This is a genomic window from Microbacterium sp. ZXT2-5 (assembly GCF_055329545.1).
The window spans coordinates 1-111842 of record NZ_JBUZWD010000002.1 but is presented as its reverse complement, the minus strand read 5'-3'; the positions used below and the strand labels follow the sequence as shown (position 1 = coordinate 111842).

The following is a 111842-nucleotide window of genomic DNA, read 5'->3' as shown; positions in this document are numbered from 1 at the left end:
GCCAGCCGGAGCGACGAGGCATCCGTCGACTCCCACTCCCGATCGGCGGCCAGCAGCGCGTACTGCGTGGGCACGCCCATCATGGCGGTGATGCGGCGGTCGGCGATGAGCTGCAGCACCCGGGCGGGCTGGAACGAGCGCTCCAGCACGACGGTCGCCCCGACCCACCAGGCCAGCAGCGGCTGGCAGTTCCACGCGGCGACGTGGAACTGCGGCAGCATCGCCAGCACGACGTCGTCCTGCGCGAGCGGGAGCGCCTGCGAGAGGGCCAGGTTGTTCCAGAAGCAGTTCGCGTGCGTCAGGACCACGCCCTTGGGAGCGGCCTCGCTGCCCGACGTGAAGATGACGAGCAGCGGGTCGTCGTCGCGTACCGGCCGGTGCGTGCGCGGGTGCCGTGCGCGAGGGACGGATGCCTCGATCCCGGTGGTGCCCAGGGCCGCGGTGGGACCGGTCCGGTCCGCGAGCCGCAGCGCCTCGCCGGCGAGCGCGGCGTGCTCGTCCTCGATCAGCACGAGCGCCGGCGCGGATCGGGTGAGGACGTCGGCGAGCTCGCGCGGAGTGAGCCGCCACGACAGCGGCACGAAGGCGATCCCCGCGATCGCGCACGCGAAGAAGGCGACGACGTGGTCGGTCGAGTTCCCCGACACCGTCGCGATGCGGTCGCCCGGGCCGTAGCCCGATCGCCGGAGGTTCTCGGCGAGCTCGCCGGCCCGGGCGGCGAGCGTCGCGTAGTCGGTCGTCACGCCCCTGTCGTCCACCGCGATGCGCTCCGGTGAGCGCCCGGCCCGATCGGTGATCCAGCGGCCGATGGCGTGCGGCTCGTCCTCGACGTGCGCATCGAGGCCGCAGGTCATGAGCGCACCTCGGCGGGCGCCTCGGCCGCCTCCGTCGCCTGCTCGGCGTCGTCGAGGCTCCGCAGCGAGGTGCGCACCCGCTCGCCGCGGCGGCGCTTGACGGCGGCGTCGATCGTGCCGGCGATACCGCCCGGCAGGAACATCACCACGACGATGAAGAGCACGCCGAGGAGGAACAGCGGCTCCGACAGCGGCACGCGCAGCCAGTCAGGGAGGTCCGCGATCGCTTCGGATCCGGCCAGCACGGTGAGCCGCTGATCGAGGAGCGTGTACAGCACACCCCCGACGATGGCACCCCACCGGAACCCGACGCCACCCAGCACGACCATGACCAGCACGGTGATGGTGAGATCGGCCGAGACGGCGCGCGGCACGGTGCCCGACTGCAGCAGCATGTACGCCACGCCGGCCAGCGCCGCCAGCACCGCGGCGATGACGAACACGATGAGCCGCACGCGGTAGGGCGAGAGCCCCAGCACGCGCACCCGCTGCTCGTTCTCGCGGGTCGCGCGGGCGAGGTGGCCCAGACGCGAGGTGTCGACCCACAGTGTCACGAGATAGACCACGACGAGCACGACGAGCGTGAACCAGTACAGGTTGCGGGTATTGATCACGCCGATGAGGAAGTCCGGCACCTGCTCGGTGTTCAGGCTCAGGCCCTCCTCGCCCCCCGTCACCTGGGAGTTGCGGCGCACGAGCACCGAGCCCGCCTGCGCGAAGGCCAGGGTCACCATGGCGAACGGGATGCCCGACACCCGCATCGACACCGCACCGGTCACGAGCGCGATGACCATGCCGCCGATGAGCGCGACGAAGATGCCCGGCCACAGCGGCACGCCGAAGTGCTCGAGGGCGATGCCGAGTCCGTAGGCGCCGGCGCCGAAGTAGAGCGCGTGACCGAACGACAGCATCCCGCCCGATCCCAGCAGCAGGTTGTAGGACAGTGCGAGCGCCGCGAACACCATGCACAGCGACAGCAGCGCGAGCGTGCCCGGCATGTAGGTCGGCGTGGGCAGGATGCCGGGAAGCGAGAGGTTGAGCAGCGGAAGCATCGCCATGAAGGCGACCAGCACCGCGCCCATGATCGCGGGGGTGAAGCGACGGAGGGCGGAGCCCTGCCCCGGTCCCTGAGGCTGTCGACGGGTCATGCCTTCCTCCCCAGGAGGCCGCTCGGGCGCACGAGCAGCACGAGCGCCAGCAGGATCACGACGATGAAGTCGCCGGTCCCGCCGAGATAGAAGTTCGCGAACTGTTGCAGGACGGCGACGAGGACGGATGCCACGGCCGCACCGGTCAGCGATCCGAGGCCGCCCACCACGGTGACGATGAACGCGAAGATGAGGAGCGTCTGGCCCAGGTGGGCCGACACGAACGTCGAGTAGTGCATGGCCAGCACGCCGCCGATGCCGGCGGCCGCACCGCCGATCGCGAAGACGAGGGTGAACGAGCGCCGCACGTCGATGCCCAGCGCGGTGACCATCGAGCGGTTCTCGACGCCGGCCCGGATGATCATGCCGTAGCGCGTCTTCTGCAGGAAGAGCACCAGGGCAGCGAGCACGAGTACGGCCGCGATCATGAGCACCCAGTACGTGTTGGGGATGCGGGCGCCGAGCACCTCCGTCGTCTGCTTCAGCCACGCCGGACCCGAGATGTGGATCGGGTCGGTGCCCCAGATCCCCTCGAACAGCGCCACGGCGGCGAAGGAGAGGCCCACGGTGACCAGCACCTGCTCGATGTGCCGCTCGTACAGCGGGCGGATGAGCACGAGCTCCGTCAGCGTCGCGAACACCGCGCCCACCGCCGCGCCGACGAGCACCGACAGCAGGAACGATCCCCACGAGTCGGTGCCCAGAGCCTGGGCGACCATGAAGCCCATGAAGGCGCTCAGCGTGAGGAAGGCGCCGTGCGCGAAGTTCAGCACGTGCATCAGGCCGTAGATGAGGCTGAGCCCGCTCGCGACGAGGAAGTAGAGGGCGCCGAGGCCGACGCCGGTGATCAGGGTCAGGACGAGGGTGCTCATAGGGCGTGCTCCACGTGGACGCCGAGGAGGCGGCGGGTCAGGTCGTCGTCGTCGAGGATCGCGCGCGCCTTGCCGACGTGGGCGACCCGGCCGCCGGCGATCACGACGGCGTCGTCGGCGAGGCGGCGCACGACCTCGAGGTTCTGCTCGACGAGGAGGATCGGCACGGTCTTCGAGGCCTCCTCGAGCGCGTCGGCGACCTCCGTGACGATCTTCGGGGCGAGGCCCTTCGTCGGCTCGTCGACGAGGAGCAGCCTGTTGTCGTTGAGCAGCGCCCGCGCGACCGACACCATCTGCTGCTGCCCGCCCGAGAGAGTGCCCGCCTGCTGGTCGCGACGTGCGACCAGATCCGGGAAGAGTTCGGCGACGAACTGGTGCCGGGGGCTGCGCTGCCGCTCCGCCAGCACCAGGTTCTCGGCGACCGTGAGCCTGGAGAAGACCTCGCGGTCCTCCGGCACATAGCCCACACCGCGCCGGACGATGCGGTGCGTGGACAGTCCGTCGATGCGCTCCCCGGCGAGGCGTACCTCGCCGCGCCGCGAGATGAGACCCAGGATGCCGCGCAGCGTCGACGTCTTGCCCACGCCGTTGCGCCCGAGGACGGCGGTGATTCCGGTGGCCGGCACGTCGAAGGACACATCCTCGACGACCTGCTGGCCGGCGATGGTGCAGCGCATGTTCCGCACCGTGAGGATCGGCTCGGCGGTCATGCGGCCTCCGTTCCGGTGGAGCCGGAGCCGAGGTACGCGCTCTGCACCAGCGGGTTGTCCATGATCCGCTGCGGGGTGTCGTACGCGATGATCGTGCCGAAGTACATCACCGCCACCTTCTCGACCAGTCCCATGAGCACATCGATGTGGTGCTCGACCATGAGCAGCGTGCAGCCCTTCTCGCGCTGCATGACGCGGATGTTCTCCACGAGGCCGGGCACGTCTCCGGACGCGACGCCGGCCATCGGCTCGTCGAGCAGCACGATGCTCGACTCGGTGGCCAGCAGCACCGCGATCTCGAGCTTGCGCTTGTCGCCGTGGGAGATGTCGCCCGCCATGGCTTCGCGCATGTGGCCGAGCCCGACGATGTCGAGCTTGTCCACAGCCAGCGCGGTGGCGGCATCCGTTCGCCGAGGGAATCGCACCAGCGATCCCGATCCGCCGAGCGACACCTGGGCGGCCAGGCGCACGTTCTCGAGCACGGACAGCTTCGGGAAGAGGCTCGAGGTCTGGAAGGTGCGCCCCAGTCCCGCCCGCGCCCGTGCGGGCACCGACGCCGTCGTGATGTCGCGGTCGTCGAGCACGACACGGCCGGCGGTGGGCTTCATGAGCCCGGAGATCACGTTGAAGAGCGTGGTCTTGCCGGCGCCGTTCGGGCCGATGACTCCGACGAGGGAGCCGGCCTCGACGTCGAGGTCGACGCCTTCGAGGATCGTCGCGCCGCCGATCTGCAGGCCGAGGCCTTCGACCTTCAGCGGAGAGCCGCGGCGAACGGCACCCGCGTCGGGCGCGGACGGGATGGGAGTGCTCATCGTGCGGTGCCGCCCCGGCTCACTCGGCCTCGGCCGGCGCGACCTCGTCGGCGGCGACGGTGTCGATGAGCTCGGGCACGAAGGTGCCGCCGTCGGCGACGAGCTTCACCTGGTACATCTCCTGGATGAGGGCGTGGTCGCCCTCACGGACGGTCATGGCGCCCTTGGGTCCCTCGAACTCGAAGCCCTCCAGCGCCGAGACCATCGCGTCGACGTCGCCCTTGCCCTCCTGGATCGCGTGGACGATCATGATCGCCGCGTTGAACCCGTCGGGGCTGAAGAGGTCGGGCGTTCCGCCGGCTTCCTCGATCGCCTCCACCATCGCGGTGTTCACGTCGTTGTCCGGGCCACCGGGGAAGTAGTGGTTGAGGAAGTTGATCTTCTCGGATGCCTCGCCGTAGGCCCCGAACGTCGCAGCATCGCCGAGTCCGGTGACCACCGGGATCTCGTCGAGCACGCCCTGCTGGCTCATCGCCTGCCACATCGCGCCCGAGGTGGCGCCGGCCCACGCCACGAAGACGAGGTCGGGAGCAGCCGCGAGCACCTGCTGCGCGAACGGCGTGAACTCGGTGACGTCCTCGGCGACGAGCACGGGGCTCACCGTCGCGCCCTTGCCGCCCAGGATGGCGTCCACGGCCGCGACGTTGCCCTGACCGAACGCGTTGTCCTGCGCGAACACCGCGACCGTCTTGCCCTCGATGTCGTCGAGGAACGTGCCCGCGGTCGCGACGTCCTGCGCGCTCTGCCGGCCGGAACGGAACGTGTAGTCGTTGATGCCGGTGATCGCATCAGCCGCGGCCGGGCCCGAGATGTAGAGCACCTTGTTCTGCTGCGCCTGCTCGGCGACGGCGAGGGCGACGCCCGAGGATGCGGTGCCGGCGATGATGTTGACGCCCTCGCCGATCAGCTCCTTGACGGCGGTGACGGCCTTGTCGGGGTCTCCGGCGTCATCGCGGTTCTCGATGGTGATAGTCGTGCCGTCGATCTCGCCGGTGCCGTCGGTCGCATAGTCGAGACCTGCCTCGAACGCATCGAGGTATTGCTTGCCGTAGCCGGCGAGCGGCCCCGACTCGCTCGTGACGATGCCGACCGTGACCTCGGCGGGACCACCGCCGTCGGTCGCCTCGCCCGACGGCGTCTCCGCGGTCGGCGCGCAGGCCGCCAGGGCGATCGCCGCCGTGACGACCACGGAGCCCAGGAGCAACTTCTTCGTAACCCGCATGTGCGTGCCTTTCCCCATTGGAAGGATTCGGGAACCAGGCCTCCGCCTCATACATGAGACCCGATTCAGGTTCCTGCAATCTATGCGGACGACGCCGTGCGGGTCAAGTCGGAAGAGCGCGGAGACAGCAGAAGGGCGGTCCTCGCGGACCGCCCTTCTTGATGGTGCACCCCCTGGGACTCGAACCCAGAACCCACTGATTAAGAGTCAGTTGCTCTGCCGATTGAGCTAGAGGTGCTCGATTCGCAACGTGGCGAACCGAGGGTCAACGCTACCATCACGATCGCGCAACGTGAAATCGAACGCGGAAGGCCCCCGGGTATCCTGGACCGCGTGACCTCCCCCCTCGTGCCGCCGTCGTTCGACACGCCTTTCGAGGGGGATCTTTCGCCGGACCTCGACCTTGCGCTGCGCCTCGCCGACGCGGCGGACGCGGCATCCATGTCCCGTTTCGATGCCGCGGATCTCGACATCCGGCTGAAGGCGGATGCCAGCCATGTGACCGAGGCGGATCTGGCCACCGAGCGTGCCATCCGCGCACTCCTCGAGACCGAACGGCCCGACGACGGCGTCTTCGGCGAGGAGTACGGCATCAGCGGCGACTCGAACCGCCAGTGGATCGTCGATCCGATCGACGGCACGGCGAACTACCTCAAGGGCATCCCGATGTGGACCACGCTGATCGCCCTCGTCGTCGACGGCGTACCGCGCGTCGGCGTCGCGAGCCAGCCGGCGATCGGCCGCCGGTGGTGGGCGGCCACGGGCCTGGGCGCGTGGACGAACACGCCGGCGGGCGAGCGGCGGCGCCTCGCGGTGTCGAGGGTCGACGCCGTCGCCGAGTCGAGCGTCAGCTTCCAGAGCATCGGACAGTGGCGTGAGGCCGGAAGGCTCGATGCGCTCGAGCGTCTGACGTCGTCGGTCTGGCGGGACCGCGGCTACGGCGACGCCTGGCCCTACATGCTCCTGGCCGAGGGACGCCTCGAGTTCGTCGCCGAGTTCGGCGTCAAGGAGTACGACATCGCGGCGCTCGTGCCGATCGTGACCGAAGCGGGCGGGAGGTTCACGTCCTACGACGGCAACGACTCCCTCTCCGAGCGCTCCTCCTTGGCGACCAACCGCGTGCTCCACTCCGCGTTCCTCGATCTGCTCCACTCCGCCTGACGTCCTTCCGCCCTCCCACCCCCCAACGGAGACCCTTCATGCCTGCGCCCCGGATCCTCGGCACCGCCGCCGCGCTCGTCCTCACCGCGGTGGTGCTCACCGCCTGCACGGGCTCGCCCGAGGAGCCTGCACCGCAGGAGACGGGCAACGCCGCGACACCGACCAGCGCCGCGCCCGAGCCCACCACCACCGGCGAGCCCGAGCCGGCGTCGAGCGAGGCTCCGACCTGCGAGACGCTCATCGGCGAATCCGTCGTGGCCGATTTCCAGAGCATCGGCTGGAGCTCGCAGCAGTCGCCGCTCTACATCGGCAGCACCGAGATCGAAGGCGGCATCCAGTGCATGTGGGCCGACTTCAGCGGACCCGCCGGAGACCACGGGCAGATGTTCGGCTGGGCGCTCCTCGCCGACGACGCGGCCGCCGACGCGCAGACCGAGCTCGTCTCGCAGGGGTGGATCCGAGAAGAGGACGCCTCGGGGGTCTACGTCACCGAGAGCCCGAACACGGTCATCGCCCCCGACGAGAACGGGTACGGCATCACGTACCTCTTCGCCGAGGGCCAGGTCACCGTCGCCGACACCAAGCAGGGCCTTCTGCTCATCGAGTGGCCGCGGGACTGAGCCGGCGGGCGCTGCGGCGCGCCTGAATCGTCGCGCCGTGAGCTGCGGGACGGGCGTCAGGCCGTCACGCTGTCACGACGTCACGACGTCACCGCGTAGGCTCGAACGCTATGGCGGTCGGCGCGACGATGTACACCTTTGCTATCCAATTGGCCGACGTCGACCGGGGCGTCTACGAGGATCTGTCGGTGCGTGTGGCGCGGCATCCGTCCGAGACCGACGCCTTCCTGATGACGCGCGTGCTGGCGTACTGCCTGGAGTACGAGGAGGGCATCGCGTTCAGCGAGGGCATCTCGGCGACCGACGAGCCGGCGGTGCTCGCCCGCGACCTCACCGGGGCGCTCACCGCATGGGTGGAGGTGGGTGCGCCGGATGCCGCGCGGCTCCACTCCGGCAGCATGCAGGCCGCGCGCGTCGCGGTGTACACGCATCGCGATCCGGCGAAGGTCGCGGCGCCGTGGGCCGGCAAGCGGATCCATCGCGCGGAGGAGATCCGCCTCCACAGCTTCGATCCGGGGTTCGTCGACGCCGCGGCCGCCGAGCTCGAGCGGCGCAACACGATGACCGTCTCGATCACCGAGCGGCGCACCTACCTCGACCTCAACGGCAAGAGCCTGGAGACGGACATCCGCACCCAGGGCATCGTCTGAGAACCCTCATGATCGAGCTTCCCGAACCCGGCCACCGCGTCGTCGTGCGCTACCTGCTCCCGACGGGCCAGGCGACCGACGCCCTCGGGCCGCTTCTGAGCGCCGATTCCGAGACCGTCGTCGTCGACGGCAAGCGCGGGGTCGAGCGCATCCCCCGCGGTGCGATCATCGCCGCGAAGAGAGTGCCGCCGCCGCCCGCTCCCCGGCCGCGGGGAGCGGGCGCGTGAGCTGACGCCGCCGCGGCTCGGCGCAGGGAGGGACCGCGGATCCCTGGCTGCGGGGCGACGGATGCCGGAGACTCGGGTGATGGACAGGGTTCAGCTCGCCGACTTCCTGCGCCGCCGCCGGGCGGCGCTGCAGCCCGAGGACGTGGGCCTGCGACGCGGCGCCCGCAGGCGCACCGCCGGCCTGCGTCGCGAAGAGGTCGCGGCGCTGTGCGACATGTCCACCGACTACTACAGCCGTCTCGAGCAGGCCCGAGGGCCCCAGCCCTCCGAGCAGATGCTCGCCGCCATCGCCCGCGGCCTGCGGCTGACGCTGGATGAACGAGACCACCTCTTCCGCCTCGCCGGCCACACCGCGCCCGCTCGTGCGCTGCGCAGCGAGCACGTCTCCCCCGGCCTCATGCGGATCCTCGACCGGCTCGCCGACACTCCCGCGCAGGTGATGACCGAACTGGGCGAGACGCTCGCGCAGACGCCCGCGGCACGAGCGCTGTTCGGCGACGAGACGCGTTTCGAGGGCAGCATGCGCAGCGTCGGCTACCGGTGGTTCGTGGACCCGTCTGCCCGCGACGTGTACCCCGCGGAAGATCACCACGGCCTGTCTCGTGCATTCGCAGCCGACATCCGCACGGCGTACGCGAAGTTCGGTGCTCGGTCGCGCGCGGGTGTGATGGTCGACGATCTGCTGGCGACCAGTGCGGAGTTCGCCGCGCTCTGGCAGGAGCACGAGGTGCGCGGCACCCATCCCCGTGAGAAGCGGCTGCAGCATCCCGAGGTCGGCGTGATGGAGATGCAGTGCCAGTTCCTCATCGATCCTGAGCAGGGCCAGACGCTCCTCGTACTCACCGCCGCGCCCGGCACCGAGAGCTACGAACGACTGCAGCTGCTGTCGGTGATCGGCTCGCAGCAGATCACCGCGGGACGCTGAGGACCCGGAGAGCCCCCGCCACGTCTGCCGGCCAGGCGGTCAGCGCCCCGCCCGCCACGGACCGGCGCTCCACAGGGCCCACGCGATGAGCACGGGCTGCAGGAACAGCCGGACGAACCTCGCGCGATCGGAGCGCATCAGAGGCACCGGCGTCCCGGTGCGCCAGTGGTGGACGTTGCCGGGGAAGACCGCGACGAAGAACCCCGCGACCGCCGCACCGACGCGGCGTCGTTCCCGAGGGAGTGACACCAGAGCCGCGCCCAGCAGCACCTCCACAGCGCCCGAGGCCACCACGATCGCGTCCTTGTCCAGGCCGCTGACGCGCGCCGCCCAGTCCGGCACCGCCACCTGGAAGCCGCGGCGGGCCCAGAACAGGTGCGACAGCCCCATGAAGACCAGGAATCCGCCGAGCACGACCCGCAGGATGATCCGGACGATCTGCAGGGGCGGTGCGGGCGCGGTCATCGCGCCAGTCTGGCATCCCCGGCACGGCGCTGCGTCGCCGGCAGCGCATCACCCGGCGAGCACCCCAGCGACGTCGTCCCACCATCGGGCGGCCGCCGAGCGGAGCCCCTCGAGGCGCTCGCGCGCGGCCGCGGACGTGGCATCCCGCCCGGCATCCGCACGGTCCACCGCTGAGGCCGGAAGCGCGTCGAGGTCTTGCACCTCGCTCTGGCCCCAGTGGGCGAGGGCCCCGGACAACTTGATGCGCGTGTAGTCGTCGGCCGCGAGCGCCACCACCGGCACTCCGGCGGGTGCAGCGAACACGGCCGGGTGGTAGCGGCTCGTGATGAGCAGGCGGGCCGAGCGCGCGAGCGCCGCCGCCGGCACCGAGTCGCCCGTCGGCAGCACCCTGCTGGTTTCGGTCATGCGCGCCCTCACACGCTCGTGCAGCGCGGCGTCGCCGGCCGGCTCCTCCCCCGGCCCCCAGGGGCCGAAGTGCGCGTGGAAGACCACCGGCCCCACCGTGCGCGCGGCGTGGTCGACCAGCTCCGCCATCCGCTGCTCGACGTCGGGGGCGGAGCGGCCGGCGAACCAGCCCGACAGGCTGACGACCACCGCCCCGGAGGTCCCGCCGGTCGCCGCGGGACTCCGCCAGCCGAGGAACGACGCGTCATCGACCCCCTCCACGACCGGCAGGCCCCACGACCGCACGAGCGCACCCGACACCGATTCGCGCACGCTCGTCAGTGCCGCCGCGCGCACGAGGCTCGCGACCCGCTCCTCGTCGCCGTGCTCGAGGTCGGGCCCGAACGTCTGTCCGGTCACCACCACCGGCAGACCGCGGGCGCGCGCCATCGCGCCCAGCGCGCTGCGCTCGTAGATGTGCACCGGCCACCGCGAGGCGAGGTTGCCCCCGCCCGCGTTCAGGACGCCCGAGACGCGATCCAGAGCAGCGAGCACCCCCTCGGCGGGGTCACCTGCTGCCAGACGACCCCGGCCGGCCGCGGCATCCGTCAACTCCTCCAGCCGCGCCTGCGAGGCGGCACGATCCAGGCCCGCGAACCCGAGGCGGGGCACCATGGCCACGCCGTAGCGGCGTTCGGACTCGGCGGGTGCCGAGGACACCCCCACGATGTCGACCCCGCGCGCGGCGAGCTCGTCACGCGCCGCCTCGAACATCGCCTCATCGCCGATGTGCATCATCCCCGACACCACGCCGATGTCGCCGATGGTGAGCACGGTCATAGCTCTCCGTTCAGGAAGGACGCGCCGGTCGCGGTGCCGCGGCGTCGGTGACGAGCACCGATCCGGGCTCGTTGTCAAGCATGCCTTGCCGCCCGGCCGGCGGCATACGCTGTGGACAGCGCAGACCCGCCCTGCGCGGGGAGGCAGGTGACACGTGGGCGTCCAGACCGCGATGGATGAGGTTCTCCACGCGCCGACGATCGTCGAGGCGCTCCGGGCCGCCGACGACGTGGCGTTCGAGGCCGGACGCGATCCCAGCGTGCGCACCCTGCGTGTGCTGCTGACCGCGCTCGCCCGCAGCGACGACATCGCCGCGATCGCCTCGGTGCACGCGCTGGCGGAGATGCACGACGAAGAAGCGCTCCGCCGGCTCGTCGGCCTGCTGTCGGACCCCCGGGCCTTCATCCGCGAGCACGCCGCCTGGGCGCTCGGCCAGAGCCTGCCCCGGCCCGAGGCGGTGGGCCGCCTGCTCGGCCTGGTCGCCGAGGGCGGCTTCTCGGGGATGCTCGCGCAGCACACCATCGAGAAGTGGTCGGGCGCCGCGGGCGAGGCCCTCGCGATCGCGATCGAGTCCGCGCTGCTGGGCATGACGGATGCCTCGTCCCGGGCGACCCTGGTCGAGACCCTCGGCCTCATCCGCCAGCCCATCGCCACCCGGCTCCTCCGCGAGGTCGCCCTCGATCCCCGCGAGTCGGACGAGGCCCGCGAGGCGGCGATCGCCGCGCTGGGTCAGCGGCGTGACACCGCGGGACTCGACGACGACCTCGGCACGGTGGTGGCCGCCGGGGGCCGCTTGGCGGCGGCGGCACGGCTCGCCCTCATCGACCTCGACCCGGCACCTGCCGCTCACCGCGGTGCGCGCGGGCTCACCGTCGCGCAGCTGTTCCTCCACGCCGACATCGACCCTTCGCTGTCGGCGGTCGGCGCCGGTGACAACGGCGGCATCGCCACCCTGCTCGTGCGGCTGGGCGACGCGCTGACGGTCGATGAGGCGAGTCCCGTCCAGCGGGCGCTCACGCTGTCGCGCGGACCGCTCGAGCACAGCGCCGAGGACCTGCTCCGGGTGGCCGGGACATCGAGGGGCCACGTCTACGGCCGCATCCCTCTCGCTGCCCGTCCCGTGGCTTCTGCCGCGGCCTGGCCGTATCGGGTGACGGCGCGCCGCGGCATCCGCCGTGTCCTGAATGCGGCAGGCGGCGTGGACGTCGTGCACCTGCGCATGGCCGACGTCGGCAGCCTCGCAGCGGCGGACGTGGCCCGCGAGCTCGGCATCCCCACCGTGTTCACGGTCGCGCCCGACCCGCACAGCGTCATCCGGTCGCTGGAGGATGCCGGCACACTCACCCGCGAGGGCTTCGGTGAGACGGATCTTCGCGAGCACTTCTGGTTCCGGGCGCGCCTGGTGCAGACCCTCGCCGCCTCCGCGTCGCACACCGTCTTCTTCCCGCGGCCCGATCTGGTGCAGGAGATGCGCGAACTGGTCGGCATCGACATGAACGCCCGCAGCGAGCGGCACACGGTGGTCGCAGAGGGGGTCGACCTCGAGGTGATCGACCAGGCCGTGGCCGAAGCCCGAGTCGCCGGCATCGAAGGCGCCGCCGCAGCGGGCGCGGCGTTCGGCGACCTCGCCGCGCTTCTGGGCGACCTGGCGGAGTACCGGCGCGGCCTTCCACTGCTGGTCACCGTGGGGCGCCTCCACCGCGTGAAGGGCGTGGCGACGCTCGTCGGCGCGTGGGCGGAGTCGTCACTCGGCGAGCGCGCGAACCTGCTCGTCATCGGCGGCGACCTCGACGAGCCCTCGCGCGACGAGCAGGAGCAGCTCGACCTCGTCGCCGACGTGGTCCCTCCGCACCAGCGTGCGCGGCGGGGACTGATCCTCGCCGGCCACCGCGCGAACGACGTCGCCGCGCGCTGGATCGCCGCCGCGAGATTCGGGATGCCGGGTCTCGCGGCCGCGGGCGGCGCCTACGTGTGCGCGAGCATCAAGGAGGAGTTCGGCCTCGCGGTGCTCGAGGCGATGGCGACCGGACTGGTCGTGGTCGCCCCCGACGGCGGCGGGCCTGCCACATACGTCGACCACGGCGACACCGGCTTCCTCACGGCGACGTGGGACCAGGACCGCTTGACGGATGCCGTCGCGGCGGCGCTGGATCGCGCGGCGGACGACGATGAGCATCGCGCCCGGCGATCGCGGGACGTCGTCGCCGAGGGATTCACGATCCAGGCGATGGCCGCCACCCTGGCCCCCATCTACGCCTCGGTCGTCGCTCAGGAGGCAGAGCTCGCACGGGCGGCGAGGATGCCCGCATGACCCTCCTCGTCGTCAGCCCCGACTACGCCTCGCACCTGCTGCCCCTCGCGGCACTGGCCACGGCCTGGCGCGACGCCGGTGAGCACGTCGTCGTCGCCACCGGACCGGCCACGGCGCCGATCGTCGCCGACTTCGGCTTCGACCGCGTCGACCTTCCGCTCGGCCGCGGGGCCAACGCCGGCGTCATGCGCACGAGGGAGCAGGACGCCGCCGAGGCGGCATCCCTCGAGGGCTTCTTCGAGGCGACCCGGCACGGCATGGTGCCGACGCTGGCCTACCAGGCCCGCGAGCGTCTGACCGACCTGATGTGGCAGCCCGAAGAGCGGGCGAGGGCCACGCTCGAGGTCGTCGATCGGGTGCGTCCCGACGCGATCCTCGTCGACCACCTCGCGTTCAGCGCGCGCCTGGCCCTCCACACCGCCGGCATCGACTACGGCGACGTCGTGCTGGGCCACCCGTCCGCGCTTCCGGGCCCAGGCGAGGTGTACGGCTTCCCGTCGGCCTGGCCGCGGGCGTTCCAGCCGGAGCCGGCCGAGCTGGCAGAGCTGCGCCGCCTGTGCGTCGAGGTGTCCGATCGCTTCGCGGGTCAGTGGAACACGGCGGCTCGCGCGCTCGACCCCGGAGCGGATGCCGTGACCGATGCGTTCGCCCTCCACGGCGACGTCGTGCTGTACAACTACCCCGCGCTCCTCGCCGCGGGAGACGGGCGTGCGCTGCCGCCGCACGTCTTCCTCGGCTCGACCCGGCGCGACGAGCGACACGATCACGACGTCGACGAGTTCCTCCGCGCCGGCACGCCGTTCGTCTACGTGAGCTTCGGGAGCTTCCTGTCGGTGCGCGGCGACGTCCTGGCACGGGTCGCCGCCGCGATCGCGCGGACGGGCCTTCGCGCGGCGATCGCGACGGGCTCCACCCCGGCGGGCCAGCTCGGGCAGCTGCCCGATGGCTGGCTGGTGCGTGAGTACCTGCCGCAGGTGCGCCTGCTGGGCGCTGCCGCGCTCGCCGTCACCCATGGCGGCAACAACTCCATCACCGAGGCGGTCGGGCAGGGCGTGCCGCTCCTGGTGCTGCCGTTCTCGACCGACCAGTTCGCCGGGGCGGCCGCCGTGGAGAGCTCCGGTGCGGGCCTGTCGCTGGCGCCGAACACCGCGACGGTGGACGAGCTGGCCGAGGCCGTCGCCGCACTCGCAGATCCAGACTGGCAGGGGCGTGAGGCGCTGCGTACAGAAGCGGCGGCCCAGCACGAGCGGCCGGGTCCGACGCTCGCCTACGCGGCGCTCTCCTCGATGTCCGCTTCGCCGGCCACGTCCGCCAGCCCGACCAGCTGGGCCATGGCGACCGGGTCGCCGGCGGCCGACCGGTAGCGCTCCATGCGGGCGGCGTTCGCGTCGTACTGGATGCCGGCCCGCGTCTCGCCGACGTGGTGCAGCGCGTACACGCGTCCCGGGTGGCGCTCCGGCGGGGCTCCGAGGAGGGTCTCGTGCGCGAGGTACCACGCGGCGTCCTCGAAGCCCCAGCCCCGGAATCGCTCGTCCTGCCCGCCGTGCCGCGCCCAGGTGCGCGGAGTGGCGACGTACACGCCCGAGCACGCGCCGACCACGTGGTCGTGATCGCAGTCCTCGAGCGCCCTGCCTTCGGCGTACTGCGCCGAGCCCGCGCGACCCAGCCACCGGTACTCGGTGTAGGGCAGATGCACCCTGTCGCTGGTGCGCGCGGCGCGGATCGCCGCACGCAGCGCATCGGGTTCGGGGATCGTGTCGGCGTCGCCGATCACGACGACCTCGTCCTCGGCGGCGTCGGCCATCGCGCGGTTGCGGCAGGCGGCGAGCACGAACGGGTCCTCACCCGTGTCGACGGTCCGAACGACCGCCTCCGGGAAATGCGCTTCATACCAGGCCGTCACACGGTGGAAGGCATCGAGGCGGGACGGCGCGGGACGCCACGGAATGACGATCCGCACGGCGAGGTCGGAGGGCATGACGGGAGCCTAAGGCACCCCGCCGCCGAGCCCGAATCCTGGCCGGTCGGAGGCATCCGCTCGCCGCATCTCAGTCGTCGAAGATGCCGACCGACGCCGACAGCCGGGTGACGTCGTCCGCGCTGAGCTCGAGCTCCGCGGCCTGCGCCGAGTCGGTGATGGAAGCGGCGCGCCGCGCCCCGGGGATGGGGATGACGTGGTCGCCGAGGGCGAGTTCCCAGGCCAGCACGACCTGTTGCGGGCTGACGCCGTGCGCCTGGGCGACGTCGCCGAAGACGGAGAACCGCTCGCCGACCCGCCTCGCCCCTCCGCCGGTGCCGCCCAGCGGGCTCCACGGGAGGAAGGCGACAGCGTGGTCCGCGCAGAAGCGCAGCTCGCCGATGCTGCCGGGATGCTTCGGCGAGAACTCGTTCTGCACGCTGGCGAGGTTCCCCTCCCCGAGCACATCGAGCGCGATCTGGATCTCCTCCACGCTCGCGTTCGAGATACCCACCGCGCGCACGAGGCCGTCCTCCTGCAGCTTCGCCAGCGACGCGATGACGTCCCCGTAGACGCGCGAGCGGTCCGGGCGGTGGTACTGGTACAGCTCGATCCGGTTGACACCGAGGATCTCGAGGGACGTCTCGACGGCGGACCGCAGGTACGCCTCCGACCCGTCGCGCCCCCAGACCTCGCCCTCGCTGCGGGTGATGCCGCCCTTCGTCGCGACGAAGATGCCGGTCGAGTCGCCGTCCCACGTACGCAGCGCCTCGGCGACGATCCGCTCGTTGTGTCCCATCTCGTCCCACGCCGGCGCGTAGACGTCGGCGGTGTCGATGAGCGTGACGCCCGCGTCGAGGGCGGCGTGCACCGTGGCCACCGCGTCCTCGAACGACGGATACTCCTTGTCGTTGTTCATCGACAGCGGCATCGCCCCGAGGCCGATCGCCGAAACCTGCCGTCCCGCCAGAGTCCGCTGCTTCATCGCCTGTCCTTTCAGTCGTGCCCACCAGCCTGCCATCCCCGTGCGCTGCCGCGTGGGACTGGACAGCAGGGTGCCCGACGCGTAAAGGCCTCCCCATCCCCGCAATGGGACCGCGGACGCTCAGCGCGCAGCGGTGGCGACGCCGTCTGCCCGAATGTCCCTGTCCTCGGCCGCAAGCACCCGCGCGAGCCCCCGGAAATCCCGCATCAGGATCCTCGCCAGCACGAAGGTGGGCAGCAAGGCCACCAGCCGCAGCCAGCCGGCGACGTCGCCCTCGTAGTCGGCGAGCACCCGCGTCCCTCCACTCTGCGCGACGCAGACGTACTCCACCCGCGAGTTCCACGGCGAGGTGGAGTGCCAGACCACCCTGCGCGGTGGATCGATCGCCTCCAGCTCATCAGCGAACCGCACGGTGAAGGGGCCGAGGATGCGGTCGATCGCCCACCATCGACTGCCCACGTCCGGCGGCCCGTCGCCGATGCGCTGGCGGAACTCCACCGCCGGCGCGAACTCGGGCCACCGCGCAGGGTCGGCGACGTACGCGAACACCCGCTCCGGCGGGAAGGGAAGGTGGACGTCGAGGAAGACGCGTCGCCACATGGCGCTCACACCATCGCGGGCACCGGCCGGTCGGGGTACAGCTCCCTCATCGCCCGGTCGTACTTGCGCTTCATCAGCAGGAGATACAGCAGTCGGATCGGCGCGGGGATGTTCTTGTGCATCCACTCGTCCCTCTCCGCCTCCGGGACGCTCGCGATCAGCAGCCCCACCTGAAGCGACATGATGTCCTTGCCGAGCTCCTTGCGATGCGCGGCGAGGTTCTCGCGGGTGTGCTCCTCCATCCAGTCCCACTCCTGCTGCGAGAGCACGGCGCCCGCGACCGGGAGGATGTCGTCCTCCTCCTGCGCGAGATGCGCGTGCAGCGTGTCGCGGAGCACCTCGATGTCGGCCGCGAGGGCCTCACCCAGGCGCGGGTCGGCGGTGGCGACCCACGGCTCCAGCTGCGGCTCGATGCGCGCGAGCTGGGCCGCCACGTCGGCGTGCTGGGCGCGCATCTGATCGACGTGCAGAGTGCATCCGGGGTCGCGGGACGTCAGCCTGTCCCACAGGGCGATGTCCTCGGTCTCGTGATGCATGTGCAGCGCGAAGAAGTCCAGGTTCGCGTACCGACCGACGATCGCCGCGCGCTCCACATCGCCGGCCTGCACCTCACGCACCAGCATCGGCAGCTGCGTGTACAGCCAGCGGAAGATCCGGTGCACGAGAATCAGGCCCGACGTGTCGCACCCCGCGTGCTGGCCTTCCGGCATCGCTCCGGACGACGGCAGCTTCGTAGCCATGGCGAACCCCCAGTCCCCACCGACCGCACGCACCGGCCCCACGCCGGGGCGCACAGCCGCACGATACACCCGTCGCAGGGCCGCGCACAGCACCTCGCTCGGAGCGCGGAAAGGCCCAGGCCCCCGCGACGTATCGCGAGGGCCTGGGCCGTCAGTTCCGGTGACAGCGGTTCGTGGAGATGGGGGGAATCGAACCCCCGTCCATCGCTGAGTAACTGCGGTTTCTCCGGGCGCAGTCTGTGAAGACGTCTTACTCGGCTCCGACCTTTGTCACAGACACCTAAGTCGACGAGCCCATCCTGATAAGAGTCCCGCGTGGCGCTCAGGCGACGTCACGCAGCAAGATCCCTAGATGACGCCAATACCCGTGACGGGATCAGTCACGGATTGACGGCGTCGGGCTCGCTGCTCAGGCAGCGAGGGCGAACGCGGACTGCTTCTTTTCGGCAGTTATTGGTTTGCAAGGAGCGTTTACGAGATAACCCTGCATCCTCGGCCCGCTTCACGCAGATTCGCAGGCGATGTCGAAACCGATCATCCCCGTGTCCTCGAATCGAGGTGGTTCCTTCTCGCGAAGGGCCGCTGTCACACTGTGGAGTTGCCAACACCCGGGTGCCGAAGCATCCGAGCACATCAGTCTACAACGGATGCCACGCCCCCGCCATTCCCGGCCCCTCTCCACAGCCGCGTACGGTGCGGCCGCTCCCGCCGGTGCCGGGGACGACCTTCACTCGCGCTGTCCGCCTCAGCTGCCGCGGGTGCGGGGCGACAGGTCGGGAAGGGCACGCGTGCCGAAGTCGTGGCGGAGCGCGCTGAGTGCGGCGAACCACCCGGGCAGCCCGTGCACGCCGGGTCCGGGTGCGGTCGACGCCGAGGCGAGGTAGACCCCGGGCATGGGCGTGCGCCACGGGTCGGGGCTGAACACCGGGCGGCCGAGGATCTGCGGGAAGGTCGGTGCACCCGCGGCGATGTCGCCCCCGGGGTAGTTCGGGTTGTGCCGCTCGACCTCACGGGCGCTGCGCGAGCTCGCGGCGACGATCGTGTCGCGGAAGCCCGGAGCGAAGCGCTCGATCTGCCGGATGACCGCTTCCTTCCGGTCGACGGGGCTGCCCGCGGGAACATGCGTGTACGTCCACAGCGTGTGCATCCCGGCCGGGGCGCGGGCGGCGTCGAACAGCGTCGGCTGCGACACGAGCACGTACGGCCGCACCGGCATCCGCCCGCGGTTGACCTCATTCTCGGCCCCCGCCACCTCGGCGCGCGTTCCGCCGACGTGCACCGTGCCGGCGTGGCGCAGCTCGGGATGCGACCACGGCACGGGCTCGCTCAGGGCGAAGTCCACCTTCGCCACGCCGTCGCCGTACCGGAAGCGCCGCAGCGCCCTGCGGTACTTCTCGGGCATGGCATCCCCCGCCATCCGCATGAGCGCCTTGGGTGTGACGTCCAGCACGGTCACGCGGGCGGCGGGCAGCGCCGCCAAGGAGGTGACCTCGTGGTCGAGCACCACCTCACCGCCGTGTGCACGCAGGTCGTCGACCATCGCGTCGATGATCGCCTGGCTGCCGCCGACGGGGATGGGCCAGCCGCGGGCGTGTGCGTACGCCGTGAGCGCCAGGCCGGCGCCCGCCGCGGCGACGCTCGGCTGCGGCAGGATCGTGTGCGCGGCGACACCGGTGAGCAAGGCGGGAGCGACGTCCTGCCGGAAGCGGGCGTTCCACGCGGGTGTCCCCTGCTCGAGGGCGCGGAGGCCGAACGCCACGGCGGTCGCGGGATCCTGCGGCACCTGCAGCAGTGCCGACCCGGTGAATTCGGCGACCTCGGTCGCGCGCGCGACCAGCCCGCGCATGAGCTGCTCGTAGGCGCGGCCGTCGCTGCCGAGGTTGTCGCGCGTGCGGGCGAGGTCACGGTACGCGATGCCGGCGCGCCCGCCGTCCAGCGGATGGCCGAACGAGATCTCGGGAGTGACGAACTCCACGCGGTCGCGCAGGCCGAACTCGCGGAAGAACCGCGACTCGAACGCCATCGGGTGCACCGCGGAGCACACGTCGTGCAGGAAGCCCGGAATCGTGAGCTCGCGGGTGGCGGCGCCGCCTCCCGCCTGATCGGCGCGCTCGAACACGCGCACACGCAGTCCTGCGCGAGCGAGAGTCACGGCGGCCGCGAGGCCGTTGGGCCCCGCGCCGACGATCACGGCATCGAGTTCCTCGCCTCCCGGCCGGGCGCGCGTGCTCACGGCGATGACGCCTCCGCATCCGGAGTCTTCGCGGCTGCCGGCTTCCTGGCGGTCGGCTTCCTGGCGGTCGGCTTCGCAGCATTCGGCTTCGCGGCGGTCGCCGTCGCGCTGGACGACTTCGCAGCGGTCGGTTTCGCGGCGGTCGGCTTCGCGGCCGCCGGTTTCGCGGCCGAGGCCGTCGAGGAGGCGTCGTGCGACTCCTCCCCCGACGCTGCCATCTCCTTCTCGGCCGTCGACGCCGAGGTGCGTCGCGTCGCCCGGCCTTCCGCGAGATACGCCAGCCGATGCAGCGTCTCCTCGTTGCGCCAGTGCAGCGGGATGTCGAGCAGCGGCGCCGGCACCAGCCGCCCGGGACCGGCGACCGCCTCTTCCTGGATGCGCACGACGCACTCCTCGCCGCGGGGCTTGACGTCGATCGTCACGCGCGCCTCACCGATCGGCCAGCCGCGAGCCCGCATCACCATCTTCTGCGACGGCACGTACTCCTCGACGACCGTCTTGTCGTCGATGAGCACCGGCCAGATGCCGAACGAGTGATGCACCTCGGATCCCGCCTGCGGCCACCGTTCGTCGACCTCTCGCATGCGGGACGCGCCGACGACCCATGCGGGGTACAGCCAGCCGTCGCCCAGCACCTCGAACACGTCCTCCGGCGTGCACTTGAGCACCCTCACGTTGCGGGACATCGCCATGCTCCTGTCGTCGTGGGTCTGCCGTGTGCACGACGATAGGCCGCAGTGGCGGTCGTGCGGAGCGGCTTGCGCCGCGGCCGAGCATGTGGCAGTCGCGGCGGCCACGCCGCCCTGCGGTCGTGCGCGCCCCGACCGTCACGCGAACCCGAGCTCACCTCGCACGATCGAGTCCCCGGAGTGGTCGGGATCGCCGTCCTCCGGCTCCAGTGAGATGTCGACGAGCACGTACTCGCGCAGGTCGATGTCGTCGGGAACCTCGAACACGCCGGTGCTGCCCTTCAGCACACCCAGGCTGACGAGCGCGGAGGCGTCGGCTTTGATCAGCCAGACCTCGCGGAATCCGTCGCCCTGCTCGCCGTCGTCGAGGTCCACCTCGACCTGCCGTTCGCCGTCGGGCTTCTCCACCACCACCGCGGAGCCCGAGGCACCCGGATGGGCGGGGAACGCGTCGAGTGTCGCGGAGGCGAGCTCGACCGGCTCGGGCTGACGCACGAAGTTCCAGGTGCCGACCACGGCGACGATGAGAGCGAGGCTGGCCGCGAGCGCGAACAGGAGACGGATGCCGCGTCTGCGGGTGGCCGGCTTCTCGGCGTCCGGCGCGCGGGGCGCGTCCTCGACGAGAGCGGATGCCGCGCCCGCGGCCCCCGGCATCCCGTCATCCGCATCCGGTGCGGGGCCCTCCGCGGCGCCGAGCTTCACCTCGGCGGCGATGCGGTCCCAGACCCGCTCGGGCGGCGCCTGCAGGTCTCCCAGCGCGACGGTGGACCGGCCCACCACGACGGTGTACTCGAGTTCGGCCAGTTCGAGCGCGCACTCGTCGCACACATCGAGGTGCGCGCGCTCCTCCGCCGTGGCGGTCTCGCCGAGTGCGATCAGCGAGAGACGGTCGGGATCAAGATGCGACATGGCCGACCTCCAATCGACTGCGCAGGCGGGTGAGACTTCGCCGGATATGGCTCTTCACGGTACCGAGCGGCATGCCCAGCCTCTCGGATATCTGCTCGTGTGTGAGGTCGTCGTAGAAGGCGAGCCGCACCACGCGGCGCGCATCCGGCTCCAGCCGGTCGATCTCGTCCGCGAGGAGCAGACGGTCGCCGAGGTCGATCTCGGCGCCGACGACGTCCTCGGGCGTGGTGAAGCGCTGCAGCTCCTGCTGCAGCGCCCGCACGCGGGCGCGCGCCTCCAGCGTGTCGGCGATGCGGCGCCGCGTGATCGCGATCAGCCACGTCGACAGCTTCGCCTTGGCGGGGTCGTACGACCGGCGCGACGTCCACGCCGAGACGAACGCCTTCTGCGTGACGTCCTCGGCGTCGCCGCGGTCGCCGACGAAGCGCAGCGCCATCGTGAACACGACCGGCGACCACCGCCGGTAGATCTCTTCGAGCGCTCGCTCGTCGCCGTTGCGGAAGCGATCGCTCAGCTCCCGCTCGTGCGCCTCTTCCACGCTGTGTCCTCTCATCCTCATCGCGGTCGGCGACGTCGCCGGCTCAGGGGATCGGGGTCGCGATGGCGACCACGTTATCGGCGTACCGCCCGCTCGCGGGGTCGAACGCGCCCCCGCACGTGATGAGCACGAGCGCTCTCGTGCCGGAGCGGGCGAACAGATCGTCCACCGGAAGGTCGGCCTTCGGGTAGTAGGTGACCGACTCGACGGAATAGCGGTGCACGGAGCCCGCGGCATCCGTCACCTCCACGACCTCCCCGGCTGCCAGGTCTCGCAGGCGGCTGAACGGCCCGATCGGGTACGAAGGAGCATCCACATGCGCCGAGATCACGACGTTGCCGTCGGCGCTGGCGGGGTCCGACCCGAACCGGTACCACCCGGCGATGGCCGGATCGACGGGGAGCTCCATGAAGCCCCCGGTCTCGACGCCGACCGGGACGACCGGCACATCGACGTCGGCGGAGGCGACGACCACCCGCGCCGGCGGCTGGGGATCCCGCACGGGCGCCTGGGTGGCCGCCGCGATCGGCACGTCGACGGCGGGAGTGGGGATCGGCGTGGGAGTCGCCGTCACCGTCGGTGCCGCCGGTGGCGGGGCGGACTCGGCATCGGCCGAGCCGCACCCCGCCAGGGCGAGGACGACCGCCAGAGCCGTCAGCGCTCCCGCGGTCGCCCTTGCCACGTCGGCCGTCCTCAGCGGTTCGCGCGGGCGCGGACGGCGACGACGGATGCCGCAGCCGCGGCCGCGATCGCCAGCCCGGCGAAGACGAACAGGGACTGCATCATCGCGTCGCGCTCGGCGAGCTGGCCGCCGCTGCCCGAGGGGACCCCGTCAGGAGCCGAGTGCAGACCCGAGATCGTCTGGACAGCGACGGCCAGGTTGTCGTCCTCGAGGCTTCCCCACGCGTACACGATCGTGAGGGCGCCCTCCTCGACCGCGACGTCGGTCGGCCCGAGGACGGGATCGGTGGTGCCTGCGGCGGCGACGGATGCCGAGATGGTGCCGGCCGGCAGGTTCAGCGTGGCCTCATTCGGGTTCGTCAGATCCTCGATCACCGGAGAGCCGCCCGCGAGCACATCCACAGCGGGCGCCGCGGCGACGTGGCGAACGGTCAGGCGACCTTCACCCGCCGCGGTGGCGGCGGTGTCGTTGGTGAACGGCGTCACGGTCGGGTCGCCGCCCTCGTTCAAGTGGGCCACGGCGGTGTAGTTCTTGCCGCCTTCGAGCGTCAGGGTGACGGGTCCGAGCACCGGCGAGCTGTCGTCGGTGGCGTCCGTCGCCGTCAGCGCGACCTCGTACGATCCGGCGGGCAGGTCGAGCGGGCCCGCGAGGTCGCCCGGCTGGAAGTCGTCGATCGTGAGCTCCCCGTTGACGTACACGTCCACGGGCGTGTCGGGGATGCCGTGAAGCACCGAGAGCTGGGCCCCGTCGGCGGTGGCGGCGGTGGCGGGTGCGACCATCAGACCGAGGGCTGCGACGGCCCCGGCGGTGATGCCCGCGAGAATCTTGTTTCGCACGGTGGTCCTCCTTCGTCGGGGCGACCGGTTCGCCGCCCATTGACAGGTGATTCCCGCCGGCACGCCGGTTTGGATGCAGATGAATGAAGATTTCTCGGCCGATGGCGCGGCGGTGCGTAGAGTCGGCGTCATGAGCGACGTCGTCATCACCGTCCGCGGGGAGCACGAGACCCGCATCGCCCCCGAACGCGCGATCGTGCACCTGACCATCCGCGCCGAGGGACCCGAGAGGGGGGCCGTCGTGGAGCGGATGTCGGCGCTCACCGAGCCGGTACGCGACGACCTGGCGGCGCGCAAGGCCGCCGGCACCGTCGCCGAGTGGACGAGCCAGCGCGTCTCGGTGTGGTCCGAGCGTCCGTGGAACAACGAGGGCCGCCGGCTCGCTCCGGTGCACTACGCCACCGTCGACTTCTCGGTGACGTTCACCGACTTCGCCGTCCTCTCCTGGTGGGCCGGCGAGGTCGCCGAGCGCGAGGGAGTGCAGCTCGGCTGGATCGAGTGGAAGCTGACCCCTGAGACCCGGACCTCCGTGGAGCGCTCCGTGGCGACGGAGGCGGTCGGGGTCGCCGTGGCGCGAGCCGCGGCCTACGCCGGCGCTCTCGGGCTGTCCGACGTCGCCGCGCTCGAACTCGCCGACATCGGCCTGCTCGACCGCCAGGAACGCCCCGAGATGACGCCGGCGCCGCGCATGATGGTCGCGAAGGCGTCGTTCGCCGCGGATGCCGCGGGCGGCGGCCCCGCCGTGCAGCTGCAGCCTGAGGACATCGTCATCTCGGCCGCTGTGGAGGCGCGGTTCGCCGCACGGTGAGGCCCGGGACTAGTCCCCCAGGCGGTTCCGGGTGCGCATCGCGCGCTCGGCCTCTCGCTTGTCCTCGCGCTCGCGGATCGTCTGGCGCTTCTCGAACTCGCGCTTGCCCTTCGCCACCGCGATCTCGACCTTGGCGCGGCCGTCCGAGAAGTACAGCTTGAGGGGCACCAGCGTGTAGCCGCCGGCGGAGACGGCGTGCGACAGCTTGATGATCTCGTCCTTGTGGAGCAGCAGCTTTCGCGTGCGCTTGGCGGAGTGGTTCGTCCAGTGGCCCTGCGAGTACTCCGGGATGTGCACCGCGTCGAGGAACGCTTCGCCGCCGTCGATGTAGGCGTAGCCGTCGGTGAGGTTCGCGCGGCCCTCGCGCAGCGACTTCACCTCGGTGCCGGTCAGCACGAGGCCCGCCTCGTAGGTCTTCTCGATGGCGTACTCGTGGCGGGCACGGCGATTGGTCGCCACGACCTTCTCCCCGCGTTCTTTGGGCATGGCGACTCCTTATCGGTTGCTGGGCGTATGCGCCGGTTGCTGAGCGTGTCGAAGTGTGCCCCGCGGGCGGTCCCTGAGGACCGACGGCCGCACGGCAGCCTTTCAGTCTACCCCGGAGCGAGCCGCGCGATCACGCGCGGAGCCACCGCCGGATCGCGAATCCCGCCGACAGGGCCGCGAGCCCGATGCCGACCAGGATGAGAACGGGCACCACGAGCCAGGCATCCGCCAGATCGACCCAAGTCGTGACGAAGTCGACCCGGTTGCGCAGATAGTTGTCCACGCCGAAGTGCACCCCCGCGATGACGGCCGCACTGGCCAGGACGGATCCCAGCAGCGCTGCGAACACGCCCTCGAGGATGAAGGGCGTCTGGATGAACCGGTTGGATGCCCCGACCAGGCGCATGATGCCGAGCTCCCGTCTTCGCGCATACGCCGAGAGCCGGATCGTCGTGGCGATGAGGAGGACGGCCGCGATGAGCATCAGAGCCGCGATGCCGACAGCGATGTAGGTCGCCACCGTCAGTGCGGAGAAGAGCGGCTCGAGGTACTGCAGCTGGTCCTGCACCTGCTCGACCCCCGCAGTGCCCGTGAACGCCTCGATGATGACGGCCGACTGCGCCGGATCGACGAGCGTGATGCGGAAGGTCTCGTTCACCTGCTCGGGGGTGACGACGCTGGCGTCCTCCTCCCCCACCAGGTCGAGCAGCTCCTCGTAGGCCTGCTGATGGTCGAGGAACACCATGTCGCGGATGAGGGGCGACAGCGCGCTGCCGTCGAGCTTGCCGCGGACCTCCTCGATCTGCTCGGGCGTCGCCTCCCCGTCCGCGCACGTCGCCTCGTTCGTGGAGATCTCGGTGCACATGTAGATCGCGACCTGCGCGCGGTCCACCCAGAAGTCGCGCATCGTCACGATCTGCATCTGCATGAGGATGGCGGCGCCGACGAACGTCAGCGACACGAACGTGACGAGGATCACCGAGATGACCATCGAGACGTTCCGCCGGAGGCCGGTGAACGCCTCCGACATGATGAGTCCGAACCTCATGAGGTGGGCCCCACTTCGTCGTCGGGATCGGTTTCGCCGAGTCCGAGCCGGTCGGCGAGCCCCAGCTCCGCCACCTCGATCTGGTCGATGACGGGCATCGTCTGCGTCTGCGACGGCACGGCCGCGGAGGGAGGAGCGGATGCCTCCCCGGCCGCGGCGTCCTCGCCCACGGGCTCCTCGACCGCATGCTCGAGCGCCTGCGCCTTCCGCAGCTCGTCCGCCGCGAGCGCCGCCGCGGTCGCGGCCGTGGCGGCCGCGACGGCCGCGCTGGCGACACCGGGAGACACGGCATCCGTCTCTCCCGCCTGCTCGTCGTCACCGCGCACGAGAGTCGGGTCGAGGCCCGCCGCGGCGGCGAGCGAGGCCTCGCGCTGGACCTCGAGCACCGCGGTGAGGGCGGCCACGGCGGCCGCGCCGCGCTCGGGCTCCGGCGTGAGGCTGGGCAGATTCGAGCGGTCGCCGTAGCCGCCGTGCCGCTCGTCGCGCACGATCTCGCCGTGGCGGAGCTCGATCACGCGACGCTGCATCTGGTCGACGAAGCCGGCCTCGTGGGTGGCCATGACCACCGTCGTGCCGCCGGCGTTGATGCGGGCGAGCAGCTGCATGATGTCGATGGAGGTCGCGGGGTCGAGGTTGCCGGTGGGCTCGTCCGCGAGCAGGATCTGCGGACGGTTGACCAGGGCGCGGGCGATCGCGACGCGCTGCTGCTCACCACCCGAGAGCTCGTGAGGGAACCGCTTCTCCTTGCCGGCGAGTCCGACGAGGGCGAGCACCTCGGGCACGGCCTGCTGGATGAAGGCGCGTGAGGAGCCGATCACCTGCAGGGTGAAGGCGACGTTCTGGAAGACCGTCTTGGTGGGCAGCAGCCGGAAGTCCTGGAACACGGCGCCGACATGGCGGCGGAAGTACGGCACCTTGCGGTTCGACAGCGTGCGCAGGTCGCGGCCGAGCACGACGACCCGCCCTTCGCTCGGCGTCTCTTCGCGGAGGATCAGCCGCAGGCACGACGACTTCCCCGATCCCGAGGCGCCGACGAGGAAGACGAATTCCCCGCGCTGCACTTCGAAGTCGACATCGCTCAGGGCAGGCTTCGCAGTGCCGCGAAAGCGCTTCGTGACGTTCTCGAACCGGATCATGGCCTAACGAGCCTATGCGGATGACCCCCGGTGCGGTCCAGCGACACCCGAGGCTGAGGCATCCGCCGTCCGCGGATTCCCCCTTCTGTGATGGGGTCACGCGCCGCTCGCCCGCCCCGACGGAATGTCGTAGGTATGTTCTAGTGTCACAGCATGACCACCTCCGAACCGGACGGCGCGGCCGACGCCCACCCGCACGCGGGCGTCGAGCATGTGGACGACGTGCCGGTCGATGAAGACGCGTGGGCCGGCGCCGCCGCGGCAGTGCCCGACGAGCTCGACCTCGTGACCGAGGTGGACGACATGATGGCGGTCTTCGCCTCGGAGCGCTTCGTCCGCGTCGACGCCCTGCGGCGTCGCGCACTCGCCGACGAGCGCTACGGCGACGCGATCGCCGCCGTCGTCGAGAGGTCGGTGCGGCTGGAGCTCGCGGCGGCGCTGCGCGTCACCGAGGCCGCTGCGGCGCACCTGCTGGGCATGGCCCAGGCCCTCGTGCACCGGTACCCGGCGGTGCTCGAAGCCCTCCACCGCGCCAGGATCAGCGAGCGGCATGCCGAGATCCTGGTCGACGCGCTCGACGGCGTCGAGCCCGATGTGCGCGCCAGACTCACCGAGCGCGCGGCACAGCTGGCCGAGGAGCTTCCCGTCGGCGCGTTCCGCAGACAGCTCAGCAGAATGATCGAGAGCGAGCGCTCGGCGACGCTCGCGGAACGTCACGAGGCCGCTCTTCGACAGCGCCGCGTGGTGGTCGAGCCCGCCGACGATGGCATGGCGTGGCTGCACGCCTTCATCCCTGCAGTGGAGGCACGCGCGATCCAGGGCCGGATCACGGCCATGGCCAGAGTGCTGGGCGCGGCGGCCGATGAGGAGCGCACGCTCGATCAGCGGCGTGCCGACGTGCTCGGCGACCTGCTCGTCGACGGCGACACCGCGGCGCTCGTGCCCCAGGCGCGCGGCATCCGGGCCGCCGTCACCGTCACCGTGCCGGCTCTCGCATTGCTGGATGCGGCATCCGGCCCGGGGGACTCCCCCGACGCGCCGGCGGTGGTCGAGGGCGTCGGGCCGATCACGCTGTCGCGGGCGCGAGAGCTGTGCGGGGGCGCCGACGGCTGGATGCGGGTTCTCACCCATCCCGAGACCGGCGCGGTGCTCTCCGTCGGTCGCGACCGGTATCGTCCGCCGCCGGGGCTGAGGCGGCTGGTCCGGTGGCGAGCCGACAGATGCATGGCTCCCGGATGCGGGATCCCGGCCTCCAGATGCGAGATCGATCACACCGTGGCGTGGGAGCACGGCGGCGAGACCTCGCTCGACAATCTGGCTCCCCTCTGCAAGGGCCACCATACGATCAAGCACCACGGCGGCTGGCGGGTCGAACAGGTCGCAGAAGGCGGGGGCGCGCTGCAGTGGACCTCCCCTGCCGGCCGACGCTACCTCGTCACGCCCGAGCGGCGCGTGCCCGTCTTCCGCGCATCGGCCGCCGAGCCTGCCGCACCGTTCTGACGCGGATGCCGCGACCGGCGCGGGTCGGCCCGTCCGGTACGGTCACCCGTGCCCGGCGGAGGTCAGTCGTCGTCGTCCTTGCGCTTGCGCCAGCGGATGCCCGCCGAGATGAACCCGTCGAGATCGCCGTCGAAGACGATCGCGGGGTTGCCGACCTCGTAGCCGGTGCGGAGATCCTTCACGAGCTGCTGCCCGTAGAGGAAGTACGACCGCATCTGGTCGCCCCAGCTCGCGGTGATGGTGCCGGCGAGCTCCTTCTTCTTCGCCGCCTCCTCCTCGCGCTTGAGCAGGAGCAGGCGGGTCTGCAGCACGCGCATGGCGGCAGCGCGGTTCTGGATCTGCGACTTCTCGTTCTGCATCGACACCACGATGCCCGTGGGGAGGTGCGTGAGCCGGACGGCGGAGTCCGTCGTGTTGACGGACTGGCCGCCGGGACCGGACGAGCGGAAGACGTCGACGCGGATCTCGCCCTCGGGGATGTCGACCTCGACGGCCTCCTCCATCACCGGGATGACCTCGACCGCGGCGAACGACGTCTGGCGCTTGTCGGCCGAGCCGAACGGGCTGATGCGCGCGAGGCGGTGCGTGCCGGCCTCGACCGACAGCGTCCCATAGGCATAGGGCGCGTCGACCTCGAACGTCGCCGACTTGATGCCCGCGCCCTCGGCGTACGACGTGTCCATCACCTTGACGGGGTACTTGTGGCGCTCCGCCCAGCGCAGGTACATGCGCATGAGCATCTCGGCGAAGTCCGTGGCGTCGTCGCCGCCCGCGCCGGAGCGGATCGTGACGACCGCGGAGCGCTCGTCGTACTCGCCGTCCAGGAGCGTCTGCACCTCGAGCTGGCTGACGATGTCCTCGAGCTCGGCGATCTCGTGACGCGCCTCCTCGGCGGAGTCCTCGTCGTCCATCTCGTTGGCGAGTTCCACGAGCACGTCGAGGTCGTCGAGGCGCCGCTCCACGTCGGTGACGCGCTTGAGCTCGGCCTGGCGGTGGCTGAGGGCGCTGGTGACCTTCTGGGCCTTCTCGACGTCGTCCCACAGGTCGGGCGCGCCGGCCTCCTCGCTGAGGCGGGCGATGTCGGCGGTGAGTGCCTCGACGTCGACCACGGCCTTGATGTCGGCGAACGTGGAGCGCAGGGCCTGGATGTCGGCGGAGGGATCGAAGTCGAGCATGACACTCCAGACTAACGTGGAAGCGATGACCGATCACGCAGGCGCCCCCACTGCCCGCGACGTGCTGTGGCGGTTCGGCCCGATGATCTACGGCCCCACGGTGCTGTTCGCGCTCGGCGAGGGCGCCGTCATCCCGCTCATCCCCGTGATCGCCGCTCAGCTGGGCGCGGATGTCGCCACCGCCGCCCTCGTCGCCTCGGCGCTCGTCGTCGGGCAACTGTGCGGCAATCTCCCCGCCGGCTGGGCCGTCGCCCGCATCGGCGAGCGTCTCACGATGGCTATCGCCGGGTTCCTCTCCCTCGCCGGTGTCGCCGGCATGGCGCTCGCTCCCTCGCTGGGCCTGTTCGCGACCGCGGTGTTCGTCATCGGGTTCTGCGCCGCCGCGTTCGGACTCGCACGACATTCCTTCATGACCACCCGCGTGCCGCTCGCCTTCCGGGCGCGCGCCCTGTCGCTGCTGGGCGGCACCTTCCGGCTCGGCATGTTCATCGGCCCGTTCGTCGCCGCCGCGCTGCTGGCGCTGCTCGGCGACGAGCGCGCCGCGATCTGGTTCTTCGGCGGATGCCTCGTCGGCACGATCCTCCTGGTGCTGCTGGGTCCCGACCCCGAGAAGAAGCTCCTCGTCCCCGGAGCGCCCGGCGCGGGCGACGGGCGCATGGACACCGAGGACACCGGCGAACCCGTCACGGGCTCGATCCCGATCCGGCGCACCGGTGGCTCGGGCAGCACGCCAGGGCCGGGCACGGGCGTGCTGCGCACCATGTGGCGCCACCGCCGTGTGCTCTCCACGCTCGGGCTGGCCGCGGCATCCCTCTCATCCGTCCGCTCCGCACGCCAGGTCGTCCTGCCGCTGTGGGGCGTGTCGATCGGCCTGGACGCGCAGACGATCGCCCTCGTCGTCGGCATCTCGGGAGCGATCGACTTCGCGCTGTTCTACGCCAGCGGTCAGGTGATGGACCGCTTCGGGCGCCTGTGGGCCGCCCTCCCGGCGATGCTGCTCATGGGCGCGGGCTTCGTCGCGCTCGCCTTCACGCACGACCTCCCGGACGCCGCGATGTGGTTCGCGATGTTCGCCGCGGTGCTGGGCGTCGGCAACGGTCTGTCCAGCGGGATCCTGCTCACGCTCGGCGCCGACGTGGCACCGAAGACCGAGCCGGCGGCCTTCCTCGGCTCGTGGCGCACGCTCACCGACGCGGGTGGCGCCGTCGCCCCGCTGCTCGTCTCGGGCATCGCCGCCGCGGCATCGCTCAGTGTCGCGACGGGCGTCATGGGCGGGATCGGCCTTCTCGGCGCCTTGGCATTCCTGCGCTGGGTTCCCCGCCACGTCCCGCGGGCGACCGCATGACCGACGTCATCGCGTTCTGCCGCAGCCGCAACCAAGGCCGGCGCTGCACGCGCCCGCTCGACCATCCCGGCCTGCACCGGCACCGCACGATCATGTGGACGGATGCCGCCGCCGACCCGCCGCGGTGCCCGGGATCCGGCGAGCCGGGCGAGCCCGCCGCAGAACTCGCCGACGGCTTCCCCGACGGCCGCGGGCTCTGCGCGGTGTGCCTCCGCTTCGTCGACCTCGCCGGCGACGGCCGGCTTGTGGAGCACGAGACGACCGACACCGGGGAGACGGATGCCGAGACCCGGCGTCGACGCGACTGGTTCAACGAGCACGGCTGGTAGCCCGGCCGGTGATCACACCCAGCTGCGGCGCACCGCCTCGGCACCCAGCTGCATGCGCGTCGTCACGCCGGCGAGGTCCATGAGCTCGGCCACCCGGCGCTGGACGGTGCGCAGCGAGATGCCGAGCTGCGTCGCGGCCGCGGCATCCGTCACCCCGAGGAGGAGCAGGTGGAGAAGGTCACGGTCGACCGCCTCGCTCGCGGCAGGCGGCGCCGCGACAGGGAGGAACGGCGCCGCGGCCTTCCAGTACTCCTCGAAGATCGACGTCACGAGGTCGAGCAGGCCGCTCGGGTGGATCAGAAGCGCGCCGAATCCGCGGTCTTCGTCCTGCGAGTGCATGGGCACGAGCGCCATCTGGTCGTCGGCGATGAACATGCGCGTCGGCAGCGTCGGGAGCACCCGGATCTCTTCGCCGATCGATGCCATCTCGCGCGCCGCCGTGAGGAAGCCGGGGCGCTCGAGGACCGCGCTCTCGACGATCACGCGATAGCGCACGCCGCGCGCCAGCGCCCTGTCCTCCTCGATGTTCTCCTCGCCGCTGATCAGGGCGATCTCGTTGAGCACGAGCACGCGCACCTGCTCGACCGACGCCGCCTGCAGCTGGGCGACCCGCTGCCGCACGGCGTCATCGCCGATGACGACATCGATCACGTCGGCGACACTGCGCCTCTCGACCGAATGACGGTAGAGATCGCTCAGCTCGACGAGCGCCTGGTGCGCGCGGGTGAGCCCGCGCTCGCGCTCGAGCAGCAGCGGGCGCAGCGAGATCGACGGAGGGGACGCCACGAAGCGGTCACGGCTGGCGGCCTGGCGCGCCAGCAGCCCGAGCCGCTCGAGCTCGGCGACGATCGGCCCGGTGCGCGGCAGCGACAGGCTCAGCGCCCCCGCGATGTCCGCAGCAGACGCCGAAGGCTGCTGGAGCACCCATCGATATACCGCGGTGTGAGCCTCATCGAGGCCGAGCGCGTCGAGCACGGTCGCCTTCCCCATGCTGTCCATCGTCACCCGCCGAGCTTGGCGGATGATGGCCATGGCATTTCTCCGCCACCACTCTACGCGCGCCGGCCGAGAAGGTGGGGATGTCAATCCCCACACACCGAGAGGCTCGCGCATGTCACGACCCCAGCCCTCCGGCCGTCGCCTGCATCCGATCGTCGCCGCCACGAGCGGCGTCGCGATCACGATCGCCGGCGTCGGTCTCACCGGCCTGCCGGCGACCGCATCCCCCGCGGCAGAGGTTCCCCCCGCCTCGGCCGCGTCCGCCGGCAGCAGCAATACGGTCACCCTCATCACGGGCGACCGCGTCACTGTCACCGACCTGTCGGACGGCACCCACGCGGTCTCCGTCGACACGGCCGTCGACGGTGCCGGGGTCCGCACGTACGAAGCCGCCGGCGACCTGCACGTCATCCCCGATGCGGCGCTTCCCTATCTCGCCTCGGGCGCCCTCGACCAGGATCTGTTCAACGTCTCGCTCCTCGTGGAGTACGGGTACGACGACGCTTCGGTCGACGCCACCCCGGTCATCGTCGAGCAGGATGCGTCCTCGGTCCGCACCTTCGCCGCTCCCGTTCCGGGACTCGAGGTGCAAGCGGAGCTGGAGAGCATCGGCGGCACGGCAGCCACCCTCGGCCACCAGGAGGCGGCGAGCGCGTGGGAGTCGCTGACCGCGCCGAGCGCCCGGAGCTTCTCCACGGCGCCCGCCCTCGCGGGCGGCATCGAGGCCATCCACCTCGACGGCAAGGTGCAGGCGACGCTCGATGGCAGCGTCGGCTACATCGACGCGCCCGAAGCGTGGGCGGACGGCTACACCGGAGAGGGCGTCACCGTGGCGGTGCTCGACACCGGGTACGACGACACCCACCCCGATCTCCAGGGCCGCGTGCTCGACACGTCGAAGAGCTTCGTGCCCGGCGAGGAGGTCGCCGCAGACTCGAACGGCCACGGCACACACGTCGCCTCCACGATCGCCGGCACCGGCGCAGCGAGCGGCGGCACCCATCGCGGCGTCGCCGACGGCGCGGACCTGCTCGTCGGCAAGGTGCTCGATGCCAGCGGCTGGGGTCAGGACTCGTGGATCATCGAGGCGATGGAGTGGGCCGGGCAGAACGCGCCGATCGTCTCCATGAGCCTCGGCTCGCCCGCACCGTCCGACGGCAAGGACCTGATGGCCGAGTCGCTCGACCGCATCGCCGAGGAGACCGGTGCTCTGTTCGTCGTCGCCGCCGGCAACGCCGGAGCGGCCGAGACCATCGGCGCGCCGGGATCCGCCGCCGAGGCGTTCACGGTCGGCTCGGTCGACGACCCTTCGGGCGCGCTCTCGTGGTTCACGAGCCAGGGGCCGCTGTCGCGCTCGGGTGCGCTCAAGCCCGACGTCACCGGCCCCGGCAATGACGTCACCGCCGCCCGCTCGGCCGACAGCGCCGGCGACGGCGCCTACATCTCGATGAGCGGCACCTCCATGGCCACGCCGCACGTCGCAGGTGCGGCCGCCCTCCTCCTCGGCGCGAACCCGGACTACACGACCGAGCAGCTCAAGGCGGCCCTGGCCAGCACCGCGGTCGACGTCGGCTACACGCCGTATCAGGGCGGCTCGGGCGTCATCGACGTCGACGCCGCGCTCGAAGCGCCCGTCGTCGCGTCCGGATCCGGCGACTTCGGCATGCTCATGTGGGGCCAGGAGCCGACCCCCGTCGCGCGTGTCGTCGACTACACGAACCGGACGGATGCCGAGATCACGGTCTCGCTCACGGCGACTCTCTCCGACACCACGCCGGGCGGAAGCGGCGCCCCTCAGCCCCTGTCGACCGGCATCGCATTCGGCGCGCTCACGCTCGATACCGAGACGATCACGATCCCGGCCGGCGAGACCCGTTCCGCGACGATGACGGTGGACCCCGCGAAGGTTCCCGCGGGCACCCAGCTGTCGGGCGCCCTGGTCGGTTCGGTGGACGGCGAGCCTGTCACCCGCACCGCCCTCGGGACGATCGCCGAGGCCGAGCGCTACGACCTCACCCTCACGGCGACCGACTTCGACGGCAACCCCACCACGGCGTACGCGATGCTGTGGGACCCGGCGACGCAGTGGGCGGAGCCCGTGCCCGTCGACGGTGAGACGACGCTGCGCCTCATGAAGGGCGAATACACCGTCATGTCGTTCATGCAGCTCAGCCGCACGCCGGACACGATCGCAAGCGTGCTCGTCGGGACGCCCACCCTCGCGCTCGACCAGGACCGCACGGTTGCGCTCGACGCGCGCACCGCGGAGCAGATCACGGTCGACGTCGGGCAGGACGGTCTCGCACCGGTGTTCCGCCGCATGGACGTGTCGGTCGACGACTTCGCGGCGAGCGCCACGATGCCGGTGTGGATCGATGAGCTGTGGGCGCAGCCGATGAGCGTCGAGGACGCCGATTTCGGCTTCACGACGCGCTGGCGCCTGCAGAAGCCGCTCCTCTCGCTCGAGGCCGGCAAGGAGTCGCTCGACCTCATCGAGCAGATCGGGTCGACGCTGCTCGACGGCTCGTTCAAGGCTCAGGCCGTGGATGCGGGCAAGGGCAGCGCGCAGGAGTTCGCCGCCGTGGACGTGTCGGGGAAGGTCGCCGTCGTGACCCGCTCCGCCGAGGTTCCGGCATCCCAGCGCGCGGCCAACGCGGCCGCCGCCGGTGCCAGGCTCCTCATCGTGGTCAATGACGGCGACGGCGAGTTCAACGAATGGGTCGGCTCGGAGGACTACACCACCGACGTCGCCATTCCGGTCGCGGGGGTCAGCGGCGTCGAGGGTCGCGACCTGCTGGCCCGCATGGCGTCGAAGAAGGTGACCGTGTCTGCGGTCGGCGTCCCGACATCCGACGTCGTCTACGACATCGCCGAGTTCGCCGACGGCGAGATACCGTCCGACCTCGCGTACGTGCACACCGAGGACGACCTGGCACGGATCGACACCCGCTTCCACGGCCAGCCCGAAGAGATTGGCGAGTTCCGCTTCGACTTCGTGCCCGGCGCGGAGTTCAGCAGCGGCTTCCCGATGCGCACCCAGCGCGGCACCGAGCGGGCGGAATGGGTCAATACCGACGGACTGCGCTGGTACCAGGACGCGATGATCACCTCGGTCGGATGGACGATGCGCGACATCAAGCGCACCTACGAGCCGGGTGAGCGCACCGAGGCGGAGTACTACGGCGGCGTCGTGCGGCCGTACATCGCCACGGGCTACTGGGTGCCGTACCTCGCGTCGGACTACGGGCAGATCAACATTCCGAGCTGGGCCGACGGCGGTGACTCCGCACACACCGGCGCGTTCGACACGTGGCTCGAGCCGTCGACGGTGCAGCAGCTGACCGACGTCTACCTCGACGGGGAGCTCTTCCGCCAGGTGGAGCACCAGGGAGGGAACGTCTTCGACCTGCCCGACGGCGAGCACGACTGGCGTGTGGTGAACACCGCCACGCACGACGGCTCGCACCTCGCGGGGTCGACGAAGACGGTCAGCGACTGGACGTTCCGTGCGTCCACGCAGCAGGGCGACTGGGACTACCGGCTGCTGCCGATGATCCAGGCGTACTACGCAGTCGACGTCAACGAAGGCAACCTCGTCGGCGAGGGTCGCCGCAAGGGGTCCGCCATCCCGCTGGGGCTCGAGCTCGGGCATGTGGCGGGCACGGCTCCGGCCGGCGCGATCACCGAGGCGACGCTCGAAGCGCGCACGTCCGGCGGCGAGTGGGTGCCGGTGACGCTCACCGCCGCGGAGACGGATGCCCCGACCGGCGCCGTCGACCACGACGGTGGCATCTTCGTCGAGTCCCGCGCCTGGGTCAGCGGCTACACCGCCCAGGTGCCGGTGCCAGACAGGGGCGGCTGGGTCGACCTGCGGGTGACCGCGAAGGATGCCGAGGGCAACACGTTCTCGCAGGAGATCGAGCGCGCGTTCGAGGCCACGCCGGCCAAGGGCGCCCGCTGACACGGCATCACCCAGCAGCACCCTGACACGACGATCGGCCCCGCTCCGACGAGCGGGGCCGATCGGCCTGTGCAACCTCGTCAGTCCGGCATCACGGCTGGACGAAGTTGTTGTTGATGGTCAGCGACGAGACCTCCTTGCAGCTGGCGGCGATGTCATCCTGCGCCAGGTTCGTGCTGTCATAGCTGACACTCCACGAGTACGACCCGCTGGCGGTCACAGCTGTCGAGTTCGACGTCGACACCGTGGTTCCGTTCCCGGTTCCCGGACCGCTGACCGGGACGTCGACCGGACCGTAGACGATCGTTCCCGTGCAGTCGGACGAGTTGTACAGCGTGAACCTCGCGTTGCCTGCAAGGTTGCCGCCCGCAGCCGCCTTGATCGTGGCCGAGTCGTTCGGGACCCACCGCTGTGCCGTGGTCATCGTCGACGGGACGGTGTTCACCACAACCTCCTCAGCCGAGACGTTGCACGTGCCGTTGTTGTGGCTGGTGCCGTTGGTGTTCGTCGTGCTGTCGGAGTAGACCGCTCCCCACTGGTAGGTGCCGGCGACTGTCGGCGTGAACGAGACGCTGTAGACGTTGGTCGGCGAGCTGTCGCCGTTGACCGTCACCTCCGTCGCGCTGCCCGCCACCGCGACGCAGCTCGTGGCCGTCTTCGTGTAGAGGGTGAAGGTGATCTTGCCGCCCGCTGCTGTCCGCGGCGGCACCGTCGTCGATGGTTGCACGGTCTGGATGACCGGGTTCATCGGCTGAAGTGCCGTGCCCGACAACGTCGCGGTGTCGGTGACCGCATTGCCCAGCACCACATCGGCACCGGCGCTCGTGGTCAACGTCGGCGTGACCGGGTTGACGACGAAGCACTCTCCCGCACTCGAGTCGCTCGATCCGGAGATGCCGTTGGTCGCGTTTCCGTCGTCATAGACCGCCCGCCAGCAGTATCGACCGGCGGAGGTCACATATGCGGTCGGCGATACGACCGTGAACGGGTACGAAGTAGCCGTGACGGCGGTGGACCCGATTGACGTGCCCCCGGACGTACAGGTTCCCGTGTCGAGCTTGCACAGCGAGAACGCCACGGTTCCTCCGGGCGTGCCGCTGGTTGCACCGACCAACGACACGGTTGCCGAGTCGGTCACCGCCAGGACGCCGTTGGTCCCGATCGACGCTCCTGTGGCCGGAACCGGCGTCTCGCCATCAGCGAGCATGGGGGTGGTCATCGTGGTCGTCGTGCAGTTGCTGATCGGCGGGATCGTCTCAAGGATGGTGTCCTTGTAGTCGGCGGTGTCCGAGTTGCCGGTCACGGTGCTGGGAATGCTGTTCGCGAACGACAGGCACTGGAGCACCCCACCGAAGATGGTGTCGGTCAGGTTGACCGCCGCTTCGCCGAAGAATCCGTCCTCACTGATGGCGGCTTGCGACACCGCGGCGGTGAGAGCGACCGGGGGACCGAGCACCAGGTTCGGCGCTGTGCCGCTCCAGACCCGGAGCACCATGTCGAGCCCGCCTCCCTGCTGATCCCAGAGGATCATGAAGTCGCCGGGAACGGCGGGCGTGGTTGCCGTCGCTGCCGCGCCTCCCTGTCGATTGGCCCAGGGGTTGCAGGTGTCGATCAGCTGCTGCTGGGTGGCCGTCTCGTAGGCGCATGCCGCTGGGGCGGCGTTCCGCATGAACTCGTAGGCGATGAAGCCGCTGCCCGTGCTCTTGTCCCGCTCCCACGCGAAGTAGAGCCAGTCCTTGCCGCCCTCACGCTTGATGTCGAGCCACGCCTGGCGCAGGTCCACCTGTGCGTTCGGGTTCGTGGTGCCCAGGGTCGGCACGGCGTCCTTGTGGATCACGCCGATCTTCGTCGTGTTCGAGTTGAGCGGTCCCAACTCCTGAACATTCCCTTCGTCGTCATCGAGGTTGTTGGCGACACCGGCGTCGGGAATGGTCCCGCCGAGGGGATCCGTGGGCATGCCGGTGATATCCCATGGACCGTCGGCGGCGGTCGCAGGACTTGCGCCACCGATCAACATCGCCAAGACGAGACAGCTCGTCGCTCCGGCCGCGAGTATGCCGCGGCGCTTGTTCCTGGACATGGACGTCCCCTTTCCCCAGGCCATTACGGGCCTTACGCTAGGAAGTGCGTGGGGATACGACCATCGGGTGAACCCGCACCCGGGTTTGGGGAAACCCCCTAGGGTGGTCTGTCTCAAGCGAGAGGCGCGCGATTCGGGGAGGAATCGTGGGCGAGGAAGATGAAGAGGTGTTCGCGCTGGTGGTCGCTGGGGATCACGTGCGTGACGACTATGTGCATCTGCTGCACAGACTGGGGCTGCAGTCCGCCGCGTTCGCGAGGGCTCTGGACGCGGCTGCCTGGCTGAACGGGCAGGCGCCCGCCGTGGCGATCCTCGAGGTCGAGGACGGGGGGTGCAGCTTCCTTCGCGAGCTTCGTGATCGCTACGGACCCGACATGCCGGCCGTGCTCGTCTCGGCCGACCGCATCACGCCGGCCGACGTCGTGGCAGGGCTCCTGGTCGGCGCCGACGACTACGCCGCGGAGTCGATGGACGCCGAGGAGTTCCTGGCGCGCGTCCGCCGGCTGATCGAGCGCACGAAACCCGCGCGCAACGCCACCGCCGACCTCCGCCGTCTGTCGGCTCTGAGCCGTCGAGAGCGCGAAGTGCTCACCCTCACCACCGAAGGGTTGAGTCAGAAGCAGGTCGCTGCCGCGATGGGCATCAGCATCAAGACCGTCGGCGCGCACATGCAGAACCTCCTGGCCAAGCTGGGGGTCCACTCCCGAGTGGAGGCCGTCGCGCTGGCCGCGCGTGCCGGCGCGACCGCCGACGAGTGAGGCCCCGGGGTCGCCGCGTCAGCGGAGCGCCGTGCGGCTGGTCGCCGTGGCCTCCAGCCCGAGGCCGTCCGGCACGAACGGGGCGATGAGGGGCGGATGCCACACCCCGGCCACGGTGACCCGCGCGGACACGCCGTCCGGGGTCGACGCCGACACCAGCCGCGCACTCCCGCCGATCTGATCCATCATCAGCTGGGCCTCGCGACGCACGCCGTCGTCGTCGAGCAGCGCGACGGGTTCACCATCGACCACCGACAGCTCGAAGCCGTCCGCAGCGGCGAGGACCGCGGCATCCGCCACCGCATCCAGCTGCTTCTGCGCGAGATACAGGCTGGTGGCGGCCGTGCACACGAGGATCACCGCGATGGCGAGCACGCCGTAGCCCAGCGTCAGCAGGAGCACGCTGCCCTCGTCGTCGGGGTCGCCGACCCGACGGCGAATCGCGAGGGCCGCCCGCCACCGGCCGGTCATCCTCCGCTCCAGAAACGCGAGACCTTGTGGGCGGCCGACGCCTCGACGGGAACCGCGGCGATGCGATCCAGGCCGAGCACCGGCGGCACCAGAGGGAGTGAGACGGTGGTGCGGACCGTCACACGCAGCATCGCCCCGGCACGGGGACAGGATGCGCCCCCCGGCGCGCACGCGATCGCGAGATCGACCTCGGCGAGGTCGTACTCGTCCGAGACCGCGGCGACGACGGCATCCGCCCGCTGCCGGGCGTCGGCGGCATCCGCCGCCGTCGACACCGCCCGCGCCACGTGCCGCGCGGCCGCCTCGGCACCGAGGCTCTGACCCTGGATCATCCCCAGCGCGACCACGAGGTAGACGAGCGGAACGAGCATGAGCAGGCCGACGAGGATGAACTCGAGCGCGGCCGACCCGCGCTCCCCGTCGTCATCAGTCGAAGGATTCGACCGGCGCATGCGCCGTCACCTCCAGGGCACGCGGGGCTCCGAGCAGGCCGAGGAGCGGCAGCGTCGCAGCGACCCGGACCTCGACGGCGTCATGGCCGAGATCGGAGGTCTCGCGCACGGCGACGTCGCTCGCGTACCCGGCGCCCACCGTGCGGGAGACGATCTCCCGGGTGCGCTCTGCGCCGTCCTCGAGCGTCGTGTCGGCGAGTGCCGCATGGTACGCACCCTCCACCGCAGCATCGTGGATGACGTTGCGCACGTACACCGCCAGGCCGAACTGCAGCACACCGAGGGTGAGGACGGTCAGCAGCGTCCCCACCAGCACGAACTCGACCGGGCTGGCACCGGCGTCGTCTCGGAGCTCCGCGGCCAGCCCGAGCGCGCAGGTTCGCCGTCGCGCGGGCGGCCACGAGACGCACCGGATCACAGACCGGAGACGCGGCTGATCGCCTGCTCGAAGAGATCGGCGAGCGCGGGACCGGCCATCGCCCAGATCACCACCACCAGGCCCGCTGTCATAAGCGTGATCAGGACCCACCCGGGGACGTCACCGCGGTCGTCGACGGCGAGGTCGTGCATCGCCGCGCGCACCCGCGTGGTCAGCCGCTGCATCCGTGCTTTCATCATTTCTCCTTCCGGCGGTCAGCCGAGTCCGAGTCGAAGCATGAAGATCCCCGGAAACACCGCGAACAGGACGCTCAGGGGAAGGATCAGGAACACGAGCGGGAAGAGCATGTAGATCTCCTTCCGCCCCGCGCGCTCGATGAGGGCCCGCTTGGCGTCCTCACGCGCATCGATCGCCTGCGCCTGCAGGACGTTCGCGAGCGGGGCACCACGCTCGAGGGCTGCGACGAGCTGGTCGACGGCGCGGGCGAGCGCCGGGATCTCGAGCCCGCCGGCCAGGCGCGACAGCGACTCGGACAGCGGCGACCCGGTGCCCACGGCGACCACGACGCCGCGGAGCTCCGCGGTGAGCTCGCCGGCCCCGACCTCGCTCACCCTCCGCAGCGAGTCGAGGATGCCCTCGCCCGCCGAGAGGCACAGTGCCAGGAACTCGAGCACCGTGGGAAGCTCCTCCTCGATGCGCGCGGCGCGCGAGCGCGCTGCCCGGCCCAGCCACGCGTCGTATCCGAGTGCGGCGGCGACCGCTGCCACCGGCGGAAGCAGCCCGAGAGCCGGCGATCCGCGCCCCAGCAGCACGAGCACAACGACGACCGCGCCGCCCCCGCCGAGGCCGACGACCGCCCACGCGAGCTGACGCCCACGGAACGTCGCCGGGTCGATCGTCCACCCGGCGCGATGCAGCCGGCGTGCCAGGACGGCGTCGCCGCCGGCGAGACGCGCGAGCCGGCGCTGCGCGAACGCGGACCATGCGAAAGCGGACCCGCCGCCGGGAGACACGTCGAGGCCGCGCGCATCGGTGACGTCGCGGACGTACGGGGCGATCCGACGCGCGAGACTCGGCGCACCCCAGCGGGGCGCAAGCGAGAAGAGCAGGCACGCACCCACGCCCAGCGCGGTGCCCAGCACCACGGCGTACGCCATGTCGCCCAGCACGAGACCGCTCACCCGAACCACCGCCGGGGCTCCGGCAGGCGACCCAGCCGCAGCATGAGCCGGTACGCGACGACCGACACGGCGGCGCCCGTCACGATGAGCGCGATGCCCGTTGGACTGCTGTAGGCGCCGGCGCCCTCGGGTCGCATCGCGAGGAGCGCGAGGATGACCCAGGGTGCGACCACGCCCAGCACGGCCGCGCCGCGGATCCACGACTGACGCGACTCGACCTCCGCCCGCAGAGCGGCGTCCGCGCGGACCGAGGCGGCGAGTGCGCGCAGCACCGGCGTCAGTTCCGTTCCGCCCACCTGGCGCGCCATCCGCAGCGTCTCGACGATGCGATCGGCCACCGGATCGGCCAGAGCCGTCTTCAGTCGCTGGATGCTCGACTCGAAGTGGCCCGAGGCCGAGATGTCTCGGGCGAAACCCGCGAAGGCGGGACGGAGTTCGGCCGGCGCCGAATCGGCGAGACCGGCCACGGCGTCGGGCAGCGACATGCCGGCACGCACCGAGGCGATGAGGAGGTCGCAGACGTCCGGCCACAGGCCACGGCGCGCACGCAGGAGCTTCGAGCGCCGCGCTCGCAGCCACGCGAACGGCGCGGCCGCCCCGGCCGCCGCCGCGACGAGCGCGAGCGCGGCCACGGGCGCGATCAGCCATGCGACCGCGGCGGCCACGACGGCGCAGACTCCGGCGACCACGACCGTCGCCGCCGCCGATACCCGCGGCATGCCGGCGTCCTCGAGCAGGCGCGACAGGCGTCCGCGCCGCGGGGTATCCGGCCTCGGCCGGGAGCCTGCCGGCCACATCCACGGGGACACCATCAGCAGCAGACCTGCCGCCAGCACGGCACCCCAGACGAACGTCATGAAGGACCCACCCGGTAGAGCGTGCGCGCCGCGATGACACCGTCCTCGACGCCGGTGGGCTCGACGATCTCCACCACCCGTCGCGCGCCGGTCGATTCGCGCTCGCAGTGCGCCACCAGCTGGACGGACGACGCCACGGCCGGCAGCACGAAGCCCGAGTCGATGTTCCGCCCGGCCAGCAGAGGCAGCGCGGCGAGCTTACCCAGCGCCTCGCGCGCCGAGTTGGCGTGGATCGTCGCCATGCCCGGGACACCGGTGTTCAGTGCCAGGAGCAGGTCGAGCGCCTCGGCGTCGCGGACCTCGCCCACCACGAGCCGGTCGGGCCGCATGCGCAGCGCCTCTTTGACCAGGCGGCGCAGCGTCACCTCGCCGGTCCCCTCGAGGCTCGGCTGGCGGCCCTGGAGTGCGACGAGGTCGGGGGCGGCGACCGCCAGCTCGAACGTCTCCTCCACCGTGACGATCCGGTGGTCCGCAGGGCAGGCGGCGATGAGCGCGCCGAGCAGCGTCGTCTTGCCCGCGTGGGTCGCCCCCGACACGAGGACCGACCGCCCCGCCACGACCGCGTCGCGCAGCATCGTGGCCGCCTCCGGCGCGAGGGATCCTGCGGCCACCAGTCGCCCGAGATCGCGGTAGGCCGGCAGGAACTTCCGGATGTTGACGGCCCAGTGCCGACGCGTGATGTCGGGGATGACGACGTGCAGGCGGCTGCCGTCGGGAAGCGATGCGTCGACGAACGGCTGGCTCAGGTCGACGCGACGGCCGCTGGACTGCAGCATCCGCTCGACGAGGTCCCGCACCGCGGTGTCGGTGAGCATGAGCGGGGTGCGCTCGGGCACACCGCCGCGCGCGACGAAGATGCGGTCCGGCGCGTTGATCCACACCTCCTCGACGGTCGGATCGTCGAGATACGCCTGCAGCGGCCCGAACCCGGCGACGGCCGCGAGCACCTCCCGCACGCACGCCGTCTCGTCGTCGACCGGTGCGAGGCCACGCGCCAGCGCGAAGTCGTTGTGCCGGCGGACCTCGGCCCGCGCGATCTGCGCGGCGAACTCGGGATCGCGGGTGGGATCCGACCGCTCCGCGCGCAGCCTCTCGCGGACCCGCTCGGCCACGAGGGTCGCGACGGGAGCGGCGGGAGAAGTCACCCCAGCATCCTGGCAATTCGGTACCGAGCCAGCCGAAAGTTATCCACAGATGCGGCGGACGCCCGAGCGGGGCAGGATGGGAGTCGGCGACGAAAGGGACGACGATGACCACGATGAAGAGAGAACTGACGCCGGGGGCGAAGGCCGGACTCGGCGTCCTGGGCCTCCTGCAGGCCGCCTTCGCATTCCTCGCCTTCTGGGATCTCGCTCACCGCCGAGCCGAAGAGGTGCGCGGACCCAAGCCGGTGTGGATCCCGGCGATCCTCGTCAACTGGATCGGCCCGGCGAGCTACTTCCTGTTCGGCATACGCCGCTGAACCCGCCCGCGATCCGGGGGTCAGCCCGACAGCCGATCGGCGGTCCCGTCAGTAGACTGATCCCACTCGCGGGAGTGGTGGAATTGGCAGACACGCAGGATTTAGGTTCCTGTGCCTTCGGGCGTGTGGGTTCAAGTCCCACCTTCCGCACGCGAGCGATCGCATCCTCCGCCGACTGACGACGGGAAACCCTCATCGTGCATGCTGTTCCCACCGCCCTGATCCCGTGGCTCGACCCGGCCGCCATCATCGGATGGGCGGGCCCCTGGGCGCTCGTCGTCGTCTGCTTCATCGTGTTCGCCGAGACCGGCCTGCTGGTCGGCTTCCTGCTGCCGGGCGACACGCTGCTGGTGATCGCCGGGCTCCTGTCCCACCCCCAGCCGTACGCGCCGCACGGGGTCTTCGGGCTGAGCGTGTGGTGGGTCGCCCTCCTCATCGGACTGTCGGCGTTCATCGGCGGTGAAGTCGGTTACTACATCGGCCACAAGGGGGGTCCGGCGGTCTTCGAGAAGAAGGAGTCCGGCCTCTTCAGCGTCAAGAACGTCCAGCGCACCAACGCGTTCTTCGAGCGCTTCGGCGGGCTCACGATCATCCTCGCCCGCTTCGTGCCGATCGTCCGCACGTTCGCACCCGTCGCCGCCGGCGTGGGCCACATGAACAAGTGGAAGTACACGCTCTACAACTTCATCGGCGCGGTGATCTGGGGCTTCGGCCTGACGATGTTCGGCTACCTCATCGGCTTCATCCCGCCGGTGGCGGACTTCGTCGAGAACTACATCGACCTCATCCTGCTCGCCGCCGTCGGCGGCACCGCGGTCGTGACGCTGTGGCACTACCTCCGCGAGCGCAGCAAGGCCAAGAAGGCGGCCGCGGCGGGCGAGGACGTCGTCACCGACCACGACGAGGCCGAGGCGCTCGTGCTCGACCAGGACGTCTTCGACCGCGGCCCCGAGCACGACGAGGCGCCCAAGGGCTGATCCTCAGGAGGCCTTCTTCTTCGCCGCGGGCTTCTTGGCGGTCGTCTTCGTCGAGGATTTCTTCGCGGATGCCTTGGCCGCCGGCTTCGCGTCGGCGTCGGCGTCGGCGCCCTTGCCCGCCCCCTTCGAGCCGCCCTCGCGCGCCGCCCGGGACTTCTCCACGCTCGCCCGCAGCGCCGCCATCAGGTCGATGACCTCGCCGCCGGTCTCCTCCTCCTGCTCGCCGAAGGTCTCGGTGGTGTCCAGCGCGTCGCCCTTCTCGAGCTTCGCCTCGATGAGGGTCCGCAGCTCCTGCTGGTACTCGTCGGTGAACTCCTCCGGGTCGAAGTCGCTCGCGAAGCTCTCGACGAGGGATGCCGACAGCTCCAGCTCCTTCGCCGAGATCCGCACCGGCTCGTCCAGTGCGGGGAAGGCCGCCTCGCGCACCTCGTCGGCCCATAGCAGCGTCTGCAGCACCAGAACGTCGCCGCGCACCCGCAGCGCCGCCAGGCGCGTCTTCTGGCGCAGCGAGAAGCGCACGATGGCCGTGCGATCGGTCTGCTCGAGCGTCTTACGCAGCAGCACGTATGCCTTCGGCGACGCCGAATCCGGCTCGAGGTAGTAGGCGCGGTCGAGCGTGAGCAGGTCGATCTGCTCGCTGGGCACGAACTCGACGACGTCGATCTCACGGCTGCGCTCGGCCGGCAGCGCGTCGAGATCGTCCTTGGTCAGCACGACGGTCCGCTCGCCGTCGTCGTACGCCTTGTCGATGTCCTGGTACGCGACGACCTCGCCGCACACCTCGCACTTGCGTTGATAGCGGATGCGACCGCCGTCCTTGTTGTGCACCTGGTGCAGCGACACGTCGTGATCCTCGGTCGCGGCATAGACCTTGACCGGGACGTTCACGAGCCCGAACGTCAGCGCACCCTTCCAGATCGCCCTCACCACACCAGTAGACACCCGTCACACCGCCCGCGGCTAGCCCTGCGCACCGGGCTTGCACGACAGGGCAGGATGGGCCTATGGCGGGCGACGAGCAGCTGGTGCGCATCGGCGGCCGTCGTCTGCGCATCACCAACCTCGCCAAGGTGCTGTATCCCGAGACCGGCACCACCAAGGGCGAGGTCATCGACTACTACTCGCGCGTCGCAGAGGTCCTCATCCCTCACGTGATCGGGCGCCCGGTGACCCGCAAGCGCTGGCCCGACGGCGTCGGCACCGAGGACGACCCGGGCATGGTGTTCTTCGCGAAGGACCTCGAGCGGGGTGCGCCCTCGTGGGTGAGACGGATGCCGATCCCCCACTCGTCGGGAACCAAGGACTATCCGCTGGTGGGCGACGTGCCGACCCTCGTCTACCTCGCGCAGGTCGCCAGCCTCGAGCTGCACGTGCCGCAGTGGCGGTTCACGCCGGCCGGCGAACGCGGCCCCGCCGACCGTCTCGTGCTCGACCTCGACCCCGGTCCGGGCGTGGGGCTGGCCGAATGCGCGGTGGTCGCCGGCTGGGCGCGCACCATCCTCGTCGACATGGGACTCGAGCCGTACCCGGTCACGAGCGGAAGCAAAGGCATCCATCTCTATACGGCCCTGCCGCCCGGCCAGACGACCGAGCAGGCGTCGGCGCTCGCGAACGAGCTCGCCCGGGCGATCGAGGCCGACCATCGCGACCTGGTCGTCAGCAGCATGAAGAAGTCCGAGCGGCACGGGAAGGTGCTCATCGACTGGAGCCAGAACAACGGCTCGAAGACGACCATCGCCCCGTACTCGCTGCGCGGCCGCGCGCATCCGACGGTCGCCGCACCGCGCACCTGGAGCGAGCTCGACGAGCCGGGTCTCGGTCATCTCGATTTCACCGAGGTGCTCGAGCGGATCGAGACCATCGGGGATCCGATGGCGGCGCTGGGCTTCCAGGCGGGCGGACGGGAGGCGGAGGCAGGACCGCTGTCGACGTACATCTCCAAGCGCAGCGCCGACCGCACGCCCGAGCCGGTGCCCGCCAACCCGCTCGGCACCACCCCGAGCGGCGAGCGCCCGCGCTTCGTGATCCAGGAGCATCACGCCACCGCGCTGCACTGGGACTTCCGGCTCGAGCACGACGGCGTGCTGGTCAGCTGGGCGGTGCCGCGCGGCGTCCCGCACTCGTACAAGCGCAACAACCTCGCGATCATGACCGAGGACCACCCGATGGAGTACGCGACGTTCGAGGGCACCATCCCCGCCGGCGAGTACGGCGGGGGCACCGTGACCATCTGGGACGACGGACGCTACGACCTGGAGAAGTGGCGCGACGACGAGATCATCGCGACGCTCGAGGGGCGGCCGGGCGGCCCGCTGGGGCGCGTCCGCCTGGCGCTCATCCGCACGCAGGGCGAGGGCGAGAAGTCGAGCTGGCTCCTGCATCGGATGAAGACGGATGCCGACGGCCGGCCGCAGCCGGAAGGCATCGTCGTCGAGCCCACACCGCAGGCGGACGAGCCCTCGTCCGCGGGGACCGCCGATCTGCGCCCGATGCTTGCCTCGAGTGCGACGCCCGTCCAGGCGCGGACGGCGGCCCGGGGATGGGCGCAGCGGGACGGGGGCGACACCGCGTGGGTCGAGATGAAGTGGGACGGCATCCGCGCCGTGGGCGCGTGGGATGGCCGGCGCCTCCGGCTGTTCGCGCGGAGCGGCAACGAGGTGACCCACCGCTACCCCGAGCTGACGGCTCTCGACGCGGGCTTGGGCGGGGCGCCCTGCGTCGTCGACGGCGAGCTCGTCGCCCTCGAGCCGGACGGGCGGCCCAGCTTCCCGCTCCTGCAGACGCGGATGAACCTCGAGCGCGCGGGCGACATCGCCCGCGAGGCGCGCCGTACCCCGGTGCGCTACTACCTCTTCGATGTGCTCGCCCACGACGGCGACGACCTCGCCGACCTCCCGCTGCGTGAGCGCCGCGACGTGCTGGAAGCGGTGGCTGCGGCATCCGTCGATCCCATCGCCGTCCCGCCGGTGTTCGACGACGTGGACGCGGCGCTCCAGACCAGCGAGCAGCTGCGCTTGGAGGGGATCGTGGTGAAGGATCCCGCCTCGCGATATCTGCGTGGCAGACGATCGGATGCCTGGCTCAAGGTGAAGCTCACGCGCACGCAGGAGGTTGTGATCGCGGGCATCCGACCGGGGAAGGGCGGCCGCAGCACGACGTTCGGCTCGCTGCTGCTCGGCATTCCCGACGAGGATGGCCTGCGGTATGCGGGCCGCGTGGGCTCGGGCTTCAGCGACTCCACCCTGAAGGCGCTGATGACGACGCTCCTGCCGCTGCGCACCGACGACAACCCGCTCGTGGGCGTGCCGCCGCTCGACGCGCGCGACGCGCTGTGGGTGCGGCCGGAGCTGGTCGGCGAGGTGGAGTACGGGGAGTTCACGCCCGGCGGCATCCTCCGCCACCCGCGGTGGCGGGGCCTGCGGCCCGACAAGCTCCCCGCCGAGGTGCGCCGGGAGGAGTGAGCGCCGTCAGGCGTGGGCCTCGTGCTCGACGTGCCCGGCAGGCTCGAGCTGGAAGGTCGAGTGCTCGACGTCGAAATGCTCGGCGAGGCAGGTCTGCAGCCTGCTCAGGATGCGGCTCGACCGGCCGTCGGCGAAGGCCGCGTCGTCCACGACGACGTGCGCCGTGAACACCGGCGCCCCGCGGGTGAGCTGCCAGACGTGGACGTCATGGACGTCGACCACTCCGGGGGTCGAGAGGATGTGCTCGCGGATCTCCTTCACGTGCGTACCCTGCGGCGCCGACTCCGTGAGCACCGACACGACCTCGCGCATCAGGCCGATCGCGCGCGGCACGATCATCGCCGCGATGAGCAGCGAGGCGATGGCATCCGCCTGCAACCAGCCGGTGGTGACGATGACGACGGCCGCGACGATCACCGCGGCGGATCCGATGAGGTCGCCCAGCACCTCGAGGTAGGCGCCGCGGACGTTGATGCTGTGCCGCTGCGCGGCACTCAGCAGCCACAGCGCCACCGCGTTCGCCACGAGCCCGACGATCGCGACGACCAGCATCAGCCCGCCCGCGAGCTCCGTCTCGCCGGGGTGTATCAGTCGCGTGACGCCCTCGACCGCCACCCACACCGACAGCACGATCAGGATCACGGCATTGATCAGGGCGCCGAAGACCTCCGCACGCTGGTAGCCGAAGGTCCGGCGGTCGTTCGCCGGTCGCGCGGCGACGACGCTCGCGATGAGGGCGATCACGAGGGCCGCGGCATCCGTGAACATGTGCACCGCGTCGGCGAACAGCGCGAGCGAGCCCGACAGCACCGCGCCGACGACCTGCACGACCATCACCGTCGCCGTGATGGCGAGCGAGATCGCGAGGAGCCGGCGGTTGCCGGTCCCCCGGATGCCCGAGGGCGCGTGGTCGTGCATGAGCCCAGGCTAAGCCCGGGCGCGCCGCCCGACGACGCGTGCGGCGCAGTCGGGAACGATGCTGATTCTCAGTCGCGGCCGGCGCGTCACAGCTCGGCGAGGAGGGGCGCCAGCGCCTCGAAGGCACGGGCACGGTGCGACGACGCGTTCTTCTGCAGCGACGTCCACTCGCCGACGGTGCGCTCCTCGCCTTCCGGCTGCCCGTCGGGGATGAACACGGGGTCGTAGCCGAACCCCCCGTCGCCCGCCGGCGCGGTCGCGAGGCGGCCCGGCCACACTCCCTCGACGACGCCCTCACGCGACCCGTCGCCCGGCACCACCAGGGCGATCGTCGAGACGAACTGCGCGGTGCGGTGGGGGTCGCGGATGTCCGAGAGCTGGTCCAGCAGCAGGCTCAGGTTCGCCGTGGCGTCCTTCGCGTGGCCGGCCCAGTACGCCGAGAAGACGCCGGGGGCGCCGCCCAGCACGTCCACGCAGATGCCCGAGTCGTCGGCGAGCGCGGGAAGACCGGTGTGCTCTGCCGCCGCCCGCGCCTTGATCAGCGCGTTCTCGGCGAACGTGACGCCGTCCTCCACGGGCTCCGGGCCGTCGTAGGCCACGACCAGCAGATCGGGCCGCGTCGCCGCGACGATGGCCTGGAACTCCTCGACCTTGTGCGGATTGTGCGTCGCGAGCACGATCTTGCTCAGCGCCTCCTCGCCACCGGCCGTTTCGGCCAGGGCCGCGGCGATGACCTCGGCCATCTCGTCGGGCTGCGCGGTCACCCGGCACTCCCGCCGCCGAGCGCGGCCAGCTGGTGCTCGCGGAGCTCGGCGCAGCCGTTGACGCCGAGTTCGAGCAGCGCGTCGAGCTCCCGCTTGTCGAACGGGGCGCCCTCGGCCGTGCCCTGCACCTCCACGAACAGCCCCCGACCGGTGACGACGACGTTCATGTCGGTCTCGGCGCGCACGTCCTCGACGTAGGCGAGGTCGAGCATCGGCTCACCGTCGATGATGCCGACCGACACGGCCGACACCGAGTCGAACAGCACGTTCGCCTTCTGCCCGACGAACTTCCTGCCGCGGCCCCACTCGATGGCGTCGGCGAGCGCGACATAGGCACCGGTGATCGCCGCCGTGCGCGTGCCGCCGTCGGCCTGCAGCACGTCGCAGTCGATGACGATGGTGTTCTCGCCGAGGGCCTTCGTGTCGACGACCGCGCGCAACGCGCGTCCGATGAGGCGCGAGATCTCGTGCGTGCGTCCCCCGACCCTCCCCTTCACGCTCTCACGGTCGTTGCGCTCGTTGGTGGCGCGCGGCAGCATGGCGTACTCCGCGGTGACCCAGCCCCTGCCCTTGCCGGTCAGCCAGCGCGGCACGCCATTGGTGAACGAGGCCGTGCACAGCACCTTGGTGCCGCCGAACGAGATGAGGGCCGACCCCTCGGCCTGGCTCGACCAGCCCCGCTCGATCGTGATGGGGCGAAGCTGGTCGACGGTGCGCCCGTCGGCGCGGGTGATGTCGGTCATGTGTCTCCTCCGGGAGGGTGCGGATGCCTCAGCCGAGGCGATGCGGAAGGTCGATGGCGCCGGTCTGCACGAGGCGCACCGCGCTGACTTCGCGGCCCATCAGGCGATGGGCCAGTCGCAGGAACTCGTCCGCGGACGCACCGGTGGCCTCGTAGACGTGGCGGGGCTCGGCATCCGGCCCCGCGAGCAGGTCGCGCGAGACCAGCTGGCGGTAGACGTCCTTCGCCGTCTCGGTATCGCTGGACACCAGACTCACGTCGGGGCCCATCACGTAGCTGATCGCGCCCTCGAGGAACGGGTAGTGCGTGCACCCGAGCACGAGCGTGTCGACCTCCGCGTGGCGCAGGGGTGCCAGATACTCCTCGGCGACCGACAGCACCTCGGGCGAGTCGGTGACGCCGGCCTCGACGAACTCGACGAAGCGCGGGCAGGCCTGCGCGAAGACCGTGAGCCGCTCGTTGACGCCCAGCATGTCCTGGTACGCGCCCGAGCTGATCGTGCCGGCGGTGCCGATCACGCCGACGCGCCCGTTGCGGGTCGTCGACATGGCGGTGCGCACCGCCGGGTTGATGACCTCCACCACCGGGACGTCGTACCGTTCGCGCGCGTCGCGCAGCATCGCGGCAGAGGCCGTGTTGCATGCGATCACGAGCATCTTCACGCCCTGCGCGACGAGATCGTCGAGCACCTCGAGGGCGTAGCGTCGCACGTCGGCGATCGGCTTGGGACCGTAGGGCGAGCGGGCGGTGTCTCCGATGTAGAGGATCGACTCGCGCGGGAGCTGCGCCGACACGGCGCGGGCGACGGTGAGTCCGCCGACACCGGAGTCGAAGATTCCGATCGGCGCGTCATTCACGATGCCCCAGCCTACGCCAGGCGCTGGCTAGGCTGACCCGCATGAGTCCCTCGACCGCCCTGCTGACGGACCGCTACGAGCTCACGATGATCGACGCCGCCCTGCGCGACGGCACGGGCGAGCGCCGGTGCGTGTTCGAGCTGTTCGGCCGGCGCCTGCCCGGCGCGCGGCGCTTCGGCGTCGTCGCGGGCACCGGGCGGCTGCTGTCGCTCATCCGCGACTTCCGGTTCGGCGACGACGAGCTGCGGTGGCTCCGCGACGAGAAGGTGGTGGATGCCGCCACCCTGGACTTCCTCGAGGGCTACCGGTTCACGGGCTCGGTGACCGGGTATCGCGAGGGCGAGCTGTACTTCCCCGGCTCCCCCATCCTCACGATCGAGGGCACGTTCGCCGAGGCCGTCGTGCTCGAGACGCTGGCGCTCAGCGTCCTCAACCACGACTCCGCGGTCGCCACGGCGGCGGCGCGCATGAGCATCGCCGCCGGGGACCGCCCGCTCGCGGAGATGGGCTCCCGGCGGGCAGCGGAGCAGTCCGCCGTCGCGGCGGCCCGCGCGGCGTACATCGCCGGGTTCGGAGCGACCTCGAACCTCGAGGCGGGCCGACAGTGGGGCATCCCGACGATGGGCACCGCCGCGCACTCGTGGACGCTGCTGCATGACACGGAGGAGGACGCGTTCCGCGCGCAGGTAGAGGCGCTCGGCGTCTCCACGACGCTCCTCATCGACACCTACGACATCCGCACCGGGGTCGAGACGGCGATCCGGATCGCGGGGACGGATCTCGGCGGGGTGCGCATCGACTCCGGCGACCTGCCCACCGTCGCCGCGGAGGTGCGCGCGCAGCTCGACGAGCTGGGCGCGACCGGCACGCGCATTACCGTGACGAGCGACCTGGACGAGTATGCGATCGCCGCACTCGCGGCATCCCCCGTCGACGCGTACGGCGTGGGCACCTCGGTCGTCACCGGGTCGGGCACGCCGACGGCGGGCATGGTCTACAAGCTCGTCGCCCGCCAGGATGCCGAGGGCGGCTGGGTGGCGGTCGCGAAGGCGTCGACCGACAAGGGCTCCAAGGGCGGCCGCAAGGCGGCGTTCCGCACGCTGGACGAAGGCACGGCGACCAGTGAGCTGATCGTCGTGTCGGACGGCTTCGAGGAGCTCCAGACGGCGGCCGCGCACCCAGATGCCCGCCCGCTCCAGGTGGAGCTGGTCGTCGACGGCGAGCCGGACGCCTCCTTCGAGGGTCCGGCGGGCGTCGAGGCGGCGCGCGCCCACCATGCGCGTGTGCGCGAGGAGCTTCCGGTGCGCGGGCTCGCGCTCAGTCGCTCCGACCCGGCGCTCCCGACCGTCTACACCGACGCCGACTGACGGCCGGCCCGCTGCCGGGATGCCTGGCGTCAGCCCTGGAGGGACTCGTAGATCTCCTTGCAGGTGGGGCAGACCGGGAACTTCTCGGGGTCGCGACCGGGAGTCCACTTCTTGCCGCACAGCGCGCGCACCGGCTTGCCGGTGAGCGCGGACTCGAGGATCTTGTCCTTCTTCACGTAGTGCGAGAAGCGCTCATGGTCACCCGGCTCGATGTTCTCTTCTTTGAGGAGCTCTTCGAGCTCGCGATCGAGGGTCGCGATACCGCCCTGGTCGGGGCTGTCCAGCGGGGTGCTCATGGTCTGTCAGTGTACCCGCGGGGACCGCGCTCGGCTCGGTCCTCGGGGCGTCACGTCGACTCCGCGAACTCCATGAGACGTCCGCCGCGACGCTCGAACGCCAGCGAGCCGACGGTGACGCCCACGATGAGGACGCCGAGGCCGATCGCGAGACCGCCCCACAGCGCGGTCGTCGCGGCGACCGCGTCTCCCTGCAGCGCGAGCCAGGCGCACCACACGACCGGCGCCGAGAGGACGAGCGAGCCGACCATCACGACAGCCTGCGCGATCCCGCCCCGCGCGCTCGTGCGCTGCGGCTGCTGGAACGGACTCTCGCCCGGACGCGACACCGCATACGGCGAGACGACCGAAGAGATGCTGGACAGGCCCAGGCCGCACAGGAACAGCGAGGCGCAGACGCCGGCGAGGGCGGGCAGCATCGCCCAGCGCCCGTGGAGGGAGATCGCGACCGGCACCGCGACGGCGAGCAGCGGCACGCCGACGAGCAGCACCGGGACGAGGCGGCCGACCCGGTCCGAGACGCCCCGCACGCCGCTGGCGATGTGCATCCACACGGCCGTCGAGTCGTAGGCGAGGTCGTCGTGCGGCAGCCAGCCGAGGAGCAGGGCGGCGAACGGAACCGGCACGAGCGCGACGAGTTCGGGCGGCACGCCGGCGACCAGCAGCGGCACCGCGGTCACGAGGGCGGCGAAGGGGATGATGATCCCGTTCACGACGTAGCGTCGATCGCCGAACCAGTACACGAGGCTCCGCGCCGCGATGGCGCCGCCCGGCGTGCCCGGTGCCACGCCGAACCAGCCGAGCCCGCCCCGCACCCGGCCGGCGGCCGGCCGCTCGGTCGTGGTCAGCACACGCCGGACGATCCACATCCACAGGACAGCCAGCAGCGCCACGGTGCCGGCGGCCACCAGGGCCGACGGCCACGGGTCGCCACCGGACTCCACGATCCCCGGCAGCGCCCACGCGGCGCCCAACGGCGTGAGCGCGAGGGCGCGCACCGCTTGGAGAAGCTGCGGCGGCACGGCGCCCTGCCACTCCAGCGAGGCGAGGAAGACGCCCACCGGGACGACCACCACGAGCACGACGAGCACGAAGACGCCGGAGAGCTCGCGTGACCGCCGCTCGCGGAGGTGCAGCGAGGCCAGCGCCATGCAGACGCGGGCCAGGAGAAGGCAGGTCAGCACCCCGAGCACGACGCTGGAGACCGTCACGGGCGTGCCCACCCAGTGCTCCTCCCACACGACCGCCGCGCTGACGGCGACCCCGACGAGCACCATGATCGGCACGCTGATGAGGCCCGCCACCGCGAGCACGACGGCGAGCCGGCCGGGCGGCAGCCCGAACAGCGTGAACCGGCGCGGGTCGAGGGGATCGTCGACGGCTGCGAACAGAGGCGCGAGCGCGAATCCGAGCGTCACCGCGGAGCCGCCGAGCACCGTGACGACCAGCACCTCGTCGGCGGGCGCGTCGCGCAGGGTCAGGATCCCCCAGCACACCGCGATGGTGGCGGCCACGAGCAGCACGAGTCCGCTGACGACGCGCACGACGTGGCGGGTGTCGCCGCGCAGCGCGCCGAAGAGCAGCGCGACCCTCAGTCGGAGAATGTATGCAGCCACTCGAGGCCCTCCACGTCGCTGAGGCCCCCGGCCAGCTCGACGAAGCGCTGCTCGAGCGTCAGCTCGCCGCGGACCTCCTCGACGGAGCCCTCGGCGAGCACCTGCCCCGCCACGATCACAGCGACCCGCGAGCACACGCGCTCCACGAGTTCCATGCCGTGGCTGGAGAGGACGACCGTGCCGCCGTGCGCGACATAGGTGGAGAGGATGTCGAGGATGATCGCGCTCGAGACCGGGTCGACGGCCTCGAACGGCTCGTCGAGCACCAGCAGGCGCGGCGAGTGGATGAGCGCGCCCGCGAGCATCACCTTCTTGAGCATGCCGGCGGAGTAGTCCGACACGCTTCGGCCGAGCGCGTCCTCGAGGTCGAACGCCCGCGCGAGATCGGCGGTCCGGCTCTCGACGACGGCAGGCGGCAGCTTGCGCAGCACGCCGTAGTAGTAGAGCAGCTGGCGCCCGGTGAGCCGGTCGAACGTGCGAAGGCGGTCGGGCAGCACGCCCATCAGACGCTTCGCGGCGAGCGGCTCGGCGGCGGCGTCGATCCCCCCGACGCGGATCGTCCCGCGATCCGGCACCAGCAGTCCCGCGATGATCGACAGCGTGGTCGTCTTGCCCGCGCCGTTGGGACCGACGAGGCCGTAGAAGGTGCCGGCCGGCACCGTCAGGTCGATCCCGTCCACGGCGTGCGTGGCGCCGAAGCTCTTGGTGACGCCCCGGAGCTCGAGGGCGCTGAAATCGGAGACCGGCCGACGATCGGGATCGGCGATGACGGATGCCGCCTCCTGCGTCACGGTCGCTGCCGGCGCCTCTGCCTCCGACGCGGGCAGCGGCGGACGCGGCGGCACGACGATGCCCGCCGCGGCGCTCGCGGCCCGCGCGAGATCGCTCGGCAGCGGGGGCGGTCCCGGCTCGGCGGCGCTGCTCGCCTGGGAGCCGCCGCCCTTGCGCGGCTTTCCGGGCTTGCGAGGCTTCTCGGACGCCGGTTTCGCGGTGTCGGGGAGCCGCACGACACGCGCGTCGGTGTGACGGTCCGGCTCTTCCGGATCGATGTCATTCGGCACCGGGAGGGAGGCTGTCACCGGACCACGGTACCAAGCGGTGCTGATCGAAGGGCGGTTCGTTCCGGCGCGTGGCGGCTTACAGCGAAAGTCACGAAACGGCAACGGGCAGGCGGCATTCTGCACCTTCCCAGTCCCTCTCGCTACCATGGTGCAGGCACGAAGGGGTGTCGGGCCGGTGAACCGGCAGTGAATCACGCACTCAGGAGCAGACTTTGACCCTTCAGACCGTCATCCTCGCAGCCGGAATGGGCTCGCGTCTCGGCCGCAGCCTGCCCAAGCCCCTCACGGAGCTCGGCGACGGCCGCAGCATCATGCAGCAGCAGCACGACAACATCCGCGCCGCCTTCGGCCGCGAGGCCCGGATCACGACCGTCGTCGGCTACCGCGCCGAGACGATCGTCGAGGCCTTCCCCGACGTGGACTACGTCTACAACGACCGGTACGACCAGACGAACACCTCCAAGAGCCTCCTCCGCGCCCTGACCAAGACCGGCAAGGGCGGCGTGCTCTGGATGAACGGCGACGTCGTCTTCGACCCGCGTGTGCTGGGCCGCGCCATCGAGCTCATCGATCGCGACCAGTCGTTCGTCACGGTCAACACCTCCAAGGTCAGCGACGAAGAGGTCAAGTACACCGTCACACCGGAGGGCTTCATCAACGAGCTCTCGAAGACCGTGAAGGGCGGCATCGGCGAGGCCGTCGGCATCAACTACATCTCGAGCGCCGACAAGAAGTCCTTCATGCGCCACCTCACGCGCGTCGACGACCAGGACTACTTCGAGCGCGGCCTCGAGCTCGCGATCGCCGAGGACGGCGTTCGGCTCCTGCCGCTGGACATCTCGGACCTCTACGCCGTCGAGGTCGACTTCGCCGAAGACCTCGAGCGCGCGAACCTGTTCGTCTGAGTCGCCGGGCGCGACCTGTCAACCCCACGTCGGCGGTCTGGATCGGGCGCATAGACTCGGCGCGATGACCGACAAGGTTCACCGCATCCACTCGCTTCCCGGCGACGCGCCGTGGCAGGGAGGTCTGCCGCCCACGGGGTCGGACGAGCACCCTCTCACGATCCGCGCGCTCGACCGCGTGCTGGCGATCCAGCGCCCCGTGGTGCTGGCGCATCTGCGCAGCATCCGCCTGCGGCATCCGGACGCCTCCCCCGCCGAGATCGTCCGCATCCTGGAGCGCCGGTACCTCGCCGCCGTCACGACGGGCGGCGCCGCGGTCGGAGCGACGGCCGTCGTGCCCGGCATCGGCACCGGGGTGACGCTGGCGCTGAGCGGCGTCGAGACCGTCGGCTTCCTCGAGGCGACGACGCTCTTCGCCCAATCGGTGACCGAGGTGCACGGCATCCCGGTCGCCGATCCCGACCGCGCACGCGCGCTGGTGCTCACGCTCATGCTGGGCAAGGAGGGCGTCGACCTCGTGTCCCAGCTCGCCGGGCAGGCAGCCGGCCGCGGACCCACCCGGGACCGCTACTGGGGCGAGCTCGTGACCAAGACGATCCCCCGCGCCGCGGTGGGGCCCCTCGTCGACCGCCTCAAGAACTCGTTCATCCACCAGTTCGCGGTGCGCGGCGGTGCGTCGTGGATCGGCAAGGCGCTGCCGTTCGGCATCGGAGCCGCGATCGGCGGCGCCGGCAACCACATCCTCGGCCGACGGGTGCTCGTCGGCGCCCGTCGCGCCTTCGGCGCGCCGCCGTGGCAGTTCCCCGTCGAGCTGGAGCCGCGGCCCGGCGCCGACCGCATCGAGCGACTGGCCTCGCGCGGCATCCGCCGTGCGGGGGCGGCCGTCGCGGGCGGAGTCTCGCGCGGCACCTCGGCGGTGGGCAGGGTCGTGCGCCGCGGGAAGCCCGCGCTGGAAGCACCTCCCGACGAGGATTGAGCGCGCACCCTCTCCCGATCGTCAGCCGATGCTGAAAGCGCTTGCATGCGGTTCCTCGACACGCCACCTGCGCGGGCATACGCTCGCAGGTATGGACAGCACTCTGGCGTGCCTGGCGGCGTGGATGCCGCGCCAGCGGTGGTACGCCGCGAAGGGACGGCCACCCAGCCTGCGGCTGGTGGCCTGGTGGGATCTCGCCCCGGGCTCGGACGATCCCGAGGACGATCTGTCCCCCGCTGACGGCGGCGTGCGCGTGCGCACGTTCCTCGTGGCCGACGAGGGAGCGCTTCCGGCGGTGCTTTACCAGATCCCCATCGTCGAGCGGGCGACCGAGACCGTCGACGCCGATCCGGATCACATCGTGGGCAGTCCGACGCCGGGCGCGACGTTCATCGACGGGCCGCACGATCCGGCCTACGCCCACGCGCTCCTGCGACTCATCGCGGAGGGCGGCACCGCACACGGGCCGCAGACCCTCGCTCTCGGACGCCCCTCCGCGTCGGGCGGGCACCCCGGTGCGAGGTCGGCCCGGGTGATGAGCGGCGAGCAGTCCAACACCTCCCTCGTGTACGAGGGCGAGGGCATGCCGATCATCTGCAAGGTGTATCGCCAATTGCACGCCGGTCTCAACCCCGACATCGAGCTGCAGGAGGCGCTGGCGGCATCGGGCTCGGCGCACGTCGCGCTGCCCGTGGGATCCATCGAGGGCACGTGGCCGGACCTCACGACGGCGCACGGCTCGGTGCGCGGCTCCCTGGCGTTCGCCCAGGAGTTCCTCCCCGACGTCGAGGACGCCTGGCGGGTCGCACTGCGGGCCGCCGCGCGCGGCGACGACTTCCGCGACAGTGCGAACGCTCTGGGCGCGGCCACGGCCGAGGTGCATCTGGCGCTGGCCAGGTGCTTTCCCACACGGGCAGCCACGGCGGCCGACCGCGCGGCCACCGCGGCGACATGGGAGCGCCGCTTCTCGATCGCCATGGCCGAAGTGCCCGAGATCGCCGAGCAGCGGGAGGCCGCGGGGGCCGTGTACCGGCGGGCGCTGGAGGTGCCGTGGGCGGCGCTGCAGCGCATCCACGGCGATTACCACCTGGGGCAGGTGCTGCACTCTCCGGAGCGCGGATGGATCGTCGTCGACTTCGAGGGCGAGCCGCTGCGACCCATGACCGAGCGCACGCAGCCGGATCTCGCACTCCGCGACGTCGCGGGCATGCTGCGCTCCTTCGACTATGTCGCCGGCTCGCTGCGGCGGGACGATCCCTCGCGGTCGACCGAGGCCGTGCGCGGATGGGCGCGCGAAGCGCGTCAGGCGTTCGTGGACGGATACGCCGCCGCCTCGGGGGGCGACCTGGACCCCCGGCATCCGCTGCTGGCCGCGCTCGAACTGGACAAGGCCGTGTACGAGGCGATCTACGAGTCGCGCAACCGCCCCACATGGGTCACGATCCCGCTCGGCGCCGTCGCGCGGCTCGTCGGGCGTCCGGCCGCGGTCGCCTGACCGGCGTGGCCTCAGCCCTCGTCGTCGAGCTCGGCTTCGTCCTCGGGCTCGTCGTCGCGCTCGTCGACCGAGCGGGCGTACCACGCGTCCCATTCGTCCATCAGCCGCTGCACGGCGGCGTGGAACCGCGCGGTCGCGGCGCCCGGCGTCGTGTCGCCGAAGTAGCGCGAGACCCACTGCTCGAGGCGGGCCACCGCGTCGGGGTCGTCCAGCACCCGCTCGGTCTGCGCGACGATGTCGGGGGCGTCCGCGGCGGTCAGCCACTCGCACGCCGACAGGTAGCCGTGGGTGTCGATGGCGGCCGCGGGGTCGGCCGGACGCGTGATCAGCAGCGGCCTGTCGGCCGCCAGCCGGTCGTAGACCATCGCCGAGATGTCGACGACCGCGACGTCGGCGGCCGACAGCTGCCAGCCGAGGTCCGGGCCGTCGTCGAACACGTGCTGCGCCGCAGGATCGGCGGCGTTCGCTGCGGCGAGGGCGGCGATGATCCGCCGGTTCGCGGCGCCGTACTCGGCGTTCACGACCCCCGAACGAGGGTGGGGCCGGTAGATGACGCGATGGCGACCGGTGCGCAGCAGCGCCGCCACGAGCGCCTCGCCGTGCGTGACGATCGACCCGTAGTGGGCCGACGGCCGGTCGCCCTCCCACGTGGGCGCGTACAGCACCACGGTCCGGTCGTCGGGCGTGTACGGCAGCGCCCCGGAGTAGTGGTCGGCCTGCGGGCGGCCGATCGCGATCGCCCTGTGGTCGAGGTCGTAGTCCCAGAGCACCCGCGACAGCCGCTCCCGTGCCGCGTCGCCCGCGATCATGGCGTAGTCGTAGGCCTTGTACTGGTTCGTGGTCATGTACATCTTGTCGGACTCGCCGTGGTTGATGAACACGTGCCAGCGTCGGCCGTAGCGGAACATCTGGAAATTGCGGGTGTTCTGATTCACGTAGAGCACCACGCGGATGTCCTGCGTGGAGATGAAGCGCTCCAGATCGCGCACCGTCGGCACGAACGCGACCGGCAGGGCGTCGTCTGCCAGCAGCGCCTGCGCGCCCGTCGCGGACCGGCTCAGCACGACGACCGGCCACGTCTTGGCCAGCCCGGCGAGCGGCTTGTACCACTGCCGCATCTGGTACATGTTGACCGCGCCGTCGGCGAAGTACACCGCCACCCGGTAGTGGAACGGCGGATGCTGCGGCCCGGCCGACTGCGTGCGCCTGACGTCGATGACGGCGGAGCGGTTGCGCACCGCCTTCCGTACGAGCGCGATCGCCTTCCTGCCGTCCGAGACCAGTGCCACCCGTCCAGCCTACCCAGGGCACCCGTGACATGATCGACGCGTGCATGTCGAGCAACACGGGCGCAGGGACGCTCCGATCGTCCCGCCGGACGCCGGTGTGAGCTTCGTGATGCCGGTGCTCAACGAGCGGGGCTACCTGCGCCGGGCGGTGGAGACCGTCCTCGCGCAGGACGTGCCGGGACCCACCGAGCTCGTCCTTGCGCTCGGCCCCTCGACGGACGGCACGACGGAGCTCGCGCGGGAATTGGCCCGGGAGGACGAGCGGATCATCCTCGTCGACAACCCGGCGGCCGACATCCCGATCGGGCTGAACCTCGCCATCCGGGCCGGCCGCTACCCCACCGTCGTGCGCGTCGACGCGCACTCCGAGCTCGACCCGAGCTACGCCCGCAGGGCCCTGGCGTCGCTCGACCGCGTGCGCGCGGCCAACGTGGGCGGGGTGATGCGCGCCGACGGCCGCACCCCGTTCCAGCGAGCCGTCGCCCGCGCGTACAACTCCCCCATCGGCCTGGGCGGCGGCGCGTACCACGGCGGCACGCAGGAGGGCGAGGCGGAGTCCGCCTACCTCGGCGTCATGCGGCGCGCCGTGCTCGACGAGGTCGGGCTCTTCGACGAGAGCATCCGCCGCGGCGAGGACTGGGAGCTCAACCTGCGCATCCGTCGCGCGGGCTACCGGGTGTGGTTCGATCCGGCGCTCGCGGTCACGTACTGGCCGCGAGAGAGCTGGACGAGGCTCGTGCGGCAGTTCGCGGCGACCGGCCGGTGGCGCGGCGAGCTGGTGCGGCGCTTCGGTCGAGGCAACTCGCTGCGCTTCTTCGCTCCGCCGCTCCTGGTGCTGACGATCCTGCTCGCCGTGGTGGTGGCGGCCCTGCAGCTGACGGGCGTGCTCCAGGGGTGGTGGTCGGTGGCGGCATCCGTCGTCTATGTGCCGCTGGTCGTGTACGTCGCGCTCGTCATCGGCGTGGCGCTCGGCCCGGGCGGGGGGCGCGGCTGGCGCGACAAGCTCTGGACGGCGGCGGTGCTGCCCACGATGCACCTCGCGTGGGGCTGGGGATTCGTCGTGGGGATCATCCGCGGCGCCCACGATACCGTCGACACCTCGCGGCTCGGCAGTCGCAACACGCCGCTGCCCTGACGGGGTCTCAGGGCTCGATGAGCCCCTGATCCAGGATGCGGGCGACCACGCGCTCGGCGGCGTGGCCGTCGTCGCGGGCGTTGAACTTCGCCCGCCAGAGCTCGTACCTCTCCGCGTAGCGCTCGCGGTCGTCATCGGCGAGGGCGGCGGCGAGCTCGTCCTGCGTGCGCACCATCGGGCCCGGCGCGTGCTCGGCGAGGTCGAAGTAGAAGCCGCGCAGCTCGCCGCGGTAGTGCTCCATATCGGGCACGAGGAAGTACATCGGCTTGCCTGTCACCGAGAAGTCGAACATCACCGACGAGTAGTCGGTGATGAGCGCATCGGCGACGAGCAGCAGCTGCGACGTGTCGGGGAATCCGGTGACGTCGATGACGCGCGGCCCCTCGGCGTCGCGACCCGGCAGGAGCGTGCGGGAGTGCCCGCGCACCAGCACGACGGAGTCCGTCGCCGCGGCGAGCGCGACCGGGTCGACGAAGTCGACGATCTGCTCGCGGTCGTCCCGCCACGTCGGCGCGTACAGCAGCACGCGCTCACCGGGCCGGATCCCGAGCGCGCCGCGCGTCGCGGACCCGTCGCCGCTCGCGAGCACGTCATTGCGCGGATACCCCTCCACCCAGATCGGCCGGCTGAGGAACGCGTACGCCTTGCCGAGGATGCGGGCGGCATACGGGTTCTGCGCGAGCAGGATGTTCCAGCGCCGCGACTCGCGCACCACCGCGGCCATGCGCCGCGGGTCGAAGCCGGGGCGGTGCAGGGCGAGCCGCTTGAGGGGCGTGCCGTGCCAGGTCTGCAGCACGACCTGCCCCTTGCGCCGGGAGAATCGCCGGCGGAGCCAGTCGTTCACGACGAGCAGACGCGCGGCGCCCCGCGCCCGCCACCACTCCGGGGTGCCTTCGACGACGGCGATCGCGCCCTCGGGAACTGCCACCGAGAGATCCACGACGCTCCAGTAGCGCGTCACGCCCGGCGCGCGGCGCGTGAGCTCCCGATCGATCGCGAGCGGATTGCAGCTGGCGTTGCGCCCGTAGAAGCTCTCGAAGAACACCGCGTTCTCGAACCCGGACGCCGGACGGGTGGCGTAGCGGCGCTCGAGCGCATCCTGTCCCTCGCCGGAGTCGTAGGCGGGGTCCATCGGCGGTCCCACGCGCAGCGTCCACTGCTCGAGCTCGGCACGCAGCGTTCCGAGCTGGGTGAGCGGGAGCGCGTCGGGAGCAGGGATGCCCCGGTCCGCGGCATCCGTCACCCGGACCTCGTACGTCCCGGTCGGCAGCGGCAGCTCGGGCCCGCCCCATCGCGCGGCGCGGAGGGGCAGCGTCGCCCGCCACGTCTTGCCGCGGCCGCTCAGACGTGCGACGACCCGGGCGCGCGCGCCCACGAGCTCGACGGTCGCCGGCCGCTCGCCCTCGCCCGAGAGCACGAGCGCAGGTCCGCCGTCCGTCGTGAAGCGCGCGTCGGTCATCCGTTTCCTTCCCTCGGGCGGGCGTGGGCGGCCGTACCGGCCAGAATCGCACGGTACACCCTCTCGGCGTTGCGGCCGTCCCGGTGCGCGTGGACACGCGCGCTGAGCGCCATGGCGTGCTCGACGCGCCGCTCGCGCTCCGACTCGTCGCCGAAGAGCGCGTCCAGCTGCGCGGCCGCCTGGCTCCAGTCGACGGCCCACTCGTCGCCCGCGACATCCCGGTATGCGCCGTAGAACCCGCGGCGCTTCGCGTAGTCGACGACGTCGGGAGCGAGGAACAGCGTCGGGAGCGGCACGAGGGCTGCGTCGAACGCGAGGGAGGAGTAGTCGGTGACGAGGGCGTCGAGCCCGGGCAGCAGCGGGGTCACGTCGGCCACCAGATCGCTCCCGAGCGACTGCACCAGATCCGTCGTGACGGGCGGGACGTAGTCGCCGGCGCCGAGCGGATGGGAGCGGATGAGGAGCGTCGCTCCGTGGCGGCGGAGGACGCCGAGGATCCGCGCCCACTCCGCGGCGGTCGGGATCGCCGGGTCGGGCGCGCCGTCGCGCCACGTCGGCGCGTACAGCACGAGTCGCCCGGACCCTTCGGCCCGCGGCACGGCCCGCGCGATCGCCGCGCGGGCCTGCACGCGCCGGTCTTCCGCGGTGCCGCGGGACAGCACGTCGACGCGAGGCTCGCCGGTGACGAGAACGGCGTCGTCGGGGAGCGCGAACGCGGACTCCAGCCGGCCCCGCACGAGGTGCGACGCGGCGGGGAGCAGGCGGATCCGGCGCGCGGCGCCGCGGTACATCGCCCGCAGCATCGCATGCGCCGGCCGCGCCGCCGGCGTCCGCGCGATGGCGCGCGGCAGCCGCAGGGTCTCGGGCGAGTCCAGGCCGATCCGCTTCAGTGGGATCCCGTGCCACAGCTGCACCACGAAGGCGCCCGAGACGGCGTAGCGGTTCACGTCGCCGAAGCCGTGCGTGACGACGACCACCCGCGCCCGCGCCGTGCGCCACAGTCCCCGCAGCGACCGCTTGGGGACGCTCGGGATGCCGCGGGCTGCGGCATCCCGCGCCTCTCGCGCGCTGCCGACCAGCCACACGGCGCGCCGGCCGTCGGCGGCGGCGGCGTCCCAGAGGGCGAGCGCGCCGTCGGCGATGCCGACGGCGCAGCCGAAGACCCACTCGTCGCGCGAGCGCGGTACGACGAGGGTGAGGATGCGTCCTGCGGCATACAGCGGGATCGTCGCGAGCTTCCGCGCATTCCCCGCGCCGAACGAGAAGGACGCCATCACGCGAGCCTATCCTGCTCGCGCGATGGCGCCCCGGTGCGTCCCGCCTACTGCTCGAGCGCGCCCAGCGTGACGGTCACCGTCTGCGTCTCCCCGTCGCGGACGAAGGTGACCTCCGCCTCGCTTCCGGCGGCAGCGCCGCGCACCTGCGCGGTCAGGTCGGTGGAGTCGGTGACGGGCACGCCGTTGAAGCCGGTCACGACGTCGCCCGCGGCGAGGCCCGCCGACGCCGCCGCGCCGCCGTCGGTGACCTCGTTGATGTACGCACCGGTGATGGTCGATCCTTCGACGGATGCCGCGGGCCGCACGGTCGCGCCGAGGAGGCCGTGCGTGGCCTCGCCGTTCTCGATGAGCTCGTCGGTGATCCGCTCGACGATGTCGGACGGGATCGCGAATCCGACGCCGATCGAGCCGGAGCCGTCGGCGGACGCACCGCCCGCGGTCGCGATCGCGACGTTGATGCCGATGAGCCTGCCCTCGGAGTCCACGAGCGCGCCGCCGGAGTTGCCCGGGTTGATCGCGGCATCGGTCTGGATCACCGCGATGGAGATGCTCTCGGTCGCCGTCGACTGCTGGTCGCCCTGGCCGAAGTCGAAGCGGAACGGCCCTTCCTGCCCGTTCTCCTCCGGCTGGTCCTGGTTCTCGTCCCCGGTGTCCGGCGCGGCGGAGGACGCGATCTGGATGCTGCGGTTGAGGGCGCTCACGATGCCCTCGGTGACGGAGTTCGCCAGTCCCAGCGGCGCCCCCACCGCCACGGTGGTGTCGCCGACATTCAGGTCGCTCGAGTCGGCGAAGTCGATCGGGGTCAGACCCTCGGCATCCTGGAGCTTGATGACCGCGAGGTCGTACGTCGGGTCGGTGCCGACGATCTCGGCGTCGTACACGCGGCCATCGGCCGTCGTGACGCGCACCTGCGCGTCGCCGGTCGCCCCGTCGAGGGTCACCACGTGCGTGTTCGTCACGACGTAGCCGTCCTCGGAGAGGACGACGCCGGAGCCGGTTCCGGCTCCCGCCGAGCCCGTCGCGGAGATGGTCACCACGCTCGGCACGACCTTCGCCGCGATGCCGGTGGTCTCGTTGACCGAATCGGAGTCGTTCACCGTGACGGTGCTCGGGCCGGCGGCGGGCGACGTCGCCGCGGACGTGAACCAGTTCACGCCGGCGTACGAGCCGCCGAGGCCGGCCGCGCCCCCCACGATGGCCGCGGCGACGAGCAGGCCGACCACCTTGCCGGCGCCGGAGGATTTCTTGGGAGCCTGCGCCGTGGCCGTGCCGCGGTCGCCGCCGTCGATGGGCAGCGTGGGCATGGTGTCGGCCGACGCGACGCCGAAGGCGGCACCGGGACCGGATGCGCCGCCCTGCCCCGCGTAGGAGTGGGGGTGCGGCGCGGGCTGTCCGGCATACCCCTGCGGACGTGCGTACGCGTGGCCGCCGGCCGGATACCCCGCCGGGGGAACCGGCTGGGTCGGCGCGCGGTGCTGGGCGGCGGCCTCGGCCGCCGGCTGGGCGGGCACGGCGGGCTGTGCAGGGGTGACGCTCGGCGCCGTGGTGTCATCGGGCGTGCCCGACGCGTCGGCGGGGACGTGGTCTTCCGGGCGGTCGCCCTGGATGTCGCTCATGATTGCTCCTTCTGCCAAGCACTCACAACTGTGCCCACCGATGCTGTGCGTTTCTTATGTCGGGAATGGGACTCGCCTATGCAACGGGGATGAGCCCGCCCGGTACGGTGAAGCGATGCGACAGATCCCCGGAGCGTGGCACCGCACGGCGGCCGGTGCCGGACTCGTCGGCTCGGACGGGTCGATCCACCCCACCATCTTCGCCGAGATGTCTGCCCTCGCGGCCCGCACCGGCGCGATCAACCTCGGACAGGGGTTCCCCGACGAGGACGGCCCGGCCGAGGTGCTCGAGGTCGCCCGCGCCGCGATCGCCCACGGCGTGAACCAGTACCCGCCGGGTCGCGGCATCCCGGATCTCCTCGACGCGGTCGCCGAGCACCAGCTGCGCTTCTACGGCCTGCACATCGACCCGGCCCGCGACGCACTCGTCACTGCCGGCGCGACCGAGGCGCTCGCCGCAGCGCTGCTGGCGCTGCTGGACGGGCCCGATGACGAGGTGGTCGTCTTCGAGCCGTACTACGACTCGTACGCGGCCGTCGTCGCGCTCGCGGGCGCGAAGCTCGTCACGGTGCCGCTGCGGTGGCCGGACTTCCAGCCCGATCTCGACGAGCTCCGCGCCGCGGTCGGCGACCGCACGCGCCTCATCCTCGTCAACGACCCGCACAATCCCACCGGAGCCGTCTTCGGCTCCGAGGTGCGCGACGAGATCGTGCGGCTCGCCCATCACCACGATGCCCTCATCGTCACCGACGAGGTCTACGAGCATCTCGTCTTCGACGAGCCGCACGTGCCGATCGCCACCCTCCCCGGCGCCTGGGACCGGACCCTGACCATCTCGTCCGGTGGCAAGACGTTCTCCACCACCGGATGGAAGATCGGCTGGGTCACCGGGCCCGCCCCGCTCGTCGACGCCGTGCTCGCGGTCAAGCAGTACCTCACGTACGTCAACGGCAGCCCGTTCCAGCCGGCTATCGCGACCGGACTCCGGCTGCCGGACTCCTTCTTCCGCGGCATCGCCGACACGCTGCGGGCCAAGCGCGACCTGCTCGGCGCCGGGCTGCGGGCCGCCGGCTTCGAAGTGTCCACGCCTGCCGGCTCCTACTTCACGGTGGCCGATGCGGCGCCGCTCGGCGCGACCGATGCCGCGGACTTCTGCCGCGGACTTCCCGAGCGGGCAGGCGTGGTGGCGATCCCCCTCACGGCGTTCGCGACAGCCGAACGCCGAGCCGACTACGCCACGCTCGTGCGCTTCGCGGCCTGCAAACGCGTGGACGTGCTCGAGGACGCGGCATCCCGCCTCGCCTCGGCTGCCGGATCCGGGGTCACCGGGGGCTGACCGCGAATCGCCGCAGCCGCAGCGCCGGGTTGACCCGGCGGACACGCTCGATGGCGCCGACGTCGAGGTGTGCGACCGCGACATCGGTCGACGTACCGACCGCGGCGAGCTCGACGCCCTGCGGATCGACGATCAGCGAGTGACCGACCCCGAGCGGCGGCGGGTGATCGGCCGCTGCCACGAACACCGTGTTCTCGATGGCGCGGGCATGCAGGAGCGTGCGCCAGTGGTGCTCCTTGAGCGGGCCGCGCACCCACTCGGCGGGGACCGCGAACACCTCGGCGCCGGCGTCCACGAGCAGCCGTCCGACCTCGGGGAAGCGCAGGTCGTAGCAGGTCATGAGTCCGAACGTCAGACCTCCGCAGGCGAAGGTATGCGGCGGCGCCGGCTCCCCCGCCTCGACCCAGTCCGACTCGCGCTGCCCGAACGCGTCGTACAGGTGCATCTTCCGGTAGTGCGCCTGCAGGCCCGCCCCGTTGACGGCGACCACCGTGTTGCGCACGCGCGCCTCGTCGCTCGCCCGCTCGAGCAGGCCCGCCACGACGACGACGTCATGTGCGGCCGCGATCCGTGCGAGTTCCTGCACGAAGGGGCCGTCGAGCTCCTCGGCGTTGGCGGCGAGCGATTCGTCGAAGGGGTCGACGAAGTAGCTCGAGTACTCGGGGAAGACGACGACACGGGCCCCGCGGGCGGACGCGGTGGCCGTGAGCTGGTCGATGGCGTCCAGGTTCGCCGCGGTGTCGGCGGTCGGCGCGAACTGCGCGACGCCCACTCCCAGGGTGTCCGTCATCGGGCGCCGCCCTTCTCTCTCGCGCGGACGCGGATGAGTGCCGGGACCAGTACCCACAGCGCGACGATGACCGCGGCGAGGAGGATGAGCGCCCACCAGAAGGCCGATCCGCCGACGACGACGTCGAAGACGAACGCCACCACCCCGACCATGAGCACGGAGACCGTGAGCAGAGCGGTGATGAGGGCGACGTGGCCGTAGCGGACGACCGCCGGCTTCGCACCCTGCTGGAACACCACGCGGTGCAGGGCGACGGGGGCCAGCGCGATGATCGAGCTGAGGGCTGCCAGCACCACCAGCGTGAGGTATACGGCTCGCTGCCCGGCGTTCAGCTCGGCGAAGGTGGGCTGGAAGGCCAGGGCGAGCAGGAAGCCGGTGAGGATCTGCGTGCCCGTCTGCAGCACGCGCAGCTCTTGGAGCACCTCGTTCCAGTTGCGGTCGGCGCGCTCCTCGCGGGTCTCGTCGCGACCCTCGGCGCGGTCCGCCACGGAGTCTGCTTCGGGGCGATCGGACATGCGCTCATCCTTTCGCGCGGCTCGCGTCGCGGCAACCCGAGGCGGCCTGTGGCACGACCCACTCGAAACCCGTGTTAGGCTATTTCTTGTGCCGCGGGGTGGAGCAGCTCGGTAGCTCGCTGGGCTCATAACCCAGAGGTCGCAGGTTCAAATCCTGTCCCCGCAACAGAAAGAAGAAGGGCGTCCCCGACGAGGGGGCGCCCTTCTTCATGTCTCCCGCTTCTCTGTGGCTGCGGGATCCATGGCCTCGCCGAGATCGTCGAGGAATCGGGCGATCACGTCGAGATCATGCCCGTCGTACCTCATGGCGACCTCGCGCATCGCGCGCAAGCGTGCGCCGAACACGGTGAAGAACGCTGCCCGTGCGGAATCCGTCAGCACGACCACGCGCCCCCGCCGATCGCTCGGGTGCGGCCGGCGCTCGACGTGGCCCGACTCGACCAGCCGGTCCAGCAGCTTGGTGGTGGACGCAGTGCTGATGCGCAGGTGCTGGGCGATGTCGCGCGGACTCACCGGACGCCCGGTGCGCTCCCGGATGACCAGCAGCCGCAGTGCGGCGACGTCCGAGGCGTTCATCGCCATGTCGCCCTTCATCCCGCTGTGCATGCGCTCCATGGCGTCGCTCATGCTACGAATGGACGTGAGCACACGCAGCACGGCGTGGTCGTGCTCCGTCTGTGGCAACCAGCGCTCTGACATCGTGGACGTCACCTCCATCCCGTTGTAGCATCGCACTCAATAATTCGCTAGCTAAGCTAGCGATTGAGAGGAGCTTTCCGATGACGGACACCGACCACGTGGTGCTGCTCGACGACGAGGGCCGGGCCATCGGAACCGCCCCGAAGTCTAGCGTTCACGGGCCCGACACCGCCCTTCACCTGGCCTTCTCGTGCCACGTGCTCAACAGCGAGGGCAAGGTGCTCATCACGCGCCGTGCGCTGTCCAAGCGCACGTGGCCCGGCGTCTGGACGAACTCCTTCTGCGGCCACCCGCGGCCCGCCGAGCAGGTCATCTCGGCCGTCCGCCGGCACGCCGACTTCGAGCTGGGCCTCGCCCTCAGCGATCTCCGCGTCGCACTCCCCCTGTTCCGCTACCGCGCCACGGACGCGAACGGCATCGTCGAGCACGAGGTCTGCCCCGTCTACATCGCCCACACCGACGACGAGCCGGTGCTCAACCCCCTCGAGGCGCTCGACGCACGCTGGGTCGAGCCCCGGGACCTCGCGACATCCCTCGAGGCCACGCCGTGGGCGTTCAGCCCGTGGCTCGTGCTGCAGGCCCAGCAGCTGCATCTCTTCGACTCGCCGGCACGTCAGCGAAGGGCGTCATGATCATCGGACCTGAGGATCCCGGCGTCGGCATCGCGATCGACGGGTCACTGACGCGCATCCGGGAGCGCGCGGCAGAGCTCGGACCAGGCTTCGGCGCCCTGGCCGACGCCATCACGCGCGCCACCCAGGGCGGGAAGCGCCTGCGCCCCGCGCTGGTGACCGCGTCGTTCGACGCGTTCCGCTCCGGCGACGCCAACGCCTCGGCCGCGCTCTCGGTCGCCGCCGCGTTCGAGCTGCTGCACACCGCGTTCGTGGTGCACGACGACGTGATCGACCACGACATCGAGCGACGCGGCGTCCCCAACGTCGGCGGGGAGTTCCGTCAGCGCGGGCGCACCCACGGCGCCGGCGCCGACGGCGCGGCCCTGCTCGGGGACGCCGCCGCCATCCTGGCCGGCGACATCCTCCTCCATGAGGCGTTCCGTCTCGTGGCGATGGCGCACACCGACGACGCCACGAAGGATCGGCTGCTCACGCTCCTCGACGACGCCGTCCTGGTGTCGGCGGCCGGTGAGCTCGCCGATGTCGAGAACAGCGTCACGTCCGCCTTCCCCTCGCGCTCCGAGACCCTCGACACGGCCTTCAACAAGACGGCGGTGTACTCCTTCCGCGCCCCGCTGCAGGCCGGTGCGCTCCTCGGCGGAGCCGACGCCGACGCACTGCGTGTGCTCGGCGACGCCGGCGGACGCCTCGGACTGGCCTTCCAGCTGGTCGATGACCTCATCGGGGCCTTCGGCACGTCTGCGCAGACCGGACGCGACTGCGGACCCGACCTGCGCGAGACCAAGCGCACGCCGCTGGTCGCCCTGGCGCGCGAGACGGATGCCGCGCCCGGCGTCGACCACGCGCTCGCACTCGCGCGAACCGGCCCCGTCGCGGTGCGCGAGGCGCAGATCGTGCTCGAGGCGAGCGGCGCGCGGGACCGCCTCGTCGCGCTCATCTCCGACACCCTGGACGACGTCCGCGAGGTCTCGGCCGATCCGGCATTGCCGGAGCGGGCGGGGGCGCTGCTGCGCACCCTCGCCGACCGGGTCGAAGGAAGGATCCCGTGAAGGCCTCCCGAAGGCCCGCGGCGACCGGACTCTCGCTCTACGACCGGACGGCCCAGGACGCGGCGGCCGCGGTCATCGCCCGGTACTCGACGTCGTTCGGACTCGCGTGCCGCATGCTGGGTCCGCGTCCGCGCCCGCACGTGCGGAACGTCTACGCGCTGGCGCGCGTGGCCGACGAGGTCGTCGACGGGCCCGCACAGGAGGCCGGCCTCTCGCCCGAGGCGACGGCCGCGGTGCTCGACCAGCTCGAGCAGGAGTGCTTCGCGGCGATCGACCGCGGATTCAGCACGAACCTGGTCCTGCACGCGTTCGCCCGCACGGCTCGCGAGTGCGGCATCGGCGCCGATCTCATCACCCCGTTCTTCGCCTCCATGCGGGCCGACCTCCAGGTCTCGCGCCACGACGCGGCATCGCACGACGAGTACGTGTACGGCTCGGCCGAGGTGATCGGGCTGATGTGCCTGCAGGTGTTCGTGAACGCCGGGTCGCCGCATCCGGTCACTCCCCCGCCGCGGCTCGTCGACGGCGCCCGACGGCTCGGGGCCGCCTTCCAGGACGTCAACTTCCTGCGGGACCTCGACGACGACAGCACGCGGCTCGGTCGCGACTACCTCGGACTGTCGACGCCCGCGGGCGACCGCGCGGCGGTCCTCGACCGCATCGACGCCGACCTCGCGACGGCGGCCGGCGTGATCCCCGAGCTCCCGGCCGACTGCCGGCGCGCCGTCACGGCCGCCCACGATCTCTTCGCCGAGCTCGCACGCCGCCTGCGGGCGGCGCACGGCGGCGAGGGGCGCGTCCGCGTCCCCGACGCCGTCAAGGCCCGCCTGGCCGCCCGGGCCCTGCTCGGATTCGCTCCCAAGGAGGCGCGCGCATGACTTCCAGCGACGGGTCGCGGACCGCGATCGTGATCGGCGGCGGCATCGGCGGCCTCGCCGCGGCGGCACTGCTCGCCTCGGACGGCTGGGGCGTCCACCTGCTCGAGGCGCGTGACGAGCTGGGCGGACGCGCGGGCTCGTGGGAGCAGGACGGCTTCCGCTTCGACACCGGGCCGAGCTGGTACCTCATGCCGGAGGTCTTCGATCACTTCTTCCGGCTGCTCGGCACCACGGCCGCCGACGAACTGGACCTCGTGCCGCTGGATCCCGCGTACCGCGTGTACTCCGATCCCGCGACCGGGCTCGGACCTCTGGACGTCCACTCGGGACGCGAGGCGGCCACCGCCCTGTTCGAGAGCGTCGAGCCCGGTGCGGGCGCGCGCCTGGACGCGTACCTGGACTCCGCCGCCGACGCGTACGACCTCGCCGTGACGCGGTTCCTCTACGACACGTACGAGACGACCGCGGGGCTGCGCGACCCCGCCCTGCTGCGACGGATGCCACGCCTCGCGCCGCTGCTCACGAGGACGCTCGCACGCCATGTCGACAGCAGGTTCACCGACCCGCGGCTGCGTCAGATCCTCGAGTACCCCGCGGTGTTCCTCGGCGGATCGCCGTACGGGGTGCCGAGCCTGTACCACCTGATGAGCCACCTCGACCTCGACGAGCACGTGCTGTACCCGCGAGGCGGGTTCACCGAGATCATCCGCGCGGTGACGCGCCTGGCGGAGGCCGCCGGCGTCGGGATCGAGACCGGCGCGCGGGTCGCCGCCATCACGACGGAGGGGCGCCGCGCCACGGGCGTGGAGCTGGCGGACGGCCGTCGCCTCACGGCTGACCTCGTGGTGTCGGGCGCCGACCTCCACCACACCGAGACCGGGCTGCTCCCTCCCGAGAAGCAGACGTATCCCGAGAAGTGGTGGGGCTCGCGCACGCCCAGCCCGGGCGCGCTGCTGGTGATGCTCGGCGTGGCGGGATCCCTCCCCCAGCTCGCGCACCACACGCTGCTGTTCACGCGCGACTGGAAGGCCAACTTCGACGACATCTTCGGCGCGCACCCACGGATCCCCGACCCCGCCTCGGTGTACGTATGCCGACCGAGCGCGACCGACGACACGGTCGCACCCGAGGGACACGAGAACCTCTTCGTGCTCGTCCCGGTGCCGGCCGACCCGTCGCTCGGGCACGGCGGCGTCGACGGCGACGGCGACGCGCGCATCGAGGCGGCCGCCGACAGCGTCGTCGACCAGATCGCGACGTGGTGCGGCATCCCCGACCTCGCGAGCCGCGTCGTCGTGCGCCGCACGGTCGCTCCCGGCGACTTCGCGGACGAGTTCGGGGCCTGGCGCGGCAACGCCCTGGGCCTTGCGCACACGCTCGGACAGAGCGCGGTGTTCCGGCCGCGGAACGCCTCCCGAATCGTGGACGGTCTCGCGTACGTCGGGGCATCGACGCTCCCCGGCATCGGCCTGCCGATGTGCCTGATCTCGGCGGAGCTCGTGGTCAAGCGCCTCCGCGGCGACCGATCCCCCGGTCCGATCGCCGAACCTGCGAGAGTATGAGGGTGCCCGGCATCTATCTCGCCGCCATCCTCGCCTCCGCAGCGGGCATCCTGCTGATCGACCGCCGCTGGCGCCTTGCGGCATGGCGACATCCCGGCCGGACGGCCGCGGCGGTGCTCCTCGGCACGGCGTTCTTCCTGGCGTGGGATGCGGTCGGGATCGCCGCCGGCGTGTTCGTCAAGGGCGACAGCCCGCTGCTGCTGGGCATCGATCTCGCGCCCCATCTGCCGCTCGAAGAGCCCGTCTTCCTCGCCTTCCTGTGCTACCTCGCGCTCGTCGCGTGGGCGGGCGCCGAGCGCCTGATCGAGCGGCGGAGAGCGGATGCCGTCGCCTCCGGCAGGGAGGGCATGCCGTGACGTACGTGCTGCTGAACCTCCCGTTCCTGGTGTTGACCGCCGTCGTCGTGCTGCTCACGGCAACGCGGCCCGGGTTCGGCCGCCGGATGACGGCATCCGCCATCGCCGCCGCCGTCCTCATCGCGCTGACCGCCGTCTTCGACAACGTGATGATCGCCGCGGGGCTCTTCACGTACCCCGAGGGACTCATCTCCGGCGTGCGGATCGGCCTCGCGCCCATCGAGGACTTCGCGTACCCGCTGTGCGCGGCCTTCCTCGTGCCGGCCGTCTTCGTGCTCCTGTCGCACCCGCGGCAGACGGCTCAGGAGGTGCGCCCGTGACGGCGGCGGCGCCGCTGCGGGCCTCGGGCGTGGCCAGGCAGCTGTTCGTCTCGTCGCGGCCGGTGAGCTGGATCAACACCGCCTACCCGTTCGCCGCGGCGTATCTGCTGACGACGCGCCAGGTCGACCTGCCCCTCATCGTCGGCACGCTCTTCTTCCTCGTGCCGTACAACCTCGCGATGTACGGCATCAACGACGTCTTCGACTACGAGTCCGACCTGCGCAACCCCCGCAAGGGCGGCGCGCACGGCGCCGTGCTGGATCGTCGGCTGCACCGGATCACCCTCTGGGCGGCAGGCCTGTCGTGTCTGCCGTTCGTGGTGTACCTCGTCGCGATCGGCGACCCGGCGTCCTGGGCGGTGCTGGCGGCGAGCCTCTTCTTCGTGGTCTTCTACAGCGCACCGCCGCTGCGGCTGAAGGAGCGGCCGTTCCTGGACTCGGCGACCAGCAGCATCCACTTCTTCTCCCCCGCGGTCTACGGGCTGGTCCTGGCCGGCGCCGTCTGGACACCGGGCCTCGTCGCCCTCATCGTCGCGTTCGCGCTGTGGGGCGTCGCCTCGCACGCCTTCGGCGCCGTGCAGGACGTCGTGGCCGACCGCGAGGCCGGCATCGCCTCGATCGCGACGGCGCGGGGTGCCCGCTGGACGGTGCGGTTCGCCCTCGTCTGCTACGCGGCCGCCGGCCTGGTCATGTTCGCGACCGACTGGCCGGGTCCCCTCGCCGCCGTGGTGGCCGTGCCCTACCTCGTCACGGTGTGGCCGTACCGCTCGGTCGCCGACGCCGACGCCGGGGCCGCGACAGCCGGCTGGCGCCGGTTCCTGTGGCTCAACCAGCTGTCGGGGTTCCTCGTGACGCTGCTGCTCATCTGGTACGCCGTCCTCACGGCCTGACCTGCGGGCCCGCGCGGCGGCAGCGTGGCAGCGAGGTGGCGGTTACGGCGTGCCGAGCTCGATCAGCCTGTCCACCGCGGCGGTGAGGCGCTCGTCGGCAGCGCCGTACGCGGCCCAGTCGCCGGCCTCGAGCGCCGCCTGCCGGTCGAGCATCGCCTGCTGCGCCTCCTGGAGGGCGGCCTGGTACTCGTCGGTCGGCTCGGCCGGGTCCGTGGGCTCCGTCGGCGCCGGTGTCGGCGCGGGCGTCGCTCCCGGCGTCGCTCCCGGCGTCGGCTGCACGTCGGTGTCACCGGCATCCGCTCCCGAGTCGCCTCCGAAGAGCGTGTCCAGCGCCTCGTTCAGGGTGTCCTCGAACGCGATGTCGTCACCGAACGAGACGAGCACCTTCTGGAGCTTCGGCAGCTTCGTCCCCGCCGAGGACTGCACGAACACCGGCTGCACGTAGAGCAGCCCGCCGCCCACCGGAAGCGTCAGCAGGTTGCCGTTGAGCACCTCGGACTGCCCCTGCTTGAGCAGGTTGATCTGCGACGACACCAGCGGGTCGGAGTTGAAGGTGTTCTGCACCTGTCCGGGTCCGGGGACGGTGGTGTCGGCGTCGATCACGAGCATGCGGAGCTTGCCGTAGTCCTCGCTCTTGACCCCGGCCTCGGTGCCCGCGTTGGAGTCCACGGCGAGATAGCCCATCAGGACGTTGCGCGCGTTGCCGGCCGTGGCCGCCGGGATGAACGACGTGAACATCGAGTACGTCGGCTCGTCCTGGTCGGGCATCTGCATCGTGAGGTAGTACGGCGGCTGGAGCTGCGTCTCCTCCTGCGGGTCGGCGGGCGTCTGCCAGCGGTTGTCGCTCTGGTAGAACGAGCGCGCGTCGTCGACGTGGTACACGCCGAGGATGGTGCGCTGCACCTTGAACAGGTCGGTCGGGTAGCGCACGTGGCTGATCAGCTCGGCCGACATGTCCTCGATCGGCTTGATCGTGGAGGGGTAGACCTTCTGCCACGACTGCAGCACCGGGTCCTCCTCGTCCCACGCGTACAGCGTGACCGAGCCGTCGTACGCGTCGACGGTCGCCTTGACGGAGTTGCGGATGTAGTTGATGTCGTCCAGCGCGAAGCGCGGCGCCGGGTTGGACGAGTCCGAGATCGCCGAGGTGAGGCTGACCGTCGAGGAGTACGGGTAGTTCGAGCTCAGCGTGTAGCCGTCCACGATCCACACGATGCGGCCGTCCACGACGCTCGGGTACGCGTCGTTGTCGAGCGTCAGGTACGGCGCGACCTTCTGCACCCGATCGCGGGGATTGCGGTCGTAGAGGATCTGCGACTCCTCGTTGACGTAGTCCGAGAAGAGGATCTGCTCGGCCTGGAACTTCAGCGCGTAGATGAGCCGGTTGAAGACGCTGCCGAGACTCGGTCCGCCCTCGCCGTCGAACGTCGTCTTCGTCTCACCCGAGCCGTCCTCGCCCGAGGGGTAGTCGAGCTCGACGGGATCAGCGCCCTCGGGGGCGCCCACGATCGAATACGGCGGCGAGTACTCGCCGAAGTAGACGCGGGGCTGGAAGTTCTCGCGGTCCGAGAGGAAGCCGGCGGCGGGGATGCCGCGCTCGAGGAAGACCGGGTCTCCTTCGCCGGTGCGGTCGTTGCCCTTCGCGGCGACGAGCCCGTAGCCGTGCGTGTAGACGACGGCGGAGTTCTGCCAGTCCGCCGCGTTGCCGAGCTGGTCGAGGTTCAGCTCGCGCACCGACACGATCGTGTCCTGGGAGACGCCGTCGATCGCGTAGCGGTCGACGTCGAGCGGATCGGCGAACTGGTAGTACGAGCGGTACTGCTCGAGCTGACGGATGTTCGGCGAGATGATCGCCGGGTCCATGATCCGCACCTGCGCTGTCGTGGCCGCGTCGTCGCGGAGCTGCCCGGCCGCGACGTCGGTCACCGCGGTGAAGTCCTGCTGCTCGAGACCGGCGACCCCATAAGCCTCGTGGGTCATGTCGACGTTGCGCTGGTAGTACTCCTCTTCCAGCGTGAACCGGTTCGGCTGCACCTGGAACGTGTTGACCACCCACGGGTACCCGACGCCGACGACGATCGCCGAGACGACCAGCAGCGCCGTCGCGATGAGCGGGTAGCGCCAGCGGCCGATGATGGCCGTCACGAAGAACAGGATCGCGACGATGACCGCCGCGAACGCGAGGATCGTCTGCCCGGGGATGATGGCGTTGACGCCGGTGTAGCCGGGGCCGGTGATGCGCCCGTCGGCACCGGACTCGACGAGGGTCTTGAACCGGTCGAGCCACAGGCTCACCCCCTGCACGAGGAGGTAGAGGCCCGCGATCACGGCGAGCTGGATGCGCGCCGACTTCGAGATGCGCAGCTCGCGCTGGCCGATGCGCACCGAGCCGTACAGGTACGACACGAGGGCGGTGACGAGGAGGCACACCAGCAGCACGGCCGAGGCGAAGCCCACCAGCGCGGTCCAGAACGGCATCGCGAACATGTAGAAGCCGGTGTCCAGCCCGAACTCCGGGTCGGTGGTCTCGGTGGCGACCCCGTTGAACCACAGCCAGGTGGTCTCCCACTGCGCCGACGCGGCGAAGCCGGCGAAGAAGCCGAAGAAGACGGGGATGCCCCACATCGCCAGGCGTCGCAGCGGCTCGACGACCTCCTGGTACCGGTCCAGCTGCGAGCTCAGCCGCGCGTACACGGGACGCAGGCGGTAGGCGAGCTGGATGGCGAGCCACACCGGCACCGCCATGCCGAGGAAGCCCACCGCGAACATGATCACGCGCGCGATCCACTGCGTCAGCAGCACCTCCGAGAACCCCAGCTGGTCGTACCAGAGCCAGTCGGCGTAGAGGCTTGCGAAGACGAAGAACGCCACCACGAGTCCGGCGATGACCGCGAGGGTGATGGCGATGACGCGTCTGGTGCGGGAAGGTGTGGCCGGAGTCGGCGACGAGGTCGTGGTCACGATCCCATCCTAGGCGGCGGATTCCCAGGCCCTGCCTTGTCCTGCCTGGGCGAACTCTCCGAAACGCGCAACGTTTCGGGAACGATCGCCGCGCGTCAGCGTGCGGTGCAGGTGGGCAGCGCGTCCAGGTCGCCGTCCTCGCGAACGGCGTCGAGCACCGCCATAGCGTCGTCGAGATCCTCGACCGCGAACACGCGCAGATCACCCGGGATGTGCCCGACGACCTCGTCGCAGTTCGCCTCCGGGGACAGGAACCACTCCGCCCCGGCATCCACCGCGCCCCACATCTTCTGCCGGACGCCGCCGATGGGTCCGACGGTGCCGTCCGCCGAGATGGTGCCGGTGCCGGCGACCTGCTGCCCGCCGTTGAGCTCGCCGGGGGTGAGGGTGTCGATGATCCCCAGCGCGAACATCATGCCGGCGCTCGGACCGCCGACGTTGTTGAGCTGGATCGTCACGTCGATGGGGAACTCGTAGTCGGTGGTGAGGTTCACGCCGATGAGCCACGTCTCCTCGCCGTCGAGCACGGTCTCCTCGGGCGTCACCTCCACGGTCTCCTCCTGGCCCGCCCGATCGACGAGGAGCTCGACGGCGGCGCCCTCGCCGTCGTTGATGACACGGCGCAGGGTGGCGGCATCCGTCACCTCCTCGCCGTCGGCGGCGAGGATGATGTCGCCCTGCTCGAGCAGCCCCTCCGCGGCGGCGCCGTCGATCACGGAGTAGACGGCGAGCTGGCCGCCGACGTCGTACCCCAGCTCGGTGAGCGCGGCCGCGGTCGCCTCGTGCTGCGAGTCGATCATCATGGCGGCGCTCTCCTGGTTGCGCTGCTCGGTCGTCTGATCCTCGGGGAAGATCGAGTCGATCGGGAGCACCGCCCTGGTCGGGTCGAACCATGCCAGCGCCAGCTCGAACCACGACGGGGTCTGCTCGCGGTTGCCCTGCACCTGCACCGTGAGGAGGTCGAGGGAGCCGTCCGTCGGGAAGGTCTCGGCGCCCTCGACGGAGATCAGCGGGACCTCTTCGCCGTCGGAGTTCTCGGCGGTGCCCAGGGTGTTGTACACCGGTCCCGGCTGCTGGATCACGTACGACGTCGGCAGGAAGGTGATGACCAGCAGCGCCACCATCGCCACCGCGAGGGCCCACACACCGGCGACCGTCCGCCGCGACATGCGCTGCCGCGGGGCGGGCTCGATGGTGGAGTTCTCGTCGAACAGGGCCACGCGGGACCTCTCTTCCGTGCCTTGGGTGGATTCGCTGGTCGTTCGCGACCGGCGTAAGGCGTACGGGGTCCCTGCCGGGGAGTGCGACGGATGCTGCGACTAGCGTAGAGCGCGTGGGTCCCGACCGGCTGAAAGGCGACTGAAGTGGCAGACGACGACCGCAGTCCCGAGGACGACTTCCAGGAGCTCATGCGCCAGCTGTTCGGCGGCGCCGCGGGCGACCTCGACGCCGAGCAGCTGTCGCGGCTGTCGGGGATGAACATCGACCCCGCCATGATGCAGGCCGTCATGCGCCAGCTGCAGGGAGCGTTCGCGGGCGCCGACGAGGGCATCTCGTGGGACCTCGCCAAGCGCCAGGCGCTGCACATCGCCAACCAGGAGGGACTGGGCGTCACCGCGGGCCAGCGCACCGACCTCGATCAGGCGTTCTCGCTGGCGACGCTGTGGCTCAGCGAGGCGACGACGATCTCGGAGCTTCCCGCTCCCCCGGCGACGATCACCCGCGGCGGGTGGGTCGAGGCCACGCTGCCGGTGTGGCAGGAGCTCGCGGAGCCCGTCGCGACGAGCATCGCCGACGCTCTGACGACGGCGCTCAGCGAGCAGGCGCCCGAGGACATGCAGGCGATGGTGCAGGGCGCCGGACGGCTCATGCGCACCGTCGGGGGCTCGCTGTTCGCCTCGCAGCTCGGGCAGGTCGTCGGCAGTCTCTCGAAGGAGGTCGTGAGCGGCGGTGACGTGGGCATCCCGCTCATGCCCGACGGCGAGGCCGCCATTCTGCCGCAGAACTTCGCCGACTTCGGCCGCGACCTGGAGGTGCCGGAAGACCAGCTGGCCCTGTACGTCGCGACGCGGGAGCTCGCGCACGCACGACTGTTCCGCCACGCCCGCTGGCTGCGGCTGCACGTCATCTCGCAGGTCACCGACTTCGCGCGCGGCGTGCACGTCGACACCGACGCGCTCGAAGACCTCGCTTCGCGCTTCGACCCGTCCGATCCCGACGAGCTGCGCAGCGCCATCGAGAGCGGCGCGCTGCTGCCCGCGCGCTCCGAAGCGCAGGACGCGGCGCTGGCCCGCCTCGAGAATCTCCTCGCCACCATCGAGGGGTGGGTCGAGGTCGTGACCGAGACCGCCACCTCGCGCCTTCCTGCCGCGCAGCGGATCGCCGAGGCGGTGCGCCGCCGTCGTGCCGTAGGCGGTCCGGCGGAGCGCGCGCTGGGCTCGCTGGTAGGCCTCGAGATCCGGCCGCGCCGCATGCGCGAGGCCGCCGCGATGTGGCGCGCGGTGACGGATGCCGTCGGCGCGAGCGCCCGGGACGCGCTGTGGGACTACCCCGACCTCATGCCGAGCGCCGCCGACATCGACGATCCGGCTGCGCTCGTGGCACGGCTGGAGGCCCGCGCCCGCGGCGAGGAGCCGGCGAGGGATGAACTGGATGACGCCCTCGCGCGGCTGCTGGCGGGCGAGGTGCCCGAGGCCGACGGACTCGACGAACAGGGTCGCGGCGACGACGAGGGCAGCGCCCCGGACGATCACCGCCCGGTCTGAGCCGGGCTGCACCGCCTCCTCCCCAGGCTCGCGGCCGGAGGCGGTTCGCCGCCCGCCCCTGTGGACAGGCATCCGGGCGCCGCGTCGCTCGGGCAGGATCAGGGCATGCTGCGCCTCGACCCCTCGCACCCGCCGGTGTGGCGGACAGACACCGTCCTCCAGTTCGGCTCGGAGCCGGTCGCCGTGCTTCCCGACCCCGAGCCGTGGATGCTGCGGCTGGTGAGCGAGCTGGAGCGCGGCATCCCGGATTCCGCCTTCACGCCCCTCGCGCAGGCGATGGGCGCGCCCGACGCCGCCGCTGCGAGCCGCCTGCTCGCACAGCTGCGAGGGTGCCTGGCCGAGGATCCCCCGCCGCGCCCGCGGATCACCGTGCGGTGCGAGGATCACGTTCCCGACGAGCAGCGCGACGCGATCGCCGCGGGCGCCTCGGCGTCGGGGGCCGACGTGGCGGTCGCCCACCGCTTCGACGCGGTGACGGATTCTCCCCCGGGATCGGCGGTGCTGCTGGTCGTCCACCGCGTCGTTCCGCCTGGCTCCGCGGCGGCGCTCATGGCCGCCGACCGCGTCCATGTCACCGTCGCGCTCACCGGCACGGGCGCCGAGATCGGCCCTTTCGTCGTGCCCGGCCGCACCGCCTGCCTCGCGTGCGTGGCGGCCGCCCGTCGCGACGAGGACCCGTCGTGGCCGGTCGTCGCCGCTCAGCTGCTGGGAAGACCGGTCGAGGTCGCACCCGCGGTGCTGTGGGAGGCGGGCATCGTCGCGGGGCGACTCATCGCGGAGCGCGCGCAGAGCCCCGCGCCGCCCCGGACGCGGTCGGTGGCGCTGCGCGGCGACTCGCTGCACCGGACCGTGCGCTCGCACCGCCCGCACGCAGACTGCCGCTGCCGATCTCTCGGAGAAAGCGCGACGGCTGCCGCTCCCGCACCCCTCGAGACCAGGTCAGCGACAGCGTCCGCCCGGCCCGCGTGATCCCGACATAGGCCAGGCGGCGCTCCTCGTCGACCTGCTCGAACGTGGTCGCGTACGAGATCGGCAGCAGCCCTTCGGCCACTCCGACGAGATGCACGTGATCCCACTCCAGGCCTTTGGCCGCATGGAGCGTCGCGAGGGTGACCGTCCGCATAGCCGGCTCGTCGTGGACCTTCGCGCGAGCGGTGAGCTCGTCGGTGAACGCGCGCAGGGTGGTGCCCGCGGGCGCTTCCTGCGCCAGGCGCAGGAGCGCCGCGCGCGCCTCCCAGGCGTCGCGGAGCGCACCGCCCGCGGCAGGAGGCTCGTCAGTGAGGCCCCGCGAGCGAAGGATGTCGCGCACCGTGTCGACGAAGCCGCTCTCTATGGGAGCGATCGACGCCGCCCGCAGCTCCATCACCGCCTGCCGGACCTCGGGCATGTCGAAGAACCGGCGGCCGCCGAGCACCGTCGTCGCGATGCCGGCGTCCGACAGCGCGGCGACGAGCTCCGCCGACTGGGCATGGGAGCGGTAGAGCACGGCGATGTGGCCAGGGTCCGCGCCCCCGGCGATCTGCTCCGCGATCCGGGCGGCCACGGCACGTGCCTCGGCGCGGTCGTCCTCGAACGCGGTCACCGTCGGGATGACGTCGGACGCGGTCGCGTCGCCGCGAGAGGACGCCGCCTCCAGGTGGAGGGCACCGGGCCGCCCGCGCATGAGCTCGTTGGCGACCGCGAGGATCGCGGCATCCGATCGGTAGTTCGTCTCCAGGCGCACCATGCGCGCGCCCTCGTACCGGGACGGGAACTCCAGGAGGAAGCGCGCGTCCGCCCCGGCGAAGGAGTAGATCGTCTGGCTCGCGTCGCCGACGACGCAGAGGTCCCGGCGGTCGCCGAGCCAGAGCTCGAGCAGGCGGTTCTGCAGCGGCGAGACGTCCTGGAACTCGTCGACGGTGAAGTGGCGGTACTGCTCGCGCACGGCCTTGGCGACCTGGGGCTCGGCCTCGAGCATGCCGGCGCAGGCGAGCAGCACGTCCTCGAAGTCGAGCTGCCGGCGCTCGTCCTTGAGCTTCTCGTACGCGCGCTGCAGGGCGACCACCCGGTCGACGGAGAGGCGCCCCACCCCGCCCGGACGGGCGGCGGCGTAGTCGTCGATGCCCATCATCGAGACCTTGCGCCACTCGATCTCGGAGGCGACGTCGCGGAGCGTGGCCACGTCGGGATCGAGGCCGATGCCGTCGGCCGCATGGGCGAGCAGACGCACCTTGTTGTCGACGATCGCCGGCGCGGTGTCGCGCGCCAGCGTCGGCCAGAAGTAGTTCAGCTGCGCGAGCGCCGCCGCGTGGAAGGTGCGTGCGGCGACGCCGTTGACACCCATCGCCCGCAGTCGCCCGCGCATCTCGCCGGCGGCCTTGGTCGTGAAGGTGACCGCCATCACCCGCTGTGGGGAGTATGCGCCGGTGTCGACGCCGTGCGCGATGCGGTGGGTGATGACGCGCGTCTTGCCCGTGCCGGCACCGGCCAGCACGACGACCGGCCCGCGGAGCGCCGTCGCAGCCTCGAGCTGACGGTCGTCGAGCCCGGCGAGGGCACCGGTGCTCATACCCGCTCCGCGTGCCAGTCCGAGATGAGACGGCGCGCGATCGACGCCCGTCCGGGAAGGACCACCTCGCCCTCGCCGGCCAGCGCGCGCCCGATCTCGTCACGCGTGAACCACCGGACGGCGGCGATCTCCTCGCCGTCCGCGCGCGCCGAAGCGTCGTCGCGCGCCGTGGCGAGGAAGCCGACCATGAGCGACCGCGGGTACGGCCAGGCCTGGGAGCCGCAGTAGGTCACCGCGCCGACGGCGATCCCAGACTCCTCGAACACCTCGCGCCGCACCGCGGCCTCGAGCGACTCCCCCGCCTCGACGAAGCCGGCGAAGCACGAGAACCGCTCGGGACCCCACAGCGCGTTCGAGCCGAGCAGCAGGGCGTCGGGGTCCTCGGCGCTCGTGATGGCGACGATCACCGCGGGGTCGGTGCGGGGGAAGTGCTGGCGACCGCAGTTCGGGCACCGCCGCGACCAGCCGGCATCGCCGAGGTCGGTGCGGGCGCCGCACGCCGGGCAGAAGGGCGCGTCGAGGAGCCATCGGCCGAGGCTCAGCGCCTCGACGAAGGCGCTCGCGTCGCGGGACGACAGCGCGCCGCCCACGGCGCGGAGCGCGGCCCAGCCGGACGCCGTGGCGAACAGCTCGTCCTCCTGCGCCGGGAACACCGCCGCCAGCAGAGCGGCGCCGTCGGCGTCACGGCCGAGGAAGGCCCATTCGGCGCCGGCCGGCACCTCGGACGGTGCCACCCACCGCAGCGCGTCGGGCGTGGCCAGCGGCGCGGTGTCGCCCGCGATCGCGAGGACCTGCGTCGCGGCATCCGCCCGGAGCTCGTCGACCAGCCCCGGTGCGAGCCGCTCTTCGGCCGCGCGGTCGAGCCCTGGACCGGCCGGCGGCGGAAGTGTGGTGCTGTCGGGCGCCGTCATCGGACATGCTCCGCTTCGTCGATCTGGGCCGGGCGTGGCGCGGGGACGGACGAGCGCGACCGACCTACCCTGGGCACATGGCACGCTCACCCCTCACTCTAGCCGCGTCCGTCACGTCGGCTCTGCCGCGGGTCGGGGTCGTGGGAGTCGGTGCGCTCACCGAGGGAGCGACCGGTCGCTACGACACCGCGGTGGCGGACCTCGACGACGGCCGGCGCGTCGTCGTGCGGGTTCCCGCTGCCGCGTCGGCCGCCGAGGAGCTGGCCGCGGAGGCGCGGGCGCTGCGAGCCCTCACGCCGGGCGTGCGCGGCCTCCTCCCGTTCCGCGCTCCGGAGCTGCTCGGCGAGACGGGCCTCGGCGGCAGCCGCGTCGTCGTCGTCGACTTCCTGCCCGGGTACCGGGTCGATGCGGTGCACCTCCCTCCCGGCCGCGGAGCGGCGACGTCGCTCGGCGCCGCGCTGGCGGCCCTGCACGCGCTTCCGCATTCCGTCGTGAAGACCGAGGGTCTGCCCGCGCGGACACCGCAGCAGGTGCGGGCCGACGCCGGGCGCCTCATCGACCGGGCGACGGCGACGCGCCGGCTGCCCATGAGCCTCGCGGCGCGCTGGCATCGCGCCGTCGACTCCGACGACCTGTGGCGCTTCGAATCGGCCGTCGTGCTCGGCGGCGCGGGGGCTGCGTCCTTCCTGTTCGAGGATCTCGACGGCGTGCCGACCGTGACCGGCCTGCTGGAGTGGCACGGCCTGTCGATCGGCGATCCCGCGACGGACCTGCAGTGGCTGGCCTCGGCGCCTGAGGCGGCCGAGGACGTCTACGCCTCGTATGTCGCCGCGAGCGGCCGGGCACCGGACTCCCGCGCCCGCGAGCGCGCCCGCCTGTACGCGGAGCTGGAGTTCGCCAAGTGGCTCGTGCACGGGCACGATGAGGGCCGCGAGGACATCGTCGCCGATGCGGTGGATCTGCTCGAGTCGCTCGCCGGGGGCGTCTCGACCGACGACATCGTCCCCCGCGAGGGCCTCGGCGTCGACGACGCGATCGCACTGCTCGAGCGCATGCCCGAGGCCTCCGCGCCGACCGTCGACACCTCGATGCACACCGACGCCTACGATCCCGAAGAGCTCGCGCAGTGGGTGACGGACGACGTCGACCTGCCCGACACCGACGCGGACGCCGGTCCCGACGCCGGGCCCGACGACCTGTCGACGGCACCCATCCAGCTCCCGGTGCCGGCGGCAGCGGGAGCGCGCGCCGAGACGGGGTCAGGGTCGGGGTCGGCGGACGGCCTGGATGCCGCAGCGGAGGCGGAGCGCGCGTCCGAGGCGGCGCTGCGTCGCTGGCTCGCCGACTGACGTCGGTCCGGACCCGGCACTCGCCCGTAGCTGTCAGCCGCGCAGGACGACATCCTCGGCGACGTAGTAGAGCGCGACGTCGATGTCCTCGAGGGGGACGCCGTGCTTGGCGTGGTACGCCTGCCGGTACAGCTCGAGCTGCAGCATCCGCTCGTCCTTCTCGGCCGCGGTGCGCGGTGCCACGCCCGTCTTCCAATCCACGATCTCGATGCGACCGCCGCGATCGGCCCGCCGGTAGACGGCGTCGAGCTTGCAGATGACGATGTGCGGCAGCCCGTCGGGCCCGGTGGTCGCGAAATCGATCTCGGTCTCGACCTCGATCGGCTGCAGCGGGGCCCACTCGGAGGCCAGGAACCGCTCGCGCAGGCGGTCGAGGGCCGCGGCGTCCTCGACGGAGGCCTCCGTGTCGGGCGCCTCGTCATCCGTCTCCCAGAGCGCGTCGTCGATGGATCCGCCGAGCCCCACACGACCGGACCGCTGTTCGACCCACGCGTGGAAGAGCGTCCCCAGGCGCGTCTGGCGGAACGGGCGCTCGGGCATCGGGCGGGCGATGCTCGCCAGCGTGCCCTCCAGGTCGGCGACGTACTCCTTGTAGCGTGACGCGGCGATGCGTGTGGGGGCGGTGTGCACCGGGCGGGCGCGGCGGGCGTCCCGCTCGGCCAGCAGCAGCGCCGCCTGCGGATCGAGCGCCGCGCGAGGCCCGGCGGCGGCGTCGTCGACCGCCGAGGCCGCCTGTACGACGGCGGCGCGCCGCGCCCCGAGCGGGTCGATCGGCCACTGGAGCACCCGGCGCTCGCCCTGGTACGGATCTTCGCCCGGCTCGTCGTCGGAGAGGGTCACGCCCAGTGCCGCGGCGATCTCGGTGAAGAACGTGCTGCGGGCGCGAGGACGCTTGGTGCCCGACCACGTGGCGCCCGTGAGGAGCAGATGCTCGCGTGCCCGGGTGACGGCGACGTACGCCAGGCGACGATCCTCCTCGAGCTGGCGCGCGCGGTTCGCCTCGATGAACGCCTCCATCGCCGCCTTCAGGTCCTGCTGCGTCTGCGCCGACCGCCACCCGAGCTCGGGGAGCCATGCGGAGTCTCCGCGGAACGTGAACGGCAGCACGCCGAAGCCCAGCCAGGCCTTCGTGTCGCGCGGCGCGCTGGGCAGCTCGTCCTTGACCATGCGCACCACGGCGACGGCATCCCACTCGAGGCCCTTGGATCCGTGGATCGTCAGCAGCTGCACCACGTCGTCCTCGGGCGGCTCGGTGCGCGGGGCGAACTCGTCCAACTGCTCGGCGTGGTCGAGCCACGCGAGCAGGCTCGACAGGGACCCCGTCTCATCGGCCGCCAGGAAGGCGTGCACCTCGTCGACGAACGCGCGCAGCTGCGCCGAAGCCACGCGGGCAGGACCTCGCGACTCGTTCGCCGCGAGCTCGATGTCGAGCCTCAGCTCGAGCTCGATCAGCCGCACCAGCTCGGGAATGGGCATCGCGGTCGCCTGGCGGAGGCCCGCGAACACCGACGCCGCATCGCGCAGCCGCTCCCTCGCGTCGGGCGTGAACCCCGACAGCCAGCCGTGGTCGGGCTTGTGACGCAGCACGAAGTCCAGCGCGTCCACGAGCGAGCCGTCGTCATCTCCGGCGCTGCCGCGGATGCGTTCGACCACCTCGGGCGCGAGCGGCTGCAACGACGCATCGTGGCGGGCCAGGCGACGGGCGAGTGCCGCGAGCTCGCGCAGATCCGGCAGCCCGATCGACCACCGCGGTCCGCTGAGCAGCCGGATGAGGGCGGAGCCGGCCGAGGGGTCGCTGATCACCCGCAGCGCGCAGACGACGTCGACCACCTCCGGGGTGGAGAGCAGTCCCCCGAGCCCCAGGATGCGGTGCGGGATCCCGCGGCGCCCCAGCGCGTCGCCGAACCGCACCATGTGCTTCTTGCTGCGGAACAGGATCGCCCCGGTGGTGGCGAGGCCTGCCTGCGCTCGCTCGGCGCGGACGCGGGCGAACCACTCCGCGACCCGGTCGGCCTCGGTGTCGAGGTCGGCGTCGAAACCGAGCTCGACCAGCCCGCCCGGCGCGCCGGGACGCGCGCGGAGCTCCTGCACGGGCACCGACGCCGATGCCGCGAGCGGCGCAAGCACGGCGTTGGCCGCGGCCAGCACCGACGCGCTGTTGCGCCAGCTCGTCAGCAGCGAGTACCGGGCGCACGGGGCATCCGGCGAGAACGCCGCGGGAAAGCCGCCGAGGTTGCCGGCGCTCGCGCCCCGCCACCCGTAGATGGCCTGGTGCGGGTCGCCGACGGCCATGACGCCCGTGCCGGCGAAGAGAGCGGCCAGGAGGTCGGTCTGCACGACCGAGGTGTCCTGATACTCGTCCAGCAGCACGACACGATAGCGTTCGCGCAGCTCGTCGGCGACGGCGCGGTGACTGGCCACCACCTCGAGCGCGCCCGCCACCTGGTCTGAGAAGTCGATGACGCCGAGACGCCGCTTCTCTGCGGCGTACTCGCGGGCGAGGTCGGACAGCAGCGAGAGCGCGCCGACCTTCTCGACGGCCTCGGCGACGTCGGCGTACACCGTCGTGCGCTTGTTCGTCGACGGCAGATCGCGCACGGCCTGGAAAAGCGCCGGGAAGGCGGCCAGTTCGTCGAAGTCGACGAGGTTGTCGACGCCGTCGCGCGCGATGCGCAGCGCCGCATCGACGATCGTGCGCACGGCCTCCGCCCGCACCTCGAGGCGAGGGTCGTCGGAGGCGAAGACGACCCGCCGCATGAGGAGCCACGCCGCGGACTCCGAGAGGACGGCGGCCTCGGCATCCCGTCCGATCCGCAGCGCATGCTCGCGCACGATCTGATCCGCGAAGCTGTTGTAGGTGGCGACGGTGGGGCGGTGCAGGAGCGCGTCCTCGGCCGACGACTGGGCCTGGGCGCCGACCGAACTCGCGAGCGCATCCAGCAGACGGTGCCGCTCGGCGGTGGCGCGGGCGCCCTCGACGCCCGATCGCTCGAGCTCGCCGAAGACGTCGAGGCGCCCGGCCTCGGCGAGCGCCGGAAGAGCCGGAAGCAGGCCGCGGCGCTCGAACTCGGCCAGGCGCGCGAGGCGCTTCTGGATCCGCTCGGCGAGCTCGCCCGCCGCCTTGCGCGTGAAGGTGAGGCCGAGGACCTCGTCGCGCCGCACGATGCCGTTGGCGACCAGCCAGACCACGCGGGCCGCCATGGTCTCGGTCTTGCCGCTGCCCGCGCCCGCGACGACGAGCGCCGGAGCCAGCGGCGCCTCGATCACCGCGGTCTGCTCGTCCGTGGGCGGGAACTGGCCGAGCGCCGCGGCGATGACCCGTGCGGGGAGGCGAGGCGTGGTGGTGGTTCCGGCGGGCGCCGTCGCCGCGGCGGTGGGCGGGTCGATCATCGTCACGACGCGCTCACCGCACCGATGGTGTGGATGCGGCAGAGGCCGTACGCGTGCTCGTCGCGGCAGTGCTCCTCGTACGGCGCGGTGAACGACTCGCCGCGCATGACCGAGACCGCCGCGCGGATGCGACCGAGGAACGCGTCGCGCCGTTCGTCGTCGAACGGCGGCTGCCAGGGCGTGGCGTAGTCGGCCTTGGTGGCCGTGGGCCGCAGGACCAGCAGCTTCGCGCCTCCCGGGGCATGGCCGCTCGCCGCGGGGATCGCCCCCGCCTCGAAGGCGAGCTGATAGGCCGCCAGCTGCGGGTTGTCGAGCACCTTGGCATCGGTCTGCGGCTCGCGCTTGCCGGTCTTCAGGTCGAGGATGACGACGCTGCCCTCGGGGGTCAGCTCGACGCGGTCGATGTACCCCGACAGCACGACGCGGTGCGGGTCGCCGCCGACGGGGCGGGCGTCGTCGTCGAGGGGGATGTCGACCTCGAAATGCGGCTCGGCGCCGATGAGGGTGCCGCCGGAGTCCTCGAAGCGGCGCAGGTACAGGTGCAGCCTCCTCACGAGGTCGCGGGCGCGGGTCTGCTCGGCGCGGTCCCGCCACGCCGCCTCGAAAGCCAGCTCCCCCCAGCGCGCCTCGACCTCGGCCCAGAGCGATGTCTCATCGCTGCCGGTCGCGTGCTCGAGGGCAGCGTGGATGATCGTGCCGAGACCGGCCGTCGTGCTGCCCGGGTCGCCGCCCAGATCGCCGATGACCCAGTTGAGCTCGCATTCCTCCAGCGCGTGCAGCCGCGACGGCGACACCCGCACGTCCTCGCGCTCCAGGTCGCGCAGCGCGCCCGTCGAGGTGGGCGCGGCGATGCCGTACCACTCGCGTGGCGAGGCGCCGGGTACGCCGGCATCGGCCAGCAGCGCGAGCTGCTCGGCCGCCCGCGCCACCGACCCGACGCTCTGAGCGGGCACCGGCTGCGCCGGGACGAGACCGCGCATGCCGGCCGTGGTGAGCGTGCGGCGGTGGCGTGCGACCAGGCCTCGCAGCGAGACCGGGTGATCGAGGTCGAGCGGCTCGGGATCCGGCAGCAGCTCGAAGAAGACGCTCGGACCGGTGTCGTCGTCGTCGACGGCCGTGACGATCGTCAGGGCGGTGGCGCGCGACAGGGCCCGCGCCAGGAGGCGCAGCTCGTCGTGCATCGCGGCCCGGCGCCGGTCGAATGTGCCGATCGCCTCGCCGTCGGCGCGGCTGGCCGCATCGGCGAGGCGCCAGGTGTCGAGCAGGCTGCCCCGCAGGCGGGTGTTGGGCCACACCGCATCCTGGACGCCGGCGATGACGACCGTGTCGAACTCGAGGCCCAGCGCACCGGCGGGTGTCATCACGCGGACGCTGTCGGCGCGCGTCGGAGCCTCGAGGCGGTCCTCGGCGACGCCGCTGTCGAGGATCGACCGGACGAAGACGCGCGGATCGGCGTCCAGCGATCGCTCGACGAAGCGCTTGGCCGCCTGGAAGAGGGCGACGAGCGCGTCGAGGTCGCGGTTCGCCTGCTCGGCGAGCGGACCGTTCCCGCGGGCGAGCTCGGACCAGGCGCGCTCGAGACCGCTCCTGTCCCACGCGGTCCACAGCAGCTCGTGGGCGGTCGCACCGCGCTCGAGGTCGTCGCGCAGCACGGCGAGGGTGCGCGCGAGGGACGCCGCGCGGCGCGCCTCCCGCGTGTCGAGCACGTCGAACTCGATCGGCCGGCGCATGGCGGAGAGGATCAGGTCCCGCCCGGAGCGCTCGGGTTCCGCGGAATCATGCGCCGGATCGACCGCCAGCCGCAGCTCCGCGTGACGGAGCACCGACCGCAGCCGCCGCAGCTCGATGACGTCGAGCCGGCCGTAGGTGCCGACGAGCGCGGCGGACACGTCCTCGAACACCCATTCGTCCTGGGCCGCCAGCTCGATCAGGCGAAGCAGATCGGCGACGGGCCGGACGCTGCCGAGCGCGCGCCCGGGACCGCCGGCCCGCGCCGGCACCTCGCGCGCGGACAGCTCGGCCTCCAGGGCGGAGACCTGCCGGGTGTCGTGCGCGATCACGGCGCACGCGTGCCACGGCACGCCGCCGTGGACGTGCCGCTCGCGCAGCAGCCGGGCGATCGCGTCGTACTCCTCGGCCGGGGAGCGCAGCGTCAGGGCGCGCACCGATCCGTCGGGCTCGCCGTCGGCTCCCGTGCGCCGGTGCGAGACCACGCCGACGGCCCCGATGCGCTCGGTCACCCGGTCGACGAGCACACGCTGCCACGGTGTTCCGCGGTGGCCCTCCGACAGCACGTGCACCTCGCCCAGCGAGCCCGCCAGGCGGGCGAAGTTCTCCGGCGTCGCGCCGCGGAACGACCCCGAGCCGACGTCGGGGTCGCCGAAGGCCAGCACGGCGGCGCCGCGTGCGCGCACCGCTTCGAGCAGCTCGACGCCCCCGAGCGTCAGCTCCTGCGCGTCGTCGACGAGCACCACCCGGACCCGGTCGACGGCCGGTGTGCCGGCGGGGGCGGTGCGCAGGAGCCCCACGGCCTCGCGGACGAGGCCGGCGGCATCGCGATGCGCACCGCGCATGCCGTCGCGCACCTGCAGGTACTCGGCGAAGAAGGAGGACAGCGCCACCCACACCGGCAGCTCGTGGCGCTCGCCGAGGTCGCGCAGCCGATGCGGACCGATGCCGAGCGTCGTGCACTCGGCCAGGAACGTCCGCACCTCGGTGCGGAAGCCCGCCGTGCCGCGGATCGCCGGACCGAGCCAGTCGGGCCAGCGCGCCGCACCGGCGGCCTCGTCCTCTTCGTCGCCCTCGAGGAGGTCGCGGATGATCTGATCCTCGTCGCCGCCGGTGAGCAGCTGCGGCGGGTCGGCGTCGACCGCCACCGCGTGCGCCCGGACGATCTGGAACGCGTAGGAGGCGACCGACCGCGCCAGCGGTCCGCTCGTGGCCACCCGGACGGCCAGGCCGAGGCGGTCGCGCAGCGCCGTGGCGGTCTGCCGCGACGGCGTGAGCACCAGCAGCGAGTCGGGGTCGGCGCCGGCGTCGACGAGCGCCGCGACGCGGGCCACCAGGGTCGCCGTCTTGCCGGTGCCCGGTGCCCCGACGACGACACCCGAGGCGGTGGCGGGCAGCGCGATCACCGCGCGCTGCTGCGCGTCGAATGGGAGCGCCCCGCGCTCACCGCCTCCCGAGACCATGCCTCGACGGTAACGCGTGCGACCGACATCCGACCGTTCGCTCAGAGCGTTTCGGCGACGGCGGATGCCACGCGCGCGTGTCGTAGAGTTGCCATGCGCCCGGGGAGCCCTGAGCCTTTCAGCGAGCAACCGTCGCCCCGCGCAGGAGGTCAGTCACGTGGAGATCCGCATCGGCATCGCGAACACCGGCCGCGAGCTCAACTTCGAGACGAACGAGCCGGCGGCCGACGTGAAGAAGTCCGTCGCCGCAGCGCTCGACGCCGGCGCCACGCACGTCACGTTCGCCGATGCGAAGGGCAACTCGTACATCGTCCCCACCGCGGGGCTGGCGTACATCGAGCTCGGCTCCGAGGAGTCGCGGCGCGTCGGCTTCGTCGCCTGATCCGGAGCCCGGCGTGCAGATCCTCATCGCCTTCATCCTCGGCGCGGTCATCGGCACCGGCATCCACTTCCAGCTGCACCAGCGCCTGACACGCGGCGTCGCGCTCGCGCCGATGATCGGCGCGGTCTCCGCCGGCGCGGCGTGGGCGATCCTCACCTGGCTCGGTGTGGGCATCGACACCCCGTGGCCGTGGCTGGCGGCGCTGGTCGTCCCGATCGTCGTGACGTATCCCGCCGTCATCGCGGTGTCGCGCGCCCGCGTGCAGCACGACGTCCGCGAGAAGGCCCGCCTCGGCATCGGCTGAGCCGCCCCCTCGCCGCCGGCGCCGTCGTCAGGCAGCCAGGCCCATGGCGTCCATGCGCCGCGAGTGCGCGGCCATCAGCTCGGTGAAGACCGGCTCGACCTTCTCCTGTGCGGCGAGCCCGCGCGGGGTGGGCCGCAGCGCTGCGCGTGCGATCAGCAGCGTGTCCCCGACCAGACGGCGGCCCCACAGCGCCAGCAGCGAGCGCCACTCCGGGTCGCTGGAGATGGTCTCGGCGATCAGCTCGACGATCGCCTGACGATCGGAGTCCGCCAGCAGGATGCGCGCGACGCGGTCCCCGGTCTCGCCGTAGCTGGCCGACAGTGCGAGGTAGAAGTCGTCCAGCATGCCGGCGGTGATGTGCACGGACAGCAGCGTCTCCTGCGGCCGCACGCCGTGCGTCGCGGCGCGGAAGGCGTCCAGCGGCTCACGGAAGGGGCGCATGATCTCAGTGGGGTCGTCGCCCCGCTCCCTGATGAGCGCCACGAGCGCCTCGTGCTTGGTCAGGGCCGCGCCGGCGGCTCGCGAGACGGCCTCCTTCTCGGCGAGCTCGGGGATCGTCTGGATCTGCTCGGTCAGCGTCTCGAAGAAGCCGAGCTGCAGATACGCCGCCTGACCCAGGAACGTGTCGATGTCGGGCGCCAGCTCCTCGAAGTCGACGCGATTCGCGCCGCTGAGCTCGTCTCGCGAGCGGAGCTGGAGCTTGCGCCCCGTGTCGCGGCGCTCCCAGAACCACTTGACCATGCACGAAAGCCTACGAGGGCGCGCGCCCGAAAGCGTGCCCCGGGGGCACCTCGGGTATCGTGGGTGTCGTCCCCGGCGTCGGATCGGGGCGCCCGCGCCTGTGGGAAAGAAGGGCGTGGACCGCACTTCCGCCCGCGCGGCGGCCTCGACGAGGCCGGAAACCGCGCCCGGGCGACACCAACCCAGGCAGCATCCCACTGCCGGACAGGCACATATCGTGACGACCTTCGCCGAACTCGGCGTCGATCAGGACATCGTCGACACCCTCACTGCGAAGGGCATCGTCGACGCGTTCCCCATCCAGGAGCAGACGATCCCCCTCGGCCTGCCCGGCCAGGACATCATCGGCCAGGCCAAGACCGGCACCGGCAAGACCTTCGGCTTCGGCATCCCCGTGGTGCAGCGACTGGGCCCGGACCCGGCCCACGGCGTGAAGGCGCTCATCGTGGTGCCCACGCGCGAACTGGCCGTCCAGGTCTACGAGGACATGGACATGCTGACCTCGAACCGCTCGACGAGCGTCGTGGCCATCTACGGCGGCAAGGCCTACGAGGGCCAGATCGACCAGCTGAAGGCGGGCGCCCAGATCGTGGTGGGCACCCCCGGTCGCCTGATCGACCTCAACAATCAGCGCCTGCTGGACCTCTCGAACGCCACCGAGGTGGTCCTCGACGAGGCCGACAAGATGCTCGACCTCGGCTTCCTCCCCGACATCGAGAAGATCTTCTCGAAGGTCCCGGCGGTCCGTCACACGCAGCTCTTCTCCGCGACCATGCCCGGTCCGATCGTCGCCCTCGCGCGGCGGTTCATGTCCAACCCGATCCACATCCGTGCGACGGACCCCGACGAGGGCCTCACGCAGGCGAACATCCGCCACCTCGTGTACCGGGCGCACTCGCTCGACAAGGACGAGGTCATCGCCCGGATCCTTCAGGCCGACGGTCGGGGCAAGACCGTGATCTTCACGCGCACGAAGCGGGCCGCCCAGAAGCTCGTCGACGAGCTCAGCGACCGCGGCTTCAACGCCGGCGCGGTGCACGGCGACATGAGCCAGGAGGCGCGCGAGCGCTCGATGGCGGGCTTCAAGGCCGGCAAGAAGGACGTGCTCATCGCGACGGACGTCGCCGCGCGCGGCATCGACGTCGACGACGTCACCCACGTCATCAACCACACGATCCCCGACGACGAGAAGGCCTACCTGCACCGCGCGGGTCGCACCGGCCGTGCCGGCAAGACCGGCATCGCCGTGACGTTCGTGGACTGGGACGACCTGCACAAGTGGGCCCTCATCAACCGCGCGCTCGAGTTCGGTCAGCCCGAGCCCGTCGAGACCTACTCGTCGAGCCCGCATCTGTTCACCGATCTCGACATCCCGGCCGGCACGAAGGGGCGCATCGTGACCGCCCCGAAGACCCAGGCCGTCCGCGTCCAGCCCGAGAGGGCTGCGGATGCCGCCGCCGAGGTCGAGACGAACGGGCAGGCACCCGCGCGCCGGCGTCGCCGGCGTCGCTCGGGCGGCCAGGACGAGCGTGTCGGCTCGACGTTCGAGAGCGACGGGGACGGCGCCAAGACGTCGCGGGACCACGCCGCGCAGAGCGGCGACGCCGATCGCTCGTCGGAGGGCGGCGGGACGCACGACGGCGGCGGCAAGGAGCACCACGACGGCAAGCCCGCCCCGGCGCGGCGCCGGCGCCGGCGCCGCGGCGGCGCCGCGCCCGCGGGCGGCGCGCCCGTCGGCGCGTGATGCGACGACGCCGGTGACGATGACGGCGTCCGCGCGACAGCGGCGCTAGTGTGAGCGCACACGGCGTCTATCGCGCCGTGACCTCGCATTCAAGAAAGGCGTATCGTGCGATTCCTCGATGCCGTCACCACCGCGTACGAATACCAGGGATTCTGGGGATCCTTCTGGGACATCATCTGGTGGTTCCTCTGGATCTTCTTCTTCGTCGTCTACCTTTTCGCGCTGTTCGCCGTGATCGGCGACCTGTTCCGCGACCGCAACCTGAACGGCTGGCTCAAGGCGCTGTGGATCATCTTCCTGATCTTCGTGCCGTTCCTGACGCTGCTGGTCTACCTGATCGCCCGCGGCAAGGGCATGGCCGAGCGCGGCGCGCGGGAGGCGGGCGAGATGCAGAAGGCGCAGGACGCCTACATCAAGTCCGTCGCCGGCGGCTCCGCGGCGAGCCCGGCCGACGAGATCGCGAAGGCGAAGGCGCTCCTGGACGCCGGTACCATCACGCAGGCCGAGTACGACGCCCTGAAGGCCAGGGCACTCGCCTGATCCGCCTCGCGCGGAGCGCGTGATCCTCGCAGAGACGGGAGCGCCCCCGTCCGCCTAAGGGTGGACGGGGGCGCTTCCCGTTGCGCGTGCGACGATGCGGGCCACCATGTCGTCCGCGGTGGTGTTCTCGCCGGGGACGTTCGGCTTGCCGAGCCCGTGGTAGTCGCTGGATCCTGTCACGATGAGGTCGCGCTCGCGGCACAGCGCGCGCAGCGTCCCGAGCGCGGGCTCGCGGTTCTCGCGGTGGCCGAGCTCGAACCCGGCGAGGCCGGCGCCGAGCATCCGCTCCAGCAGCGGCATCGGCAGCAGGCCCGCCCTGCCGGCCGGGTGGGCGATGACCGGCACTCCCCCGGCGCCCACGACGAGTCTGACGGCGGTCACCGGATCGGGGGCGTACAGGGCGACGTAGTAGTCGCCGCGCGGGCTCAGGATCCCCGAGAACGCCTCTGCGCGGTCGCGCACGAAGCCGCGCGCCACCAGCGCGTCGGCGATGTGCGGGCGCCCGACGGTCGCGCCGTCGGTGGTCTGGGCGAGGATGTCGTCCCACACCAGGTCGTAGTCCCGCGCGATGCGGTCGGCCATCAGGCGGGCGCGGTCGAGCCGCGACGACCGGATGCGGGTGGTCTCCGCTCGCAGCGCGGGCTCGTCCGGGTCGGGAAGGTACGCGAGCACGTGCACGCTGCGCCATTCGTGGCGTGCCGACAGCTCCATCCCTGGGATGAAGCTCATGCCGAGGGATGCCGCCGCCTCGGCCGCCTCCGCCCATCCTGACGTCGTGTCGTGGTCGGTCAGCGCCGCCGTGCGCACGCCGTGGCGGTGCGCCGACGCCATGACCTCGGCGGGCGGCTGGGTGCCGTCCGAGTGCGCGGAATGCAGGTGCAGGTCGCTCGGCCCTTCGAAGCGCTGCGGTCCCGGCATCCTCCGAGCGTAGCGCGGCGGCGCGCGGCGATCGGATGCGCATGTCGCGCGCCACGCCCCGGGTGCTGACGGATCTCCCAGGCTGCTCGCATAGGCTCGCGGTCGTGCTTCGCCTGCTCGGGATCCTCTTCACCGTGCTGTGCGCCATCGGTGCGGCGGTGCTGACGTGGCCGGCGTTCTTCCGCGTCGAGCGGGTCTTCCCGATCGCGCAGATCGTCTCGTTCCGCGGCGTCCTCGCCGGCGTCTTCATCGCGGCCGCCGTGGTCGCGCTGCTGCTGGCCATCGCGCGTCCGATCCGGGCTCTCGCACTCTCGATCGCCGTCGTCGCGGGCGTCGCGGCCGTGGCGAACCTGGGCGTGATCGCAGCCCGCGGAGGCCTCGGCACCGACCCGCTGCCGGTGAAGACCGAGACGAGCGTCCGCGTCATGACGTGGAACACCGCGGGCCCGGCCACGGCGCCCGAGACGATCGCGAAGATCGCCGTGGCGATGGATGCCGACATCGTGGCGCTTCCCGAGACGACCATCGAGACGGGCGAGCGGGTCGCCATCGCGATGCGCGATCTCGGGCACCGGATGTGGGCGCACCACGCGGAGGACCCGTCCACGGAATGGGATGCCGGATCCACGACGCTGCTGATCTCTCCCGAGATGGGCGACTACGCCGTCATCGAATCGTCGCAGAACGGCACCAGCAACACCTCGACGGTGCCGAGCGCCGTCGCGATGCCGGTGTCGGGACAGGGGCCCATCGTCGTGGCCGTCCACGCCGTGGCTCCGCGGCAGAGCTACATGCAGAGCTGGCGGGACGACCTGCAGTGGCTCGCCGACCAGTGCGTCGACGGCGACGTCATCATGGCCGGCGACTTCAACGCCACGGTCGACCACATGTCGGGCCTCGGCATCGACGGAGGCACGCTCGGCCACTGCACCGACGCCGCGGTCGAGACCGGCAACGGCGCGCTGGGCACGTGGTCGTCCAGCGTCCCGGCCATCCTCGGCGCGCCGATCGACCACGTCATGGCGACCGACCGGTGGCGCCCATCGGGCTCGCTCGTGCTGCGCGCGATGGACGGCTCGGGGTCGGACCATCGCCCCCTGATCGTGCAGTACGAGCCCGCCGGCTGAGCCTGCCGCGGGTGTTCGCGCCCGTGCGAGACTGGACGCATGAGCAGCGCAGCCGACGACACGGCCACCCCCGCGACGCAGCCCTCGACGAGCACCAATCGTCGCCAGCCGTTCGGTCAGGGCTTCCTCGACACCATCTCCACCGGATGGGCCGAACGGCCGGACTCCGCACCGCCCGCGCGCGTCCAGGCGCCCTTCGCCGCAGCCCGCCGCGACGCGGTGTCGGCGGCCTTCCCGGGCCGGCGACTGGTGATCCCGGCCGGCGAGCTGAAGCAGCGCAGCAACGACACCGACTACCCGTTCCGCGCGCACTCCGCCTTCTCGCATCTGACGGGGTGGGCCTCGGACTCGGAGCCCGGCGCGGTGCTGGTGTTCGAGCCGCGCTCGGGCGGCGGGCACGACGTCACGCTGCACTTCCGCGAGCGCGCCGATCGCACGACGAGCGAGTTCTACTCGGATGCCTCGATCGGCGAGTTCTGGATCGGGCCGAGGCCCGCCCTCTCGGGCGTGGCCGCCGACCTCGGCCTTCCGACGGCCCACATCGACGACTTCGAGGAGCGCGACGGCGACCTCGTGGTCGGCGAGCACGACGAGCTCACGCGCTTCGTCTCGGAGCTGCGCCTCATCAAGGACGCGTACGAGATCGGTCAGATGGAGCTCGCGGTTCAGGTCACCGCGGACGGCTTCGACGACATCGTCGCGAACCTGCCGGCGATCGTCGACCACCCGCGCGGCGAGCGCGTCGTGGAGGGCGTCTTCCACCGGCGCGCCCGCAGCGACGGCAACGCGGTCGGCTATGACACGATCGCGGCTTCGGGCCCGCACGCCTGCTACCTCCACTGGACGCGCAACGACGGCGCGGTGGTCCCCGGGGATCTGATCCTGATCGACGCCGGCGTCGAGGTGGACAGCCTCTACACCGCCGACATCACGCGGACCCTGCCGGTGAGCGGACGCTTCACCGAGGTGCAGCGCCGGGTGTACGAAACCGTGCGCGAGGCCGCCGACGCGGCGTTCGCCGCCGCGCGGCCCGGTGTGCGCTTCCGGTCGATCCACGAGGCGGCGATGCAGGTCATCGCGGCGCGAGTGGCCGAGTGGGGCCTGCTGCCGGTCAGCGCGGCAGAGGCGCTCGACGCCGACGCGGGGGGCCACCACCGCCGCTACATGGTCCACGGCACGAGCCACCACCTCGGCATCGATGTGCACGACTGCGCGCAGGCGCGGCGCGACATGTACTACGACGGGCTCCTGGAGCCCGGCATGGTGTTCACGATCGAGCCGGGACTGTACTTCCAGATCGACGACCTCACCGTCCCCGAGGAGTACCGGGGCATCGGCGTGCGCATCGAGGACGACATCCTCATGACCGAGAACGGCCCCGTGAACCTGTCGTCGGCGATCCCCCGCACCGCCGACGAGGTCGAGGCCTGGATCGCGCGCGGCAGCGGCTGACGTGTCCTTCACGCCTCCCCCGTCGTTCACGACGCGCCCGACCCTCACCGGCACGTTCGGCATGTCGGCCTCGACGCACTGGCTCGCGACGGCGACGTCGCAGGCGGTGCTGGAGCGCGGCGGCAATGCGTTCGACGCGTCCGTCGCCGCGGCCTTCGTGCTGCACGTCGTCGAGCCTCATCTCAACGGGCCCGGCGGGGACCTCGTCGGCATCTTCCAGACCGCCGACGCGGCCGCGCCGACGGTTCTCATGGGTCAGGGCCCCGCTCCCGAGGCGGCGACCATCGACCACTACCGAGCGCAGGGCCTCGACCTCGTGCCGGGCGCCGGCGGCCTGGCCGCGGCGGTGCCGGGCGCCGTCGACGCGTGGCTCCTGCTGCTGCGCGACCACGGCACGTGGGAGCTGGCCGACGTGCTCGCGTACGCGATCGGCTACGCCCGCGACGGCCACCCCCTGGTCGCCGGCGCCGCGGCGACGATCGCGCGGGTTGCAGAGCTGTTCCGCGACGACTGGCCGACCTCCGCCGCCCTCTGGCTGTCCGACGGCCAGCCTCCTGCGGCCGGGGAGATCGTGCGCAACCCCGCCTACGCCGAGGTGCTGGACACCCTCGTCCACGCGTCCTGCACCGTGCGCGACGACGGACCTGTGGGCCGCGCGGCGCGCATCGACGCCGCGCGCCGGGAGTGGAAGACGGGATCCGTCGCCCACGAGGCATCCGCGTTCCTCGCGCAGCCGCACCGCCACTCGGACGGCGGCGCGCACGCGGCCGTCATCACCGCCGACGACTTCGCCGCGTTCGATGCGGCGTACGAGCCTGCGCTGACGCGCGAGTTCCGAGGGCGCACGGTCGCGAAGGCCGGTGCGTGGACGCAGGGCCCGGCGCTGCTGCAGACGCTCGGCCTGCTGGAGCCCCTCGCGGACGAGCTGCTCGACCCGTCGCAGGAGGAGGGCGCCCACACGATCCTCGAGGCGCAGAAGCTCGCGCTGGCCGACCGCGACGCCTGGTTCGGCGACGACGACGTCGACCTCGAGGCGCTGCTGTCCGCGGACTACCTCGCCGAGCGCCGCGCCCTCATCGCGGGCACCGCGTCGGCGGAGTTCCGGCCAGGGTCGCCCGCGGGCGGCACCCCGTTCCGCCCCCCGCTGCGCGAGACGTACGATGCGCCCGCGGTCGGCACCGGCGAGCCCACGGTGCCCCCCGGCGAGGCCCGCGTGGCGGCGTCGGGCGAGACCCGCGGCGACACCTGCCACCTCGATGTCATCGACCGCTGGGGCAACATCGTCTCCGCCACGCCCTCGGGAGGCTGGCTGCAGTCCTCGCCGACCATCCCGGCGCTCGGCTTCTGCCTGGGCACCCGCCTGCAGATGACGTGGCTCCAGCCGGGGCATCCGTCGTCCCTCATGCCGGGCCGGCGACCGCGCACGACCCTCACGCCGACGCTCGTGCTGCGCGACGGGGCGCCGGAGTTCGCGATCGGCTCGCCGGGCGGCGACCAGCAGGATCAGTGGCAGCTGCTGGCGCTGCTGCGCATCATCGTGGGCGGCTACGCGCCGCAGCAGGCGATCGATGCGCCGGCGCTGCACACGACCGCGATGCCGGAGTCGTTCTGGCCCCGCACGTGGACGCCCGCCGGCGCCGTGGCCGAAGCCCGCCTGGGCGATGCCGTGATCGAGGGCCTCGAGCGTCGCGGTCACCGCGTCACGCGCGCGGGAGACTGGGCGCTCGGTCGCGTCTCCGCCGTCGGGAGGGATGCCCGCACGGGTGTGCTGTGGGCCGCCGCCAACCCGCGGGGCATGCAGGGCTACGCGGCCGGCCGCTAGCAGGCCACGCGGCGGGATGCGTCAGGCAGCTCGCACCCGCACCGGCGGGCCGACATACCGCGCGGACGGCCGGATGATCTTCGGATCGGCTGACTGCTCGAGGATGTGCGCCGTCCACCCGATCGTGCGGGCGATGGCGAACGTCGGGGTGAACATCGACCGCGGCAGTCCGCACTGCTCCATCACGAGGGCGGCCCAGAACTCCACGTTGGTGTGCAGCGCGCGTCCCGGCTTCGCCGCGGCGAGCAATCGTTCCGCGGTCTCCTCGAACCGCAGCGCCAGCTCGACGCGAGCACCGCCCCGCCGCTTCGCGATCCGCTTCATCAGCTCCGCCCGCGGGTCGGACGTCCGGTACACGGCGTGCCCGAACCCCATCAGCCGGCGGCCGGCGGCGAGCTCCCCGCGGATCCAGGGCTCGATGCGCTCCGCCGTGCCGACCGCGTCGAGTCCGTCCAGGGCGCGGGACGGCGCACCGCCGTGCAGCGGCCCCGTCAGCGCGCCGAGGGCACCCACGAGGCAGGAAGCGGCATCCGCTCCCGTCGACGCGATCACCCGAGCCGTGAACGTGGAGGCGTTGAAGCCGTGGTCCATCACGGAGATCAGGTAGGCCGTCAGCGCCGCCTCGCTCTCGGCGTCCGCAACGGTGCCCGTCACCTGGTGCAGGTAGTCGGCGACGAGGCCCCGGCCGGAAAGCAGCGGCAGCGGCTGCTGCCCGTTCCGCCTGCGCCACAGCGCGCCGACGATGACGGGCGTCGAGGCGGCGAGCTCGATCGCGTCGATCAGGCGCTCGTCGGCGGTCAGGTCGTAGAGGGGACGGATGCCGCGCCGCGCGGCCAGCAGCGACCACACCGCCGCGAGCCCCGCCATCACCTCCGGTGTCGCCGCGGACACGGCGTCGACGGCGGCGGCGACGTCGTCCGCGCACCGGGTCCTGGCGGCCTGGATCCGACGCGCGAACGCACCGCGGGAGGCATCCGTCGCGTCCTCTCCGGTGACGAGCAGCTGCCAGGCATCCTCGAAGTCGGCGGCCTCGGCGAGCTCGATCGCGGAGCGGTCACGGTACTGCAGCAGTCCCTCGGCGCCGCGCACATCGCTCACCGCCGTCTCGGCGACGATGACACCCGCCAGGCCCCGGGGTGCGTCGATCGCGGCCGATGGTGTCGTCGTGGTCATGTCGTCTCCTTCCCTCGGGCGGGCGCCGTGCCGGCGAGCCGCTACACTCAGGGTCGGACTTGATTCCGTTTTCGTCAATCTTGATCGGATCAATATCGATGAACGCCCTGCCACGGCTCTCGGCCGCCGAGGCGGCCGCGCGCCTCGGGGTCAAGCCCGAGTCGCTCTACGCGTACGTCTCACGCGGCCTGCTGTCGCGCGAGCGCGACGCGACCGGCTCGTGGTTCGATCCCCTCGAGGTGGAGGCGTTCGCCGGCCGGCGGCGCCGCTCCCCCGCACCGCCCTCCGGCGGGGCGGCGGCCGGGACCCCGCTCATGGTGCTCGACACGCGGCTCGCCCACGTGGAGGACGACGCGCTGCACTACCGCGAGCGCTCTGCGGCGCGCCTTGCACGGGAGCAGTCGTTCGAGGACGCCGTCTGCTGGCTGTGGGGCATCCGCACGCTGCGCCCGCCGGATGCCGACGACGTCCAGGTCGCCCGCCGCACGATCGCGGCGCTCGGCGACGGCAGCCGTCCCCTCGACCGGCTGGCGGCGGGGGTGACCGCGCTCGCGGTGACCGACCCGCTGCGCGACGATCCGGCGCCGGAGCAGCTCGCGCGCATCGGGGCACGGCTGGTGACGGGGCTCCCCGCGGCGCTCCTTTCCGAGGGCGCACCCGGCGCGGTCGCGCCGACGCTGTGGCGCGCGCTCGGCGGCCGCGACGACGCCGACGGCATCCGCCTGCTCGACGCGGCACTGATCCTCGTGATCGACCACGACCTGGCGCTGTCCACGCTCGCGGGCCGTGTCGCGGCGTCCGCCCGCGCCTCGGGCTACGCGGTCGTGACGGCCGCGCTCGGTGCGTTCGACGCGCCGCTGCACGGCACGGCGAGCCGCTCGGCGTTCCGGCTCCTGCGCGCCGTCCGGGACGGCCAGGCGCCGGCACCGGCGATCGCGCGCGCGGTCCGCGACGGCGGGCGCGGCATCCCCGGCTTCGGCCAGTCGCTCTATGCCGGGGCCGACATGCGGGCGCGGCTGATGCTCGAACTGCTCCGGGAGGCGCCGCAGAGCGCCGACGTGATGGCGGCGGTCGACGCCGTCACGGAGGAGGTGGCCCGGCGCACCGACACCCGCCCGAACCTCGATCTGGCGCTGGCGGCGCTCACCCTCTGGGCGGGCATGACAGAAGACGCCGGCGGCGTCGTGTTCGCCGTCGGGCGCATCGCGGGGTGGATCTCCCACGCGATGGACGAATACGACGAGCGAGCCCTGCGGCTGCGCCCCCGCGGGCGCTACGTGGGTCCGCCCGCGGAGTGAGCCGCGCGGAGCCACGCGACGATCGGCGGTACCAGCTCGGCGGCGACCTCGGCGGGCGGCCGCTTGCGGCCCTTCACCTCGAACGAGTGGCCGCCGCCCTCGATCCACGAGATCTCGGCCGACCGGCACGAGGCGACGGCCCCTTCGAGCTGCTCGTGCGGATCGATGAACGGGTCGTTCGAGCCCGCCACGAAGAGCTGCGGCTGCGGCACGTCGGGCAGGTGCGCCACACGGGCCTTGTCGGGGCTGCCGGGCGGATGGAGCGGATACCCGAGGTACACCAGGGCGGCCGGGTCGATCGCGCCCTCTGCGGCCGCCATCGACGCCATCCGCCCGCCGTACGACTTGCCGATCGCGAACACCGGCGCGCCCGCTGCGCGGTCGGTCAGCTCGGCGTGCACCGCCCGCCACGTCGCGACCGCATGGGCGGCCGGCCCCGGCATCCGTCGCCCCGCCTGGACGTAGGGGAAGTTGAACCGCAGCGTCGCGACGCCCGCCTCGGCCAGCGCGTCGGCGAAGCCCAGGAGGAAGGGATGCCGGTACCCGGCGCCCGCCCCGTGGGCGAGGGCGGCGTAAGCCCACGCCGAGGGCGGCGCGACCAGGTCGGCCGAGACCTCGACCCGCCCGCTCGGCAGCTCGACCGGGACGGTCGCGGGGGCCGACGCCGTCACGGTGTCACGGGCGGTCCGCGCGGTCGTCGGCGGCGACGTCCGGCGCCCGCTCGGGCGCGGCGTCGTCGTCCGCGTCCCCGGTCCGCTCGGGAGGCGCCGCCAGCCGCTCGCCGTACTTGGGCGGCTCGTCGGCGGGCGTCGGTGCGGATGCCGGTGCGGGTGCCGGGGCCGATGCCGGTGCGGATGCCGCGGCCGCCGGGATCGTCGTCGGCGCGGAGGACTGCGGACCGAGGACCTGACGGGCGCGGCTCGCACTGCCGTCGGTGACGGTGACCTCGTAGTGGTCGGCGACGACCTGCATCACCGACGCGAAGTCCCGGCGGCGGCGCACGAAGGAATACGCCACGAGGCTCATCAGCATGCCGATCGCGATCCCGACGAACAGCACTCCCACGAACGCCTGGATCGGCACCGACGGCGAGCCGATCACGAGGATCGCGGAGAACAGCAGACCCAGAAGCAGTCCGTTGACGGCGCCCGACCGGGCGGCGGAGGCATACCCGAGACGACCTGTGATCCGCTCGATGGAACGCAGACCCTGACCGACGATCGCGATCTCGCGGGCCGGGATCTCGGCGGCGATGAGAGACGACACCGCCTTCTGCGCCGCCTCGTACGTCGGGAAGCTCGCCACCGTCTGTCCGACGGCGTCCGAGCCCTTCAGGGGACGGCCTCCCATGATGGTCATCTCCCCATCCTCCCACGGCACGCGGACTACGCTGAGACGTGTGAGTACGCAGAGGGTTTTCGTCGCGCGCCTGTCCGGGTGCTCGGTCTTCGACCCCGCCGGCGACCGCCTCGGCAAGGTCCGCGACGTCGTCGTCATCTATCGCAAGGACGATCCGCCGCGCGTCATCGGACTCGTGGTCGAGATCCCCGGCCGGCGCCACGTGTTCGTCTCGATCGGGCGTGTCACCTCGATCGCCACCGGGCAGGTCATCACCACCGGCCTGATCAACGTGCGTCGCTTCCAGCAGCGCGGCGGCGAGGTCCGCGTCATGGCCGAGATGCTCGGCCGCAAGGTGTTCTTCGCCGACGGGTCCGGCACCGCCGTCATCGAGGACGTCGCCATCGAGCGCAACCGACTGGGCGAGTGGGACGTCGGCCAGCTCTTCCTCCGCAAGCCCAAGACGAGCGCCTCCCCCTTCGCCAAGGGCGCAACGACGTTCGCCAACTGGGATGCGGTGCGCGAGAGCCAGGTGCCCGGCGAGACGCAGTCCGCCGAGCAGCTGGTCGCCACCTACTCCGAGCTGCGCCCGGCCGATCTCGCGAACACCCTTCTCGACCTGCCCGAGGAGAGGCTCCTCGAGGTCGTCGAGGAGCTCCCCGACGACCGTCTCGCCGACGCACTCGAGGAGATGCCCGAGGAGGAGCAGGTGCACATCCTCGAGGCGCTGGACGACGAGCGCGCCGCCGACATCCTCGATGCGATGGAGCCCGACGACGCCGCCGACGTGCTCGGTCAGCTCCCCGAGGATCAGCGCGAGGAGCTGCTGGAGCTGATGGAGCCCGAGGAGGCGGAGGATGTCCGCGCGCTCCTGAAGTACGGTCCCGACACGGCGGGCGGCCTCATGACGAGCGAGCCCATCGTGCTCTCCGCCGACGCAACCATCGCCGAGGCGCTCGCCCTGATCCGTCGGCACGAGCTGCACCCCGCTCTGGCAGCGGCCGTGTTCGTGACGCTTCCGCCGTACGAGACGCCGACCGGCCGGCTGCTGGGCACCGTGCATTTCCAGCGGATGCTGCGCTATCCGCCGCACGAGCGGCTCGGCGCGATCATCGACGACACGCTGGACCCGGTGCCTGCCACCGCCTCGGCCGCGGAGGTCGCGCGCCTTCTCGCTTCGTACAACCTGGTGTCGCTCCCCGTCGTCGATCCCGCGCATCGCCTCGTCGGCGCGATCAGCGTCGACGACGTGCTGGACTACCTGCTGCCCGAGGACTGGCGGTCGCACGATGCCGATGAGAGCGGACGCCCGGCAGCGGCACCCGCGCCGGCCACGACCCCGCGCGCTCAGCCCGGAGGCGGCGCCCGCGGCGGGAGGAGGCGCTGATGGCACGTGCGACCCGTCAGCCGGCCCTCGACGCGCCGCGCGGCCGCTCCGGCATGCTGCAGCGCACGCCGCAGCAGTCCAGCGATCGCTTCGGGCGCTTCTCGGAGGCGTTCGCCCGGGCCATGGGGACCTCGGGGTTCCTCATCGGCATGACGATCTTCGTGATCGTCTGGCTCGCCTGGAACACCTTCGCCCCGCGGGAGCTGCAGTTCGACCCGCGTGAGTACAACTACACCCTGCTGACGCTGATCCTGTCGCTGCAGGCCTCGTACGCCGCGCCCCTCATCCTGCTCGCGCAGAACCGCCAGGACGACCGCGACCGCGTGCAGATCGAGCAGGATCGCCAGCGCGCCGAGCGAAACCTCGCCGACACCGAGTACCTGGCGCGCGAGGTGGTTGCCCTGCGCATGGCCGTCAACGACTTCGCCGATCAGGTCGTGACCCGCGACGTGCTGCGCAGCGAGCTGCGCACGCTCCTGGAGAAGCTCGACGCCACCCCCGAGGCCCAGGACGGCACGCACCGATGAGCGCGGTGCCCGCGGACGCCGTCCGCACGGCGGTCGGCGCCGTCCTCGACCCGGAGCTGCGCCGGCCCATCGGCGAGCTCGACATGGTGCGCGACATCTCCGTCGACGCGGGCGTGGCCCACGTGGCGATCGCGCTGACGATCGTCGGGTGCCCCGCCGCAGACCGCATCGCCACGGATGTGCGCACCGCCGCGGCATCCGTTCCCGGCATCACGGACGTGGCGCTGGAGGTGGGGGTGATGACCCCGGCCGAGCGGCACGCCCTGACCGAGCGCCTCCGCGGCGGACGGGGTCGCCAGATGCCGTTCGGCCCCGGCTCGCTCACCCGCGTCATCGCGGTCACGAGCGGGAAGGGGGGCGTCGGCAAGTCCACCGTCACCGCCAATCTCGCCGTCGCCCTCGCCGCACGCGGACTCGCGGTCGGCCTCATCGACGCCGACGTGCACGGGTTCTCGATCCCGGGTCAGCTCGGCCTGGTCGGCCCCGACGGGTCCGTGCCGCAGCCCACCCGCGTCGACGACCTGATGCTGCCGCCGGTCGCCCACGGCGTGAAGACGATCTCCATCGGCATGTTCCTGCGCCGGAGCGGCGGCGACTCCCCGCTCGGCGCGGTCGCGTGGCGCGGGCCGATGCTGCACCGGACGGTGCAGCAGTTCCTCACCGACGTCTTCTTCGGCGACCTCGACGTGCTGCTGCTGGACATGCCGCCGGGCACCGGCGACGTGGCGATCTCCGTCGGACAGCTGCTTCCGAACGCCGAGGTGCTGGTGGTCACGACGCCGCAGACCGCGGCCTCCGATGTCGCGGTCCGCAGCGGGCTGGTCGCGCGGCAGACCGGGCAGCGGGTGATCGGCGTGGTCGAGAACATGGCGGCGATGACGCTCCCCGACGGGACGGTGCTCGACCTGTTCGGCCACGGTGGCGGCGCGGCCGTTGCCGAGGCCCTGTCCGGGTCCGGGTCCGAGGTCCCGCTGCTGGCCTCCGTGCCGCTGAGCCCCGTGGTCCGCGCCGACGCCGATGCCGGCGTTCCCGCGGTCCTCGCGCATCCGGACGATCCGGCCGCGCGCGCCATCGCCGACATCGCCGCCGCGCTCGCCCGGTTCCCCAGAGGGCTGCCGGGCCGCTCCCTCCCCTTCCGTCCGCGCTGACGCGGCCGGCCGATCAGGTGGCTTCGCTGTCGAAGGGCGTCGGGCCGTCGTCGGGGCCGCGGAAGGGCGATCGCACGGGCGTCGTGGGCGGCACCGGTGCCGCCGCCTGGGTGCGCACGGTCTGCACCGGCGCGTCGTCGAGCAGCGCCTCGCGGATGATGCGCCGCGGATCGTACTGGCGGGGGTCGAGCGTGCGCCAGTCGACGTCGTCGAAGTCCTCGCCCATCTCGTCTTTCACGCGGGTCTTGGCCGTCGACACCCACTCCCGCGCCCGCCTGGTGAACTGCGCGAGCGACTCCGCGTAGCGCGGCAGCCGCTCCGGCCCGATGATGAGTGCCGCGACGAGTCCGATCAGCAGGAGCTTCTCGATCGTGAGGCCGAAGATCATGAGATCAGGTTACCGCCGCGCCTGTGCGGCCAGCGCCACGGCGCCGCGTAGGCTGGCGGCGGAGGGATGCCGATGGGAGAGCACGACGCGAACCAGCGGTTCGTCGACGAGGTGACGAACGAGCCGGATCACATCGCCCGGGCCCGCGCGCACGCGCTGGAGCTCGGTGCGGCGCCGATCAGTCCCGCGATCGGGGCCCAGTGCGCCGTCATCGCCGCCGTCTCGCAGGCGCTCAACATCGTCGAGATCGGCACCGGCGCCGGCGTCTCGGGGCTGTGGCTGCTCCGCGGCTCCCCACGCGCAACTCTCACCACGATCGACAAGGAGCCCGAGCACCTCGGCGCGGCCCGCCAGGCGTTCGCCGAGGCGCGCATCCCGCCGGCACGCGCTCGCTTCATCACCGGCCGCGCCGCGGAGGTCCTCCCCCGCATGAATGAGGCGTCCTACGACATCGTCCTCGTCGATGCCGACCCCGACGGGGTGATCGAGTACGTCGAGCACGGCCTGCGACTCGTCCGCGCCGGCGGGACCGTCCTGGTCCCCCGCGTGCTCGCAGGAGGAGCGGTCGCCGACCCCGTGCGGAGGGATCCGGTGACCTCCGCCTACCGCTCGCTGATCCAGGAGACGCAGAGCTCCCCCGCGGTCATCGGCGCCCTCTCCATCACCGGCGAGGGGCTGCTGCAGCTCACCACCGTGCCGACGACCTAGACGACCCGGACAGACGCGAACGGCCGGTCCTCTCGGACCGGCCGTTCGCGCAATGCTTCTCAAGCGGCGTTGACGACGCCCCCCAGGACGTCGTAGAGCTCCTTGGCCTCAGCGTCGTTCACCGAGACGACCAGACGACCGCCTCCCTCGAGCGGCACGCGCACGATGATGAGTCGACCCTCCTTCACGGCCTCCATCGGCCCGTCTCCGGTTCTCGGCTTCATGGCTGCCATTGCGGCTCCTTTTCATCGATGGTCTGCGCCTCAAGTTTATCGTGAGGCATGAGTGAACGGGCACGCCTGGGGAAAGCGGCATCCGTCGTCCCCGGTCACGGCACCTGCCAGGTGTGGTTGCCGAGGGCGTACATGTTGTAGATCCACCACCACTGCCCGATGAGGCACGCGAGCAGCACTCCGATGCGCCACAGCCGCGACCGCGGGACCGCGAACGCGCCCCATAGCGGCGAGAGCGGCAGCAGGAGTCGGAAGATGCTCGACTGCGGGAAGAACACCAGGAGGAGGTAGACGAGGTAGCTGGCACTCCACAGGCGCAGCTCGACACCGAGCCTGCGGACCTGGGGCAGCAGGAGGAGCGCTGCAGCGACCGCCACCACCCCGATGGCGAGAGCGGCATAGCCGAGCCAGACCGGCAGGTTCCACATCGTCCCGAACCAGAACGCCGCTCCCGACAGGAACGGCTCGAACGGCACGAACTCGGCGTCGCCGGGCACCCAGTTCCGGCGCCACGCGAGCTCGGTGGCCAGATACGCGTCGGGCACGCCGGTCACCCACCCCGCGATGACCTGCCATGCGAACCCGGCGACGGCGGCGAGCAGTCCCAGTGCGACGATGTGGACGATCTCGGGCGTGCGCAGCGGCTCGCGCGCGCGGCTCCGCCACCGCCAGATCCCGAAGAGCGCCAGGAAGAGGGAGAAGGCGAGCACCCCGGGACGCGTGAACGCCATGAGCGGGATCAGCGCGTACAGCCAGACGTAGCGCCGGCGCATCACGCACCACAGGGCGCAGAACAGCCACAGCAGGTTCAGCGCCTCGGCATAGCCGACGTGGAAGAGTGCGGCCAAGGGGCCGGCCGCGCAGAACGCGACAGCCCACAGCGCCGCCTGATCGTCCAGTCTCGGACGCAGCAGGTGATAGAGGACGACGGATGCCCCGTACCCGGCGAGCAGCGACACGATCAGGGCACCCGCCGGCCACGCTCCGAACGGGAGCGAGACGAGCTGGGCGAGCAAGGGGTACAGCGGAAGGAACGCCCAGGCGTTCTCGGCGACCTGCCCGGTGTCCGTCAACGGCAGCTCGGCGGGGTAGCCGGAGTACGCGATCAGCCAGTACCACGAGCCGTCCCAGGCCACGACCGTGTCCATGATCCCGGCGTCGGGACCCATCCGGGAGCCGAACCCCGACAGCTCGGCGGCCACGAAGAGCAGCAGGGCCGTCACGGCGCGCGCGCCGAGGTAGATCGCGGCGACGAGCACCGCCGTGCGGGCCGCGGAGCGCGGCGCTGCGCGCTGCGTCAGCTCGTGGTCAGCCACGCGCGAAGGCCCCGCTCGACCGCCTCGATCTGCGCGATCGCCACGCGCTCGTCATCGTGGTGGGCGAGGTGCGGATCACCGGGACCGTAGTTGACGGCCGGCACGCCCAGAGCGCTGAACCGCGCCACGTCGGTCCACCCGTACTTCGGACGAGGCTCTGCGCCGACAGCCCGCAGGAACTCCTGGGCGAGCGGCGCGTCGAGGCCGGGACGGGCACCGGCCGCGGCATCGACGATCTCCACGTCGAAGCCCGCGAACACGTCGCGCACGTGGCGCTCCGCCTCCGCGACGTCGCGGCTGGGGGCGAACCGGTAGTTCACCTCGACCTCGCACAGATCGGGGATCACATTGCCGGCCACGCCACCGCCGATGCGGACGGCGTTCAGGCCCTCGCGATAGACGAGTCCCTCGACCTCGACGTCGCGCGGGCGGTAGTCGGCGAGGCGCCCGAGGATCGGCGCCGCCTTGTGGATCGCGTTCTCGCCGATCCACGCGCGGGCGCTGTGCGCGCGGACGCCCGTCGTGCGCACCATCGCGCGCAGGTTCCCGTTGCACCCTCCTTCGACCTCGCCGTTGGACGGCTCGCCCAGGATCGCGAAGTCGCCGGCGAAGAGGTCGGGGCGGGTGCGCGCCAGGCGGGTGAGGCCATTGAGGTCGGCATCCACCTCCTCGTGGTCGTACCACATCCAGGTGACGTCGACCCGGGGCGCCACGAGCTCCGCAGCCAGCTTCAGCTGCACCGCGACACCGGCCTTCATGTCGACGGTGCCACGACCCCACAGGAACGGCTCACCGTCGACGGTGATGTCCTTGGTGGGGACGTTCCCGTTGATGGGGACGGTGTCGATGTGGCCGGCGACGACGGCGCGCTGCGGGCGACCGAGGTTCGTGCGGGCAACGATCGTGTCACCGTCTCGGTACACATCGAGATGGTCGAGCGGCGACACGGTGGCGAAGATCGCGTCGGCGAGAGTCCCTTCGTCACCGGAGACGCTCGGGATGTCGCAGATGGTGCGGGTGAGGTCGACAGAGGAGACGGAGAGATCGAGCGTCGGCATCCCCCGAGTCTACCGACGCGAAATAGCGCCTTAACGCGGAATGGCCACCCTGCGTTGGGTGGCCATTCCGTGTAATGGGTGTCCG

104 protein-coding genes, 3 tRNA genes and 1 other RNA gene (1 of these 108 running past the window's edge) are annotated in these 111842 nt (G+C 71.9%); 45 read left to right on the top strand and 63 right to left on the bottom strand.

The window, feature by feature from the left end; all coding sequences use genetic code 11:
- The 7 genes from ACZBH1_RS14050 to ACZBH1_RS14020 all read right to left on the bottom strand — a co-directional run.
- A protein-coding gene (locus tag ACZBH1_RS14050; RefSeq protein WP_463646732.1) for a class I adenylate-forming enzyme family protein crosses the window boundary here: on the bottom strand, positions 1–854 show its 5' portion. It extends 760 nt beyond the left edge of the window; 854 of the gene's 1614 nt are visible here — the first part of the coding sequence; its start codon is at positions 852–854; its stop codon lies off the left edge, out of view.
- On the bottom strand, positions 851–1936 hold the full coding sequence (locus tag ACZBH1_RS14045; RefSeq protein ID WP_463647058.1) for a branched-chain amino acid ABC transporter permease: 1086 nt from the start codon (positions 1934–1936) through the stop codon (positions 851–853). The genes ACZBH1_RS14050 and ACZBH1_RS14045 overlap by 4 nt, the downstream gene beginning before the upstream one ends.
- A gap of 62 nt (positions 1937–1998) precedes the next feature.
- The gene (locus ACZBH1_RS14040; protein ID WP_336396859.1) at positions 1999–2874 is read right to left on the bottom strand and encodes a branched-chain amino acid ABC transporter permease; all 876 of its coding nucleotides are present in this window, start codon (positions 2872–2874) and stop codon (positions 1999–2001) included.
- Positions 2871–3584, bottom strand: a complete 714-nt coding sequence (locus ACZBH1_RS14035; RefSeq protein WP_463646731.1) for an ABC transporter ATP-binding protein — start codon at positions 3582–3584, stop codon at positions 2871–2873. The genes ACZBH1_RS14040 and ACZBH1_RS14035 overlap by 4 nt, the downstream gene beginning before the upstream one ends.
- Complete coding sequence (locus tag ACZBH1_RS14030; RefSeq protein WP_463646730.1) at positions 3581–4396, bottom strand: ABC transporter ATP-binding protein; 816 nt, start codon at positions 4394–4396, stop codon at positions 3581–3583. The genes ACZBH1_RS14035 and ACZBH1_RS14030 overlap by 4 nt, the downstream gene beginning before the upstream one ends.
- 19 nt (positions 4397–4415) lie before the next feature.
- Positions 4416–5618: a substrate-binding domain-containing protein gene (locus ACZBH1_RS14025; protein ID WP_336396856.1), complete on the bottom strand. Its 1203-nt coding sequence runs from the start codon at positions 5616–5618 to the stop codon at positions 4416–4418.
- 162 nt (positions 5619–5780) lie between these two features.
- Positions 5781–5856 (bottom strand) — tRNA-Lys (locus ACZBH1_RS14020).
- Positions 5857–5951: 95 nt separating this feature from the next.
- Between ACZBH1_RS14020 and ACZBH1_RS14015 the strand changes: the two genes are divergently transcribed.
- From ACZBH1_RS14015 to ACZBH1_RS13995, 5 genes are all read left to right on the top strand, one after another.
- Entirely contained in the window at positions 5952–6779 is an 828-nt protein-coding gene (locus ACZBH1_RS14015) for an inositol monophosphatase family protein (protein WP_452325392.1), read from the top strand.
- A gap of 38 nt (positions 6780–6817) precedes the next feature.
- Entirely contained in the window at positions 6818–7399 is a 582-nt protein-coding gene (locus ACZBH1_RS14010) for a hypothetical protein (protein ID WP_463646728.1), read from the top strand.
- Positions 7400–7509: 110 nt separating this feature from the next.
- The gene (locus ACZBH1_RS14005; RefSeq protein ID WP_463646727.1) at positions 7510–8049 is read left to right on the top strand and encodes a YaeQ family protein; all 540 of its coding nucleotides are present in this window, start codon (positions 7510–7512) and stop codon (positions 8047–8049) included.
- Positions 8050–8057: 8 nt separating this feature from the next.
- Entirely contained in the window at positions 8058–8276 is a 219-nt protein-coding gene (locus ACZBH1_RS14000) for a putative acetyltransferase (RefSeq protein WP_336396849.1), read from the top strand.
- Between the two features lie 79 nt (positions 8277–8355).
- Complete coding sequence (locus ACZBH1_RS13995; protein ID WP_336396848.1) at positions 8356–9201, top strand: helix-turn-helix transcriptional regulator; 846 nt, start codon at positions 8356–8358, stop codon at positions 9199–9201.
- A 39-nt stretch (positions 9202–9240) separates the two neighbouring features.
- On the opposite strand, the gene ACZBH1_RS13990 is transcribed toward ACZBH1_RS13995, so the two are convergent.
- On the bottom strand, positions 9241–9666 hold the full coding sequence (locus ACZBH1_RS13990) for a DoxX family protein (RefSeq protein WP_452325389.1): 426 nt from the start codon (positions 9664–9666) through the stop codon (positions 9241–9243).
- A 48-nt stretch (positions 9667–9714) separates the two neighbouring features.
- On the bottom strand, positions 9715–10890 hold the full coding sequence (locus ACZBH1_RS13985) for a polysaccharide pyruvyl transferase family protein (RefSeq protein WP_463646726.1): 1176 nt from the start codon (positions 10888–10890) through the stop codon (positions 9715–9717).
- 154 nt (positions 10891–11044) lie between these two features.
- On the opposite strand from ACZBH1_RS13985, the gene ACZBH1_RS13980 reads away from it, so the two are divergent.
- Both ACZBH1_RS13980 and ACZBH1_RS13975 read left to right on the top strand, forming a co-directional pair.
- Positions 11045–13201 (top strand): glycosyltransferase, encoded by a 2157-nt coding sequence (locus tag ACZBH1_RS13980; RefSeq protein ID WP_463646725.1) that lies wholly within the window; start codon positions 11045–11047, stop codon positions 13199–13201.
- Positions 13198–14565: a glycosyltransferase gene (locus ACZBH1_RS13975; RefSeq protein ID WP_378883160.1), complete on the top strand. Its 1368-nt coding sequence runs from the start codon at positions 13198–13200 to the stop codon at positions 14563–14565. Before ACZBH1_RS13980 ends, ACZBH1_RS13975 begins: the two co-directional genes overlap by 4 nt.
- Here ACZBH1_RS13975 and ACZBH1_RS13970 read toward each other — a convergent pair.
- The 11 genes from ACZBH1_RS13970 to ACZBH1_RS13920 all read right to left on the bottom strand — a co-directional run bounded on the left by ACZBH1_RS13970 (position 14469) and on the right by ACZBH1_RS13920 (position 23370).
- Positions 14469–15179 carry a glycosyltransferase family protein gene (locus tag ACZBH1_RS13970; RefSeq protein WP_336396844.1) on the bottom strand — a complete coding sequence of 237 codons (711 nt, stop codon included), beginning with the start codon at positions 15177–15179 and terminating at the stop codon, positions 14469–14471. The two genes, ACZBH1_RS13975 and ACZBH1_RS13970, sit on opposite strands and share 97 nt — an antisense overlap.
- Positions 15180–15249: 70 nt before the next feature.
- Entirely contained in the window at positions 15250–16143 is an 894-nt protein-coding gene (locus tag ACZBH1_RS13965) for an aldo/keto reductase (protein WP_463646724.1), read from the bottom strand.
- 120 nt (positions 16144–16263) lie between these two features.
- Entirely contained in the window at positions 16264–16743 is a 480-nt protein-coding gene (locus tag ACZBH1_RS13960) for an SRPBCC family protein (RefSeq protein ID WP_463646723.1), read from the bottom strand.
- Between the two features lie 5 nt (positions 16744–16748).
- On the bottom strand, positions 16749–17483 hold the full coding sequence (locus ACZBH1_RS13955) for a hemerythrin domain-containing protein (RefSeq protein ID WP_463646722.1): 735 nt from the start codon (positions 17481–17483) through the stop codon (positions 16749–16751).
- A 171-nt stretch (positions 17484–17654) separates the two neighbouring features.
- Positions 17655–18025, bottom strand: a transfer-messenger RNA (tmRNA) gene (gene ssrA, locus ACZBH1_RS13950).
- A gap of 203 nt (positions 18026–18228) precedes the next feature.
- On the bottom strand, positions 18229–19716 hold the full coding sequence (locus tag ACZBH1_RS13945) for a phytoene desaturase family protein (protein WP_463646721.1): 1488 nt from the start codon (positions 19714–19716) through the stop codon (positions 18229–18231).
- Entirely contained in the window at positions 19713–20402 is a 690-nt protein-coding gene (locus ACZBH1_RS13940) for an SRPBCC family protein (protein WP_463646720.1), read from the bottom strand. The genes ACZBH1_RS13945 and ACZBH1_RS13940 overlap by 4 nt, the downstream gene beginning before the upstream one ends.
- A 141-nt stretch (positions 20403–20543) precedes the next feature.
- Positions 20544–21314: an anti-sigma factor gene (locus ACZBH1_RS13935; RefSeq protein WP_463646719.1), complete on the bottom strand. Its 771-nt coding sequence runs from the start codon at positions 21312–21314 to the stop codon at positions 20544–20546.
- A complete protein-coding gene (locus tag ACZBH1_RS13930; RefSeq protein WP_336396833.1) occupies positions 21301–21852 on the bottom strand; it encodes an RNA polymerase sigma factor in 552 nt (183 codons plus the stop codon). Before ACZBH1_RS13930 ends, ACZBH1_RS13935 begins: the two co-directional genes overlap by 14 nt.
- 43 nt (positions 21853–21895) lie before the next feature.
- Positions 21896–22534, bottom strand: coding sequence for a class F sortase (locus tag ACZBH1_RS13925; RefSeq protein ID WP_463646718.1), 639 nt, complete (start codon positions 22532–22534; stop codon positions 21896–21898).
- Between the two features lie 11 nt (positions 22535–22545).
- Positions 22546–23370: a DUF4397 domain-containing protein gene (locus ACZBH1_RS13920; RefSeq protein WP_463646717.1), complete on the bottom strand. Its 825-nt coding sequence runs from the start codon at positions 23368–23370 to the stop codon at positions 22546–22548.
- Between the two features lie 130 nt (positions 23371–23500).
- Here ACZBH1_RS13920 and ACZBH1_RS13915 point away from each other — a divergent pair, with 130 nt between their 5' ends.
- Positions 23501–24178, top strand: a complete 678-nt coding sequence (locus ACZBH1_RS13915) for an SIMPL domain-containing protein (protein ID WP_463646716.1) — start codon at positions 23501–23503, stop codon at positions 24176–24178.
- Positions 24179–24187: 9 nt separating this feature from the next.
- Here ACZBH1_RS13915 and smpB read toward each other — a convergent pair whose 3' ends face one another.
- The 3 genes from smpB to ftsE all read right to left on the bottom strand — a co-directional run bounded on the left by smpB (position 24188) and on the right by ftsE (position 26848).
- A complete protein-coding gene (gene smpB / locus ACZBH1_RS13910) occupies positions 24188–24664 on the bottom strand; it encodes an SsrA-binding protein SmpB (protein WP_336396829.1) in 477 nt (158 codons plus the stop codon).
- Positions 24665–24794: 130 nt separating this feature from the next.
- Entirely contained in the window at positions 24795–25712 is a 918-nt protein-coding gene (gene ftsX / locus ACZBH1_RS13905; protein ID WP_463646715.1) for a permease-like cell division protein FtsX, read from the bottom strand.
- Positions 25709–26848, bottom strand: a complete 1140-nt coding sequence (gene ftsE, locus ACZBH1_RS13900; RefSeq protein WP_463646714.1) for a cell division ATP-binding protein FtsE — start codon at positions 26846–26848, stop codon at positions 25709–25711. The genes ftsX and ftsE overlap by 4 nt, the downstream gene beginning before the upstream one ends.
- Positions 26849–27001: 153 nt before the next feature.
- Here ftsE and ACZBH1_RS13895 point away from each other — a divergent pair, with 153 nt between their 5' ends.
- On the top strand, positions 27002–28348 hold the full coding sequence (locus ACZBH1_RS13895; RefSeq protein WP_463646713.1) for an HNH endonuclease signature motif containing protein: 1347 nt from the start codon (positions 27002–27004) through the stop codon (positions 28346–28348).
- 62 nt (positions 28349–28410) lie between these two features.
- Here the strand turns inward: ACZBH1_RS13895 and prfB are convergent, their stop codons facing one another.
- Entirely contained in the window at positions 28411–29523 is a 1113-nt protein-coding gene (gene prfB / locus ACZBH1_RS13890) for a peptide chain release factor 2 (RefSeq protein ID WP_336396825.1), read from the bottom strand.
- A 25-nt stretch (positions 29524–29548) separates the two neighbouring features.
- On the opposite strand from prfB, the gene ACZBH1_RS13885 reads away from it, so the two are divergent.
- Together ACZBH1_RS13885 and ACZBH1_RS13880 are read left to right on the top strand one after the other, a co-directional pair.
- Complete coding sequence (locus ACZBH1_RS13885; RefSeq protein ID WP_463646712.1) at positions 29549–30868, top strand: MFS transporter; 1320 nt, start codon at positions 29549–29551, stop codon at positions 30866–30868.
- Positions 30865–31197, top strand: a complete 333-nt coding sequence (locus ACZBH1_RS13880) for a hypothetical protein (RefSeq protein ID WP_463646711.1) — start codon at positions 30865–30867, stop codon at positions 31195–31197. Before ACZBH1_RS13885 ends, ACZBH1_RS13880 begins: the two co-directional genes overlap by 4 nt.
- A gap of 12 nt (positions 31198–31209) precedes the next feature.
- On the opposite strand, the gene ACZBH1_RS13875 is transcribed toward ACZBH1_RS13880, so the two are convergent.
- On the bottom strand, positions 31210–32187 hold the full coding sequence (locus ACZBH1_RS13875; protein WP_463646710.1) for a transcriptional regulator TrmB: 978 nt from the start codon (positions 32185–32187) through the stop codon (positions 31210–31212).
- 121 nt (positions 32188–32308) lie between these two features.
- On the opposite strand from ACZBH1_RS13875, the gene ACZBH1_RS13870 reads away from it, so the two are divergent.
- Complete coding sequence (locus ACZBH1_RS13870) at positions 32309–36157, top strand: S8 family serine peptidase (protein WP_463646709.1); 3849 nt, start codon at positions 32309–32311, stop codon at positions 36155–36157.
- 91 nt (positions 36158–36248) lie between these two features.
- On the opposite strand, the gene ACZBH1_RS13865 is transcribed toward ACZBH1_RS13870, so the two are convergent.
- Positions 36249–38114 carry a hemagglutinin gene (locus tag ACZBH1_RS13865; RefSeq protein ID WP_452325373.1) on the bottom strand — a complete coding sequence of 622 codons (1866 nt, stop codon included), beginning with the start codon at positions 38112–38114 and terminating at the stop codon, positions 36249–36251.
- Between the two features lie 269 nt (positions 38115–38383).
- On the opposite strand from ACZBH1_RS13865, the gene ACZBH1_RS13860 reads away from it, so the two are divergent.
- Positions 38384–38995, top strand: coding sequence for a LuxR C-terminal-related transcriptional regulator (locus tag ACZBH1_RS13860; RefSeq protein WP_463646708.1), 612 nt, complete (start codon positions 38384–38386; stop codon positions 38993–38995).
- Positions 38996–39013: 18 nt separating this feature from the next.
- Here the strand turns inward: ACZBH1_RS13860 and ACZBH1_RS13855 are convergent, their stop codons facing one another.
- The 7 genes from ACZBH1_RS13855 to ACZBH1_RS13825 are packed head-to-tail and all read right to left on the bottom strand — an operon-like array spanning position 39014 to position 43480.
- Complete coding sequence (locus ACZBH1_RS13855; protein WP_378883228.1) at positions 39014–39466, bottom strand: pilus assembly protein TadG-related protein; 453 nt, start codon at positions 39464–39466, stop codon at positions 39014–39016.
- Positions 39463–39918, bottom strand: a complete 456-nt coding sequence (locus ACZBH1_RS13850) for a TadE family protein (RefSeq protein ID WP_463646707.1) — start codon at positions 39916–39918, stop codon at positions 39463–39465. Before ACZBH1_RS13850 ends, ACZBH1_RS13855 begins: the two co-directional genes overlap by 4 nt.
- Positions 39893–40336, bottom strand: a complete 444-nt coding sequence (locus ACZBH1_RS13845; protein WP_463646706.1) for a TadE/TadG family type IV pilus assembly protein — start codon at positions 40334–40336, stop codon at positions 39893–39895. The genes ACZBH1_RS13850 and ACZBH1_RS13845 overlap by 26 nt, the downstream gene beginning before the upstream one ends.
- Positions 40333–40521: a hypothetical protein gene (locus tag ACZBH1_RS13840; protein WP_336397125.1), complete on the bottom strand. Its 189-nt coding sequence runs from the start codon at positions 40519–40521 to the stop codon at positions 40333–40335. The genes ACZBH1_RS13845 and ACZBH1_RS13840 overlap by 4 nt, the downstream gene beginning before the upstream one ends.
- Before the next feature lie 30 nt (positions 40522–40551).
- Positions 40552–41454, bottom strand: a complete 903-nt coding sequence (locus ACZBH1_RS13835) for a type II secretion system F family protein (protein WP_463647057.1) — start codon at positions 41452–41454, stop codon at positions 40552–40554.
- 20 nt (positions 41455–41474) lie between these two features.
- Positions 41475–42335: a type II secretion system F family protein gene (locus tag ACZBH1_RS13830; protein WP_463646705.1), complete on the bottom strand. Its 861-nt coding sequence runs from the start codon at positions 42333–42335 to the stop codon at positions 41475–41477.
- Entirely contained in the window at positions 42332–43480 is a 1149-nt protein-coding gene (locus tag ACZBH1_RS13825) for a TadA family conjugal transfer-associated ATPase (protein ID WP_463646704.1), read from the bottom strand. Before ACZBH1_RS13825 ends, ACZBH1_RS13830 begins: the two co-directional genes overlap by 4 nt.
- A 104-nt stretch (positions 43481–43584) precedes the next feature.
- Here ACZBH1_RS13825 and ACZBH1_RS13820 point away from each other — a divergent pair, with 104 nt between their 5' ends.
- From ACZBH1_RS13820 to ACZBH1_RS13810, 3 genes are all read left to right on the top strand, one after another.
- Positions 43585–43797 (top strand): PLDc N-terminal domain-containing protein, encoded by a 213-nt coding sequence (locus ACZBH1_RS13820; RefSeq protein ID WP_452325367.1) that lies wholly within the window; start codon positions 43585–43587, stop codon positions 43795–43797.
- Between the two features lie 68 nt (positions 43798–43865).
- Positions 43866–43947, top strand: a tRNA-Leu gene (locus ACZBH1_RS13815).
- A 47-nt stretch (positions 43948–43994) separates the two neighbouring features.
- On the top strand, positions 43995–44774 hold the full coding sequence (locus tag ACZBH1_RS13810; RefSeq protein ID WP_336396813.1) for a DedA family protein: 780 nt from the start codon (positions 43995–43997) through the stop codon (positions 44772–44774).
- A 3-nt stretch (positions 44775–44777) separates the two neighbouring features.
- On the opposite strand, the gene ku is transcribed toward ACZBH1_RS13810, so the two are convergent.
- Positions 44778–45701 (bottom strand): non-homologous end joining protein Ku, encoded by a 924-nt coding sequence (gene ku / locus ACZBH1_RS13805; protein ID WP_378883245.1) that lies wholly within the window; start codon positions 45699–45701, stop codon positions 44778–44780.
- 77 nt (positions 45702–45778) lie between these two features.
- Here ku and ACZBH1_RS13800 point away from each other — a divergent pair, with 77 nt between their 5' ends.
- Positions 45779–48235 (top strand): ATP-dependent DNA ligase, encoded by a 2457-nt coding sequence (locus tag ACZBH1_RS13800; RefSeq protein WP_463646703.1) that lies wholly within the window; start codon positions 45779–45781, stop codon positions 48233–48235.
- Between the two features lie 6 nt (positions 48236–48241).
- Here the strand turns inward: ACZBH1_RS13800 and ACZBH1_RS13795 are convergent, their stop codons facing one another.
- The 4 genes from ACZBH1_RS13795 to murI all read right to left on the bottom strand — a co-directional run bounded on the left by ACZBH1_RS13795 (position 48242) and on the right by murI (position 51516).
- On the bottom strand, positions 48242–49153 hold the full coding sequence (locus tag ACZBH1_RS13795) for a cation diffusion facilitator family transporter (protein ID WP_463646702.1): 912 nt from the start codon (positions 49151–49153) through the stop codon (positions 48242–48244).
- A gap of 86 nt (positions 49154–49239) precedes the next feature.
- Entirely contained in the window at positions 49240–49896 is a 657-nt protein-coding gene (gene rdgB, locus ACZBH1_RS13790) for an RdgB/HAM1 family non-canonical purine NTP pyrophosphatase (RefSeq protein WP_463647056.1), read from the bottom strand.
- A gap of 17 nt (positions 49897–49913) precedes the next feature.
- Complete coding sequence (gene rph / locus ACZBH1_RS13785; RefSeq protein WP_336396809.1) at positions 49914–50660, bottom strand: ribonuclease PH; 747 nt, start codon at positions 50658–50660, stop codon at positions 49914–49916.
- Positions 50661–50688: 28 nt separating this feature from the next.
- Positions 50689–51516 (bottom strand): glutamate racemase, encoded by an 828-nt coding sequence (gene murI, locus ACZBH1_RS13780; RefSeq protein WP_336396808.1) that lies wholly within the window; start codon positions 51514–51516, stop codon positions 50689–50691.
- Positions 51517–51557: 41 nt separating this feature from the next.
- On the opposite strand from murI, the gene ACZBH1_RS13775 reads away from it, so the two are divergent.
- A complete protein-coding gene (locus ACZBH1_RS13775) occupies positions 51558–52883 on the top strand; it encodes a nicotinate phosphoribosyltransferase (protein ID WP_336396806.1) in 1326 nt (441 codons plus the stop codon).
- A 29-nt stretch (positions 52884–52912) separates the two neighbouring features.
- Here the strand turns inward: ACZBH1_RS13775 and ACZBH1_RS13770 are convergent, their stop codons facing one another.
- The 3 genes from ACZBH1_RS13770 to ACZBH1_RS13760 are packed head-to-tail and all read right to left on the bottom strand — an operon-like array spanning position 52913 to position 55874.
- A complete protein-coding gene (locus tag ACZBH1_RS13770) occupies positions 52913–53179 on the bottom strand; it encodes a DUF3039 domain-containing protein (protein WP_109210754.1) in 267 nt (88 codons plus the stop codon).
- A gap of 50 nt (positions 53180–53229) precedes the next feature.
- On the bottom strand, positions 53230–54795 hold the full coding sequence (locus ACZBH1_RS13765; RefSeq protein ID WP_378883258.1) for a hypothetical protein: 1566 nt from the start codon (positions 54793–54795) through the stop codon (positions 53230–53232).
- The gene (locus tag ACZBH1_RS13760) at positions 54771–55874 is read right to left on the bottom strand and encodes an ABC transporter ATP-binding protein (RefSeq protein ID WP_463646701.1); all 1104 of its coding nucleotides are present in this window, start codon (positions 55872–55874) and stop codon (positions 54771–54773) included. The genes ACZBH1_RS13765 and ACZBH1_RS13760 overlap by 25 nt, the downstream gene beginning before the upstream one ends.
- A gap of 194 nt (positions 55875–56068) precedes the next feature.
- Between ACZBH1_RS13760 and ACZBH1_RS13755 the strand changes: the two genes are divergently transcribed.
- The 3 genes from ACZBH1_RS13755 to ACZBH1_RS13745 all read left to right on the top strand — a co-directional run bounded on the left by ACZBH1_RS13755 (position 56069) and on the right by ACZBH1_RS13745 (position 59232).
- Positions 56069–56761 carry a phosphocholine cytidylyltransferase family protein gene (locus ACZBH1_RS13755; RefSeq protein ID WP_463646700.1) on the top strand — a complete coding sequence of 231 codons (693 nt, stop codon included), beginning with the start codon at positions 56069–56071 and terminating at the stop codon, positions 56759–56761.
- A gap of 64 nt (positions 56762–56825) precedes the next feature.
- Positions 56826–57737 carry a hypothetical protein gene (locus ACZBH1_RS13750; protein ID WP_452325361.1) on the top strand — a complete coding sequence of 304 codons (912 nt, stop codon included), beginning with the start codon at positions 56826–56828 and terminating at the stop codon, positions 57735–57737.
- Positions 57738–57828: 91 nt separating this feature from the next.
- Positions 57829–59232 (top strand): maltokinase N-terminal cap-like domain-containing protein, encoded by a 1404-nt coding sequence (locus tag ACZBH1_RS13745; protein WP_463646699.1) that lies wholly within the window; start codon positions 57829–57831, stop codon positions 59230–59232.
- An 11-nt stretch (positions 59233–59243) separates the two neighbouring features.
- Here ACZBH1_RS13745 and ACZBH1_RS13740 read toward each other — a convergent pair whose 3' ends face one another.
- Positions 59244–60521 carry a CDP-glycerol glycerophosphotransferase family protein gene (locus ACZBH1_RS13740; protein ID WP_463646698.1) on the bottom strand — a complete coding sequence of 426 codons (1278 nt, stop codon included), beginning with the start codon at positions 60519–60521 and terminating at the stop codon, positions 59244–59246.
- A gap of 109 nt (positions 60522–60630) precedes the next feature.
- On the opposite strand from ACZBH1_RS13740, the gene ACZBH1_RS13735 reads away from it, so the two are divergent.
- Entirely contained in the window at positions 60631–61656 is a 1026-nt protein-coding gene (locus ACZBH1_RS13735; protein WP_452325403.1) for a glycosyltransferase family 2 protein, read from the top strand.
- 7 nt (positions 61657–61663) lie between these two features.
- On the opposite strand, the gene ACZBH1_RS13730 is transcribed toward ACZBH1_RS13735, so the two are convergent.
- Genes ACZBH1_RS13730 through ACZBH1_RS13720 form a run of 3 tightly spaced genes read right to left on the bottom strand, consistent with a single transcriptional unit; the run spans position 61664 to position 66008 of the window.
- On the bottom strand, positions 61664–63115 hold the full coding sequence (locus ACZBH1_RS13730; RefSeq protein WP_336396799.1) for a CDP-glycerol glycerophosphotransferase family protein: 1452 nt from the start codon (positions 63113–63115) through the stop codon (positions 61664–61666).
- The gene (locus ACZBH1_RS13725) at positions 63112–64389 is read right to left on the bottom strand and encodes a CDP-glycerol glycerophosphotransferase family protein (RefSeq protein ID WP_452325357.1); all 1278 of its coding nucleotides are present in this window, start codon (positions 64387–64389) and stop codon (positions 63112–63114) included. Before ACZBH1_RS13725 ends, ACZBH1_RS13730 begins: the two co-directional genes overlap by 4 nt.
- 47 nt (positions 64390–64436) lie before the next feature.
- Positions 64437–66008, bottom strand: a complete 1572-nt coding sequence (locus ACZBH1_RS13720) for a S1C family serine protease (RefSeq protein ID WP_378883277.1) — start codon at positions 66006–66008, stop codon at positions 64437–64439.
- Positions 66009–66123: 115 nt separating this feature from the next.
- Here ACZBH1_RS13720 and ACZBH1_RS13715 point away from each other — a divergent pair, with 115 nt between their 5' ends.
- Entirely contained in the window at positions 66124–67344 is a 1221-nt protein-coding gene (locus tag ACZBH1_RS13715; RefSeq protein ID WP_336396796.1) for an aminotransferase class I/II-fold pyridoxal phosphate-dependent enzyme, read from the top strand.
- Here the strand turns inward: ACZBH1_RS13715 and ACZBH1_RS13710 are convergent.
- Both ACZBH1_RS13710 and ACZBH1_RS13705 read right to left on the bottom strand, forming a co-directional pair.
- Entirely contained in the window at positions 67331–68134 is an 804-nt protein-coding gene (locus ACZBH1_RS13710; protein WP_463646697.1) for a carbon-nitrogen hydrolase family protein, read from the bottom strand. The two genes, ACZBH1_RS13715 and ACZBH1_RS13710, sit on opposite strands and share 14 nt — an antisense overlap.
- Positions 68131–68649 (bottom strand): DUF6328 family protein, encoded by a 519-nt coding sequence (locus ACZBH1_RS13705; RefSeq protein WP_463646696.1) that lies wholly within the window; start codon positions 68647–68649, stop codon positions 68131–68133. The genes ACZBH1_RS13710 and ACZBH1_RS13705 overlap by 4 nt, the downstream gene beginning before the upstream one ends.
- Positions 68650–68741: 92 nt before the next feature.
- Here ACZBH1_RS13705 and ACZBH1_RS13700 point away from each other — a divergent pair.
- Positions 68742–68815: transfer RNA gene (locus ACZBH1_RS13700), tRNA-Met, on the top strand.
- Positions 68816–68856: 41 nt separating this feature from the next.
- Here the strand turns inward: ACZBH1_RS13700 and ACZBH1_RS13695 are convergent.
- The gene (locus tag ACZBH1_RS13695; RefSeq protein ID WP_336396792.1) at positions 68857–69276 is read right to left on the bottom strand and encodes a MarR family winged helix-turn-helix transcriptional regulator; all 420 of its coding nucleotides are present in this window, start codon (positions 69274–69276) and stop codon (positions 68857–68859) included.
- A gap of 152 nt (positions 69277–69428) precedes the next feature.
- On the opposite strand from ACZBH1_RS13695, the gene idi reads away from it, so the two are divergent.
- From idi to ACZBH1_RS13660, 7 genes are read left to right on the top strand one after another with little or no spacing between them, the layout of a single operon-like run.
- Positions 69429–69980, top strand: a complete 552-nt coding sequence (idi, locus tag ACZBH1_RS13690) for an isopentenyl-diphosphate Delta-isomerase (RefSeq protein WP_336396791.1) — start codon at positions 69429–69431, stop codon at positions 69978–69980.
- The gene (locus ACZBH1_RS13685) at positions 69977–71032 is read left to right on the top strand and encodes a polyprenyl synthetase family protein (RefSeq protein WP_336396790.1); all 1056 of its coding nucleotides are present in this window, start codon (positions 69977–69979) and stop codon (positions 71030–71032) included. Before idi ends, ACZBH1_RS13685 begins: the two co-directional genes overlap by 4 nt.
- Positions 71029–71910: a phytoene/squalene synthase family protein gene (locus ACZBH1_RS13680; RefSeq protein ID WP_336396789.1), complete on the top strand. Its 882-nt coding sequence runs from the start codon at positions 71029–71031 to the stop codon at positions 71908–71910. The genes ACZBH1_RS13685 and ACZBH1_RS13680 overlap by 4 nt, the downstream gene beginning before the upstream one ends.
- Entirely contained in the window at positions 71907–73472 is a 1566-nt protein-coding gene (gene crtI / locus ACZBH1_RS13675) for a phytoene desaturase family protein (RefSeq protein WP_463646695.1), read from the top strand. Before ACZBH1_RS13680 ends, crtI begins: the two co-directional genes overlap by 4 nt.
- Positions 73473–73474: 2 nt before the next feature.
- Positions 73475–73828, top strand: coding sequence for a lycopene cyclase domain-containing protein (locus ACZBH1_RS13670; protein ID WP_336396787.1), 354 nt, complete (start codon positions 73475–73477; stop codon positions 73826–73828).
- The gene (locus ACZBH1_RS13665; RefSeq protein WP_378883298.1) at positions 73825–74148 is read left to right on the top strand and encodes a lycopene cyclase domain-containing protein; all 324 of its coding nucleotides are present in this window, start codon (positions 73825–73827) and stop codon (positions 74146–74148) included. Before ACZBH1_RS13670 ends, ACZBH1_RS13665 begins: the two co-directional genes overlap by 4 nt.
- Complete coding sequence (locus ACZBH1_RS13660; RefSeq protein WP_463646693.1) at positions 74145–75038, top strand: prenyltransferase; 894 nt, start codon at positions 74145–74147, stop codon at positions 75036–75038. Before ACZBH1_RS13665 ends, ACZBH1_RS13660 begins: the two co-directional genes overlap by 4 nt.
- A gap of 42 nt (positions 75039–75080) precedes the next feature.
- On the opposite strand, the gene ACZBH1_RS13655 is transcribed toward ACZBH1_RS13660, so the two are convergent.
- Both ACZBH1_RS13655 and ACZBH1_RS13650 read right to left on the bottom strand, forming a co-directional pair.
- A complete protein-coding gene (locus tag ACZBH1_RS13655) occupies positions 75081–77999 on the bottom strand; it encodes a UPF0182 family membrane protein (protein ID WP_336396784.1) in 2919 nt (972 codons plus the stop codon).
- Positions 78000–78094: 95 nt separating this feature from the next.
- Positions 78095–79219: a YlbL family protein gene (locus ACZBH1_RS13650; RefSeq protein WP_336396783.1), complete on the bottom strand. Its 1125-nt coding sequence runs from the start codon at positions 79217–79219 to the stop codon at positions 78095–78097.
- Between the two features lie 144 nt (positions 79220–79363).
- On the opposite strand from ACZBH1_RS13650, the gene ACZBH1_RS13645 reads away from it, so the two are divergent.
- The gene (locus ACZBH1_RS13645; protein ID WP_452325349.1) at positions 79364–80764 is read left to right on the top strand and encodes a zinc-dependent metalloprotease; all 1401 of its coding nucleotides are present in this window, start codon (positions 79364–79366) and stop codon (positions 80762–80764) included.
- Positions 80765–81533: 769 nt separating this feature from the next.
- On the opposite strand, the gene ACZBH1_RS13640 is transcribed toward ACZBH1_RS13645, so the two are convergent.
- Both ACZBH1_RS13640 and nudC read right to left on the bottom strand, forming a co-directional pair.
- Positions 81534–83312 carry an ATP-dependent helicase gene (locus ACZBH1_RS13640; protein WP_452325348.1) on the bottom strand — a complete coding sequence of 593 codons (1779 nt, stop codon included), beginning with the start codon at positions 83310–83312 and terminating at the stop codon, positions 81534–81536.
- Positions 83309–84223, bottom strand: coding sequence for an NAD(+) diphosphatase (gene nudC / locus ACZBH1_RS13635; protein WP_463646692.1), 915 nt, complete (start codon positions 84221–84223; stop codon positions 83309–83311). Before nudC ends, ACZBH1_RS13640 begins: the two co-directional genes overlap by 4 nt.
- Before the next feature lie 77 nt (positions 84224–84300).
- On the opposite strand from nudC, the gene ACZBH1_RS13630 reads away from it, so the two are divergent.
- Complete coding sequence (locus ACZBH1_RS13630) at positions 84301–85572, top strand: phosphotransferase (RefSeq protein WP_463646691.1); 1272 nt, start codon at positions 84301–84303, stop codon at positions 85570–85572.
- A 33-nt stretch (positions 85573–85605) separates the two neighbouring features.
- On the opposite strand, the gene ACZBH1_RS13625 is transcribed toward ACZBH1_RS13630, so the two are convergent.
- Together ACZBH1_RS13625 and ACZBH1_RS13620 are read right to left on the bottom strand one after the other, a co-directional pair.
- Complete coding sequence (locus ACZBH1_RS13625) at positions 85606–88962, bottom strand: ATP-dependent helicase (protein WP_463647055.1); 3357 nt, start codon at positions 88960–88962, stop codon at positions 85606–85608.
- A 2-nt stretch (positions 88963–88964) separates the two neighbouring features.
- Positions 88965–92153 (bottom strand): ATP-dependent helicase, encoded by a 3189-nt coding sequence (locus ACZBH1_RS13620; RefSeq protein WP_463646690.1) that lies wholly within the window; start codon positions 92151–92153, stop codon positions 88965–88967.
- Positions 92154–92310: 157 nt separating this feature from the next.
- Between ACZBH1_RS13620 and ACZBH1_RS13615 the strand changes: the two genes are divergently transcribed.
- Both ACZBH1_RS13615 and ACZBH1_RS13610 read left to right on the top strand, forming a co-directional pair.
- Positions 92311–92535: a DUF3107 domain-containing protein gene (locus ACZBH1_RS13615; protein ID WP_045296833.1), complete on the top strand. Its 225-nt coding sequence runs from the start codon at positions 92311–92313 to the stop codon at positions 92533–92535.
- 13 nt (positions 92536–92548) lie between these two features.
- Positions 92549–92839 (top strand): hypothetical protein, encoded by a 291-nt coding sequence (locus ACZBH1_RS13610; RefSeq protein ID WP_463646689.1) that lies wholly within the window; start codon positions 92549–92551, stop codon positions 92837–92839.
- A gap of 27 nt (positions 92840–92866) precedes the next feature.
- Here the strand turns inward: ACZBH1_RS13610 and ACZBH1_RS13605 are convergent, their stop codons facing one another.
- Positions 92867–93580 carry a ferritin-like fold-containing protein gene (locus ACZBH1_RS13605; protein WP_336396776.1) on the bottom strand — a complete coding sequence of 238 codons (714 nt, stop codon included), beginning with the start codon at positions 93578–93580 and terminating at the stop codon, positions 92867–92869.
- Between the two features lie 217 nt (positions 93581–93797).
- Here ACZBH1_RS13605 and ACZBH1_RS13600 point away from each other — a divergent pair, with 217 nt between their 5' ends.
- Both ACZBH1_RS13600 and ACZBH1_RS13595 read left to right on the top strand, forming a co-directional pair.
- Positions 93798–95324, top strand: coding sequence for a DEAD/DEAH box helicase (locus ACZBH1_RS13600; protein WP_463646688.1), 1527 nt, complete (start codon positions 93798–93800; stop codon positions 95322–95324).
- Between the two features lie 105 nt (positions 95325–95429).
- A complete protein-coding gene (locus tag ACZBH1_RS13595) occupies positions 95430–95864 on the top strand; it encodes an SHOCT domain-containing protein (RefSeq protein WP_463646687.1) in 435 nt (144 codons plus the stop codon).
- A gap of 54 nt (positions 95865–95918) precedes the next feature.
- Here the strand turns inward: ACZBH1_RS13595 and ACZBH1_RS13590 are convergent, their stop codons facing one another.
- Positions 95919–96782, bottom strand: coding sequence for a PHP domain-containing protein (locus tag ACZBH1_RS13590; protein ID WP_336399316.1), 864 nt, complete (start codon positions 96780–96782; stop codon positions 95919–95921).
- Between the two features lie 104 nt (positions 96783–96886).
- Here ACZBH1_RS13590 and ACZBH1_RS13585 point away from each other — a divergent pair, with 104 nt between their 5' ends.
- The 3 genes from ACZBH1_RS13585 to ACZBH1_RS13575 are packed head-to-tail and all read left to right on the top strand — an operon-like array spanning position 96887 to position 101183.
- Positions 96887–97909, top strand: a complete 1023-nt coding sequence (locus tag ACZBH1_RS13585; RefSeq protein ID WP_336399315.1) for an endonuclease/exonuclease/phosphatase family protein — start codon at positions 96887–96889, stop codon at positions 97907–97909.
- A gap of 39 nt (positions 97910–97948) precedes the next feature.
- Complete coding sequence (locus ACZBH1_RS13580; protein WP_463646686.1) at positions 97949–99361, top strand: aminopeptidase P family protein; 1413 nt, start codon at positions 97949–97951, stop codon at positions 99359–99361.
- Between the two features lies 1 nt (position 99362).
- Entirely contained in the window at positions 99363–101183 is a 1821-nt protein-coding gene (locus ACZBH1_RS13575) for a gamma-glutamyltransferase family protein (protein ID WP_463646685.1), read from the top strand.
- 21 nt (positions 101184–101204) lie between these two features.
- On the opposite strand, the gene ACZBH1_RS13570 is transcribed toward ACZBH1_RS13575, so the two are convergent.
- On the bottom strand, positions 101205–102356 hold the full coding sequence (locus ACZBH1_RS13570; protein ID WP_452325497.1) for a citrate/2-methylcitrate synthase: 1152 nt from the start codon (positions 102354–102356) through the stop codon (positions 101205–101207).
- Between the two features lie 98 nt (positions 102357–102454).
- Between ACZBH1_RS13570 and ACZBH1_RS13565 the strand changes: the two genes are divergently transcribed.
- On the top strand, positions 102455–103654 hold the full coding sequence (locus ACZBH1_RS13565; RefSeq protein ID WP_463646684.1) for a citrate/2-methylcitrate synthase: 1200 nt from the start codon (positions 102455–102457) through the stop codon (positions 103652–103654).
- Here ACZBH1_RS13565 and ACZBH1_RS13560 read toward each other — a convergent pair.
- Together ACZBH1_RS13560 and ACZBH1_RS13555 are read right to left on the bottom strand one after the other, a co-directional pair.
- Positions 103630–104325: an alpha/beta hydrolase family protein gene (locus tag ACZBH1_RS13560; RefSeq protein ID WP_336399310.1), complete on the bottom strand. Its 696-nt coding sequence runs from the start codon at positions 104323–104325 to the stop codon at positions 103630–103632. The two genes, ACZBH1_RS13565 and ACZBH1_RS13560, sit on opposite strands and share 25 nt — an antisense overlap.
- Before the next feature lie 4 nt (positions 104326–104329).
- Positions 104330–105013, bottom strand: a complete 684-nt coding sequence (locus ACZBH1_RS13555; RefSeq protein ID WP_463646683.1) for a YflT domain-containing protein — start codon at positions 105011–105013, stop codon at positions 104330–104332.
- 40 nt (positions 105014–105053) lie between these two features.
- On the opposite strand from ACZBH1_RS13555, the gene ACZBH1_RS13550 reads away from it, so the two are divergent.
- From ACZBH1_RS13550 to ACZBH1_RS13540, 3 genes are read left to right on the top strand one after another with little or no spacing between them, the layout of a single operon-like run.
- On the top strand, positions 105054–106379 hold the full coding sequence (locus ACZBH1_RS13550) for a magnesium transporter MgtE N-terminal domain-containing protein (protein ID WP_378885315.1): 1326 nt from the start codon (positions 105054–105056) through the stop codon (positions 106377–106379).
- A complete protein-coding gene (locus ACZBH1_RS13545) occupies positions 106379–106906 on the top strand; it encodes a DUF1003 domain-containing protein (RefSeq protein ID WP_336399307.1) in 528 nt (175 codons plus the stop codon). The genes ACZBH1_RS13550 and ACZBH1_RS13545 overlap by 1 nt, the downstream gene beginning before the upstream one ends.
- On the top strand, positions 106903–108054 hold the full coding sequence (locus ACZBH1_RS13540) for an Mrp/NBP35 family ATP-binding protein (protein ID WP_336399306.1): 1152 nt from the start codon (positions 106903–106905) through the stop codon (positions 108052–108054). The genes ACZBH1_RS13545 and ACZBH1_RS13540 overlap by 4 nt, the downstream gene beginning before the upstream one ends.
- Positions 108055–108067: 13 nt before the next feature.
- Here the strand turns inward: ACZBH1_RS13540 and ACZBH1_RS13535 are convergent, their stop codons facing one another.
- Positions 108068–108442, bottom strand: coding sequence for a twin-arginine translocase TatA/TatE family subunit (locus ACZBH1_RS13535; protein WP_336399305.1), 375 nt, complete (start codon positions 108440–108442; stop codon positions 108068–108070).
- Between the two features lie 72 nt (positions 108443–108514).
- Here ACZBH1_RS13535 and ACZBH1_RS13530 point away from each other — a divergent pair, with 72 nt between their 5' ends.
- Positions 108515–109150, top strand: coding sequence for an O-methyltransferase (locus ACZBH1_RS13530; protein WP_336399304.1), 636 nt, complete (start codon positions 108515–108517; stop codon positions 109148–109150).
- A gap of 59 nt (positions 109151–109209) precedes the next feature.
- Here the strand turns inward: ACZBH1_RS13530 and ACZBH1_RS13525 are convergent, their stop codons facing one another.
- The 3 genes from ACZBH1_RS13525 to dapE all read right to left on the bottom strand — a co-directional run bounded on the left by ACZBH1_RS13525 (position 109210) and on the right by dapE (position 111757).
- Positions 109210–109383, bottom strand: a complete 174-nt coding sequence (locus ACZBH1_RS13525) for a DUF3117 domain-containing protein (protein ID WP_019179788.1) — start codon at positions 109381–109383, stop codon at positions 109210–109212.
- Between the two features lie 95 nt (positions 109384–109478).
- Entirely contained in the window at positions 109479–110699 is a 1221-nt protein-coding gene (locus ACZBH1_RS13520; protein WP_336399303.1) for a hypothetical protein, read from the bottom strand.
- A complete protein-coding gene (dapE, locus tag ACZBH1_RS13515) occupies positions 110681–111757 on the bottom strand; it encodes a succinyl-diaminopimelate desuccinylase (RefSeq protein ID WP_336399302.1) in 1077 nt (358 codons plus the stop codon). The genes ACZBH1_RS13520 and dapE overlap by 19 nt, the downstream gene beginning before the upstream one ends.
- Positions 111758–111842 lie beyond the last annotated feature (85 nt).

Bases quoted from the DNA above. Each gene is read 5' to 3' on its own strand.
- ACZBH1_RS14045 (WP_463647058.1), bottom strand. From the start codon at position 1,936: ATGGGCGCGGTGCTGGTCGCCTTCATGGCGATGCTTCCGCTGCTCAAC.
- ACZBH1_RS14040 (WP_336396859.1), bottom strand. From the start codon at position 2,874: ATGAGCACCCTCGTCCTGACCCTGATCACCGGCGTCGGCCTCGGCGCC.
- ACZBH1_RS14035 (WP_463646731.1), bottom strand. From the start codon at position 3,584: ATGACCGCCGAGCCGATCCTCACGGTGCGGAACATGCGCTGCACCATC.
- ACZBH1_RS14030 (WP_463646730.1), bottom strand. From the start codon at position 4,396: ATGAGCACTCCCATCCCGTCCGCGCCCGACGCGGGTGCCGTTCGCCGC.
- ACZBH1_RS14025 (WP_336396856.1), bottom strand. From the start codon at position 5,618: ATGCGGGTTACGAAGAAGTTGCTCCTGGGCTCCGTGGTCGTCACGGCG.
- ACZBH1_RS14010 (WP_463646728.1), top strand. From the start codon at position 6,818: ATGCCTGCGCCCCGGATCCTCGGCACCGCCGCCGCGCTCGTCCTCACC.
- ACZBH1_RS14005 (WP_463646727.1), top strand. From the start codon at position 7,510: ATGGCGGTCGGCGCGACGATGTACACCTTTGCTATCCAATTGGCCGAC.
- ACZBH1_RS14000 (WP_336396849.1), top strand. From the start codon at position 8,058: ATGATCGAGCTTCCCGAACCCGGCCACCGCGTCGTCGTGCGCTACCTG.
- ACZBH1_RS13995 (WP_336396848.1), top strand. From the start codon at position 8,356: ATGGACAGGGTTCAGCTCGCCGACTTCCTGCGCCGCCGCCGGGCGGCG.
- ACZBH1_RS13990 (WP_452325389.1), bottom strand. From the start codon at position 9,666: ATGACCGCGCCCGCACCGCCCCTGCAGATCGTCCGGATCATCCTGCGG.
- ACZBH1_RS13985 (WP_463646726.1), bottom strand. From the start codon at position 10,890: ATGACCGTGCTCACCATCGGCGACATCGGCGTGGTGTCGGGGATGATG.
- ACZBH1_RS13975 (WP_378883160.1), top strand. From the start codon at position 13,198: ATGACCCTCCTCGTCGTCAGCCCCGACTACGCCTCGCACCTGCTGCCC.
- ACZBH1_RS13970 (WP_336396844.1), bottom strand. From the start codon at position 15,179: ATGCCCTCCGACCTCGCCGTGCGGATCGTCATTCCGTGGCGTCCCGCG.
- ACZBH1_RS13965 (WP_463646724.1), bottom strand. From the start codon at position 16,143: ATGAAGCAGCGGACTCTGGCGGGACGGCAGGTTTCGGCGATCGGCCTC.
- ACZBH1_RS13960 (WP_463646723.1), bottom strand. From the start codon at position 16,743: ATGTGGCGACGCGTCTTCCTCGACGTCCACCTTCCCTTCCCGCCGGAG.
- ACZBH1_RS13955 (WP_463646722.1), bottom strand. From the start codon at position 17,483: ATGGCTACGAAGCTGCCGTCGTCCGGAGCGATGCCGGAAGGCCAGCAC.
- ACZBH1_RS13940 (WP_463646720.1), bottom strand. From the start codon at position 20,402: ATGTCCCGCAACGTGAGGGTGCTCAAGTGCACGCCGGAGGACGTGTTC.
- ACZBH1_RS13935 (WP_463646719.1), bottom strand. From the start codon at position 21,314: ATGTCGCATCTTGATCCCGACCGTCTCTCGCTGATCGCACTCGGCGAG.
- ACZBH1_RS13915 (WP_463646716.1), top strand. From the start codon at position 23,501: ATGAGCGACGTCGTCATCACCGTCCGCGGGGAGCACGAGACCCGCATC.
- smpB (WP_336396829.1), bottom strand. From the start codon at position 24,664: ATGCCCAAAGAACGCGGGGAGAAGGTCGTGGCGACCAATCGCCGTGCC.
- ftsX (WP_463646715.1), bottom strand. From the start codon at position 25,712: ATGAGGTTCGGACTCATCATGTCGGAGGCGTTCACCGGCCTCCGGCGG.
- ftsE (WP_463646714.1), bottom strand. From the start codon at position 26,848: ATGATCCGGTTCGAGAACGTCACGAAGCGCTTTCGCGGCACTGCGAAG.
- ACZBH1_RS13895 (WP_463646713.1), top strand. From the start codon at position 27,002: ATGACCACCTCCGAACCGGACGGCGCGGCCGACGCCCACCCGCACGCG.
- prfB (WP_336396825.1), bottom strand. From the start codon at position 29,523: ATGCTCGACTTCGATCCCTCCGCCGACATCCAGGCCCTGCGCTCCACG.
- ACZBH1_RS13885 (WP_463646712.1), top strand. From the start codon at position 29,549: ATGACCGATCACGCAGGCGCCCCCACTGCCCGCGACGTGCTGTGGCGG.
- ACZBH1_RS13880 (WP_463646711.1), top strand. From the start codon at position 30,865: ATGACCGACGTCATCGCGTTCTGCCGCAGCCGCAACCAAGGCCGGCGC.
- ACZBH1_RS13875 (WP_463646710.1), bottom strand. From the start codon at position 32,187: ATGGGGAAGGCGACCGTGCTCGACGCGCTCGGCCTCGATGAGGCTCAC.
- ACZBH1_RS13870 (WP_463646709.1), top strand. From the start codon at position 32,309: ATGTCACGACCCCAGCCCTCCGGCCGTCGCCTGCATCCGATCGTCGCC.
- ACZBH1_RS13865 (WP_452325373.1), bottom strand. From the start codon at position 38,114: ATGCCCACGGATCCCCTCGGCGGGACCATTCCCGACGCCGGTGTCGCC.
- ACZBH1_RS13855 (WP_378883228.1), bottom strand. From the start codon at position 39,466: ATGACCGGCCGGTGGCGGGCGGCCCTCGCGATTCGCCGTCGGGTCGGC.
- ACZBH1_RS13850 (WP_463646707.1), bottom strand. From the start codon at position 39,918: ATGCGCCGGTCGAATCCTTCGACTGATGACGACGGGGAGCGCGGGTCG.
- ACZBH1_RS13840 (WP_336397125.1), bottom strand. From the start codon at position 40,521: ATGCAGCGGCTGACCACGCGGGTGCGCGCGGCGATGCACGACCTCGCC.
- ACZBH1_RS13835 (WP_463647057.1), bottom strand. From the start codon at position 41,454: ATGGCGTACGCCGTGGTGCTGGGCACCGCGCTGGGCGTGGGTGCGTGC.
- ACZBH1_RS13830 (WP_463646705.1), bottom strand. From the start codon at position 42,335: ATGACGTTCGTCTGGGGTGCCGTGCTGGCGGCAGGTCTGCTGCTGATG.
- ACZBH1_RS13820 (WP_452325367.1), top strand. From the start codon at position 43,585: ATGACCACGATGAAGAGAGAACTGACGCCGGGGGCGAAGGCCGGACTC.
- ACZBH1_RS13800 (WP_463646703.1), top strand. From the start codon at position 45,779: ATGGCGGGCGACGAGCAGCTGGTGCGCATCGGCGGCCGTCGTCTGCGC.
- ACZBH1_RS13795 (WP_463646702.1), bottom strand. From the start codon at position 49,153: ATGCACGACCACGCGCCCTCGGGCATCCGGGGGACCGGCAACCGCCGG.
- rdgB (WP_463647056.1), bottom strand. From the start codon at position 49,896: ATGGCCGAGGTCATCGCCGCGGCCCTGGCCGAAACGGCCGGTGGCGAG.
- rph (WP_336396809.1), bottom strand. From the start codon at position 50,660: ATGACCGACATCACCCGCGCCGACGGGCGCACCGTCGACCAGCTTCGC.
- ACZBH1_RS13775 (WP_336396806.1), top strand. From the start codon at position 51,558: ATGAGTCCCTCGACCGCCCTGCTGACGGACCGCTACGAGCTCACGATG.
- ACZBH1_RS13770 (WP_109210754.1), bottom strand. From the start codon at position 53,179: ATGAGCACCCCGCTGGACAGCCCCGACCAGGGCGGTATCGCGACCCTC.
- ACZBH1_RS13750 (WP_452325361.1), top strand. From the start codon at position 56,826: ATGACCGACAAGGTTCACCGCATCCACTCGCTTCCCGGCGACGCGCCG.
- ACZBH1_RS13745 (WP_463646699.1), top strand. From the start codon at position 57,829: ATGGACAGCACTCTGGCGTGCCTGGCGGCGTGGATGCCGCGCCAGCGG.
- ACZBH1_RS13735 (WP_452325403.1), top strand. From the start codon at position 60,631: ATGCCGGTGCTCAACGAGCGGGGCTACCTGCGCCGGGCGGTGGAGACC.
- ACZBH1_RS13730 (WP_336396799.1), bottom strand. From the start codon at position 63,115: ATGACCGACGCGCGCTTCACGACGGACGGCGGACCTGCGCTCGTGCTC.
- ACZBH1_RS13725 (WP_452325357.1), bottom strand. From the start codon at position 64,389: ATGGCGTCCTTCTCGTTCGGCGCGGGGAATGCGCGGAAGCTCGCGACG.
- ACZBH1_RS13720 (WP_378883277.1), bottom strand. From the start codon at position 66,008: ATGAGCGACATCCAGGGCGACCGCCCGGAAGACCACGTCCCCGCCGAC.
- ACZBH1_RS13715 (WP_336396796.1), top strand. From the start codon at position 66,124: ATGCGACAGATCCCCGGAGCGTGGCACCGCACGGCGGCCGGTGCCGGA.
- ACZBH1_RS13710 (WP_463646697.1), bottom strand. From the start codon at position 68,134: ATGACGGACACCCTGGGAGTGGGCGTCGCGCAGTTCGCGCCGACCGCC.
- ACZBH1_RS13705 (WP_463646696.1), bottom strand. From the start codon at position 68,649: ATGTCCGATCGCCCCGAAGCAGACTCCGTGGCGGACCGCGCCGAGGGT.
- ACZBH1_RS13695 (WP_336396792.1), bottom strand. From the start codon at position 69,276: ATGAGCGACGCCATGGAGCGCATGCACAGCGGGATGAAGGGCGACATG.
- idi (WP_336396791.1), top strand. From the start codon at position 69,429: ATGACGGACACCGACCACGTGGTGCTGCTCGACGACGAGGGCCGGGCC.
- ACZBH1_RS13685 (WP_336396790.1), top strand. From the start codon at position 69,977: ATGATCATCGGACCTGAGGATCCCGGCGTCGGCATCGCGATCGACGGG.
- crtI (WP_463646695.1), top strand. From the start codon at position 71,907: ATGACTTCCAGCGACGGGTCGCGGACCGCGATCGTGATCGGCGGCGGC.
- ACZBH1_RS13640 (WP_452325348.1), bottom strand. From the start codon at position 83,312: ATGAGCACCGGTGCCCTCGCCGGGCTCGACGACCGTCAGCTCGAGGCT.
- nudC (WP_463646692.1), bottom strand. From the start codon at position 84,223: ATGACGGCGCCCGACAGCACCACACTTCCGCCGCCGGCCGGTCCAGGG.
- ACZBH1_RS13630 (WP_463646691.1), top strand. From the start codon at position 84,301: ATGGCACGCTCACCCCTCACTCTAGCCGCGTCCGTCACGTCGGCTCTG.
- ACZBH1_RS13625 (WP_463647055.1), bottom strand. From the start codon at position 88,962: ATGATCGACCCGCCCACCGCCGCGGCGACGGCGCCCGCCGGAACCACC.
- ACZBH1_RS13620 (WP_463646690.1), bottom strand. From the start codon at position 92,153: ATGGTCTCGGGAGGCGGTGAGCGCGGGGCGCTCCCATTCGACGCGCAG.
- ACZBH1_RS13605 (WP_336396776.1), bottom strand. From the start codon at position 93,580: ATGGTCAAGTGGTTCTGGGAGCGCCGCGACACGGGGCGCAAGCTCCAG.
- ACZBH1_RS13590 (WP_336399316.1), bottom strand. From the start codon at position 96,782: ATGCCGGGACCGCAGCGCTTCGAAGGGCCGAGCGACCTGCACCTGCAT.
- ACZBH1_RS13580 (WP_463646686.1), top strand. From the start codon at position 97,949: ATGAGCAGCGCAGCCGACGACACGGCCACCCCCGCGACGCAGCCCTCG.
- ACZBH1_RS13570 (WP_452325497.1), bottom strand. From the start codon at position 102,356: ATGACCACGACGACACCATCGGCCGCGATCGACGCACCCCGGGGCCTG.
- ACZBH1_RS13565 (WP_463646684.1), top strand. From the start codon at position 102,455: ATGAACGCCCTGCCACGGCTCTCGGCCGCCGAGGCGGCCGCGCGCCTC.
- ACZBH1_RS13555 (WP_463646683.1), bottom strand. From the start codon at position 105,013: ATGACCATCATGGGAGGCCGTCCCCTGAAGGGCTCGGACGCCGTCGGA.
- ACZBH1_RS13545 (WP_336399307.1), top strand. From the start codon at position 106,379: ATGGCACGTGCGACCCGTCAGCCGGCCCTCGACGCGCCGCGCGGCCGC.
- ACZBH1_RS13540 (WP_336399306.1), top strand. From the start codon at position 106,903: ATGAGCGCGGTGCCCGCGGACGCCGTCCGCACGGCGGTCGGCGCCGTC.
- ACZBH1_RS13535 (WP_336399305.1), bottom strand. From the start codon at position 108,442: ATGATCTTCGGCCTCACGATCGAGAAGCTCCTGCTGATCGGACTCGTC.
- ACZBH1_RS13530 (WP_336399304.1), top strand. From the start codon at position 108,515: ATGGGAGAGCACGACGCGAACCAGCGGTTCGTCGACGAGGTGACGAAC.
- ACZBH1_RS13525 (WP_019179788.1), bottom strand. From the start codon at position 109,383: ATGGCAGCCATGAAGCCGAGAACCGGAGACGGGCCGATGGAGGCCGTG.
- dapE (WP_336399302.1), bottom strand. From the start codon at position 111,757: ATGCCGACGCTCGATCTCTCCGTCTCCTCTGTCGACCTCACCCGCACC.